Source organism: Thermomicrobium sp. CFH 73360 (genome assembly GCF_023806465.1).
Classification (GTDB): domain Bacteria; phylum Chloroflexota; class Chloroflexia; order Thermomicrobiales; family Thermomicrobiaceae; genus Thermomicrobium.
In genome coordinates this window covers 1-115,343 of the sequence record NZ_JAMSLS010000001.1, presented here as the reverse complement: position 1 = coordinate 115,343, position 115,343 = coordinate 1, and the positions used below count along the sequence as shown (strand labels likewise).

The following is a 115,343-nucleotide window of genomic DNA, read 5'->3' as shown; positions in this document are numbered from 1 at the left end:
GGTCCGCCCGTCTCGGTTTGCCACCAGTGGTCGATCACCGGGATACGGTTCTGAAAGACGTCCTTCTGCAGCCATTCCCAGGCGGGTGGATTGAGTACTTCCCCAGCACAGACAACTCGCTCGACCGAACTGAGGTCGTACTTCCTGGCCGGTTCGGTGCCGTACTTCATCAGCAGACGAACCCCTGTGGGCGATGTAAAGATGCCGGTCACGCCGTTCTCTTCGATGATGCGGTAGGGTGTCTCAGCCGATGGATAATCGAGTGCTCCCTCGAAGGCGATCGTCGTCGCGCCGAGGAGGAGCGGAGCATAAACGATGTAGCTGTGACCAACAATCCAGCCGATGTCAGAGGTCGCCCACCAGACGTCCGACTGCTTTAGTCCGTGGCACCATTCCCCAGTGGAGCGAATACCAACCTGGTAGGGACCATGGGTGTGGATGGCGAGCTTTGGCTTTGCTGTCGTGCCGGACGTCGCCAAAATGAAAGCAGGCTCATTGGATTCCATCACCTCGTGGCAGTCGTCCTGGCCGACGGCAAGGGAGAAGAAGTCCTCCCACCACATGTCTCGCTCCGGTGTCATCGGTGGTGTAGCTGTGCCACGGCGGAGAACGACCACACGCTCGACTGTGGGAATGCCGCTCGCGAGTGCTTGATCCACGATCTCCTTGAGCCGTACCTCGCGACCGCGACGCCAGGTGAGGTCGGTGGTGAAGACGACCTTGGCACCGGCCATGCTCAAGCGGTCGGCGAGCGCACCGGCACCAAAGCCTGCGAAGACGACAATGTGGATTGCGCCGATTCGGGTCGTCGCCAGCATGAGCGCGATCGCCTCGGGACAGGTCGGCATGTAGATTCCGATTCGGTCACCGCGTTGGATGCCAAGGCCACGAAGGGCTGCGGCGAGACGTCGGACGAGACGCCAGAGCTGGACGTAGGTATACGTGCGGCGTTCACCCCACTCCGTTTCAGCGATCAGCGCCGCTCGGCCGCCCTGACCCGCGAGGATATGCCGATCCAGCGCGGCGTAGCTCAGATTTGTAAGCCCGCCGATGAACCAGCGAAAGGTCGGCGGTTCCCAGGCGAACGGCTCATCCCACGTGCGGAACCAGAAGGCACGTTCCGCCGCTCGTGCCCAGAAGCGCACCGGATCCTCAAGTCCCTCGCGCCGCCAATGAGCGACGATCGGGTTGATCACCTCCATGCGGCACCTCCTCGCTGCTCAGACATCCTGTCACGCGCTGTTATGGGCAGTATAATGCGTCCGGTTCTAACCTGTCGAGACGGTGAGGTGGCCAGGTGGACGATATCGTTCTTGGAAGTGTCACCGAGTTCTTGAAGCGCGTACCGCCGTTCCAGTTTCTGGGCGAGGAGCAATTGCGCCAACTGGCACGTCGGATCGAGGTGCACTATTTCCCCCGGGGCTCGGCGTTGATTCGCCGCGGTGAACGGCCACCCGACTACCTGTGGGTGGTCGTGCGGGGTGGTGTGAAGAAGGCACTACGGTCTGCGACCGGCGAGGAGCATATCTTCGAAGTTGCGAGCGAAGGGGACCTCGTCGGTGTGCTGTCGTCTGTCAACGGGTTGGAAGGTCAACTAGACGATATCGCAATTGAGGATACGGTCTGCTATGCCATCCCGCGTGCTGTAGTCCAGGAGTTGATTGCGACCGAACCGGCGGTCGCACGCTTTTTCGTAGGTGCTTTGCGGGAATGGGTGCGTACCAGCTTGACTGCGCTCGAGCGCCAGGAGGAGACGGGTGAAGGATCGCTTTTGCTTTCCGCGCCGTGTCGCTCCGTTGCTCGCCAGCCACTGCTCACCTGCACGCCAGAAACGAACGTCCGTGAGGCTGCGCGACGGATGAGTGCCGAGCGGGTGAACTCGGTCGTCGTCGTCGATGCGCAGGGGGGTGGCATCGGTATTGTCACCGACTGGGACTTGCGCGAGCGGGTGATCGCACTAGGACGCGCACTGGAAACGCCGGTCAGGGAAGTGATGAGCACGCCACTGGTGACGATTGATGCCGATCAGCTGTTGCTTGAGGCGCTCCGCTTGATGATCGGGCGCCGCATCAACCACTTGGTCGTTACCGAGGAGGGGAGACCGATCGGCATGCTGACCGCGTTCGATCTCCTGGTGCAACAAGGGACGAGCGCGCTCTTCCTTGCTCGAGCGATTGACCGCGAAACGCGCACTGAACGGCTGGCGTATGTCGTGGAGCAAGCGCAACGCCAGCTCTTGCCTTTCCTCCTTTCGCGAGGAATCCGGGCGGGCGAAGTGGCCCAACTAGTCAGCGAAATTAATGATCGCGTAATTGCACGTGTGTTGGCCTTGCTTGAACAGGAATTGGGACCGCCGCCGGTGCCTTATTGCTGGCTTGTTTTCGGTAGCGAGGGGCGCCGAGAGCAAACAATTCGTACCGACCAAGACAATGGTATCGTGTATAGTGATCCGCCTGCGGGGCAAGAGGAGCTGGTCCGGGGATACTTCCTGCGGCTTGGGCAATGGGCCGTTGAACGTCTGGTTGCGCTCGGCTTTCCACCCTGTCCCGGACGGTATTCCGCTGATAATCCAGCGTGGGTGTTGCCTGTGGAGGAGTGGAAGCGGAGGTTCCGTGCTTGGATGGCGGTGCCCGAGCCGCAATCGGTGCTGAATTCCCTGATTGTGTTTGATTTTCGCGGCGTTCACGGAGAACTTGCACTTGCCACGGAGCTCCGCTCGTACGTCAGGCAGGAACTCGCGCACAGTCCTCGCTTCCTCTTCCATGTGGCAGCGCTTTCGACTGCCCATCCGCCGCCACTTGGTTTTCTCGGGCGGTTTGTCGTTGAGCGTTCAGGGGAACACAAGAACCAGCTTGATCTGAAGATCGGTGGGACAGGAGCAATTGTGAACCTTGTTCGACTCTTCGCACTTGAACGCGGGATCGAGGAGACCAATACACTGGCCCGGTTACTTGCCTTGCGTGAAGCCCGGGCGATCGAGAGTCAACTTGCGGATGACCTTGCGCAGGCGTTCGAGTTCTTGCTCGGCCTGCGCGTGCGGGTACAGCTCGAACAGCTGCAACGGGGTGAACGGCCGTCCAATTTCGTAGATCCCCGACAGTTGAGCTCACTCGATCGAACGTTGTTGAAAGAGGCCTTCCGCGTCATTGGGAGAACCCAGGCCGTAGTTCGCGAACGATTCCATCTAGAACAGGCGGGGGAATGAGCGAGCAGAACGGTTGGCGTACCCGACTGGCTGCCATTCTGCGTCAACTTGGCATCGAGGGAGACCATCGTCACCTGTTTGAGGTTCGTTATACTGTCCTTGACGCTGAAATGACCGGTCTTGACATCGAGCAGGACGAGCTTTTGGCAATTGGTGCGGTTCGCATGGAGGGTCCGCGTATCCTGGTTGGGGAGCGTTTTTATAGTCTGATTCGCCCCACTGTGCGGCGGTGGGGACCGAGTGTTCCGATCCATGGTATTCGACCTATCGACGTGGCTGAGGCCCCTGAGCTTCGTCTTGTGCTCCCAGAATTTTTCGCCTTTCTTGCTGGTACGGTGTTAGTAGGGCATGGCGTTGAGGTCGATCGGAAGTTTCTGGAACGTGCAGCGCGTCGCCTGGGATTACGACTCCCGTGTTCACTGTGGATCGATACAGGGCGTGTCGCGCGATGGCTAACCTCGCATCACGGCACGTTCGTTGAGGCCGCGGCAGACCGTGGACGGTTCAGCCTCGAGGAGTTGCTAACAGCGTATGATATTGAGCCGCCGGCGCGCCATCATGCATTGGCTGATGCCTTTGTGGCGGCACAACTGTGGCAGCGCTTACTCTACGAACTCATCAACGAGCGGATTGAGACGTTACGTGATCTTCGGCTCGTTGGCCTCTGCTAGCCAACTTGCGACACCACAACGACGAGGAGCACACGCAGTCCCAAGAACAGTAGAATCAGCGTCACCGGAATCGCTATCGCTGGCACGTCAGGCAGGAGGCGGCGGACTGGTCGATATAGTGGCTCTGTGAAAAGGTAAAGGAGCTGATGAATGACGGTTCTTCGCCCACGAGTAAGCCAGTCAAGAACTGCACGGCCAATAACGAGCCACATGGCGATGGCAAGCAGCCAGTTCAAGATGGTGATGATCTCTTGAAGCATTTGTCATGTCTCCTCGCGTGACAAAGTAACCGGGTACCGGGAAGCCGGTACCCGGTAAGCGGACTGTTCTTCGACGATCAGTCGTGCCCGGCTGGTGCCACGCCTGGTGCAGTACCCGGCGCTGTGCCTGGAGCAGGGAGACGCATCTCGCCAACAGGGATGCGCAGCTGATCGACCATGTCTTCGATGTACTTCGGCGCGGGTGCGGTGGCCAGACTCACGATGATGAGGAGAAGGAAGTTCGCGGCCATACCGAAGATTCCGGCCGAGAGGTGGGACAGACCGAGGACGTTGATGCGAGGATCAATATAGTTCGCAATCATGTACGCAAAACACACGATTAAGCCGCCGATCATCCCGGCGATTGCGCCGTTGGCGTTGGCACGCTTCCAAAAGATTCCCAGCAAGATTACCGGGAAGAAGGTCGAAGCTGCGAGCGAGAAGGCCCATGCCACGAGTTGGACAATAAGGGCGAACTGGGGGATTGCTAGCAGGGCCGCGATAATAGCGGAGATAAGGATCATAAGGCGGCTGAGGAAGAACCGGCGACCGTAGGGCGCATTGGGGTTAATGATCTTCGCGTAGATGTCGTGGGCAACAGCAGTGGAGATGACCAAAAGTAACCCGTCAGCTGTAGAGAGTGCGGCGGCCAGACCACCAGCAGCAACGAGTGCGGCGATCGTGAAGGGCAAACCGGCGATCTCCGGGGTGGCGAGGACCACAATATCTGGGTTGATGGTCAGCTCATTAAATTGTAGGAGCCCATCACCGTTAGCATCTTTGATGGTCAAAAGACCAGTCCGGATCCAACTTGTGGTCCAGGCGGGAAGGGCGTTAATAGGCTGACCGACCACGTTCTGGAGCACTTCCCAACGTGAGAACGCAGCATAGGCGGGTGCGGTGACGTAGAGGAGCCAGATGAAGAACAAGGACCAACCGACACTGATACGTGCCTCCTTGGGGCTGGGCACTGTGTAGTACCGGATGAGAATATGCGGTAGACCGACAGTGCCGGCCATGAGACACAAGGTTAACGCGAGGAATTGCCACGGAGTACCGACCCAGTCGCGCACGGTGATCGGCTCAGGGGGAGTGAGACCGATCTGCTTAAACGCCGTGATAGCACTGGCGTTGGACAGTGCTTGCTTAAACGGCTGCACATAGGAGGCGAGATTCATTGACTGTTCAAGCTGGGCAATGTGACTAAGAGCCTGGCCGTACATGAGCTGTGGGAAGGGAACACCTGTCAGTTTGCCTGAGAGGAATGTAACCGGGATGAGGTAGGCCACAATCAAGATGATATACTGGGCAACTTGTGTCCAGGTGATAGACTTCATACCGCCGAGGAACGAACAGACCAGCACTCCGGCGAGACCAACAAAGACGCCCACCCGGTAGTCGAGACCGAAGAAGCGGCTCATGATAATACCGACGCCAGTCACCTGTGCAGTCACATACGCGAGCGAGACGATAATGGCACAGATGGCCGCGACGAGCCGAGTGAGCCGGGCTTTTTCACCGTAGCGAGTAGCAACGAAGTCTGGGATAGTGTATTGTCCAAACTTCCGGATATACGGTGCGAAGAGGAGCGCAAGCAAGACGTACCCACCGGTCCATCCCATGATGTAGGCAAGGCCGTCATATCCCAAAAGCCAGAGCGTGCCGGCCATAGAGATGAACGACGCAGCACTCATCCAGTCTGCGCCGGTAGCCATTCCGTTGAAGAACGCTGGCACACGACGACCAGCGACATAGTACTCTTCCAGCCGTCGTGTAAAGTTAAGAATTCCGATAAAAGCGTACAAGGCAAGTGTGAGAAAGATAAAGGCATAACCAATATATGCCTTCGGTAATCCAACATTCTCTAGTAAAAGAAGAATGAGTGTGAAGATGATTAGAAAGATAAAGAAGGATCCATAGTACTTGGCGAGGCGCCGACGAAACGCACTGATCTGGGCACGGGTCAGCGGGGTGTAGCCAGCTTCCTGTGCCATGCCTGCCCTACTCCTCTTCCTCGAAGCCGTACTTCTTGTCAATGACCTGGTTCATCGTCAAGGCGTACACAAAGATGAGAATGACGTAGACCGTGATCGCGAACTGACTGGAGAGCCAGTATCCGAGCGGGAAGCCGGTCAATATGCGGATATTGTTCAGCGAGGCTGCAAAAGGCGGATGGAGGTAGGTCACCGCAAACCAGATGACGAGGAGCGTGAGAATCAGTCTCCACTGTTCTTTCCAGTACGCTTCGAGCCGTGTGCTATCGACTCCTGGTGCCCCCGACATTGCAGTTCCTCCTGCCCTCTTCACTTCCCAATCAGTGGGAGATCATCCCGTATCTGATCGTTAACCCCCTGCCTCCTGCAATGTACTGACCAACAACCCGACTAGCACCTCCTTTCCTGCTGATCCGATCAGCTGCGTTCTAGATAAGGCTGGCGAGCTTGCCGTGTCGCGCACCCGCTGGAACCGTTGTCTCTCAGCATCCAACACAGTCTTGGACTACTTGCTGTATAGCGGAAGGGCTGAGCCCTGTCAAGGGGGCGCAATTTATGGGAACGATAATACGCACGTTATGGTGACCTATGCTGCTGAAGGAGCGAAAGATGGTTCCTCGGATATCTCGCAGCTGCGGTCGTCTCGATAGGACTCATCGAAGATTTCCGGGACTCATCTTATTGTATAATCATGACCTGTCAGCTGTCACGTAGAGGAGTCTTGCAAGATTCAACAAGTGCGATGACCCGGGGCTACCTTGTGAGTACCGTCCCCGCGTTGTGTCGTCGGTGGCGTTCGCACCATACACTATCGCCAGGGGGTGAAGGGTGTCAACGCCGATCCGACGTCAGTATCTGGCGATTAAGCAGCAGGTTCCTGACGCGTTGCTCCTCTTCCGGCTTGGCGATTTTTACGAACTCTTCGATGACGATGCAGTCATTGCAGCAAAGGTGCTCGATATCGCCTTAACCTCACGGGAGCTCGGCCGTGACCAGCGGGTGCCGATGGCTGGGATCCCGGTACATGCAGCTGAGCCATATATCGCGAAGCTTGTCGCAGCCGGCTATCGTGTTGCACTGTGCGATCAAATTGGTACGCCAGACGGTCGTCACCTTGTCGAACGCCGTATTACGCGTGTTGTCACACCCGGAACCATCACCGAGCCGTCGATGCTCGACTCGCGACGCAACACGTACATCGCGGCGCTCCTGCTCGATGAACTGCGAGCAGGACTCGCGTTTGCAGATCTCTCCACTGGGGAATTTGCAGCCACGGAATTGCTGGCAGGTTCGGCAGAGGAACTCCAGGCGGCAGTCGAACGTGAGCTCCTGCGTCTGGGACCAGCTGAACTGCTCTCCTCCTCCGAACAACGTGCTCGTGTGCCAGATGTTGGTGCCTTCGTCACGGAGACACCGGAATGGATCTGGAGCGAGCGTTCGGCGCGTCGTGCGTTGCAGGAGCACTTCCGGGTTGCGTCGTTGGAGGCGTTCGGATTGGAGGAACGGCCACTGGCGTTGCGTGCTGCTGGTGCACTCCTCCAGTATCTGGCCGAGACACAAGCGGGTCGGCTGCCCCAACTTGACGATCTCGTCGTTTATCGAACCGACACGTACATGACGCTCGATGCCGCAACGCGCCGCAACCTGGAGCTCCTTGAAACGGTACGGGGTGAACAGAGTCGCTCTCTTGTTGCGATCCTCGACCGAACCAAGACCCCAATGGGTGCACGACTCTTGCGTCGCTGGCTGAACCAGCCGTTGCTCGACGTGAGGGCGATTTGCCATCGTCAGGCGCGCGTTGCAGCGCTCGTCGAGGAGACGATGACACGGGTGCGCTTGGGCGAACTTCTGCGTGCGGTCGCAGATCTGGAGCGGCTTGCGAACCGCGTCGTGACGGAGCGTGTCACGCCAAGGGAACTCCGGCAGCTCGCACGTTCCTTGAGTGTGCTTCCTGATATCGCCGAGGCTGTCGCGCAACGAGACGAGTTGGCGAGTTTCGGTGCGTTACCCGATCTGTCTCCGGTTGCTCGGTTGATTGAGGCAGCGGTCGTTGACGATCCACCGGCCACCCTTGCCCAAGGACCAGTGATTCGCGCGGGATTCGCTCCAGAGCTCGATGAACTGCGCGCCCGAGCTCGTTCAGCGCGGGAATGGATCGCTTCGCTTGAACAGCGTGAGCGCGAGCGAACTGGGATTCGCTCACTCAAGGTCGGCTATAACAAGGTGTTCGGTTACTATATCGAGGTGAGCCATGCAAATCGGCACCTTGTGCCCTCTGACTATCAGCGCAAGCAGACACTCGTCGGCGCTGAGCGCTATGTCACTCCAGAGCTAAAGGAGTATGAACATCTTGTCCTCCATGCCGAGGAGCAGATTGCGGCACTCGAGGCAGACGTATATCGTCGAGTCGTTGGGGAAGTGGCGAGTTCGGCAGGACAGATCCGACGTGTGGCGCAGCTTGTCGCGGAACTTGACGTCTATCGGGCATTCGCTGAAGTCGCCGTCGAGCGTCGGTACACGCGACCCGAGGTTGACGAGAGCTTGATCCTCGAGATTAGCGGCGGTCGTCACCCAGTGGTGGAGACGACGACCGAACCAGGCCGTTTTGTGCCAAACGACACCCGCCTTGACGTCGAGGAACAGCAGATCATGATCCTCACCGGGCCGAATATGGCGGGAAAATCGACGTATCTGCGACAAGTGGCACTGATCGTACTACTGGCCCAGATTGGGTCCTTTGTACCGGCCGAGCATGCACGGGTCGGCATTGTGGATCGGATTTTCACCCGAATCGGCGCGCAGGACGACATCGCTTCTGGTCAGAGTACGTTCATGGTCGAAATGGTCGAGACAGCTGCAATCCTGCGCCAGGCAACGCAACGCTCGCTGGTTGTACTGGACGAGGTCGGACGCGGTACGAGCACCTACGACGGGCTCGCAATTGCCCGAGCCGTGGTCGAATATCTCCACAATCATCCACGACTGGGTTGTCGCACCCTCTTCGCGACGCATTACCACGAACTGACCGAACTGGAACGTGTCCTGCCGCGGGTCCGAAACTACCGGATGGACGTGTTCGAAGAAGGAGATCAAGTCGTCTTCCTGCACCGGGTTGTGCAAGGAGGCGTGGACAAGAGTTACGGCATCCACGTGGCACAACTCGCGGGTTTGCCGCAAGCCGTCATCCGAAGAGCGCGAGAGATCCTCGCTGATCTGGAAGAGGCGCGGTCGAGCGAGCGGGTGCGGCGCCGGACCGCGATGGCGAAGGACACGCCGGTAACGGTGCAGCTGACACTGTTCGGTGCTTTTCACCCGGTGGTTGAACGATTGAAGGCTCTTGAGCTTGACGCGATGACGCCTCTCGAAGCACTGACAGTTCTGTACGAACTCCAGCGTCTCGTGCGCGAGGATGCTGCGAATCGCTAATCATCACGTGCAAGCGCGTGCTTCAGCTGCTCCTGCTAGGAGGACGCAGCAGCCAGAGTGGGAGGAATGCGGACAGTGCGATAGCAGCTGAAAGGGCGAACATCACGCGGGGGCCGAACGCGCCATAGATCGGTGTGTACAGTGCGGGCGCGAGTCCTTGTACCAGGAAGCGGGCTCCCAAGAAATACGCCGATGCGGTACCACGGTGGCTGGGCGCCGCCTGGACGGCGAGGGTGCTGAAGGCAGTCCACGTGAGCATCGCTGCGAGACCAAGCGTCAGATAGGCTGCGGCGAATACCCAGGGATGCGGGGCCGCGGCCATTACTGCGACGGTACTGCTTATGGCCAGAAGGCCGAGAGCGGCCCCGCGTTGCGCGCCGAAGCGCTCGAGGAGGAGCCCAGCTGGCGGCCCAAACAGAATTGCGCCGAGGCCGTAGAGAGACACGACGAGTCCGATCGTTGCGTAATCGAGCTGCCACAAATCACGCAAAGCCTGCCCGAGGAGATAGGCCGTACCCATGACGGCCGCATTCGCGAGAAACGCGAGGGCGACGACTTGCGCAACTCCGCGATCAAGAGCAGCGAGGAGTTCGCGGAGGGCGTGACCGAGCGACGGCGCGCGCGGTCGGGGCGGCACGACGTGACCGTGTCGGTGGAACCAGACGAGGAGCCAGGCGCCAGCAATCCAGCTTACAAGCGCGACCGACACGAAAAAGAGTCGCCAGGACCAAGCCACGAGCAGACCCGCGATGAGCGGACCGATGAGATGGCCGGTCTGGTTGGCCGCAGAGAAGACAGCGATGGTCCGTGGCAGCTGCGTTGCCGGCAGTGCATCGCCGAGCGTCGCCAGCAGGATCGGTGTTGTGAAGGCATTCGTCACTCCAAGCAAGAGGCAGCCGAGCACGAAAAGACGCAGATTCGGTGCCAGAGCGCAGAGCAAAGCGGCCAGGCCGAATGACCCGAAGCCGGCCAGGATGACTACTCGGCGCGACGTAAGATCGGAAATGGTTCCCGAAAAGAACTGACACAAGCCAAAGGTCGCAAAATAGGCTGGAATGATCACCGAGAGTGCTGTTCGGTCAACATGAAAGACTCCCTGGAGAATTGGAAAGATGATAGGGAAGCCGCCGCCATTGTAGGGACCAATCAGTGAACCGAGATGGAATGGAGCGAGGCTCCACTGACTAAACCGCTGAGTCGCTGCTCGTCTTGACGAGCGAGTCGCCACTCCTCGCCTCCCTCGGCAAGTGTAGCGCTGAAGAACGCCTGGACACTGAGTTGTTCATGAGTGCAGAACAGCCAGCGGGGCTCTCGGAACGGTGGCGATGTTTTGCTCCCGATCGGGAACGGCAAAGGTCATCGATCGAGTGGCATGTTCCCAAACAACCAGTGGATACTCCGGCTCTGCGGACGATGCAACCCCTCGCGATTTCTGGGCTGCCGTCTCAAGTTCTTGGGACGTTCTCTCGCGGCGTCTTGATGATCGAACGACGATTTTCCATACCACCTGGGCTTGCGAGCACAGTGCAAGCCTGTGGGTGATCCTCCGGGGATCGCTTCTGAGAGTTCGTGTTCCTCTCCGAGTTGGGGTTTCTTAGCCTGGGGAAAGCGAGCAGTTGCGTCATGCGCCAACACTCGGGGGGTGAAGAGCCTCCTCTCAGCGGGAGAGTGCGTTCGTTTTCCGTGTCGTAGCACGTATGCGGAATACTGGTCGCCTCCGGGTCGCGTGGAACTATGCGTCGTGCACAAAAGGGCCGAGCCAGATTGCGCGTGGTGCCTGAGCACTGCACTCCCCGCTTCGGTACGCTGCACGAACGGAAGGGGGTGACGGCGATGGCGAAGGCCATTCGGTCTCGGACCCGAGAACCTCCGCATGTGATGCCTCCACGTTCGCCGGGAGTCGTTCGTACCGCACTCGATGAGCTGCGACGGTGCAGCGGAAGGGAGCTCGACGATGAGCGATGGTGCGATTGCCTGGATGCTGATCTCCACGGCATTGGTTCTCCTCATGACACCGGCACTTGGCTTCTTTTATGGCGGGCTGGTTCGCTCAAAGAACGTGCTGAACACGCTGATGATGAGTTTTGCGGCACTCCCCCTCGTTGGTCTTACTTGGGCGTTCCTCGGGTATTCCCTCGCCTTTGCACCGGGACTTCCGGTCATTGGTGACTTGTCCTTTGCACTGCTGCGTGGTGTCGATCTGGCTGCGCAAGGACAAATTCCTCACGTCCTCTTCATGAGTTTCCAGGCGACTTTTGCCATCATCACGGCGGCATTGATCAGCGGGGCACTCGTCGAACGTATGCGCTTCGGTCCGTACCTCGTGTTTCTTGCCCTGTGGGCGGTACTCATCTACGCACCAATTGCTCACTGGGTCTGGGGCGGCGGTTGGTTGGCGAACCTCGGGGCACTCGACTTTGCCGGGGGAACGGTGGTTCACGTGAATGCCGGTGTGGCGGCTGCCGTCGGCGCGCTGGTGCTCGGCCAGCGACGTGACTACGGTCGTCAGGCGATCCTGCCGCACCATATCCCCTTTACCCTGCTTGGTGCAGCACTCCTGTGGCTCGGGTGGTTCGGCTTTAACGCAGGGAGTGCTCTTGCTGCAAATGAATCAGCAGCACTCGCGTTCACGAACACGATGCTTGCTCCAATGGGCACAGCACTCGTGTGGATGCTCTTGGACGTGGTTCGGACTGGGAAGGTGACAGCTGTCGGTGTGGCGACGGCGATCGTCGTTGGATTGGTGGCGATTACCCCTGCGGCTGGTTTCGTCGCACCGCTGTCGGCAATCGCGCTCGGTGCACTCGCCGCGTTTCCAAGTTACTTCGCTCTGGTGTGGCGGGCTCGTACCCGCTTGGACGATTCCCTGGACGTCTTCGCGGCTCACGGGGTGGGCGGCCTGACCGGAGCGCTACTCACAGGAGTCTTTGCCCAGGAATCCTGGAACGGGGTGACAAACGGGCTGCTCTTTGGTAATCCCATGCAAGTGGTGATCCAAGCGGTTGCTGTCTTTGCGGTCGCGGCGTATACCGCGGTTGGGACGTTCGTGATCCTCCGGGCGATCGCTGCGGTCACGGCGCTTCGGGTGCCGGATCTCGCTGAACGGCTCGGTCTGGATGTCAGCGAGCACGGTGAGCAGGCGTACACGAGCGGTGAAGGAGCGATCCTTCTCTTGCCCACAGTACGGGCAGTGGAGAGTGGTGTACGCGTGGGACCAAAGGTCAAGCAAGTTGGAGGAAGTGCATGAAGCTGATCGTAGCGATCATCCGACCCGAAAAGTTGAACGACGTCTTGGAAGCATTGTTTCGCGCTGAGGTGCGTGGCCTGACGATTTCAGCTGCTCAAGGACACGGCGGGGAGATGGAACAGGTTGAAACGTATCGTGGCATGACCGTGAAAATGGAACTGACGCCAAAAGTGCGCCTCGATATCGGCGTGTCCGATCACTTCGTGGAGCCGACCGTGCAGGCGATTCTGGAAGCCGCTCGGACCGGACAGGTGGGGGACGGCAAGATTTTCGTCCTACCGGTGGAGCGTGTTTACCGAATCCGGACTGGAGAACGTGACGAAGCTGCGGTGACACCAGTCGCATGAATTCATCCAAGAACCCATCCCCACCCACCAACCGGCCCGCGGGGAGATCCCCCGCGGGCCGGTTGCGGCATGGGATGGATGGGAGGTCAGTCTGCAACAGCTCGGGCCTCGACGGGTCGCTCGCGCACGCGCCGTGTCGGGCGCTCCTCGACTGCTTCGATCGGAGGATGTGGAGCCACCTTCCAGAAGGCGGTGCGCAACTCGTCCCATCGTTCCAAAATCTCGCGGCCGCGTTGGCTGCTGGTGAAAGCGACATGCTTGGCAATGAGGGTGCGAAGCATCTCCTCGTCTTCGGCACTCAGGCGCTCCAACTGCACATACTCGCGGTTCAGGCGTCCTGGGAAGACACCTTCTGGGTCGAAGACAAAGGCGACGCCGTTCGTCATACCGGCTGCGAAGTTCCGCCCAGTTGGACCAAGGACGACGACAACGCCACCGGTCATGTACTCGCAACCGTGATCACCGACACCCTCAACTACTGCAATGGCGCCGGAGTTGCGGACCGCGAAGCGTTCACCAGCTTGTCCGGCAACGAAAAGTTCTCCGCCAGTCGCACCGTAGAGCACCGTGTTCCCGACAAGAACATGCGGCCGGTTCGTGTCGGCGGGGGGTTCGGGGGAGCGAACGATGATCGTGCCGCCACCCATGCCCTTCCCAACGTAGTCATTGGCCTCACCATTCAGGATGAGTGTCAGGCCGTGCCAGCACCAGGCGCCGAAACTCTGACCAGCCTGGCCGGTGAGTTCGACGGTGACAAGACCTTCAGGTGCACGCTCCCTGCCAAAGCGCAGCGCGAGTTCCCCGGCCAGACGGCCGCCAACCGCCCGATTGTGATTTCGTACCGTCGTGCTGATGCGGACTGGCTGGCGCTGCTCGAATGCCGGACGTGCCTGCTCAAGCAGCCATTCGTCGAGGGCCGGCCCGGTGAGGTCATGGAAGATATTCCGGTCATACAGACACCGACGCGGAGCGTTCGGATCGGCTGGTACCGCGAGCAACGGCTGGAGATCGAGCGTTGCGGCTGGTCCGTCGAGTTGGTCCATAACGGAGAGCAACTCGACGCGTCCAACGATGTCGTCCAGGCGCCGGGCTCCCAGCATGGCGAGATACTCCCGTACTTCCTCGACCAGGAGCGTGAAGAAGTTGATCACGTGCTCCGGCTTGCCAGCGAACCGCTTACGGAGATCTTCGCGCTGTGTCGCGATACCGGTCGGGCACGTGTTGAGGTGGCACTGTCGTGCCATGTCACAACCGATGGCGACGAGTGCAGCAGAGCCAAATCCGAACTCCTCCGCACCGAGTAAGGCCGCGATCACGATGTCTCGTGCCGTTTGCAGACCGCCATCGGTCCGCAGTCGCACTCGGCTACGCAGGTCGTTGAGGACAAGCGTCTGCTGGGTTTCGGCCAGACCGAGTTCCCATGGGACACCTGCATACTTGATCGAAGAGAGTGGCGAGGCACCTGTGCCGCCGCTATGGCCGCTAATGAGGATGTAGTCGGCATGGGCTTTGGCAACACCAGCCGCGATGGTGCCCACGCCGGCTTCGGCCACCAGCTTGACGCCGACCCGCGCGCGCGGATTGACCATCTTGAGGTCGTAGATCAGCTGAGCCAAGTCTTCAATGCTGTAAATATCATGGTGCGGTGGCGGCGAGATCAGCTGGATGCCAGGAATCGCATGACGGAAGCGGGCGATGATCGCTGTCACCTTGTGCGCGGGCAGCTGTCCACCCTCCCCGGGCTTGGATCCCTGGGCGATTTTGATCTCCAATTCCTCTGCCCGCACGAGGTACTCGGCCGTCACACCGAAGCGTGCACTGGCAACCTGTTTGATCTTGTTGTGCGGGACATCAGTCCCTTCCTCGTAGTACCAGTCAGGATCCTCGCCACCTTCGCCGCAGTTCGAGCGCGCTCCGATCCGGTTCATGGCGATAGCAAGGGTCCGGTGTGCCTCTGGTGAGAGCGCTCCCAAGGACATTGCCGTCACAACGAACCGTTTGCGGATCTCCTCTGCTGGCTCGACTTCGTCAAGTGGAATGGGCTGTGTCGGACGGAAAGTCAGGAGATCACGCAAGGCCATTGGGCGCCGATCCTGTACCAGCTGCACGTACTGCCGGTAGGCCTCACGATCACCGGTCTGGGCTGCCTGCTGGAGTGCCCGGACGTTTGTCGGGCTGAAAGCATGGTACTCACCATCCTTGCGGAAGCGGACAAAGCCCCAGTCGGGTAGCCGATCGATCGGCTCTGTGAAGGCAGAGGCATGTCGCTGGAGCGCGCGCTCGGCAATTCCCGCCAGGTCGAGCCCACCCAGACGCGACGGAGTTCCGGTGAAGAACTGATCGACGACGTCCTGGGACAGACCAAGGATCTCGAACAGTTGAGCACCCTGATAGCTTGCAAGTGTGGAGATCCCCATCTTCGACATGATCTTCAAGAGCCCATACTCGAGCTGCTTCACATAGCGCTTCGCGAGCTCGTCAGCAGAGAGCTGGTCAGCGCCGCGGGTGCCAGCGAAACTGCGGGCGACATGCAGCGCCAGATACGGATGAACTGCTGCTGCACCATATCCGATGAGGACCGCGGCCTGGTGTACATCCCAGACATCACCGGTGTCGCAGACGATTGAGGCACGCATCCGCTTGCCGGCCCGAATCAGGTGGTGGTGCACGGCGCCGACAGCAAGCGGCATGGGGATCGGTGCATGCGTGGCATCGACATCACGATCGCTCAGGATGAGGATGCTGACGCCCTCAGCAATCGCCTGCTCAGCGCAACGAAGGAGCTCGGCCAACGCTTGCTCCAGTCCGGCTGGCCCGTCTGCGACCTTGAAGACCGCGCGCAGTGTTCGAGCTTTCAGCTCTGGATGATTCGCGAGCGCAGCCAGCTGCTCCTCGAGCAAGATTGGGCTCGGCAAATGGAGGAGCCGTGCGTGCTCCGGCGTTTCGGTCAGGAGACTGGCGCGCGGTCCTAGATAAACATCAAGCGACATGACCAACTTTTCACGGAGTGAGTCGATTGGCGGGTTTGTTACCTGAGCAAAGCGCTGGCGGAAAAAGTGGGCCAATGGGCGCGGTAACTCCGAGAGAACAGCGAGGGGAGTGTCGTCGCCCATCGACCACAGCGGTTCTTTGCCCTCCACGGCCATTGGTTGGACGACAAGCCGCTGATCTTCCGCGGTAAAGCCGAAGGCGACCTGCCGACGAAGCCAATCGTGCTCCTCAACCTCGTGTCCGTTTCCGCCGACCGAGCTCGGCACCAAGTGCACGCGGTGCTGAGCGATCCATTCCCCGTAAGGACGCCGGACTGCGAGGAGCTGTTTGATCTCATGGTTCCGGTACACTGTGCCGGTCGCTGTGTCGGCAACGAGCATCTGCCCTGGGCCGAGGCGACCACGTTCGATGACGTGGCGTGTGGAGAGATCAATGACACCTACTTCGCTCGCAAGCACGACCAGTCCGTCCTCGGTAATTGAGTAGCGGGCTGGTCGCAAACCGTTACGGTCGAGGACCGCGCCAGCGACGCGCCCATCAGTAAAGGCGATCGCTGCGGGACCGTCCCAAGGCTCCATGAGCCCTGCATGGTAATCCAAGAATGCGCGCACCTCGGGGGCGAGATCATCCATATGCTCCCACGCCTCCGGGATGAGCATGGCGACGGCGTGAACGATGTCTCTGCCTGAGAGTTCCAGGAGTTCGAGCACTTGATCCAGGCTCATCGAGTCGGAACCCTCAGGATCGATTAACGGCAGCAGCTCTGAAAGTCGGTCGCCCCATAGCGGCGACGAGAGTTCCGGCTCGCGGGCGCGCATCCAGTTGCGGTTCCCTTGGAGGGTGTTAATCTCACCGTTGTGCGCGATCCGGCGGAACGGTTGGGCGAGTTGCCAGGTGGGGAACGTGTTGGTGCTGTACCGCTGGTGGAAGAGGGCGAGAGCGCTCTCCATCAGCGGATCCTGGAGATCTCGGTAAAAAGCTGCCAGATCGCGTGCTACGAAGAGGCCTTTATAGACGACCGTTCGACAAGACAGTGAGGGAACGAAGAAGCCGCGGATCCCGAGCTCCTTGGCACAGCGTTCCGCTCGCCGGCGGGCCAGATAGAGACGGCGCTCGAACTCCATTTCGTCGATCCCCGCCGGTCGGGCAGCGATGACTTGCTCGATATGGGGCATCGTCTGCCGTGCTTGCTGCCCGAGCACGGTGGGCTCGACTGGCACCACGCGCCACCAAACGTCGGAGATGTCCTGTGCTTGGAGAGCAGCAGTCAGTTCCTGTTTGCAGCGCTCGCTCGCTGCCGCATCCTGGAACGGGAGGAAGACCAGTCCTGCGGAGAGGCGCTCCGGCTCAACCGTTACGCCCAAAACGCGGGTGAGTTCCCGGACCAGCAGCTTACGCGGCAATTGCAGGGTCACGCCAGCGCCGTCACCTGTTTTTGCATCGGCTGACACGGCGCCGCGGTGTGTGAGATTGACGACTGCTTCGAGCGCATAGCGAACGATCTCGTGGCTGGGTTTCCCACTGAGGTCGGCAACGAAGCCAGTACCGCATGCGTCGTGCTCATAGTCTGGCCGGTAGAGTGGTGCGCCGACGATCTGTTCCTCGCTGCTCACACGCATCATTGCGTCGATAGCTCCTTCCCTCTGCGCTGAGGTCGTCGCTCCTACTCATGCACTGAGCGATGCTGATTCGACCTTTCAGCGAACGGATTTCCCTAGTGGCAAACAATGCGAGAACATCAATGCCCCGGTCGCGAGTTCCGGTCGGGGAGACCGGAATTATCCGACGCGCAAATTACTTGCGCGTCCTCGCCCGGGGCCTGAGAGGTACAGAACGCCTCAGGGAAGAGCTGAAGAACGCCAGCGTGGAACTCTGCTGAACCTGTGATGAGGGCACTTGCCGCGCCGTTGCCGCCATTCCGGTTCCTCCTCCATCGCTCGCGCGCCGTTGCGCGGGCAGAAACCGCGAGGACCTCAGCTGGGTACTATAGCAGGCAATCCGGTCGACCGCAAGACCCTTTTATGGAATCGATTCAGACATGAAGCAATTCGGTAGACTGTTGCTTCTGTCTGTCCCTGCTCCGGTTTGGCAACCGGGGGCTGTGTCCTTGACCGCTCGCTCTCCGCAAGGGCATCGTGACGGAGCTTGTCTCACGTTGGAAGCATCTCGGGTCCCAGGAGATTCGTGGAGTACGAGCGGGACAGGTTTCTCGTCTCATGCCCCTGTCAATCAAGAACTCCCAGAGGAGCGCGCTGGCGGTCCCTTTCACTTGGTGCAGGTCTGTGGGGGCAGAGCGACGGGGCAGGCGCCAGCGTCACACGGTAGACAAATGAGGATATCGCGTTATGCTCGCGGTGGTTTCCCAGTGAGTCGATGCTTGATGACCTTCCTTCGTGGGCGATGCCCGAAAACCGCGCGATCGACGATCCCGGCTGTGGAAGTGGCAGGAGGGTAGCTCTCCTGAGCGTAGCGTTGCGACCTTGGACGAGTGAGGTCGTGCCGATTGAGTCCCGTCATTTGAGTCCCTTGTCGACTTCCGTGCTCTGTGGGACACTGTGACCGTGCGGATCGGTGGTGCACGGTGAGGAATCTTGCACCGGCCGGTTTGCTTATGAGATGGGACGGCGATACGCCGCGGAAAGTCATGCGGGGGTATCGGTATGGGTGATGGGATGGTCACACATCCGGAGCCACAGACGGCACCGGACTTTGAGCAAGAGGCGCTTCACCACGTCTGGATCCACTCGGCGGAATGGATTCGCTTGGCTGAGGAGCGAGGTTTTCGGGTCTTTGAGAGAGCTTACGGGAGCATGCTCGTCGACGTTTACGGTCGCGAGTATATCGACGGTCTATCCGGCTTGTGGGTTGTCAACGCAGGGCACGGTCGACGCGAAATTGCTGAAGCAATGGCCGAGCAGGCTGCAAAGGTAGCCTATGTGTCCTCGGCCAATCATACGACCGTGCCAACAGTTCGCCTGGCCCACGAGCTCGCGGTGCGGCTTCCTGGAGACCTTAACCGTGTCTTCTTCTGTTCCGGCGGTTCGGAGGCGGTGGAGAGCGCGATCAAAATTGCGAAGCAAGTTCAAGCGATGCGGGGTTATCCGAAACGGTATAAGATCATCGCACGACGTGGAAGCTACCACGGCATGACCTATGGCGCGATGACGCTGACCCAATCGCGAAACGAAAAGTTCTTCGGGCCATTTCTGTACGGGGTGTACTACGTTCCCTCGCCGAACCGGTACCGCAATGACTTCGGGCTCGAAGGGGAGGAAGGGGATCTCATGTGTGCGAATTATGTGGAACAGGAGATCCTCTACCAGGATCCCGAGACGGTTGCAGCGGTGATCGGTGAGCCAATCTCGACGTCGAACGGGGTCCATGTTCCCTCACCCAAGTACTGGCAGCGTCTCCGGGAGATCTGCGACAAGTACGGCGTGCTGCTTATCATGGATGAGGTCATCAACGGCTTCGGCCGTACCGGGAAGATGTTTGCCGCTGAGCATTTCGGTGTTGTGCCCGACCTGATGACGATGGCGAAGGGAATTACGTCGGGGTACGCGCCGATGGGGGCGGTGGCCGTGCGGGACAAGGTGTTTGAGATCTTCCAAGAGCAGAAGGAGGTTCCGCTTGGCCACTTGCTGACATTTGGAGGTCATGCCGTTGCCGCGGCCGCTGCACTCAAGAACCTCGAGATCTTCGACCGTGAGGGGCTGGTGCAGCAAAGTGCGGAGAAGGGCAAGTACCTCCTCGAGCAGTTGAAGGGACTCCTCCGCCATCCGACCGTTGGCGACGTTCGTGGTCTGGGGCTGATGTGCGGCATCGAGCTTGTGAAGAGCAAGACGACAAAGGAGAAGTGGCCGCGGAACAGCGCCTTTGTCAAGGCATTAGAACGGCGGATGAATGAGAAGGGCTTGCTGACGCGGGTCTGGGAGATTGTCCACGTGGCCCCGCCGTTGGTCGTCACCTATGAGGAACTCGATCTGATTGTTGCGATCATCGATGAGGCACTGACGGAGACCGAGGACGAGTTCGCAAGCGAGATTACAGACTGAGACGAGTCCTTGCGCGTCAACCCGCGACGAGGCGTTCGAGAAGCCCCGCGAGGCGTTCGGGGTCGAGCGCCTCGTCGCGAATGAGGTAGCGGATGCGCCGTTCGCTATCGAGGATGTAGCTCACGGTGGTGTGCGCAACTTCGTACTGTCCATCAGCGAGAGGTTGACGCACGACGGCAATCGCGAAATCTGCCCATACCGACTCAAGAGTCTGTGGGTCACCGGTGAGATAGAGAATGTGATCCCCGAACCCATTGAGCGTGAGATACTGTTGCACACGCGTGGGTGTATCTCGCTCCGGGTCGACCGTGATAGCGATGATCTGCACCTGATTGCAGACGTTCTGCGGAAGACGCTGATAGGCGGCCACCAATTTCCGCAGCGTCAAAGGGCAGGTGTCCGGACAACTCGTATACACGAAGGTCACAATGAACGCGCGGCCTTCCAGACTTGAGAATTGGACTGTCTGGCCAGTCTGATTGAGTAATGTAAAGTCAGGGGCAGGCCGACCGTCGAGCTCAAGTGCCCATTCGAGGGCGCGCTGTGCCTGATACCAGCGGACCGCATACAGCACTCCCGTACCAACCAGCGCCACACATGCAAGGATCCAGAGTGTATTGCGGATGCGTCGTAGCATTATCGTTTCCCTCTCGTCGGTTGCGCTGCGCGGGTGATTCGGGGACGTTGGCCTGGTCCACCAAAGAGCCACCAAAGGAGTGGGATCGCCGTGATCGTGATAGCACCCCACAGCCACCAGGACCCCCACAGGGTGGGTTCTGCGCGTTCCACTGTGACGTCGAAGGCAACCGAGCCAGCTCCTCCGGGAGCCCGAATAGCCAACTCGATTCGATACCTCCCGGGTTGATCGACTGGAAACTCGGCCGCGTAGTAGAGCTTATTCGTCGCTTGCTCCCGCGTTACCGGATACTTCTGGGGCGAACCGCCATTCAAGGGGGTAATCGTGAGCAGAATCTCGGCGTTCTCGACGATCGCCTTATCCTCCTGACGTTGCAGAAGAACGCTCACATCCACAATTCCCGTCTGAAGCGGCACCGGGCTCGTGAAGACCGTGACCTCGTATGGCCCGATGGGGTAATTGGCCACCCGCACCTGCCCACCATTCGCAAGGACGGCCTCTGGCGTAAGGATAGTGAACAGGAGTGCGAGCGCAATAACTGCCAGAGATCGAGGCTGCGTCCGCTTGTTGGGTACTGGAGTACGGGAGACGGAGCTGCCTCGGTCAGCTTGCCGGCCCTGCTTCGAGCCGTGGGTGGGAAAGGGCTGGTGGGGGAGGTCCACCAGCCTCCAGGGTCTGCAAGTCCGCTGGCGGTGATTGTTTTGCATACTCTGGTTTCCGCTTCATCCTAGTAGTGTCCCGCGCATCTCCATGGGCTGGCCGAGAAGCCAAACACCGAAGAGAAAGAGTGCCATGTGGAGGACAAGCCAGGGAAGGACCGCGAGAAAGCCAAGCTGGAGTTGGCGGCCGAGCGCCAGTGCCCAAAGGACCGATCCGAAAAATCCCGCAGCAAGCGTGAGGACGACCACTTCGTAAACGGTATTCATCGGGAGTAGGCTGGCGAGCTGCCAAGCGGGTTGACCGAGGAGCGCAGATCCGAACACATCGAAGACAAAGTTTTGGGTCAGGGGTACGACTGTCAGCGCGCCGGTCAAGAAGTGAAAAAGGTAGTGAGCCGTCCACATTCCAAAGCCAAGCGGAGCAAGGGAATACACAAATCGCTGAAATCCCCACCACCGCGAGGGTGCTCCTGTGAGAACGCTTGTGACGAGCCCGGCGAGCATCGCTGCAACCGCCAGGAGACCGATGCCGCCCAGGAACATGAATGCGAGCAAAACGCCCTCGCTGGTAATACGCAGTGTCTGACTGAGCCAGCTTAAGAACTGGTAGACGGGGCTTACCATGCCGAAGGCGTTGAGAAGTCCAAGCCCGGTGAGTCCAAGGACAAGAAGCATCCAGTCCGGACGATTGCTCAGGCGCCCAATACCGGACCGGTTCACACCTGGATCGAGTTCTGACACCAGCGGGAGGCGGAGCCGTACAGTCACGTTCTGGTATGGGCAGGCATGAACACAGTCAAGGCAGAACGTGCAGTCGAGGTTCCCAACCTTGCGTGGTTGGAAGAGGCCAAGCTCGCAGCCGCGCTGCACCAGTTTCCCTTCTGAATCAACATGTCCGCGAATACAGTCCTTCGTCACGCAGCTTGCGCAGACTCCACGGTCACGGATTGTGACAGCAGACGGTGAAGCCAGTGAACCAAGAAAATTGAATTGGCCGATGGGGCAAACATGTTTGCAGAACGCTGCACCTCGGAAGAACCCGTCAATAAGAAACGCGGCCACAAAATACGTGATGATCACCCAGGCAGTCAGCCATGGGCTTGCCCAGAGGTCAAACACCTCGTAGGCCCAAAAGAAGACTACCAGAAGCACGAGCGCCAGCCATTTCCCCTGAAGCCAACGGGGCCAGGCACGGCGTGGTCGGAAGAGTCGCTGAGCGAGGCGCCGCGGCAGCAGAAAGGGACAAGCGAAACAGAAGAGGTTTCCAGCCAGTAACAGTGCCAGCACCACGAGCCCACGCCAATGTACCCACGGCAGGACACCGGCGAGATTCTTGGGGGCGAGGGGTGGTCCGAAAAATCCATCATAAAGGACAAGCAGAGCAAGAAACAGCAGTACAGCCTGCGCGCTCGTTCGGGCGTGTCGCCAGCGGAGCCACGGGCCGAGAATCGGCCAGTGTTGCAGATCGCTCCATGATCCGATGGTACGGTGTCTAAGCGCTTTCTGGGCGGTCATGGAGAACCTCCTACGGTGTAGGGGGTTACACTGGGGCTATGGTCATGACCGGGAGTGGCGGGCAACTGGCTACTTGACCGAACACCTGAGATCGTCGTGCGGGCTTCGAACGCTTGTCCATTCCTTGTTCCGCGGACGATGATGATCCAGTCTCCGGCCATGGTGAACTCGAAGTTTTCTGTCCGGTAGACTCCATCACCTTCCTCGGAGGCTTGCACGATCACCGGCTTCATTCCAGCGTGGGACATCGTGCCTTCGACCTCAACGGAGCCAAGACCAGCAAGAGTCTGCCCGCGTTCATCACGGAGCCGCAGGTGGAGTTCGGCGGGACCGACTTGGGGTGGTGATGGCTCGACCGACACGATGTCAACCATGACCTCGGAGCTTCGTTGGCCACGTTGGCAGGCGGCCAGACTGCTGGCCAGGACGACCAGCAGGAGAACCGAGAGGAGAAGGCGGATAACCGACATGGTACCTCCTCCGAAAGATTGCCAAAACGCCACGGCAGACGGATCATCCAGCTTGCGCGGAGGAGGCGAATCAGGTTCGTGCTGTCGATCGAATGGCGCGGGGCGTGAGTGGTCAGCACACGGTGTACGACCGTCACCCCGAGGCAGGTGAATGAGAATGGGGAGAACCGCAATGGTCAGCGTGAGGATGGGGTTACCACCCAGCGCGAGGAGGTTTACGTCTTGTGGATCGTACGTTGTTTGCGAGCGCAGTGGCCCATGATGATGACCGGGAAGTTCGAAGAGGGCGTGTGGGTGAGGAAAATCCGCACCGCAAGTGCAGACGGTTGGGAAGAGGAGAAGTCCGAGGCCTGTCGCCAGAACTGCCAACAGTGTGAGCGTGGTTGTTGCGCGTTGCGTCGTCGTCATCGTATTTCCTGCCCGCACGTGCGGCAGGCACTTATACTAGTGTACGGAATTGTGTTGGATTCATGCCTGCTTTGCTGAAAGCTTCTCGGTCCACACAGAAGAGCCGGACGCAGTCTGTGATGGAAGAGGTCTCTCCCCGCGAGCGATCGCGACGGCTGCCTCGGCGAGCAGGCGGGTGGGGTCGACAATCGGCACGGGGAGCGCGCCCTCCGGAAAGACCAGCGGGAGTTCCGTACAACCAAGGACGAGGGCGCGAGCGCCGCAATGGACGAGCCAGCTTCCCGCAGTAAGCGCCAACTCAGTGGTTTCGGTGTCCAGCTTCCCTGCTTTGACGCGGCTGATCGCGTTGGTGACCAGCGCCTGATGCTCTGAGTCAGGAACGAGCGCCTCTAGACCGCGATGGGCGAGTGCTTCCTGGTAGAGGCGGCTTGCAATCGTTCCGGCAGTCGCCAGGATACCTACCAGTGACCCCGCAGGCACGAGACGACTCACTTGTTCAGCTGTCTCTTCGATCATGCTGATGATCGGAATCGAGATCAGCTGCTGCACGGCGGCAAGAAACGCGTGTGCGGTGTTGCACGGAACGAGAAGCAAATCTGCGCCAGCCGCTTCCAGCCGTTGTGCACTGGCTATGAGCCAGGGAGTTGGGTCAGGACCGTTGCCGAGAAGCGCAGCGGTGCGGTCTGGGATGCGTGGGTCGGCATCAATGATCACATGCAGATGATCCTGGTCACACGTGGCCGGTGTGAGTTCAATGATCTTACGGTAGAGATCGACGGTTGCTAGAGGGCCCATCCCGCCGAGAATCCCAATTGTATACCGCTGCATCATCCCCTCCGAATCACTGCGCACGCTTACCTGATCCGAGGATAACCGATGCCCCACTGAGTACGAGGGTTGCTGGTGTCGGGTGCCAGGAACAACAGTGGATTTAGTATTCGGAGAGAGATGCGTCGGACGCACGCTGCGGACAAAGGGCAAGCCTCGTAAGGCGGAGTGTCTGAAGCATCGCGCACGCCGCAAGATACATTTTTGACGCCGATCTCAGCCGCATCGGCGCTCTACGAGGCAGTGGGAAACCGCGTCGCGAACAATTCTGCAATCGGGGTCGCGGTCGTTGAGCTCGAGGACCATCGAGCGGATAGGCAACCGTACCTCGGTTGGCTACGGTTGTTCCTTGACGCGCGGGCTGACAACACGCAGGATCGTGTTCGAGAGACAGATCGGGGGGCCGATGTTCATTGATCTCAGCTTTTTCGAGGTGGACGAGGGGATGCAACCGGAATTCGAACAAGTCTTCCGTGTCTTGATCGCTGCTGCTCGGGAGGCCGAAGGGTGCGTTTCTTCCGAACTGGTACGCCTTGACGAAGAACAACGCTATGTGTGGGTCGAACGCTGGGTGAGTCGGGAGGCACATAACGCCTTCAACCAGCGTCTCTTCGGTGAACTCCTGCCGCGCTTGCCAGAGTTCGAGCGCTATGCGCGGCGTCTTGTCGATCGGGACGCCGAGGGGTATGTGGTGATCTGAGAGACGCTTTGCTCTGCTGGGCTCTGGAGCGGTACACGAGTCGGGACGAGCTTGGTCTCGAAGGAAGGCTGGTGAGTCTCCAACGTGTCAGAGTGATCTGCGTAAAGAACCTGCATCGTGACAGAAGGTACAGGCAACCGGAGTGCGGTTGTCTCCGACGCTCAGAGGAGAGAGCTACACCACAACGTTGCGTCGTCGATCTCGCCCACCAGTGGGCTGGCGTACCGTCGAAACGCATCCGTCACTGCGTGCCCATCGGGGGCAATAAACGCATCAGGAACGCGCCGCTCACGACCGGCGAGGACGTCAAGAGGAATGGGTTGGAGGGCAATGCGATAGGGGTTGTCGCTCAGCCGCTCGATCCCAACCGAGCAGCCACTGTGTCCTGCACCTGCGCACTGTGCGGCAGTCCAGCCAACCAAACGGGCTTCCTCGCGGTCGAGGGGCACGATTGCGGGAATGAAGGAGCGGGCAAGTGCGCCGGGACGGATGACACGAACTCGTCGTCCAGAGCGTCTCTCCAGCGCTTCTGCGAGCACCTCTGCTGGACTGGGCGGATAGACGTGCCCATGAGGGTCGACCCATCGAACCGCAGACCCAGCGATTGGCGTCCCGGATGCGTCGCGCAGCGTTTCGGGCAGAACCGTGACGAGCCAACCCAGTTGTTGCTGCGCGGTGAGAAGCTCCTCGATGAGTGCCTCTCGCGAGAGCGGTGGGCGTTCCGGTAAGAGTAAGCGAAGATGTGGCCGGAGGTCTTGCGGAGTGACCAGCGCACAGGCGGCGACGAGCCAACCGGCGTTCCGGCCCTGGACTTCGAGGAGGGTAAAGGAATAGAGCTCCCGAACGGACCAACTGTCAAGAAGTAAGCCCTGTGTGGCGAAGGCAAGAAAGCGAGCCGCTGATGGATAACCTGGTGTGTGATCGTTTCCCGGGAGATCGTTGTCGATCGTCTTTGGAGCGTGGACAACAGCGAACGAGAAGCCAGCGCGGGTTGCAGCCGAAAGGAGTAGCTGTGCAGTCTCGGCTGTATCGTTCCCGCCGATCGCGATGAGCGCGGTTACCCCAAGCCTCCGTAGGCGCTCAAGGATCAGATTGCTTGCCTGATCGTCGAGTCGTTCACGCGACGTGCCCAGCGCGGCGCCGGGCGTGCGCGCCAGTGTCTCCAGCTGATGTTTGTCACACAATGTGAGATCGACCACGTCATGCGCGAGCAAACCTGCAACCCCGCGGCGAGCACCCAGCACACGCGTGAAGCCCGCACTTCGCGCACCCTCAATAACCCCTGCCAGGGTGGCATTCACCACAGCGGTTGGTCCGCCACTCTGAAAAACCAGTAACGCTTGCCCTCGCATTAGAAGTCTCCATGTGCTGGGAGAATACGGAATAGTCGCAAGGCATTGTCTGCAAGAATCTTGCGCTTTGCGTGTGGAGAGATTGGTAATTCTTCGATTACGCGCGGGGCGCGCTCAATATCTCCGATCTGATGTGGATGGTCACTACCGAGGAGAAGACGGTCTTCGCCAACGAAGGCGAGACCAAGAAGGAGACACGCAGGGTCAAAGAGGACCGTGTCGAGGTACATCTCACGAAAATAGTCCATTGGATCACGCTGGAGGCGACCGCGCAGTTCAGGATAGGCACGATAGCCGCGCTGCACGCGCTCGGCCAGGTACGGGAGCGTCCCACCGAGGTGGGTCTGGATTACGGTGAGGCGTGGGAACCGATCAAGGACACCACCGAGGACCATGCGAACGGCGACCATGGTCGTGTCGTAGGCGAAGCCGAGAAGGGCTACCAGCCGATAGTCGCTGAGGTAGTCGGCGAATGCCGGTGCGGTTGGATGAATCATGAGTGGAACATCGAGTGCCTCAGCTGCTTCAAAGACTGGCCAGAACTCCGGTGCATCGATCGGACGCCCGTTGACGTTCGAGAACACCATGGCTCCGACGAGACCAAGTTCGCGGACTGCTCGTTCAAGTTCGTACGCAGCTACTTCCGGAGTCTCAAGCGGAAGTGTGGCCAGACAGCGAAACCGGTGAGGATACGTACGCTGAATCTCTGCGAACTGTTCATTGACGACCCGTGCCAGCGCTCTGGCCCGATCAGGGCGCTCGACATGAATGCCAGGGGTGGTCAAGGAGAGGATCGCCATGTCGATTCCTGCACGTGCCATGTCCTCTACGCGTGCCTCGAGCGAGTGGTGTGCAGGAGCGAGGACGTTATAGTCGCCCGCATAGTGCAGCACGAGATTGCCCGCCTCATCACGGACCAACGTTACGTGGTCGCTTCTGCGCTCGATCTCGCGCAGGTATCCAGCCGGATAGAAGTGTGTGTGGCAATCGATCCGCACAAGTCCGTCACCTTCCACTTGCAACAGCGTCCAAGCTGTCTCGCCACGGTAGCATAACGAACGTCTTGTGAAAAGGGCGGTACCGCTCTGGCGTTGTGCTTCTTGTCCTTGGACGAAACTGCCTCGCCCAGTTCTCCTGGCGACAGTGATTCTCGAGTACCACGCGATACAGGGGGCGGTTGGCACCACGTGCGAAAAACCGAGACGACGTTTTGCCGGACACGCGGTGTGCCACAACCTTTCACGGGCGCCGCAAACGGTGCACTGCGACAGTAACAGTGGTGTCGCTGGCATCAGGCCAGGGGCCCGGCCAAAAGTCGACGTCGTCGTGCCAGCCCAATGTCCGCAACTGTTCCACGAACGTGGCAGCCGTGCGACGTCCTGGCTCGGCGAGCCAGAGTGACCCACCTGGTGCGATGAGGCGTTCGACGAGCGCAAGGAGCGGTACGATGTCCCGATCTTCGTAGAGGACGTCGGCTGCCAAGACCAGAGGTGTGTTTGTCGATTCGACCAGCGCCAAGAACTCGGGTGACGGCTGTCGCCAATTGAGACGGCATGTGGCGGGGGCACGGCCAGTATTCTGAAGACAGTTCCAGCGGGTCAGGAGCAAGGCCTCGGTACTGTAATCGGTGACAAGAAGTTCTGCGCCAGCCCACAGCGCTGCCACAGCCGTCACCCCGAGTCCGCAGCCGAGTTCGACGACAAAACGGCCGCGCACGGCCTCCGTATTCAGCAGGAGAGCGTCACCCAGCGCGATACCGCTCGGCCAGAGCTCGGCCCAATAGGGCAACTGCTCTTCGGGGTCGTCCTGTGCCAGCTCAAGGAGCCGATCGGTATCGGCTGGCTGAACGATTGTGAGATTCCGCCCGGAGCGGGGCAGAGTAAGCGAACGGACCCGAAGCGGGCCCAGCCGGGACTGATCCCAGCCGGGGATAACCATTTGCACCGGTGGAGTCTGCTCGGGAACATGGCTTGCTGTGACACGTCGCGGTGTCATCGCCGAGCCTCAGCGAGGCGACCGACGCGCCGGAGAGCGACGACAAACCGCTCGCGCCCCACCTTCATCTCCTCAAGATGCCCGTCCTCGCGCTCCGGATCGCCAGGGCGAAGTTCGACAGCGAGTGTCTCGTGCGCGATGTAGTCGGCGAACCGTTCGACGGCTGCAGCCATGTCCCCGGATGCCCGATAGACGACGACGATTGTGTCGTCGATCTCGAACCCGGCATTCTTGCGTGCCTCTTGAACTCCGCGGACGAAATCGCGTGCCAATCCCTCAAGCCGCAGCTCCGGCGTGATTTCGAGATCGACTGCGACGAGCAGGTCACGATCTTCGAAGGCGGCGAAACCGGGACGGTCAAGCGCTTCGACAAGGAAGTCGTCTGGACCAAACTCGAGTTCTTCACCATCGACAACCAGGACGACGTGGTTGCCAGCACGGAGGCGTCGCGCGAGCTGGTTCTGCTCCACTTCGGTCAGAACCCGCTGGAATGCCGGGAGCTTTGCCCCGAGTCGCGGCCCGAGGACGGGGAGGTTCGGCTTTACGCGATAGGTCAGGTAGTCTTCCGGGCGCTCGGCAAACTCGACAGCCTTGACGTTGAGCTCGTCCATAAACTGGTCAAGCAGTCGCTCAAGGGCGCGTCGAGCAGCGGGTTCACAGACGGCGACGACCGCTCGAGCCAGTGGTTGGCGCACCTTGACGCCGGCCTTATTGCGAGCTGCCCGGCCGAGCTCAACCGCCCGCAACAGCCAGTTCATGTCCTGGATAAGTTGGAGATCAACCTTCACCGGATCCGCCTCTGGGTAGTCAGTGAGATGCACCGACTCCGGGGCCTGAGGATCGACACGGCGGACCAGGTTCTGATACATGAGTTCGGTCGTGAACGGGATAAAGGGTGCCAGGAGCTTGGCCAACGTGACCAGCACCTCGTATAGCGTGAGATAGGCCGCTGCTTTGTCACGGTCGCTCTCGGTCTTCCAGAAGCGACGACGATTGCGGCGGATGTACCAGCTGGAGAGATCGTCGACGACAAACTCTTGAAGGGTACGGGCTGCATTCATCGAGTCGTAATCCTGGATCCGGTCGCGGACGGTCATGATGACCTGCTGGAGTCGTGCCAAGATCCAGCGATCAAGAAGCGTCCGTTCTTCGAGTGGCACATCGTGCTGAGACGGAACGAAGCCATCGAGGCGGGCATAGTTGGCGAAGAAGGCGTAGGAGTTCCAGAGCGGTAACAGGAATGTTCGGCGAACCTCATCGAGGAGGCGCCAGCCGAAGTTGAGATTCTGTGCCGGATTGTGCTTGAGGTAGAGCCAGCGCATGACGTCGACGCCGGCACGCTCAGCGGCTTCGTCGAACCAGATGGCGTTCCCTTTGCTCTTGTGCATTTCTTCGCCCTTCTCGTCACGGAGTAGGGCGAAGCCGAGGCAAGTCTTCATCGGTGCTTGTCCGGTGAGCACTGTGCTCTGGGCGAGCAAGGAGTAGAACCAATTCCGGAACTGGCCGGGGAACGACTCGGTGATGAAGTCGACCGGGAACCACTCCTGCCAGAAGTCGCGGTCGTGTCGATACCGAAGTGTCGAGAAGGGCACGATACCCGCGTCGAGCCATGGGTTCCCAACGTCAGGGATGCGGTTTGCCACGGCTCCGCACCGTTCGCAGCGGATCTTGACCGCATCGATCCATGGCCGGTGCGGTGTATGCCCTTCAAACTCTTCCCACCCGGCGATCGCTCGCTCGCGGAGCTCCTGCTCGCTACCGATGACATCAAACCAGCCGCACTCAGCGCACTGCCAGATGGGGAGCGCAAGGCCCCAGTAGCGCTTCTTCGAAATCATCCAGTCGTCCATGTTGCGGAGCCAATCCAGCTCGCGCTCGAGCCCGAACTCTGGGATCCAGCGCACCTGGCGAGCTGCCTCCATGACCTTTTCCCGCCAGGGATCGACCGCGATGAACCACTCGTCGACCAACCGGAAGACGAGTTCTGTCCCGCAGCGCCAGCAGGTCGGGTAGCGGTGGGTGTATGGTTCGCGACGGTACAACAGCCCGCGTGTCTCCAAGTCGCGTGCGATTGGGTCGGCGACGGTGTGTACGTGTTGCCCGGTCAGCCAGTCGAACCCATCCACGTAGTACCCGTCTTCGGTCAGCGGAGCGATGACGGCAAGCGCGTGCTCTTTGCTCAACTGGTAGTCCTCGCGCCCGCAGCCTGGCGCAATATGCACGATGCCGGTCCCCTCGCTTGGATCGACGGCTTCCCAGGGAATTACCCGGTGCTCGACTTGGGCATTGACCGGCAAGTGGTCGTAAGGTCCGCGGTACTGGAGGCCAATGAGGTCGCTCCCCTTGAGATATTGCAAGACCTCATACGGGCCACGCAGTGCGTGGCGAGCGGCTTCTTCGGCCAGGATCAGCACCTCATCGTTCTGCCGGACTCGGACGTAGGTGAGATCGGGATGGACGGCGGCCGCGACGTTTGCGGTGAGAGTCCAAGGCGTTGTCGTCCAGACGAGTAGTGATTCGCGGTCCTGTCCCTCGAGTGGGAAACGGACGTAGACACTGAGGTGTGTGATTTCCTTATATCCCTCGCTGACCTCCATCTCGGAGAGACCCGTGGCGCAGCGTGGGCACCAGGGCATGACGTCAAAGCCGTGGTAGATCCAGCCGTTCTGGTGACATACCTTTAGAAAGTGCCAAATCGCGTAGTTATTCTCGTCAGAAAGCGTGTAGTAGGAGTTGTCCCAATCCATGAAGTAGCCAAGACGCTTGGACTGTTCAGTCTGAATTGCCGAGTAAGTAAAGACGCGTTCCTTGCACTTCTCGACAAAACGATCGATGCCATAGGCCTCAATGTCCCGTTTGGATGTGAAGCCGAGTTCGCGCTCGACCTCGACCTCGACCCAGAGACCTTGGCAGTCGAAACCGTTCTGGTACCGCTGACGGTAGCCGAGCATGGTGTAGAAACGCTGGTAGAAATCTTTGTAGGTTCGTCCCCAGGCATGGTGCACGCCCATCGGATTGTTTGCGGTGATGGGGCCGTCCATAAACGAGTAGCGTTTATCGCTGTGTGTGTTGCGGGTGAGATACTTTTGAACGATGCCATGCTCATACCACCAGCGGAGGACTGCACGCTCGAGCGCTGGGAAGTCAACGTCCTTGGTTGGCACTGGCTCGAACATGTGGCGCACCTCCGAACAGTTCCAACGCTTTTTCGTCTCTCCTTGAAGCTCAGTACCGAAAACCCCCGCCCTCAGGCCTGAGGACGGGGGTCCACCCGCGGTACCACCCCAGTTGGCACAGGACGTTGGCGTCCTGCGCCCACTTTCGGTCGCTGTAACGGGCGACTCCCGTCTGCGCCTACTCTGGTGTCACTCCGGTTCGGGCAGCGGCTCGGGAAGGATCTTCCGTCGCGTGCATCCCATCCGGCTCACACCGTCCCGGACTCGCTGAGGGTGACTCGCGACGTACTCGTTTCCGTCTTCGCCCTTGCCGTGTTCATTTGTTACCATCCAAAACCCTACCACGCCTCTCGACTGGGCGACAACTGGCTACCGCTCCCAGCACCCAAAGAAGCATTGTGGGGTACGCAACATGCCTCATCATTGCTGCACCAGGCACGACAGAGCACCCTGCAGGTACCCAGGATCCGAGCAAAAGTTCCATGCCGGAGCGTGGCGTTGCAGGCCAATCATCGAAGAGAAGTGTGGAGGACGAGGTAGGCGGAAAGAAGACCGAGTGTTGACACTCACGCAAGCGTGGTTGAGCCCAGTGGTTCAGCGCTCCACAGTGCTGCTTTGTCAACACGATGCAGCCGTCGGTAGAGGAACGCTGCAAGAGGCTGAATTTCCCGCAGGTGCGCGGAAGGAAGAGGCTCTCCCAGCACCTGCTCTTGGGTGAGTTGACACGCACCAGTTGCTCTCATAGGGTTGGGGCGAGATTGTATGGGGATGTTGTGAACATGCCGAGACAGTCAATGGTATTACGTTGGCTTGCTTTGATCGGCGTCACCGCTATCATGGCGACGGCAGCTGGTGGGCGATTCCTCATCGGACTGGTCTTCCCCGATATTCAGCACGATCTGCACACGAGTCACGCGCAGCTCGGCTCGATCGTCTCGCTGAGCGTACTGATTGTCGGGCTTGCCCAACCAGGTGTCGGATGGCTTGTTGATCGCTACTCGGCTCGTGTCGTTGCATTGGGGGGACTGTCTAGCCTTGGCTTCGGTTTGATTCTCGGGGGTTATGCCCAGGATCGGCTCGCGCTGACACTCGGACTCGGGGTTCTGGCTGGTCTCGGACTTGCGACAATCTCACCAACGCTTCTCACACCGGTGGTGGCAGCGTGGTTTGAGCGAGGAAAAACGACAGCCCTCTCGCTGGTCTCGACAGTGAATCCGGCTGGGCAAGCGCTGGTGGTCCCAGTCTTGGCCGCACTGGTGACGGGGCTGGGCTGGCGTGCAGCGGTCTCCATGCTGGGGATTGGCTTACTCGTTCTCGCGCCAGCCGCAGCGCTGCTCCTGAGCTCTCACGGCACGCGGTGGAGTGGGAAGGCTGAAGCCAGCGGGTGCAGCGTGACCGATGCTCTCCGTTCACCTGCCTGGTGGCAGTTCGGGTTTGGCTTCTGGGTCTGTGGTTTCACGATGGGCTGGGTCATGACCTATTTCGTCGACTACGCGACGCGTCTTGGTCTGAGTCACACGGTGGCGGCCACGGGTCTTGCGCTGACTGGGTGGGCGAGCATTGCTGGAGCCTTTGCGACTGGCTGGTGGTTGGACCACACAGGAAGTACCCTCCCGTTAGCCGTTGTGTATGCACTGCGTGGATTGGGCTTCATCCTCCTTCTCTGGATTGGGGGACACACAGTTGGCCTCCTCATTGCTGCTCTTGTCATCGGGATTTCCTGGAGTGCGACGACACCGCTCACCTCATCGCTTTGTGCAACGCTTTTCGGGCTGCGTCGGCTGGGCACCATCTTCGGATTACTCTTCGCTGTGATGCCGGTGGGGACTGCTGCAGGATCCGCTTTGGCTGGCCTGCTCTTTGACTGGACCGGAAGCTACACGGTTTCGCTGTTGCTCTCAGCGGCGGCTGGGATCGCGGCAGCAGCCGTCGTGTTTCCGGTACGGGTGTCGCCGTGCCCGTGCGCCCAGCTCGACCCATTGCACCAAACCGTTCCCACGGCAGCCCAGTAAGCGGTGCGTGCAAGCTCCGATGAGTGGGCACTTTTTCCGTGCTGAACCGGTGACAGCGAAGCAGACGCGCTTCTGGGAAGTGGATCTGCTCCGCGGGTTTGCTTTCATCCTGATGGTGATCTATCACGGTGCGTTCGATCTCGCGGTGTTTGGTGGTTGGCCCATTGGCGTGACCTCAGGAGCCTGGCGTGCCTTCGCTGATTTCATCGCCAGTCTCTTCTTATTCGTCTCTGGCGTGTCGCTCGTCCTCGCACGGTCCCGTGCTGGTCAGGACACGCGCTCCTACTGGTGGCAAGTGCTGCGCCGTTCATCCCGTCTTGCTGCCGCGGCGGCTCTGGTGACGATCGTCACGTGGGTGATCAGTCCACGCGATGTTGTCCTGTTCGGGATCTTGCATCTCATCCTGCTGTCGAGTCTAGTGGCACTCCCACTCTTACGATTGGGACTCTGGAACCTTCCGATCGCGGCAGTGGCTTGGCTGCTTGGATTGCTGCTCGCTCGGCTACCGGGGAATCCTTGGCTGTTCTGGGTCGGTCTGGTACCGGCGGATTACCGCTCGTTTGATTTCCGACCCTTCCTGCCGTGGTTTGCGGTTGTGCTCCTTGGAGTCTCAGCGGGCAGCTGGCTGTATTCGGGCGGAGGACGGCGGTGGGCCTTCCCCTCTTGGGAACGACTATTCCCCATCTCGATTGTCATCTGGCTCGGCCGGCATAGCCTCATGCTCTATCTGATCCATCAGCCGGTTCTCGTCGTGCTGCTCGCTGTTCTTGGGCTTCTTGACGTAGGTCGTCTCATCGGATGATAACGGTCTGTGGTGGTACTCCAAAAAGGTTTGCAAGAGTGGGCCCAAATAACGCCCAAGGGTGGCAAGAAGTTCAGCATCAGCTGTTGAGAAGGGACGGGGATCAGTGCGTGAGACTGCAACGGCCCCGAGTACCCGAGAACCGGCGACAAGGGGTGCGACCAAAACGGCATAGAGATCACGCCTTCCCCACCTGAGAATCGTATTTGGTGGCGCCTCAGGGGCGATCACCGCAATAGGAGCGTTGCTTTCGATCGCCTGCCATGCGATCCCGTGACCGCGTGGGATCCGGACTGTGGCGGCGAGATCTTGATCGTGACGCGAGTACAGAACGTGCAAAGAGGTCGCCGATTCGTCGAGGAGGAAGATGACAATGTTGTCGTTCGACAGTGTGCCCGAAATCGCGAGGTCGATCACTTCAACCAAAGCATCAACGTTCGGGATATGCGGAAGATGCTCAGCCACTCGGTGGATGGCATGAGCAGCAACCGATGTCGGCGGAACAACGGAGTGCTGCAGTAGCAGGATTGGTACGCTGTTCGGGTCCCGAAGCGCTTCAAAGAAGGCGTCAACCACGGCAGGATGAAATTGCGTGCCCCGACCGTGACGAATCTCCTCGATCGCGTCCGCAAATCGGCGTGCCGGACCATAGGGGCGATCAGAGATCATGGTATCGAATGCGTCGGCCAGACCAATAATGGCGGCGCCGAGCGGAATCTCCTCCCCAGACAAGCCATCTGGATAACCTCGACCATCCCAACGCTCGTGGTGGGCGCGGACGAGTGGAATAATGCGACTTAGTTGCGGATGATTTGCCAAGATTTCGGCGCCGATGGAGGGGTGGAGCCGGATCAGTGCCCATTCCGATGGGTCCAACGCTCCTGGTTTCCCAAGGACATGATCTGGGATAGCGAGTTTGCCGATGTCGTGAAGGAGCGCGGCGAGTTCAATCTCTTCGATCGCCTCTCGTGAGAGCTGTAAGTGTTCGGCAATCACGCGGGCGATCCGTGCGACACGGCGCGAGTGATCGTGAGTCGCTGGATCCTTGGCATCAACCGCTGCGGCCAACGCCTCCACCGAGGCGCGATAGAGTGCCCGTTCGCGCTCATTCCCACGAACGATGTGGAAAGCGAGAGCGGCGTGAGTGGTAAGTTTGGCGAGGCGCCGACGCTCGCTCTTGGAAAAGCGGTGGGTTCCGAAGCGTCCGACGAGGAGGAGTCCCAACTCGTCGCCCTGGATGGCAAGCGGGGCGAAAACAAGGGACGACGGATGTGCAGCTGTCGCGAAGCGGAGGGCGTATCCGAGATCCTTCGTCGAGGTGTCTGGGATGTAGTGCAGAGTCCCTTCTAGAGTCCCTTCTGAGGAATGTGCACCAAAGTCAGCGATCTCCGGCTCGAGCGTCCAGCCCTTGGGTAGGCCATCGAAGTGCGGCGTCGTCGCAAGCGGGACAAAGCGACCTCGTTCGCGGTCGAGATCGAAGACAGCGGCAAAATCGAACCGCACGAGCGCAGAGAGCTTAGCAAGGAGTGCGCGTGCGAACGTGTCGCTTGAGCTTTGTGCCCCAAGATCGAGTGTCAGGTGTGTTACGGTGTCTTGCTCGAGTAACGCAATCCACCGCTCAGTTGCGTGGAGAATACGGTTTCGCACTTCCCAGAGTGTGACGGCGAGCTCTCCCCGTTCTGCCCGAAGCTGTTCTGGAAGTGCGAGTAAAAGAAACCCAGTTGGAGTCTCGTCAGGGTCAAGCGTTACAAGGAGAACAGTGTGAAATGTTGCAAGAATTTCCGAGAAGGGCGCACGGAATTCTGCCGGTACGAACACGGCATCACTGAAATCTAGAGCACGCTCAGAACTCATTGATGCCAGCCACTCATAGAACGCGTTTTGGCACAAAGGCTCGAGGTCGGGAAGTCGGTGAGAGGACAGAGCATCCGCCGTTGCGACGGCACGAGCCGGAAAGGCCGGACACTGGAGGACCAACGCCGCTGATCCACCGACCCATTCACTGAGCTGTTGGACGAGTGGAGGAGCGAAGGATCGCGGATCAAAGTCGCGGAGGAGCAGCTGGCTGACGGTGGCAAGGAGGGTCTGATAGTGTGCTTGCCGACGCAGGGCATGGCGCTGTGCGATGAAACGAATTGTTGTAGCCAGTTCACTTGCGATGAGGCTAGCGAGTTCGCGGTCGTATTCTGAGAAAGGAGAGACTCGCTTCCGCCCAAAACCAAGGACGCCAATTGTCTGTTCCTCGTAACGAACAGGGAACAGGAGTAGTGACCGTAAGGGGAAAGGCTGTCCTGGGCGATGGTATGTTCGAGGATCTTCCCAGGTATCGGTGATCAGGAGTTCGCGGCCAGTGCGGAAAACCCAACCAGCAAGACTTCGATCGAGGGGAATACGATGTCCGACGCGGGATTCAGGGATGGTGCCGGAGCCCCAGGAAACGCGCAAGGCGTATGGTGAATCTGGGTCGGGTTCAAGGTAGATCATGGCATCATACCGCAGTCGGTCACGAATGACGCGTTCAACTTCTTCCAGCAAATCAGCAACTGAGGGAGTAGAGACAACGCGCTGGGAGACTTTCAAGAGGCTTCGCAGATCACTGATTGTTCTTTCCAGCTCAGCTCGGAAGGAGAGCCGCACAAGGGTCACGGCGATCTGCTCGAGAAGAACTGCTGCTGCTTCCAGTATCTCATGACGCGTGTTCGAAGGACGTCGAACTGTTGCGCTGATGTCCCAGCCGACGACCAGTGCGACAACGTTCGCGTCGGAGCGAATGCTGCAGAGGATAATGTGGTCGACCGAGGTCGGGAGCGCTTCCACCCACGGGCCTAACGTCTCATATGCTCTGTCACGAGGAACAACCTGCGGCCGACTGGTCAATTGCTCAAAATGTGACCAGGAGAACTCCCAGGTAGTGAGAGTTTCCCGAATGCTTTCGTCCGCGATATTCTGGAAAAAGACTTTGTGATCCTCTCCCGCCCGAAGCCACAACGCCAGAGATTCCACGCCGAGGAAGTCTGCCAGCGGACCCACCACCGCCCGACCAACGGCGTCGTGACTTGACGCGGTGGCCAGCGAGCGGTCGATTGCCAAGACGCGCGCCAGTGCCTGGCGTGCTAGCGCCTCGCGTTCATAGAGACGACCAGCGATTGCGACAAGAGCGGCGAGTGAGCACCACCGTTCAGCCTCACGGATCTCCCGGCGAAGGAATGGACGGGGGTTGTGATGTCGCCAGAGATAAGCGACGCCAACGAGTTCGTCTTGCGAGCGTAGTGGAATCACGAGGGCAACAAGCTTGCCACGCAATGCGAGTTCCCGCAGGCCAGGATTGACCGGTGGGAAGCGTCGCCAGTCGCGGGGACGATAAAGGTGCAGCGGCCGCTGGTGTTCACGGATCCAGCGCTCGGCTGGTACCTGGCTGGGAGGAACCTTGGCGACACCAACCGGAGTGAGCGATTCGGGAGGGAGTTCGCCTTCGATCGTCCCGAGGAGCACCTGTTCGAAGTCCTCATCGAAGACGAAAAAGCCGCCGAGGTCGGCATTGACGATCGGCAGGAGCGTCCGAAGGACGTGACGAAAAAGATTCTCCGGTGCTGGTTGCTCGGTGATCGTTCGCATGGTTAGGTCCACCGAAGCATGGTTGGCACTATGTCCACCACTTGAGTATATCGATTACGGCTTCGGCAAAAGATGGCAGTCACAGGTAGGTCAATCGTCCTGAATTCCGTCTTACGGTCATGCGCAGACTTCGTTATGCTGGTGCAAAGGGGAACTTCACGGAGGAGGTTCAGTGTGATCGAGCGGCTTTCCGCGGTCACGAGCCGGATCGCTTCGTTTATTGACAGTGGCGAGCTTGACGGAGCTGGCCTCGCAGTCGGGCGAGGCGGTGAAATGCTACTCGAGTGGTACGGAGGTGAAGCCGCTCCGGGGCTACCAGCCGGGCCTGGCGTTCTCTGGCCGTTGGCCTCGGTGAGCAAGCTTTACACCGCGGCGACTATTCTCGCTCTGGTCGAGCGGGGAATTTTGACACTCGGGACGACGGTGGCTTCGATCTTGCCGGAGTTTGACGAGGATGAGCGGCGCACGATCACCGTTCGACATCTCTTGACACACACCTCAGGCATTCCCTATGAGCCCGTTGACATGGAGCTACTGTTGCAACAGCAGCTTCCGTTGGACGAGGTGATCGAGGCGGCCTTCACTGAGCCGCTGGACTTCGCTCCAGGAAGTCGGATCGGGTACAGCGACCTCGGATACGCACTTCTCGGCGTGCTGGCGGAACGCGTGACGGGTCGACCCTTCCCTGAGCTCATGCGGGAGTTCGTTCTCTTGCCAGCTGGCCTCGATGAGACCCACTTTCCGCTGCGGGGTGATGTGCATGAGGGGCGCCTTGCTCGAGTCGTGGGCGGGCTTGGTGATGGATTGCCTTGGGCAATGTATGGTGCGCGATACGGTTTGCGCTTAGCCCACCCAGCGTGGGGAGTCGTGGCGACGCTCCCGGACGTAGTGCAGTTTCTACTCCACTTTACGCCGCACGCGCCAGGGCGCTTGCTTGCGCGGGCAACCGTCGCGGCGATGACGAGCCGGCAGACTCCGGAGACGCTGGGACTGCCGGGATGGGGCCTCGGGTTTGAGGTGGGAGGTGGGTATTTTGGCGAGGTGGATCTTTTCTCGCCGAGTTGCTTTGGGCATACGGGCGCCACGGGTTGTGCTGCATGGTACGATCCGGCCTACGATCTAGCGGTTGTCTTCGTTTCGAACCGGCATTTGAATCTTGGGCGAGAACGTTTCTTACAGCGGATTGCCTCAGTACTAAATGGTGTTGTCGCTGCAGTGACGTGAACACGTCCTGCGTGTTATACTGAGAATGCCGTGGCGGCGCGGGCCGACGCGGGCTTTTTTGTGTGAGGCTAATCCCGAGTGGGGAGCTGAGCAGTGCCAAAGCGAACATATCAGCCGAATCGGTTAGGTCGGAAGCGCGTCCATGGATTCCTGGCTCGAATGAGCACCCGTGGTGGGCGAGCCGTCCTGAAGCGACGGCGCCTAAAAGGGCGCTGGAAGCTGACTGTGTCGGACGAAAAGAAGATCACGCCCAATAAGCGCTAGGCATTCTTGTGATCGCGCGGCGGTTGCGTCTCCGCCGTTCCAGCGATTTCGAGCAGGTGCGGCGCCGGGGCCGGACCGTGAGTAGTCGACTCGTCGTTTTGCGCGTCGCACTGAACGGGCTTGCACATAATCGGTACGGATTCGCGGTCGGGCGGCGAGTCGGGAAGGCGGTGCGTCGCAACCGGGTGAAGCGCTGGCTGCGTGAAGCGGTACGGCGGATGCATCCGCATCTCCAACAGGGCTATGACCTCGTGTTTGTCGCCCGGGGTACACTGGCAGATGAGTCTGTGACGTATCATGAAGTTGCCGCCACAGTCGAGTCGTTGGTGAAGCGGGCTGGATTGTGGGCGGATCAAGATCGAGAGGGAGATTCTCAGGGTTTGGCGCGATGAAAGGGTTAGTCCTCCTCTTCATTCGCTTCTACCAGCGTTTTATCTCGCCGGGTCTGCCACCTGCGTGCCGCTTCTATCCAACGTGCTCGGAGTATGGCTACGAGGCGATCGAGCGGTACGGTATCATCAAAGGAGGCATCTTGGCGGTGCGGCGCATCGCACGCTGCCATCCTTTCCATCCTGGTGGATACGATCCGGTGCCATGAGCAAAGTCGGGTGTCACCAATGAGTGACCGGCATTCAGGAGGAAGCCGTTGATCATCTGGGATCAGTTTGTCTATGCGATCGAATGGGGCTTGGCACGCACCGCTGAATTAACGGGGAGCGCAGGTGTCGCGATCATTCTGTTCACGATCTTGATCAAGACGGTGCTCCTGCCGCTCACAATTAAGTCGGTGCGTTCTACCAAGGCGATGCAGGAACTCCAGCCCAAAATTCGGGAATTGCAGAAGAAGTATGGGCAGGACCGGCAGCGCCTTTCCGCCGAAATGATGAAACTGTATCAGGAGCATGGTATCAACCCAATGTCGGGTTGCCTTCCGATGCTCCTGCAGATTCCAGTGTTCTTCGGCTTGTACTTTGCGATCCGGAACTTGTCTCTGAGTCAGGTCGGTGCGTGGGCACACGGGTTCCTGTGGGTACCCGATCTCGCACAACCCGATCCCTTGCGGATTCTGCCGATCTTGGCTGGTGTATTTCAGTTCATCCAAACGCGGATGACTCGTCCAGCAGGGATGCGGCGATTCGAAGATCCGCAGCAGCAGATGATGTACTCGATGATGCTGTTCATGCCCGCGATGGTGGTCTTGTTTGGGTGGAATTTCGCGGCAGGTCCCGTTCTCTATTGGGTCGTTTCTGCACTCTATAGTGTGGTACAGCAGTGGTTGATCACCGGGTGGGGCGCGATGCGCGACTGGTTGCCGTTCCTGCCCGAGTTGCCGGAGCATCGACGGTTGGGGTACGTCGATCCGAAGCAGCGAGTGAACAACAAGGGAAATCGCGGTGGTCTCCTCAACCGACTCCTGCAACAGGCTCAGACGCAGGCCCAGCAGGGGACGCCGGCTGCAGGAGAGCCGAATCCGTCTGATCGCACATCTGCTGCCGTTTCGGCTCCCGCTGACCAGCCACCGCTCGACCCTGCTGCGCTGGTACCAAGACGTTCGCGTTCGCGTGGCAAGCGGTCATCCTGAGTGAGCGGTCACGCAGCGCGTCCCGACCGGGGCACGGGGGGACAGAGGCGCGGTGATGGCGGAAAAGAGAGCTGTTGAGATTCAGGCTCGATCGGTCGATGAGGCAGTAAAGCTCGCGCTGGAACAGTTGGGATTACCTCGCGAGCGCGTTCATGTGGAAGTGCTCGTCGACAATGTCCCCTATGGAGGGGAAGCACTCGTTCGGGTGACCCCACTCGGTAGCGGTGAGGTGTCGAGGGGACCGATCAAGCGACCAGATCCCCAGACCGAAGCAATTGTGAAACAGGTAGTGCGAGAACTCCTGCAGGCGATGGGCTTCTCCTGTACGGTCTTAGCGGTCGACAATCCGTCAATTATCGAACTCGGACCGGAGGATCCACCGACTGTCTTCATCGACATTCATGGTCCACATTCGGGTATGCTGATTGGGCGGCGCGGCGAGCACCTGGCGCAGCTCCAGTACTTGGTGAACGTGCTTGTCAATCGGCGCCTTTCGTCGTGGACACGTGTGATCATCGACGTTGAGGGGTACCGGAGCCGTCGTGAGGAGTCGCTGATTGCACTGGCGCATCGCGTAGCGCGCCAGGTGGCACGCACCAAGCAACCAGTGACGCTTGAGCCGATGCCCGCGAACGAGCGCCGGGTCATCCATGTCGCATTGCGTGAGAACCCAGACGTGGAGACGCGCAGTAGCGGTGAGGGGGATCAACGACGAGTCACTGTCTACCCGCGCCGCTGATGTCGCCAGGGAGGCCAGCGGCCGGAAAGGGATTCCCCGGTGAGTTCACAGCGTGCTCCACAATATGTCGCGATCGGCCATGTGACGGTTGATCTCGATCCGACAACGGGGTCGGCTCGGCTCGGCGGCACCGCGCTCTATGCGGCGCTGACGGCAGCGCGGTTTGGGTTGGATGCTGCCATCTTGACCCGCGGGAAGTTCGACACCTATGGCGCAGCAATTAGCGAGGAGCTCGCACGGTTCTCCCATGAAGTTGCAATGATCGTGCAGGAGGCTGCTGCGCCGACTGTTTTCACGAATCGTACGGTCGCAGGACGCCGTGAGCAAACAGTCCACTCGTGGGCCGGGCCGATCGATCTCAGCGGGTTGCCGCCAACCTGGCGCTCGGCACGGATTATTCATTTGGCTCCTGTCGCCCAGGAGATTGATCCACGGCAGGCTGGTCGTCTCAGCCCTGAGTTCCTCGGCGCGACCCCGCAAGGGTGGATGCGGCAGTGGCCACGCTCCGGTGGCCGCGTTCGGCTTATTCCCCTGCGCCTGCCGCATGAGCTGGTGACGCGGCTCGACGGGTTCGTCCTCAGCACATTAGAGCACACTCTTGCGAGGGATGAGATTGAGGCGATCGCACAGCGTGGCGTTGTTGCCATCACCAGAGGACCTGACGGAGCGACCGTGATTGACCGTGGACGGAGCTATGATATCCCGGCCTACCCAGTGACTGTGCGCGATGATGTCGGAGCGGGGGACGTCTTCGCGGCAGTGCTCTTTTTGCTCCGTGCCCAGCACGAAGCAACGCTGTGGGCGGCGAAGATGGCCGCCGCTGCTGCCGCTTTGAGGATCCAAGGACTCGGGCCTGATGCCGTGCCGACGCGCGAAGCGGTTGAGGCCTTTCTGGAACGAAGGGGCGAGCGACGGCGCTAAGCCTCGCGTTCAGGTGGATTGTGCGATCCGTACGACCCGGGCTCCCGACACGCGAATGATGTCCTCGGGACGGATTTCCAGCATCGTGTGATCGTCACCACCGCCACCATAGACGATTGGCTCCTCCAGAACGGCCGGATCGACGATGACTGGGACAGATGTGGCATGTCCGACCGGCGGAGTTGCACCAGCTGGGTAACCAGTAACGGTCACGACCTGCTCGGCGGGGGCAAGTACCAGCTGGTCACAGCCAAGCGCAGCTGCGAGCAGTACACGATCCACTCGCTGGTCACCGCGGACGACAGCGAGCACGCACTTGCCATCCACAGTCGAGAAGAGGAGGGATTTCACGATGCAGCGCGGTGAAACACCGAGTGCCTGTGCCGCTTCGGTAACAGTCCTCGTAGGTTGATCGAGGTGTAGCAATCGGGACTGTACCCCCTGACGCCTAAGGAACGCTTCGAGAGTCGTTGTGTCCAGGCGTGACACGGTGCACTCCGAGAGCAAGTCACGAAACCTCAAGGATACGTGCCGTGATCTGGCCGTTGGGGGTATCGATCATGACGCTGTCGCCGACCCGACGGCCGAGCAACGCTTTCCCAACCGGCGACTCGTTCGAGATGCGGCCAGCCGACGGCTTGGCCTCGATCGCACCGACGATCGTATACGTTTCGATCTCTCCATCAATTTCGATGGTGACGGTTGAGCCGACTCGGACAACCGAACGGTCACCATCGGTCGGCTCTTCGATAAGTTCGACACGCTTCAAGAGTTCCTCAATTTCCCGGATACGCCCCTCGATGAATGCTTGATCATGCTTCGCGGCATCGTAGGCGGCGTTTTCCCGGATGTCCCCATGCTCGCGCGCCTCTTGGATGACGCGTGCGATCTCGGGTCGGCGATGCTTCACAAGATACTCATATTCCCGGCGCAGCGCCTCCAGCCCTTCCCGCGTGATCGGAATTCGCTCACGAGTCATCGTCGTTTGACCTCCTGCACGGCAGATTTCGAGTTCCTTTTCGCTCGCGCGTTCCCTTCTCGGACGCGAATGGTAATGATAGCGTGTGTGTTTCCAAGTGACCACGGCGGCCAGACCCAGGGCAGCGTGCTACTCTGCGGTCATGAGAATCGTAGTGGACGTGACGCGCTCCTCTCGAGAACAATCGTGTGGGTCCGAATGCAGGCGAGGAGGGCAGTACAATGCAAGTTGAGACCTCGAATGCGGCGGAGTTGGTGCAGAAGGACATTGCGCACCATCTGCATCCATTGACGAACCTGCACCAGCTCCGCCGTGAGGGACCACTGGTTCTCGTCCGAGGGGAAGGCGTATGGGTTTGGGATGCCGAGGGACGTCGATACCTCGACGGATTCGCAGGGTTATGGAACGTGAACGTGGGCCATGGCCGTCGAGAGCTGGCCGAGGTTGCACGGGCGCAAATGGAGCGAATCGCGTTCGTCCCGACCTTCTTTGGATTGGCGAGTCCGCCGACGATCGAACTTGCAGCGCGTCTGGCTAACCTCTTCCCCGAACCGCTCAACCACTTCCAGTTCACCTGTGGTGGCGCAGAATCGAATGAGACAGCGATCAAGATCGCGCGTTATTACTGGTGGCTGAAAGGCCAGCCCGACCGCATGAAGATCCTTTCGCGCCGAATGGCTTATCACGGGATCGCGATGGGGGCCTTGTCTGCGACTGGTGTGCCGTCCTACTGGGAAGGGTTCGGGCCACGGCCGCCGGGATTCATCCATTTAACAGCTCCATACAAGTATCGCTTCGGGGAAGGACTCTCTGACGAGGAGTTTGTGGCACGTCTCGTGCAGGAACTCGAGGAGACGATTCAGCGTGAGGGGCCGGAGACGATCGCTGCGTTCATTGGGGAGCCCGTCCAGGGTGCGGGTGGAGTCGTAGTTCCACCCGACGGGTATTGGCCAGCAATCGCTCGTGTTCTCCGGCGGTACGGTATCTTACTCATCCTTGACGAGGTGATCACCGGTTTTGGGCGTACGGGAACACTCTTCGGGATGCAGCAGTACGGGATCGTGCCGGACATCGTGACCTTCGCCAAGGGCATCACCTCCGGATATCTCCCACTGGGTGGAGTTGGAGTAAGCGACGAAATTGCGGACACTTTGGCGAGTGCCGATCGCGTCTTTATGCATGGCTTCACCTATTCGGGGCATCCGGTGTCTTGTGCCGTCGCGCTCCGTAACCTCGATATTTTGCTCGCGGAACGACTATGGGAGAATGCCGCGGAGGCCGGGACTTATCTCCTGGAGGCCTTGCGGCAACTTGAGGAACGTCCGTACGTCGGTGAGGTGCGTGGCAAAGGGCTGATGCTCCTTATCGAGGTTGTCCAGGATAAGGTCACCAAAGAGAAGTACCCACCGGAGTTTAAGCTTGGTGCCAAGCTCGAGGCTGCAACACGACGCCGCGGCGTCATCGTCCGCTGCACGCCAGATGGAATCGTCATGGCACCGCCGCTCACCATTTCTCGCGCAGAGTGCGACATCCTCATCGAAGCCGTGGCAGGAGCGTTGGCTGACGTCCTTGAGTGAGGCACCCTTGGCAATCCTGCGAATTGGCAGGAAATCAGCTGCTCAGGGGGAGTGAACAGAGACTCGCTCCCCCGCAGTTCGTTTCCTCAGCGGGCGCAAGCACGCTTGATGGGATTTCCAAGCGATCGTGACTTAAGCCGCTACTGATATTGTCTTCCCACAAAAGCGGTTGGTATAGGGACCAGTCAATGGCAGCGTGGTCAGCCCGTTTCGATGAGAGACAGTGACATGAATGACTTTGCGTTCCATCGGCCTGTCTCTCGACCTTTGCTCGTGAATTCTCTTGACAAGCTCATTCATGATGAGTATAATTGCGGTCTGCATCTCTCCGAGCAGACATGCCACCACGGGTGATCTGAGAGCACGCCGGAGCGGTTGGGTGGCTGTGTGGCGGTGGTGTGAAAGACCGAGGAGGTGGTATGCGAGCTGTTCTTGGTCGAGTCCCGATCGAACTCGGGATTGTGGCGGCCGAGCGGGCCTTCCGAACGGTTCTTGGGCGGGAGGTTCGGTTTGCCACCGCGAATCGACGAGAGACTGCTGACCGCATTCTCCATGCTACCTGGGAGGTCTATAGCACGTACCTTCAAGGTTACCAGTGGAAGAAGGGATGCCACCCCAGCCGAACACGCGAGGAACGAGAACGGTTGATGCAAGCTGTGACTGCATTTTTCCTTGGTGTCGCCGTGTTGGAGTCGCTCTACGAAATCGACATGCTTGCTCGCTGGCTCGTTGGAGAGTTTGACTTCGAAGAACTCAGCGCCTGATCGAACGGAGGGCAAGAGCGTGGTGGGGTTTTTCGACCACGCTCTTTTCGTGCCATGTTACGCTCGATATGGGAACAACGGGTCCGTGGAGGAGCCGACGATGACGGAATTGACTCACTTTGACGAGCGCGGTCAGGCGCGCATGGTGGATGTCAGTGCAAAGCCAGAAACGCAGCGCGTTGCAGTCGCGCGAGGCCGCGTCCAGGTGCAGCCGGGAACACTTCGAGTCGTTCGCGAAGGGCGCGCGGCGAAGGGGGACGTCCTTGGTGTCGCTCGCGTCGCCGGGATCATGGCGGCGAAGCGGACGGCGGACTTGATCCCCCTTTGCCATCCCATACCCTTGACCAAGGTCGAACTGGATCTCCAACCAAACGAGGCTGAGTCGTGTATCGAGATTGAGGCACGCGTCGAGACGGTTGGTCGGACCGGGGTGGAAATGGAAGCGCTGACGGCGGTCGCTGTCGCAGCGCTGACGGTCTACGACATGCTGAAGGCAATTGACCGAGGGATAACGATTGACGCGATTGGACTAGTGCTCAAGGCGGGAGGCCGGAGCGGGGAGTGGCGCCGCTCGGGCTAAGTTGGCCTTAGTCGGCGGCGGAGACTGCCAACATGGGTTCGCCGGCACTCACTCGTTCGATCTGACCAGCGATTCCCCCGCCGACAACGCGATCTTCGACATACAGCACAACGGACTGACCCGGAGCGAGCGGCGGTGCCGGCTCGTCGAAGATGACCCAGTCACCTTCCACACGTGCTGGAATCCGCTGCCCCTGGTAACGCAACCGGGCCTCGCCAGTAGTTACCGGCTCATGCCAGATCGGGTCGACCAACTGGACAGCCCGGGTAAGGATCCGCTCGCGCGGTGCGACACGCGCAATCGCTCCCTCTGGCTCAATCGAGGCAATGTACCGGCGCTCTGGTGTCGGGTGTGTCCAGTGTAGACCGCGGCGCTGGCCGATCGTGACGAACGCAATGCCCGGATGAGATCCGACCACGTGTCCGAGTTCATCGACAAGCGGACCGGGACGCGCGGTCTCAGGACGCCGTTGTGCGACGAGCTGACCGATACCGCCGTAGGTTTTGGCGAAGCAGAGACCCACGGAGGAGGGCTTCTGGGCGACGAACAAGCCTGCGTCGCGCGCGATCGCGCGAACTCTCGGCTTATCATACTCGCCGAGCAGGAAGACAAGGCGCTCAACCTGTTCAGGTGTCAACCGGTACAGGACGTACGACTGGTCGCGCTGAAGATCACGCGCCTCGGCGATTCGCCAACCTGTGGGAGTCCAAACTTTGCGTACATAATGTCCAGTCGCGACGTACCGGATACCGAGTGCGTCGGCGAGTTCGAGCAAGGCCGGGATGCGAACTCGGTGATTGCACAGGATGCACGGATTCGGCGTTTCGGCTCGTGCGTAGTGCTCGACAGTCGGCTCAACGACGTGGCGCTCAAACTCGGGACGCAAGTCGCGCACGTAGAACGGAATACCCAGCTGGGCGGCGACAGCTCGCGCGTCCGCAGCAGCAGCATCGCCGCAGCAAACACCGTCCAAACCAGGCGCAGCGTCAAAAAGGCGCAAATGGATCCCGACCGGCTCCCAACCGGCTTGCTTCAACAGAAACGCGGTCACGGCGCTATCCACGCCGCCGGACAATGCCACCAGAATCCGCTCCGCCATTGTTCCTCACCAACAGTTCCCAATTCGCATTAATCGAATAATTGTAGCACAGCGACGTATCATCATTCCAGCTCAGTCGATTTGGTACCGACCGACTTGATAGGTCCGTGCATCAGGGGTAAGAACCGTCACCGAGCCAGCGAGCGACGCCTGCTCCGTCGCGCCAGTTCGGACCAGCAGCGCGCCCGGGACCGGGACGAGGACATTCGTCCACGGAAGTTGAAGCGGAACGAGTTGTGGTTGGAGCCCCTGAATGGCAAGGCCATCGACTTGAGAATCGGTCGTGACCCAGCGTTGCAAAAAAGGGCTGATGCGTGGGCCGAGGAGGAGCGCTGCGGCCAGGCCTACCAGGAAGGGTAAGGGCGAGAGCTGACGCAAGAGTAGCAACGTTGCAAGGAAGGCGAGGGCGAGAACAAGTTGGCTGGCCACGAGTGTGGTACCGCAACGCGGGTGGATTGCGAGTTGGCGCTCACCATGCTGGAGGCGGCGTAGGCCTTCTTGAGCGGCTTCCAGGACAAGCGTTGGGGCAACCGGACCGAAGATCAGGAAGCCATCCTGGCGTGCGAGACCAGCCAGTCTGGTCGGTCCGAATCGTTCCTCGATCACATTGATCGTCGCGTGCTCAAGCGCATGATTGCGCCGCAACTGTCGATCTCGGAGAAGCCGCACAAATTGACCAGGCGCCGTGATCAAGGTCACGAGCGACGTGAGGGTCAAACCGACCAGAACGGTCAGGGCGAGCAGGCCAATCACGAGAAGTATGGTGACGAGCAGGAGCACGAGCACGGGACCTCCGGCGTCCGCAGCACTGTCCGGTGCCAGTATGCCACATTTGACTGCGTTCTTGTTTGATGAGTAAAATGCTAAGTAATCGAAAGGATGAGGCCATGCAGGAAGCGGGCGCACTTCGTGAGGAAGTCGCCGAACTCCTCTTCGAACTCGCACGATCGCTGCGGCGGCGTACGCACCCGGTACGGCAGGGCGAGCTGACCCCGGAGCAGTTCTGGCTTCTCAAGCGCCTGTGGCTACGGGGGCCCCTGCGGATCGGCGAGCTCGCAGCCGAACTCGGTGTTACACCGGGATCGATCACCGTGGCATGCAAGCGCTTGGAGCGGGCTGGGCTACTCCAACGCGAGCGCGGGGCGTTTGGTGACGAGCGAGTCGTCATTGTTTCGCTGACTGCTGAAGGACAGGAACGGTTGCGTCAATGGCAGGAACTGCGGCGCGCATACTTGGTCGAACTTCTCGCTGTCTTGAGTTCAGAGGAGCTCGCGACCTTACGACCGCTCCTGGCGCGACTGGTCGCTGCGGCAGAACAAGAGGATGGGGTCCGCAATGCCGCTCGTTGAAGTGACGGAGCTCGTGCGGCGCTTTGAAGATGTCCTCGCGGTCGATCATGTGAGTTTCTCCATTGAACCTGGAGAGGTATTTGCGCTGCTCGGGCCGAACGGAGCCGGGAAGACCACGACGATTCGCATGCTCGTCACGCTCCTGCGTCCGACCAGTGGTACGGTCCGCATTGCAGGGATTGATGCCATTCGCTCTCCCGATCGGGTGCGCCGGGTGCTTGGGTACGTACCACAGACGTTGTCAGCTGACGGTTCCCTGACTGGCTACGAGCACCTGCTGATGGTTGCCAAGTTACTCCGCATTCCCCGGCGGGATCGTGAGCGCGCCATTGCGGAGGTCTTGGAGCTCGCACGACTAGAGGAGGCAGCAGATCGCCTTGTGCGGAGCTACTCGGGAGGCATGGTCCGACGACTAGAAATTGCCCAAGCAATCCTTCACCGGCCAGTGCTCCTGGTGCTGGACGAGCCGACGGTTGGACTTGATCCAACGGCTCGTCGAACAGTCTGGGAGGCGCTTCAGGAACTCCGGCGGCGCGAGGGGACCACCCTGCTCGTCACGACTCATTACATGGAGGAAGCGGAGCTTCACTGCGAGCGCATCGGAATTATGAACCGTGGCCGCTTAGTCGCTCTTGGGACCCCAGACGAATTGAAGGCGAGCATCGGCGGAGCGAGTTCGCTTGATGTTGTGTTCACGGCGTTGACAAGTGATACCTTGGAGTCGGGAGGGTCATTCAGTGAAGTCAGACAGCTCCGTCGGCGGCTCCGGCGTTTCGGTTGATCTCGCTACGCGGCTTGCCGAGGCAGTCCATCCGCTCTCGCTCGGAGAGCGAGTCGCGAGCTTCGTCGCGGCATCGCTCGTGGTAGCAGAAGTAGAAGCTCGTCGGTTGCGGCATGATCCATGGGAGGTTGTCACGCGCGCAATCCAGCCGCTCCTGTGGCTGACCATTTTTGGGCAGGCGGTTGCGCGAGCCCGCCTCTTTCCAGGGCAGGGAGATTATCTCTCGTTTCTCGCCCCGGGGATTCTGGCGCAATCGGTCATGTTTACCTCGATCTTCTATGGTCTTGCCATCATCTGGGAGCGGGACGCAGGGATTCTTCAGAAGATCCTCGTCTTGCCCGTCCCACGGGCAAGTTTCGTCGCTGGGAAAGGACTTGGGGCCGGGCTGCGCGCGCTCATACAGGGTGCTGTCATCATCCTCGTTGCTATCGCGATGGGTATCCCTCTTGAGGTCGCTCCGCTGTCACTCTTGACCTGCGCAGTTGCGATCGTCCTGGGCGCAAGTGTCTTCGCAACTCTCTCGATGCTGCTGGCGACGCTCTTAAAGACGCGCGAACGTTTCATGGGCATCGGCCAGGTCCTCACGATGCCGCTGTTCTTCGCGAGCAACGCCATTTATCCGCTCGACATCATGCCGAGCTGGCTGCGCATCCTGGCACATCTCAACCCGCTGAGTTATCTTGTCGAGCTCTTGCGCCAGGCACTTGTGGCAGGAAACACGCTCGGCGCACCGCGTGATTGGCTCGTGTTGCTCGCCTGGCTTGCGGTTTTACAGGTGATCGTGAGTCGCCGTTACGACCGTGTGATGTTGTAAGCCTCTGTAACACACAGCTTGGAACTCGGATCAGGCGGAGCATGACCACTGGAACCCGAGCCCGACTCATTGCGTCTTCTCAGCGAGGGTGTCAAGGGAGGATGACAATGGGAAGGGCTCTCCTCTTGGTAAGTCTGACTCTGATCGTGACACTTGGTTGTTCGCAATCGAATGAAGTGCTTCCCAGAGGACCATCCGAACCGGTGACACAAGGAGCACCCGGTAGGGAACCTGCGTCGCCGAGCAATCGGCTTCCCTCGATAGGCCGCCTCGTCGTACGGGAAGCCGAGCTCCTTGTCTGGTGTGACGATTACCTTGCGGCAGCGAGAGAAATCCAGGAGCTGGTCACGACGTTTGGTGGCTATGTGCTGGAGTCAGACGTGGTCGATCTACGAGACGAGAGTGGACCGCGCCAAGCATCCCTGACCGTAATGGTTCCAGCGGATGAGCTCGAGCACTTCCTGACCGCGGTCGCGGAACAACCGAGTGTCACACGTGTCGCGAGTGAGCGCGTGCGAAGTAGCGACGTGACTGAGGAAACGCTGGATCTCGCTGCGCGCCGGCGAACATTGGAGCGCACTGAAGCGCGACTCCAGGCGCTGCTAGAGCGGGCCCAGACGATCGACGAGATCCTGCGTCTTGAGCAAGAGCTTACCCGCGTGCGAATGGAGATCGAACAGATTGTTGAGCGTGAGCACTTCCTCGACCGACGAATCCAGTATGCGGAGGTTCGTTTACTGCTCGTCCCCACTCCGCGTCAGGGGGAGCCCGGTTTCCTCGAGACATTCCAGGAGGCGTGGTCAGCTTCACTCTTCTTCCTTCGGGTGGTGATTCGGGGCACGTTATGGGCAATTGTGCTGACGTGGTGGGTCTGGAGTACGCTGCTGGTGGTAACTGCGCTCTTGTTACTTTGGTGGAGACGAAGACCCTGGCGGAGGTCGCTGCCAGCTTGAAGGAACGGTGAGACCATACCTTGGAGAGCACGGCTCGAAGCGATCGGGGCGGGGATCGTCAAGCTACCGCAGCACCGAGCACTGCAATGGCTTGGACACAGTTGTCTTGCCGCGGCTCCTGAAATCAGTTCCGGCGGGGAACTGCGATTGCTACGCCCCACGGTGTTGCTCTTTGGGGGTCCTCTCTTGGTGTCGCTCGCGTGAGAGCGACCTGTCATCCTGTTGGTAGTAGACAGTGGAGCGTCCTGCTACGCGTCACCAGTGCCGAGACGATTGAGCACTGCCTGTTGCTCGCTAGGAACCACTTCCGAGGAAGCGACACTCGTGAAGTGGATCAGCGTTGTCCCAAAACAACAAGCCCTGCCAACGCATACGCGCGGGCGCACTGGAGGAGTTCGTCGACGCTCACCCACTCGTCTGGCTGGTGAGCGACGGTTGGATCGCCTGGACCGTAGATGACGGTGGGATACCCACGTGTAGCGAAAAAGCGACCGTCCGTGCCCATACTGAACCCGGTCAGCGAGCTGTCCAATCCGAGATAGTCATTGACTGCAACCATTGTCCGAACGAGTGGTGTGTCTTCCGGCTGGAGAATGGCCGGCCGGCCAGGCCACTCCGCAGCGGGCTCGACACTCACGCGCAGTCCCGGTACCGTTTGGATGGCACGCTCGGCTACCTCGCGGACCTCGTCAACCGCAGTGTTGGGGTTCTCTCCCGGAATTAAACGCCGGTCGATATAGATCGAGCAGCGATCAGGGACAACATTCGTCTTGACTCCGCCTTCGATCAAGCTGATCGTCGCGGAGGCTGGTGCGAAGTAGGGATGCCGACGCGCGGCCAAGCGGGGCCATAACTCCTCCCGAAGGGCGCTAATCACTTGTGCCATGCCCTCGATCGCATTAACACCTTCCCAGGGAAGAGCTCCATGGGCGGTTCGGCCATATACTGTGACGCGAATGCCGACACCACCGCGCTCCCCGATACAGATCCGATTGTTCGTGGGCTCAGCGACGAGCACGGCATTGGGACGGAGATCGGTGCGCTCGGCGATACGCTTTGCGCCAAACAGGCCACCCACCTCCTCATCAGCGACTTCGGTCACGACGAGCGTCCCCTGCAAGGGGACGCCGCTGCGCGCAAGTGCAGCAGCGGCCACGAGCTGTGCTGCGACCCCACCCTTTACGTCACAGCTACCGCGCCCATACAACTTCCCGTCGCGCACCACACCACCGAAGGGAGGTACCGTCCAAGCAGATTCCTCGCCCACCGGGACAACATCGAGGTGCGAATTCCAGAGAAAGAGGGGGCCTGGCTCGCTACCATAGCGAGCGATCACATTCGGTTTGGTCGGCTCGGCGGCGTCGAGCTCGATGGTGAAGCCTGCTGCACGGAGAAAATCGGCGCACACAGTTGCTGCTTCGCGCACGTCACCCGGTGGATTCACTGTTGGAATCCGGACAAGGTGTTGAGCGAGTGCCAGCACGTCTTCAAGGCGGATGAGTGCGAGGACTTGTTCGACAAGGGTCTGGTGGATCGATGGTATCCGCATTGTTCTCTCTCGTTCGCAAGAATGACCATGGGCCTGCAGACCCGCCCGAACACTGTGCTATGCTGGGCCAGGGACGGAGAGTTGTCAAGGAACGAAGTGGCGAAAGCGATGAGTGCAAGCGTAACCGAGATCGAAATGCTCCTGGGACAGGTACGTGGCGTAGCTTTCGATATGGACGGGGTTCTCTACCGGGGTGAGCAGCCACTGCCTGCGGCCGCCGAACTCGTAAAGGAACTTGCACGATGCGGTCTTGGCTACGTCATGGTGACAAACAACTCGACAAAGACGCCGGAACAGTATGCGGCGAAGCTTGCCGGCATGGGCATTGGGGTGCCAGCCGGGCGGATCATAACCTCTGGGATCGCGACGCGCGACTGGATGCAGTTGCGTTATCCGGCCGGAACCCGTGTCTATGTGCTTGGTATGCCGGCGCTCCAAGAAGCGATTTTGGGCGACGGTCGCTTTGTCGCAGCTGGGCGAGATGCAGAAGTGGTGGTGAGCGGTGCCGATTTCACACTCACCTACGAGAAACTCAAGATTGCCACGTTGGCGATCCGGGATGGAGCAGACTGGATTGCGACGAACGCTGACCGGACATTCCCCTCCGAAGAGGGGCTGATACCGGGGTCGGGCGCGATTGTTGCGGCACTCGCCGCAGCAACTGACCGCACCCCACGCGTCATTGGGAAACCGGAGCCCGCCATGGTCTTGCGGGCGGCGGATATTCTCGGTCTTTCTCCAAGCGAGGTTCTCATGATCGGCGATCGACTTGACACCGATGTTTTGGCAGGGAAGCGGGCTGGCGCCCGCACAGCTCTTGTTCTTACTGGAGTGAGTTCGAGGGCGGATCTGGCGCAAACGGAGATCATGCCCGATCTTGTCCTCGATGATCTCCGTGTCCTCTTGCAGGTCGTAAGGGAACGCCGCTCGTGAGGCAAGTTGGTCGCTACTGTGTAGAGGACCCTCGGACCATACAAGGGCGGGACGACGTCTCACTGCGAGGGTGGAACCTCGGCGCATTACGCGTGTGGTACGCCCTGGAGGCCCTTGAGGGAGTTCGTGGGAGGGTTCTGGTACCGGGTTGTGGCGCTGGGCGGTACGTGCGGGCGCTACAGCGTGAGCGGCCGGACCTCTGGATCGTCGGTGGGGATTTGAGCCGGACGGCGATCCGTGAGGCATACCGACGAGATCCGGAGGGACGGTACGTGGTCCTGGATGCTTGCCGGCTCCCGTTCGGGTCGAGCGCGTTTGATGCAGTTGTGTTTCTCGATGTGTTAGAGCATGTGCCGCAGCCTGCAGTGATGATCGATGAGTGCGTGCGTGTTCTACGACCGGGAGGCGTCCTGCACGCGTTCGTGCCGTTGGAGGCACAACCCGGGACGCTCTACTGGGTACTGCGCACGAGTGAACGGTGGCCGATTCACCGTTGGAAGCGCGATCACGTGGGACACGTTCAACGGTTTTCTGACCTAGACATCCTGCGCCTCTTGGCACGGGCTGGTTTCGAGGTACAGACGCTGCACTATAGCTTTCACTTGGTGGGGCAAATTCATGACGTTCTCGACTATTGGCAGCGAGAACGTGCCGCAGGAGCGACAGGCATTCTTCCGCTTTGGGCCGTCCGACTGGTGACGCGCCTTGCGTTTTTCGTCACCTGGCGATTGGCAGCGATTGAAGACCGTGTGAACCGGAGTCGTGCACTTGCAGCGGGTTTGCACGTGACAGCCTATCAACCAACGCGCGCCGAACAGCGAGCGGTCAGGGTCGCGTTGTCGGCACGGGATGGCCAGTGAGGGGGAGTTTGCTGTGTGGGAACCGATCATCGATGGACACACCGACTACGTTTTGTCGCTCTTCGAAACAGGACGTAACTTCTTCAACGAGAGTCATTGTGGCCATGTTGATCTCCCGCGAGCGAAGCGTGGCGGAATCGGCGCGATGCTCACGGCGATTTTCATCCGGGACGAATATCTCCCAGACCAAGCATTGGCGCGAACACTGCGTGGTGTCGACTTTTTATTCCGCATTATCGAGGCGTCAGGCGGAGCGATGGAGCTGATCACGAGCGCGTCGGAACTGGAAGCGTGTCTGGATCGCGGAAGGTTCGGGGTGATCCTGCACTATGAAGGTGCCGAGGCGATCGACCCAGAGTTCGCTGTGCTCCGGCTCAGTTACCAGCTTGGGCTGCGTTCCTTGGGGCTGACTTGGAGTCGACCCAATATTTTCGCGGAAGGAGTTGGTCCGCAGGATCGGGGACGAGGTCTCACGAGTCTGGGGCGTGCGCTCGTCAGGACGTGCAACGAACTGGGGATTCTCATTGATGTCTCCCACTTAAATGATGCGGGCTTCTGGGATGTGCTCGAGTACTCGGAGAAGCCGGTTGTGGCGAGCCATAGCAATTGCCGCGCGCTGTGTCCAGTTGCGCGGAATCTAAGCGACGAGCAAATCCTTGCGCTTGCCAAGAAAGGTGGGCTCGTAGGAATTAACTTCCATGTCGGTTTTCTTCGCGCGGGTGCGGAGCGACCAGAGGACGTACGACTCGATGACGTGATCGCGCACATCGATCATATTGTGGAGCTGGCTGGGGTGGACCACGTGGGCTTCGGTTCTGATTTCGATGGGGCAACGATGCCCGTAGACCTGGCCGATGTCGCTCACCTACCGCGCCTACTCGAGACATTAGTACGGCGTGGCTATGACGAGACAGCGTTGCGGAAGATCTGCCGCGAAAACTGGCTCCGTGTCATCCGCGCAGTTTGGCGTGAGTAACAGACGAAGACGCTCAATGCTGTGATCACTGCGGCCGGTGCACAGTGCACCGGCCGCTCACTGGTTCGCGCGTGATGCGGCGAATGCTCGCCGTTGGTCAGACATCGGTGACCAGTTCGAGCGATTTGTCTGCCACAATGCGGCGGACCATCGCCTCGAATCGCTCGATCGGCATCGAGCCAAGGTTCTCGTTTGTGCGCAATCGTACGGCGACACTTTCCTCAGCCACTTCCCGGTCGCCAACAACCAACATATATGGGATCTTCTGCAGCTGAGCATTGCGGATTTTGGCCTGCATCCGTTCGTCGCCATCGTCGACTTCGACGCGCAGGCCAGCCTCGTACAACCGATCGCGGATGCGATAGGCGTAGGGAAGGTGACGATCGGCGATTGGGATGATGACAGCCTGGACCGGAGCGAGCCAGACAGGGAACGCACCTGCAAAGTGCTCGATCAAGATACCGATGAAACGCTCGAGCGACCCGTAGATGACACGATGGATCACGACCGGTGTCTTTTCTGTGCCATCGCGGTCTGTGTATGTGCATCCAAAGCGGCGTGGAAGCTGGAAGTCGAGCTGGATGGTACCTGTTTGCCACTGACGGCCAAGCGCGTCTTCCATCAAAATGTCGATCTTGGGACCGTAGAATGCTCCCTCGCCCTCGCCGATCAGATAGTTTCCCGGGCCGGCATGGCGATCGAGGATACGCTGGAGAGCAGCTTCAGCTTTGTCCCAGGTCTCGGGATCACCCATGAAGTCATCGGGACGAGTCCCCAGTCGAAGCGTGTAGCGCAGCCCAAAGATACCGTAGAACAGCTGGGCGATGTCCAGGATACGTGCGAACTCCTCTTCGATTTGGTCTTCAGTCACAAAGATGTGGGCGTCGTCTTGCTGGAACTTGCGGACACGCAGGAGACCATGGAGGGTGCCGGAGCGCTCGTAGCGGTGCAGAATGTCACAGTCAGAAAGCCGCAAGGGAAGGTCACGGTAGCTGCGCTTCTTGAGGTTGTACACTACCATCGCATTGGGGCAGTTCATCGGTTTGACGCCGTAAACAAGGTGTTCGTCAAGTTGAATGAGGAACATATTCTCGCGATAGTGTTCCCAGTGACCTGAGGTCTCCCAGAGACTCTTGTCATTGATCAGTGGCGCGGCAATCTCCTGGTACCCTCGCTTTTCGTGCTCGCGTCGCCAGAAGTCGAGGAGAAGATTCAGGATTTTGAGCCCCTTTGGGAGCCAGTATGGCATGCCGGGTGCGGTGGGATCAAAGTGGAAAAGTTCAAGTTCTCGTCCGAGGCGACGATGATCGCGCCTCTCGGCCTCTTCGAGGCGATGAAGGTACGCCTCAAGTTGCTCGCGCGTTGGCCAGGACGTGCCGTAGATGCGTTGGAGCTGTGGGCGCCGCTCGTCACCGCGCCAATAGGCACCGGAGATGCGGAGGAGCTTGAAGAACCCGATTTGCGACGTATCGCGGACGTGGGGCCCGCGGCAGAGGTCGGTAAACCCGTCATGCGTGTACGTTGTGATCACCTCGTCAGGCGGGAACTCTTCGATGAGTTCGAGCTTATACGGCTGATCTCGAAAGAGTTCTCGCGCCTCTTCACGGCTGATAACCCGGCGGATGAAGGGGTAGGCGGCAGCCTTAATCTCTTCCATGCGGCGTTCGATCCACTCGAGGTCTTCAGGTGTGAGCGGTCTGGGCAAGTCGAAGTCGTAGTAGAAGCCATCGGCGATCGCGGGCCCGATACCCAACTTGGCTCCCGGAAATCGTTCGAGGACAGCCTGTGCCATCACATGCGCACAGGAATGCCGCATGCGTGCGAGGTCAAGTTCCTGCTCGCTCTCTGCTACGACAGCAAGATCCATCTCTTTTGTAAGGTCACCCATTTCGGTCCACCTCCTCGGTGCTGTGCTGGCTCAACTGAACGGCCTGCCGCCCTGTCGGGACGGCAGGCCGAGCCTGACGCGGTTCCACCCAACTTTCCGCCGGCCTTGAAACACCAGCGGCACTCATCGGGATGCCCGATAACGGGGGCTACCGGACCCGGCTACTCGCGTTCGCCGGACCAGCTCGCGGGCGGTACGAACGGCCACCGGAACCTAGTCGAGCTTCCAGCCTGCGACTCGACCTCTCTGGAGGTCGGCGACCGTCGCATGACCCGGTCGTCGCCATTTCCTCATTGCGAATGGTAGCCCTGTGCGAACAGTACCGTCAACGGCTCATTCTGTTGGAAAGCGGTCTGCTGGGGAAAAAAGAAACCTCGCCAGGCGGCGAGGCCTGCGGTGGGCGGTAGTAGACTCGAACTACTGACCTCCACGATGTCAACGTGGCGCTCTAACCAGCTGAGCTAACCGCCCACGCTGCTAAGGAGTATAGCGGAATGCACCGCTCACTGCAAGGGAGTGTTACGGGTATGCATCCGGCGTGCGCATACGTCTGTCCTCAGCACTCCTGTGTGTTGATTGTGCTGCTTGTTGCAGACCTGCTGGGTGCGGGCGCCGTTTCTCCTCCGGACTCTCGTGCTTCGCCCGCGGCCTTGGTCAGGCGGTAGTGCGTGCGCTCGTCCTGTATTCAGCGGACGGGCCAGGTTGGATACACAGCTTGGGAGGCCTTGATTCCTGTGCTGACGAATGCACGCGTGTTCGTGCGAGCAGCGGTGATGCTTCTGGAGGCACCGATGGCGGCACCGGGTTCAATGGCCGAAGTACTGATAGATCACCTCACGTGGTTGCCAGTGCACTTCCCAGTGGTTGAAGCGGGCGAGAAGAGCACGGACACGATCGTAGAGCGGCCGGAGTTTGGGGTCCCTCACCTTGTAGGCACCGCGAAGTTGTCGGGCCACGAGTTCGGAATCGGTCTGGATCTCGAGGATCGTGCCATGTGTCGGTGTTCCCCGTTGCTCCAGGAGCTCAACGAGCGTCTCCAGGGCCGCAAGAAGCGTCCGGTACTCGGCCTGGTTATTTGTTAGTGGCTCCTCGAACTCAATGGAACGGTCCATGGGTGGAACGTCAGGTAGCTCGAGACGATAACTTCCATAGGCTGGTCCAGGGTTGCCCCGCGAGCCGCCGTCAAAGATCAGAACAATACGCTTCAGTGGAGTGGTATCCTCCACCACGTTGCTGCTCCTTCACGATGCTGTGAGGAGCCGGGAGTCTCATCCGGCCCCTCACCGTGACAGAATCAGTATCGGGCGCCATTAGCTGGCCACTGCGGCTTGGCGCGCCCGCGACTGTTGGATGATACCCTCGGCAAGATGTTGCGGGACAGGCTGGTAGTGCGAGAACTCGGTGCGGAAGGTTCCACGCCCCTGCGTCAACGAGCGCAGCTCTGTAGCATACCGTTGAAGTTCGGCAAGTGGCACCAACGCCTCGATGGTCGTGCGGCCATTTTCCCCTGGCGACATGCCGAGGACGTGCGCCCGTTTGCCGTTTAGGTCACTCATCACGTCACCAGTGTATGTGTCTGGAACCGTGACCCAGAGCCGCATGATCGGTTCGAGGAGAATCGGCTTTGCGGCGGCTTGTCCTTTGCGGAAGGCCTGGGCTGCTGCGATCTTGAACGAGAGTTCCGACGAGTCGACAGAGTGGTAGGATCCGTCGACCAGCGTAACCTTCACATTTACCACGGGGTAGCCAGCGAGCACCCCCTCTTCCATCGCCTCCCGGACACCCTTCTCGACTGCCGGGATGAACTGCTTCGGGACAACGCCACCCACGATCGTTTCATGGAATTCAAAGTCGGCATCTGGAAGTGGTTCGAGGTCGAGGAAGACGTGGCCGTACTGCCCGTGCCCGCCGGTCTGCTTCTTGTGCTTGTACTCGACTCGACGTACTGGAACCGAGATCGTTTCCCGATAGGGAATGCGGGGCAAGCTCCAGTCGACCTGGACGCCGAACTTTCGTGCCATGCGGTCGAGCGCGATCTGGATGTGGCTCTCGCCCAGGCCGGAGAAGAGTGTTTCTCCCGTCTGATTCTCTCGGCCGACGCGCAACGTCGGATCCTCCTCGAGGAGTCGCTGCAAAGCGGTCCCCATTTTGTCCAGGTCAGTCTTGGTTCGCGGGAAGACGGCGACGGTGAACACAGGTTCGGGAAACTCGATGCCTGCAAGTGTGATTGGCCGACCCGGATCGGTCAAAGTATCGCCAGTTCGTGCAACCTGGAGCTTCGCCACTGCACCGATGTCGCCTGGCCCGATCTGTCCCATCGGTATCTGTTCTTTGCCCCGTACGACGAAGAGCTGGCCAATGCGTTCCGTCTCGCCGCGCTGCGGAACGGCGGCGTGCGAATCGGTCCGGAGGGTTCCGGAGTAGACGCGGAAGTAGGAAAGCTTGCCGACGAAGGGGTCGGCGAACGTCTTGAAGACAATCGCGGCGAGCGGGCCGCTCGGATCAGGCGCAAGTTCGATTCGCTGACCGTCTGCTCGCGTGGCGCTCGTCGGGCCGGGAGCCGGGAAGAAGTCGATGATCGCGTCGAGAAGTGGAAGTACACCCTTCAGAGCGGTGGCCGCGCTCACGAACACTGGCACAACCGCACCGCTGGCGATCGCTACACGCAAGCCAGCGCGCAATTCGTCCGTGCTGATGTCGTCACCTTCAAGGTAGCGGAGCGTTAATTCTTCGTCGCTCTCGCAGGCTGCCTCGATCAGCTGAGTGCGGAACTCATCCAGTGCGCTGACGAGCTCGTCCGGAACAGCAGTACTCTCAAGCGCTCCATTCTCCGTGTAGCGATAAGCCTGACCGGAGAGGACATCCACAAAGCCCTGGAAGGATTTCTCTTGACCGATTGGCAGATGCATCGGCACGACGCGGTTGCCGAACGCTGTCCGTGCACTGGCGAAGGCCTTGGTGAAGTTCGCGTGTTCGCGGTCCATTTTGTTGATCACCAAGGCACGTGGCAGTCGATGCGCTTCGGCGAGTTCCCACATGTGCTCGGTGCCGACCTCGACGCCGACCGTCGCATCCATCAGGATCAGCGCGGCATCGACGATGCGCATCGCACTGTGGACCTCACCGACAAAATCGAAGTATCCCGGCGTATCGATGAGATTCACTTTGTGTTCGCGCCATTCGAGAGGGATGATGCTAAGGGAGATCGAAATACGTCGCTTGTGCTCGTCAGGGTCCCAGTCGGAGACCGTCGTCCCCTCTTCGACACGACCCATCCGAGAGATCGTACGGGTCGCGTAGAGGAATGCTTCGGTCAACGAGGTTTTCCCTGTACCACCGTGGGAGAAAAGGCCGATATTACGGATCCGTTCTGGGGGATACTGCTTCACTGTACCCTCCTCACTAGCCGAACCGGCGACCGGTACCGCAAGCGGTACGGTGACGCCCAGATCGGATTTGCGCGAGATCGCCACATGGCGCACCTCGGCTTTCGGGACTGGCACCTGCTAGTATAACGCGCCAGCGACGTGATACGGGTAAGAGATGAGTCGAGAGGATCGGCAGATGACAACAGGAGCTGGACAGCAGTGCTCCGATGAGAAGGAGCGTCTTGTCGCACTGATCCAGGAACTGGCTGCCCTCGATGGCGTTTCCGGGCATGAGCAAGCAGTTGTCGCTCGACTCGTGGAACTGTTCCGTCCCTTTGCCGCAACGGTTGAGGTCGATTCGTTTGGGAACCTCGCTGCGTGGCTACCGTCACCGGTCGAGCGGCCGGTCCTGATGGTTTCCGCGCACTCCGATGAGATCGGTCTTGTGGTAAAAGGGATTGAGCCGAACGGATTTCTGCGTGTGGAAAAGATCGGCGGCGTCATCGACAGTCTCCTACCTGGGCGGCACGTTCGTGTGCGCGGGTATCGCGGGGTGATCGGCGTGCGTCCTGGACATCTCCAGAGTCCGGAGGAGCAACGGGCAGTTCCTCCACTGCGCGAAATCTATGTCGATCTCGGCTTCGACTCAGCAGAGGAAGTGAGAGCACTTGGCATCCGTCTTGGCGATCCGATCGCCTACGAGGAGCCAGTCGAGCGGTTGGCCAATCCGGATCGCATCAGTGGGAAAGCGTTGGACAACCGGGTCTCCTGCGCAGTGCTTGTCTTGCTGGCGGAGCGATTAGCTGGCGCAGCGCTGCGCTGCCGTCCAGTGTTGGTTGTGACGGTCCAGGAAGAAGTCGGCCTGCGTGGGGCGCAGATGGTCGCATTTCGTCTCTCTCCGGACGCAGCGATCGTGGTGGACACTGTTCCTGCTGGTGGGACGCCGGACACTGATTTCGTTAGAGATCTTGGAATTCGGATCGGTGGAGGGCCCGTGCTCGCTCTGGCGAGTGGGATGGGTGGAGTACGGGGGCATCTGGCACATCCTGGCATGCGCGACTTTCTCTTGCGGATTGCGGAGGAGCGTGGTATCGGAGTGCAACTTGCCCTCTTTCCACGCAGCACATCGGATGTTGCGGCCGTGCATCTCGCACGAGGCGGAATTCCGTCGATGGTGGTCAACATCGCGCGGCGGTATTCACACAGCCCGGTCGAGACGCTTGACCTCAACGACGTTCTGGCAACGATCGATCTTCTCGAGGCGGCTGTTCAAACGTTCGATTCAACGGTGTCCTTCGATTTCCTCGCTGGCCAAGGCGGTTAACCAAGCCTCGTGCTGCGCTGTCGAACTTGCTCATAGGCAAGGCGTAACCCATACAGGGTGAGGTCCGGCTCAACAGCCAGGAACTCCGGGACAAGTGGTGCAACGAGTGGGGCAAGACCACCCGTGGCAACGACCGGGGCTTCCTGACCGAGTTCCTCACGAATACGTCGGACAAGACCACGCACAAGTTCGGCGTATCCAAGGACCGTCCCGGCCTGGAGGCCCTCCCGGGTGCTCCGGCCGATGGCTCGGGACGGGGGCTCCAGGGCAACGGTGAACAACCGAGCCGCTCGCTGAGTCAGTGCTTCAAATGCGATTGTGATGCCCGGTGCGATAGCGCCACCGATGTATGCGCCCGTTGAATCAACGACATCGAAGGTGGTGCCCGTGCCGAAGTCGACGACGATCACAGGAGCACCGTAACGTTCGATTGCCCCGAGCGCGTTGCAGATTCGGTCCGCTCCAACCTCGGAAGGATTGTCAACTCGGAGTGGCAACCCGAGTTCCTGATTCCCATTGACAACAAGTGGTTCGATCGCAAGATGCCGCCGCGCGAGCTCAAGAAACACACTCGTCAAAGGTGGGACAACACTTGCGAGCGCGACTGCCTCAATGTTCTGAATGTCAAAGCCTTGGGTCTGGCTGAGAACGACAAGCTGCACCCACCATTCGTCAGGCATCCGGTCGCGGGCTGTGGCAAAACGCCAGCGCACGCACAGCTGAGTGCCTGCGAAGACTCCGATGACAATGTTCGTGTTTCCGACGTCGACTGCCAGAAGCACGGCGCGTACCCTTTCCTACGAGCTGAGGATGCGGGCGACCGCTCGTTCGCTGTTCCTGAGCGTACTGCAGGGCGAGTTCTCGTGCACGGTGCGCGCGATGAAGCGTGCGTGCTCGACGAGGAGCGGGAACGATGGCGGAACAACACCAATTATCCCGAAGCGGCCAAGTCGAGCGGCTTCGGGCAGAACCAATCGAGGGTCTGCGCAATGAAGTCAATCTCTTGGGGACATTGCTCGGAGATGTACTTCGTGAGCAGGGCGGACCAAGACTCTACGAGATTGTCGAACGAGCGCGGCAAGAAACGATCATCGCTCGTACCACTGGGAACGTTGCAGATCGTCTCCGAGCGCTCCTGGGGTGGATGGAGACTTTGCCTGACGAAGATCTCTTTGGTCTGGTCCGCGCCTTCGGGCTCTATTTCCACCTCATTAACCTTGCAGAGCAGCATCATCGGGTGCGGACGCTCCGGCAACGAGAACGAAATGAGCCGCCGCTGCATGAGTCGTTGGAAGCAGCGCTGTTGACGTTGCGAGAACGACGCATTGAGCCTGAACGGGTCGCGCGGATTCTGGGTGAACTTTTGGTCTTTCCCGTCTTTACGGCACACCCGTCTGAGCCGCGTCGGCGAACTGTGTTACAGCGGCTCGCGGCACTCGCGCCACTGATCCAGCAGTTGGACGATGTGCGTCTGGCGCCGCGCGAGCGTGAGTGGTTGCTGGACCGGATCCGGGAGGAGATCACGCTGCTCTGGCAGACGGCCGAGACCCGAGTGGCGCGACCGACGCCGCTTGACGAGGTTCGGAGCAACATTGCGATCCTCACTGGCTCGGTCTACGAGGTGGTTCCACTTCTGCGTCGTGCCTTGCGACGCGCATTGGCCCGCTCGTACCCCGAGCTGCTGGAGCGTCCTTGGCCTTTGCCGATACGACTTGGCACCTGGGTCGGTGGCGATCGTGACGGCAATCCGGCAGTGACTGCAGCGGTGACTGAAGCAACGGCACGTCTACTGCGTGAGGCGATTCTGCGCCGGTATCGTGAGGAAGTGGTCGAACTCCGCCGGGCACTGAGTATTTCGGCTCGGCTGCGATCGATCACACCGGAGCTCACCGCGGTTATTGAGCGCGAGCGAGAAGCACTCGGGTTGACTCCGGTGCGAGCCTGGGCTGACGAGCCGTACCGGCGAATCCTTGGCCTCATCGAGGAACGCTTGCGTCGAACAGACGTTGGAGAGGAGGGAGGATATACCTCGCCGGAGGAGCTCCTGGGACATCTGCAACTTGTCGCGGATTCCTTGCGCCGGAACGGTGGAAAGCGGATCGCGGACGGACGAGTGGCGGATTTGGTCGCTCGCGTCGAGGTGTTCGGTTTCCATCTCGCCGAGTTGGAGATCCGACAGGATGCAGCCCGGCATCGAGAAGCGCTCGCCGAGCTATTTGGGCTTTCTGGTCAGGTGGGTTTCAGTGAGCGAAGTCCAGAGGAACGTCTGGCGCTGGTGCTGGCTCGACTCCGTGCTGACCCGTTTGGTTTTCCACGCGGCGCGCTTTCCCCGGAGGCACGAGAAGTGCTTGACACATTCGATGCGGTAGCGCGGATCCAACGCTTCAACGGCCAACGTGCCTGTCATACGGTCATCGTGTCAATGACGGCCGAGCCGGCCGACGTTCTGGGGACGTTTGTGCTCGCGCGGGAGGCTGGGCTCTGCGGGGTGGGCACTGGCGGAAGGCAGGCATGGTCACGAATTGATGTCGTACCCCTCTTTGAGCAGATCGCAGAACTTGATCGCTGCCACAAGATTCTGGCACAGCTACTCGATATTCCGGAGTATCGGGCGCTGATTGCTTCCAGAGGCTCTGTCCAAGAAGTCATGGTCGGATATTCCGATAGTAACAAGGATGGTGGATACGTTTCCTCGAACTGGCGAATCTATCAAGCACAACAGCGCCTAGCAGAAGTTGCAGCGACATACAAGGTACGCTTGCAAATCTTCCACGGACGGGGAGGTGCGATTGGACGCGGTGGCGGCCCGATGGGACGGGCGATCTGGGCGCGACCGGCGGCGGCGCGCACGCCGCTCCTGAAGGTCACGGAGCAAGGCGAGGTGATCTTCGGACGGTACAACGATCCGGCGATTGCTCTCCGTCACTGGGAGCAAATGATGCATGCACTGCTCGTCTCGAGCTCAACCGAACATGAGCCCAATATTTCGCCAGAGTGGATCGAGTTGATGACTGCCTTGGCGGACTGGTCGCAGCAGGCATATGAGGAGCTCGTAAAAGTCGGTAACGTGTTTGTGTCCTATTTTACGATGGCGACACCCTTTCCCGAACTGGCCAGTCTGAACTTGGCGTCTCGCCCGGTTGCTCGGCGAACGGGAGCGCATGGAGTGATACAGTTCGCTGACCTTCGTGCCATCCCGTGGGTTTTCAGTTGGACCCAGACGCGTGTCAACCTTCCTGGTTGGTATGGCCTGGGAACAGCGCTCGAACGAGCGTTCGCATTCGGGGCGCAGGAAACACTTCAAGCGATGTATCGGCGATGGCCGTTCTTCGAGATGCTGGTTGATAACGCGCAAATCAGTTTGGCGACGGCTGAAATGGCAATCGCTGAGTTGTATGCGTCGCTGGCAAATAACGTCGCTGATGTCTTCACACGTATCCTGGACGAGCACAGCCGCACAGTGCGAATGGTGTTGGCGGTCACTGGTCAGCATGATCTCCTGGAGCGGTCGCCGATCCTTGCCCGACTGGTCAAGCTCCGCAACCCTTATGTTGATGTGCTCCATCTCTGCCAGATTGTGCTGCTGCGGCGCTACCGAAGGACAGAACAGGAGTCTCCTGAACGGCGGGCTCGCCTGCTGGATGCAATCCATCACAGTATCAACGCGATTGCGGCAGGACTACAGACGACTGGCTGAGTGGCTCCGGTGGCGAGAGAAGCAGTCGCTCCAGCTCTTCGCGCGCCAGTGGATCTATCTCGCGGTCATGAGCTCGCCGGAGCACTGGTTCGCTGAGGGCGAAGTCGATCCGCGCCATGGCCCAAGCGGCGTGGCTGCGCACGAGCGGTTGGTCATGACCAAGAACAGCTTCTTCGAGAGTCTCCAGGTGGCGAGCGTCGCCGACGTTGCCGAGGGCCACGGCAGCATTCCGCGCAAGCCCCGCGCGTTTTGCCCGCAGAACCGGTCGTCCACGATAGACACTCCGGAACTCCTCTTCAGTCATCCGGAGCAACCATTCGAGTGATGGGTAACAGTGCTCCAGCCGCTCAGGACGGACAACCTCCTCGTCCGTGGGTTGCGCCGCGGCAGTGTACGGACAGACTTCCTGGCAAATATCGCACCCGAATACCCAATTGCCTATAAGCGGTCGCAATTCCCAGGGAATCGGGCCCCGGTGTTCAATCGTCAGGTAGGAGATGCAGCGAGGCGCATAGAGCGCGTAAGGACCGACAAATGCACCGGTGGGACAGGCGTCCAGACATCGGCGACACCGCCCGCAGCGGGGGCGAAGTGGCTCATCGGGCTCGAGGTCGATGTCGACCACAAGCTCAGCAAGTAGGACCCACGAGCCGTGATGTGGGACGATGACCATGGTGTTCTTCCCCTGCCAGCCGAGTCCAGCGCGGACGGCAACCTCGCGGTCGACGATCCGTGCAGTGTCCACCAGATAGCGAGCCTCGATCCGCCGTCCCAGTCGTGCTTCCAGCAGCTGATGGAGTCGTTGCAGCCGATGGCGAAGGACGCGATGATAGTCGAGCCCCCATGCATAGCGTGCGATGCGACCGCGGACGATGCCATCGTCCGGTGGTTGGATGTCAGGAAGCCAATAGGGAAGCCCAACACTGATAATGCTCCGTGCGGTGCGGTGAAGATTGCGCGGATCTGCGGCGACTTCGGCACGCTGCTCGTTGAACCACTCCATGCCCTGGAGAAATCCCGTGCGGATCCGTGCACGCAGCAGGTCGGCAAGGCCGGGAAACGGCTCGGCCGTGGTCACCGCGACCAGCGTGAGCCCTGCCTCACGGGCAAGGGCACGAAGTTCGTCGCGTGTCAGGTGCATGATCGAGCCTCTCGTAAGAAGGCGGTGATTTCGTCCCGACTGGGGAGGGCGGCACGCGCTCCGACTGCGCGAGTGGCAAGCGCCCCCATCGCGTTGGCCAAGCGCCCAATCTTGGGTAGCGGCATCCGGAGGAGCAAACCGTAAACCACGCCAGCGGCGAACGCGTCTCCGGCCCCGGTTGAATCAACCGCAGTCACCTCGAAGGCTGGCACCTGCACGATGTCCCGCCTTGTCACAAGCACGGAGCCATCGCGACCGCGGCTGATTGCTGCGATCCGTGTTGCACCGAGTGGCATGGTTTCTTGAAGCCGCTCGACCGCGGTTTCGAGGTCGTCGAGGCCAAGAATTGCCCGGAGTTCGACCTCGTTCCCAACGAGCACATCGTGTTGCAACGCCAGTTGCAGGCTGCGCTCGGGTGGAAGCTCGGCCAGGTGTGTCAGTGTCCCAACAAGCCGCACACGGGGAGCGAAATGTGCAGGGAGATCGACGAGAAACTGACGGAGCTCGGTATCATCGACATCGATGACCACGAGCGGTGCGCCGAGGATCCGGTCAAGTGGCAGAGGATCGCCCATCCGTAGGCGCGCGCCGGGGAACTGAAGAATTGTTCGTTCAGGGCCTGGTGTCACCAGAATGGTGCAACGATCGGTTAGGGCTCCTGCTGGGGGTGGTACCAGGTGCACATCGAGACCCTCTTGCTGGAGCTCGCGCAAGAGCTGCAGTCCGAGAGCATCGTCTCCCACTGTTGTGACAAAGAGGGTTGAGACACCAAGGCGGGCAAGCGCAACAGCGATGTTCGCAGCGGTGCCACCGCCAGCTTCAAACTGTGCGGTGACGGTTGCACCAAGACCTTCCTGGAGATGTCGGTCGGGCACAAGGAACTGGTCCCACGACGTGGGGCCGAGGACGGCGACAGCAGGTTGCGGGCGGTTCGCCGTCTCGTTGCGCACGAGGAACCCCTCGTGATCTCAGTCCCCAACAATGGGGATACTGATTTGGCGTCGAGTATGCTGCTCCGTGCCGGATCGCCGCTCAGCGAGGATCTGCTCGATCTCCTCTTTCAACGCAGGGACGATCTCATGCTCCTCGACGCGGCGGACGATCTTCCCTTTACGGAAGATTACTCCTTTGCCACGTCCGGCTGCGACACCGACATCCGAATCCCGTGCCTCACCTGGTCCGTTGACGACGCAGCCCATAACAGCGACCTTGATGGGTTCCTGAATCGTCCGCAGGTACTCGTCGATCTCGTTGGCCAACCGGAAGAGATCAACTTCTACGCGCCCACACGTTGGGCATGCGACGAGCGTTGCGCCGCGCTCGCGAAGCCCCAAGCTCTTCAAGATCTCATAGGCTACCCAAACTTCCTCGACTGGATCGGTCGTCAGCGATATACGGATGGTGTCGCCAATACCCTCTTGAAGCAGCGTGCCGATCCCTATCGCTGAGCGGATAGCACCAGCCTTGGGAGTGCCTGCTTCGGTCACACCGAGGTGCAGTGGATAGTCATTCAGTTTCGCCATCCGTCGGTAGGCCTCGATCATAACAGGCACTTCAAATGCCTTAAGGGAAATCACAATGTCTCCGAAGTCGAGGTCCTCCAGAATTTTCACATGGCTAAGTGCCGTGCGCACCATATGCTCGGCGATCAGCTCGGTCTGGGTTGCTCCCTGTGCTGCCATCTCATCAACGAACTCGCGGGTCATCGGCGGGAGGGAGCCGAAATTGACGCCGATGCGGATTGGAACACCCCTCTCCTTTGCCTTTTGGACAACCTCACGGACTTCTTCCGGCTTGCGGATGTTGCCGGGATTGAGGCGCAACTTCTGCACACCGGCCTCGAGTGCCTTGAGAGCGAGCGTGTGCTCGAAATGGATATCCGCAACAACCGGGATCGGGGAACGCGGGACAATCTCGGCCAGGGCGGCTGCTGCGACGCGATCCGGCACTGCCACGCGCACGATCTCACAGCCCGCATCCGCGAGCTCGTGAATCTGTCGGAGCGTCGCCTGCGGATCACGGGTATCGGTCGTCGTCATAGATTGGACGACGATCGGGGCATCGCCACCGATCTGGACATCACCGACCCAGACTGGTCGAGTCTTGCGGCGCTGATAGGCCATCGTACTTGGTCTCCTCCTAACCTGGCGCTTGGAGCGCCCTGAGCCCTATCATATCAAGTGTGCACGATCCGCTTCTTGGGTGTCGATTGCGCCTTACCGCAGAAGCGACTCGCCACTGAGCAACCGGCCAATATCGACGAAGGCGACGATGAACATCAGGGTCAACAGGATTGCGAAGCCGATGAGGTGAATCAGGCCTTCTTTCTCGGGTGGAATGCGGCGGCCACGAATCGTTTCGACTAGGACGAAGAACAAGCGCCCGCCGTCCAACGCGGGGAAGGGAACCAGGTTCAGGATTGCGAGGTTCACGGACAACAGTGCTGTGAGATGCCCTAGCGTCACCCAGGCTGGCTCGGGGCTAAGCTGGAGAATTTCTGATGTTAACTGGCCCATACCGATCGGGCCGGCGATGTCGGTGAGCGATGCTTCCCCGCGGATGAGCATGAGAAGTCCCTGCACCATCTGCGCCACAAGCACAACAGTTTGGACAGCGCCATCAAGCGGAACACGCCACAGTGGAACGCGTGCCGTGACAAGTGTCGGGCGAATCGTCATGCCAAGGTTGGGTGATTCTCCGGCTGACTTTGGAGGGACAGCGAGCTGGAGCGTCGTCGTTTGCCCTTCTCGTTCGATGGTCAGTTCGACGGTTTGCCCAGCGTTTTGCTCCAGGAGAAGGGAGTAGATTGCCGCGTCTTCGATGGGATACATGCCGATACGGACAAGGCGATCTCCCGGCCGAATGCCCGCTATCGCGGCGGGCGAGCCAGTTTGAACGAATTCAACGGTGAGTCGTGCTGCTGGCTCCAGAAGGACGCGGATTCCCATGCGTCCTTGGCCGGGAGGGGGATTGTCGCGTGGCACAACGGTTGTTTCGATTTGCTCTGTTCCGCGCAGGAGTGTCACGCGGAGCGGACGCCCGGCAGCCTGTTCCGTCCGTTCGACGAGTTGGCTTGCATCACGCACGGGCTGACCGTCGAGCGCAACAATACGGTCTCCCGGTTGCCATCCGGCTGCAGCGGCAGGGGAATTGGCGACAACCTCCGCGACGTAGAGATGGAACTGTGGCTGGCCACGGAAGCCGACAAGGAGCATCATGACGAGGAAGGCGAGAAGAAGGTTCATCAATGCACCAGCGCCAAAGAAGATGGCGCGTTGCCAGCGCGGTTTGTTTTGGAGGCTGTCAGGTTCATCGGCTCGGCTGTCTTCGCCGACGACACGGACGAATCCGCCAAGCGGGATAGCATTGAAGGAATAGAGAACCCCACCTCGGCGAATACCGAAGAGACGCGGCGGGAGACCGATACCGAACTCGAGGACGCGAATTCCAAAGAGGCGGGCGGCGAGGAAGTGGCCGAGTTCATGAACCAAAATGAGGACCGCGAGGATAGGAACAATGTACAGGGCTTGCATCGTTGCTCGCCTTCTCGAGCCGGGAATCCCGGCCTGACCGACTAACTGTAACGAGTCACCGTGTCCCTCGTCAAACTGAAACGTGTCGATCGCTCGACCCTGTAGAGAGGAACCGTCGAACGCGAGGTAGGTATTGTTTCGGTGTGTCGTTCAGTTCGCTGAACACTCGCCGCCAAAGAGTGATCTAGCGCTCCTGCCGCGGAGATGCCGGTTGTGCGTCCACCAGATGGAGATGTGGCGACCCCGGGGTGACGCCTCGCCCGGCCACTGCGAAAGAAGAGCCGGTACGGGGGCGCGGCGTGGTTCGTGATCTGATCACCTGTGTAGCTCGTCTTGTGGACGAGAAGTGTCTTCGGCGACAATAAGCGCCGTCCTGCCGGAAGGTGTGGCATGGGACGGCAGGGCGGCGTGAACGGCATGGATGGATGGGAGGTTTCACTTTGATCATCGGAATTCCCCGAGAGATCAAGCCGCGTGAGTACCGAGTTGCCCAACCCCCGCATGGTGTTCGCGAGCTCGTCCGACATGGACACACGGTGCTCGTCGAACGGGGTGCTGGCGTTGGGAGCGGTTTCAACGACGCAGCCTATGTCGCTGCAGGAGCGACGCTAGTAGACGATGCAGCAACGGTGTGGTCGGAAGCGGAGCTCGTTGTCAAAGTGAAGGAGCCGATGGAGGCGGAGTACCCGTTCCTGCGCCCTGGTCTCATACTCTTCACGTTTCTCCATCTTGCTGCCAACGAAGCGTTGACACGAGTTCTTCTAGAACGAGAAGTAACGGCAATTGCATATGAGACGGTACAGTCACCTGATGGATCACTGCCCTTGTTGGCACCGATGAGCGAGGTCGCGGGGCGTTTGGCCGTTCAGGTTGGCGCCTATTATTTGATGGAACCGTATGGAGGCTGTGGGGTCCTCCTCGGTGGTGTACCGGGAGTCGCGCCAGGGCGAGTGGTCATTCTGGGTGGGGGGACTGTTGGGACGAATGCAGCGCAAGTGGCTCTTGGGCTCGGCGCCGATGTTATTCTGTTCGACATCAACATCGAGCGTTTACGGTATCTGGAGCAGATCCTGCATGGTCGTTTTCAGACACGCATGTCGAGTGAACAAGTGATTGCCGAGACGATCCGCGGAGCGGATCTCGTCATTGGGGCCGTCTTGATTCCAGGAGCGCGAGCGCCCAAACTGATCACCCGTGAGATGGTGGCGGTGATGCGCCGGGGGAGCGTCATCGTGGATGTGTCGATCGACCAAGGTGGTTGTGTGGAGACAGCGCGACCGACGACACATGACGCACCGGTCTATGAAGTTGACGGGATACTGCATTACATGGTGACCAACATGCCCGGGGCTGTGCCGCGGACAAGTACGCTCGCGCTCAGTAATGTGACCTTGCACTACTTGCTGAAGCTGGCAGATCTGGGGTTCACTGCTGCCGTCAAGCGCGACCCAGCGCTGGCGAAAGGCGTTAATGTGTTTAGAGGAAGGATCACGCATCCTTCCGTGGCCGAGGCATTGAGCTTACCGTTCGTGCCGCTCGAACAGTTGCTCTAGATGGCACGAAGGTAAGGTATCGTGTTTTTCGGTCGTGCATGCGGGAGAGTGGAGGCAGGACTGATGCAGACTGCGATTGAACAGTTCCTTGCTGGATTGGTGCGTGAGCGGGGACTCTCGCCGAATACTGTGGCGGCCTATCGCAATGACCTGGAGCAATTGACCGCATATCTACAGGAACAAGAGGGGATACGTGAATGGAGTGCATTGAGAAGTGACCACCTGAGCGCGTTTCTGGACTATCTTAGGCAGCGGCAGTACGCGGATACGACAACCGCCCGCAAGCTTGCGGCGATTAAGTCATTCTGTCAGTACCTCGTCCGAAGTAGAACTCTTCCCGAAAATCCTGCTCATGGATTACCGGCACCACGGGCCGGTCGCTTCACGCCTCATGCGATTAGTCCTCAGGAGATCCAGCAGTTAATCCAAGCGGCTTCAGCTGATCGTTCCCCCGAGGGTTTGCGGGACCGAGCGATGCTCGTCACCCTGGCAACGACTGGTCTGCGCGTGAGTGAACTGACCGCGTTGGACTTGTCAGATGTTGATCTGAACCACGGACAATTGATTGTCCGCCGGCCGAACGGCCGCGAGCGGCGTGTTCCGCTAGTGCGCGACGCGATTGAAGCGCTCCGTGATTACCTCGAGTATGGCCGGCCAGTCTTTGGGCCAACCAAATTCGAACAGGCCCTCTTTCTCAATCATCGTGGCACACGCTTGACGCGACAGGGCTTCTGGTTGATCTTGAAGGGCTACGCCGACGCCGTGGGGTTGCCAGAGGTGACCCCCCACACCCTGCGGCATTCCTTTGCTGTCCAGGCGCTCGCGAACGGCTGGGAGCTCCGCGACGTGCAGCGGATTCTTGGGCATGTGAGCCCGGCCACGACTTTGGTCTATCGCCGGCTTGTTGAACGAGTACTGCAGAGCGATGGGCGGGTTCCAGCAGGGCCGGAGTGCTACCATCAAGAGGTGAAGATGGGGGCAGCTATGAGCCCTGTCGGTGACGCCTGAGACGGCATGTCCGAGCCAGGGCAGCCCCTCGTCCGCGACGAGGGGCTGTGCGTGTCTGCGAGAGAGGATCGACGCGATGGAAGCCGGTCGGGCATCGACGGTTCGTCTGGAAACGATCGTCTCATTGGCGAAGCGGCGTGGCTTTGTCTATCCCGGGAGCGAGATCTATGGTGGTCTCGCCAACACTTGGGATTTCGGACCGCTTGGTGCCGAACTTAAGCGCAATCTTAAGAATGCTTGGTGGGAGTTCTTTATCCAGCGTCGTGAGGACATGCTCGGCTTGGATGGTGGCATTCTTTTGCATCCGCGTGTCTGGGAGGCTTCTGGACATGTAGAAGAGTTCAACGATCCGCTAGTTGACTGCCGCCGCTGCAAAAGCCGGTTCCGCGCTGACACGCTCATCGAAGAAAAGCTGGAGCGTTCCTCCGAAGGACTGTCCATCGAGGACATGACCCGCATCATTCAGGAATCGAATCTTGCTTGTCCGGTTTGCGGAGCACGTGACTGGACGCCCGTGCGCAAGTTCAACTTAATGTTCCGGACGTTCATTGGGCCGGTAGAGGAGCAATCGACGCTGGTGTACTTGCGCCCGGAAACTGCGCAGGCGATCTTTATCAACTTTAAACAAGTCGTCCAAACCAGCCGCGTGAAGATTCCGTTCGGAATCGGGCAGGTCGGGAAGGCCTTCCGGAACGAGATCACTCCGGGGAACTTCATCTTCCGGTTGCTCGAGTTCGAGCAGATGGAAATTGAGTACTTCATCCGACCAGAGACCTGGGAGGAGTACTTCGATCACTGGTTGAACGAGATGGCCCGTTTCTTACGTTGGATCGGCTTCAAACCGGACCGTCTCCGAACGCGCGAACATGGACCCCAGGAGCTGTCACACTACTCGAAGAAAACGATCGATTTCGAGTATCTCTTCCCCTTTGGTTGGAAGGAGTTGTGTGGTCTGGCCTATCGGACGGATTACGACCTCCGGCGACATCAGGAGTACAGTGGTGAGGATCTGACGTATTTCGATCAGGAACGGAATGAGCGGTTCATCCCGCACGTGATCGAGCCAACAATGGGTGTCGAGCGGTTGCTGCTGGCGCTCCTCTGTGACGCCTATGACGAAGAGCCAGCCGTCGATGTGAACGGAAACCCCTACACACGAGTCGTTCTGCGTTTCAACCCACGGATCGCACCCTACAAGGCCGCAGTCTTGCCGCTGATGCGTAAGCCGGAACTTGTGGAGGTGGCTCGCGAGGTGGCACGGGAGCTTCGCCAGCACGGCCGCATTGAGTACGACGAGACTCAGAGTATCGGGCGACGATATCGTCGCCAGGACGAGATCGGTACGCCCTACTGCATCACCATCGACTATCAGACGCTGGACGACCGGACAGTTACCATCCGTGATCGAGATACCATGCAGCAAGTCCGGGTGCCGATCGATCGGCTAAATGTGGAACTCGCGGAGCGTTTGCAGTCTGCGTAACTAGTCAAGTAGATCATCGTCGGGTTGACCAAGCAATTCGTCGAGAAGGCGCTGGAGTTCTTCCAGGGTGGAGTAATGGATGATCAAACGTCCGCCGCGCGCGCCCCTGCGGAGTTCGACCTTCGTTCGGAGACGGCGCTGCAGTTCTTGGGTCGCCCGTTCGAACTCGAGCGGTACGTTGGTCGTAGATCGACGATGTGATTGTGGGCGTGTCGACCAACGGCGGACGAGATCCTCGGTTTGGCGTACTGTAAGCCCCCGGTCACGGATCAAGCGCAGTGCCTCGAGCTGAGCGGAGGCATCTGGCAAAGACAGGAGTGCTCGAGCGTGTCCCTCGCTGATTTCTCCGGAAGCCAAGGCGCGCTGGATTGGCGCTGGGGCATCGAGCAGGCGGAGCGTGTTGGCAACAGCAGAGCGGCTCTTTCCCACACGCTCGGCTACTTCGCTTTGGGTGAGACCGAACTCCTCGATCAGAGTACGGTAGGCAAGGGCGGTCTCAAGCGGCGAAAGATCAGCACGCTGAAGGTTTTCAACCAAAGCGATCTCGACGGCTTCCCGTGGGGACAGCTCGCGGATGATCGCTGGGATGACGGTGAGCCCTGCCAGTCGTGCGGCGCGCCAACGTCGCTCCCCTGCGACGATCTGGTAGGACGGTCTGCTGCCAGTACGAGCGACGATGATCGGCTGGACGACGCCGTGCTGGCGGATCGACTCCGCCAGCTCCTGCAGGTCTTCATCTCCGAACCATTGTCTGGGCTGCCGCGGGTTGGGCGTGATCTCCTCGATCGCGATTTCCTGGATAACATCAGTGCTCACGGCGGTGGTTTGAGGGATCAGCGCATCCAGTCCGCGTCCAAGACCGCTTCGTCGTGCCATGTGCCCCAACCATCCACTGTACTGGATCGAGTCTAGCACGGCGGTGAGTGGGTACCGATCTCGGGAGTATGCCTCGTGTGGATGATTGAGCTTCTGGCTCTTGTCCTGCTCGGTGCTGCCGCCCGCGCAATGGCCGAGGCTGGAGTTCGCTCAGCTTGGGCCCGTTGGGTGATTCATGGCGCGGTCCTTGGTGTCGGTTCGCTGTCTCTTGGTCTTGGTGCGCTGGCATTCCTGACCGGTGAACCACGATTGGCTGCCAGAGCCAGCGGTGCAGGCATCGGTCTCCTCCTTGCCTGGTGGCCGTCGTATCGTCGTCTCTGGGCGCGGTGGATAGCGATCAATCCGACATCGCTGCTTGACGCAATGGGACTGGCTGTCATACAAGGGACAATTGGCTTCTTCGTCGGGACCCTACTTCAGCCAGGCACAATTCCGAGCCTTGAGGTCAGCAAGGAGCAACTGCTTGGGCAGGCGTTGGCCGAAGTGGCACTAGCATTCGTCCTGATCGGCTTTCCTTTTTCACGGCAGTGGCAAAGCGCGGTCGATCGACTGGGCTTGCGCTGGCCGTCTCGTCGTGATCTTCTCGGAGCAGTGCTCTTCACTGCGGGGATGTTCGGCCTTTCGTTGCTGACGGGGCTTCTGGCTGGGCTGCTGCAACCGGGTGTCGTGGCACGGATCGAGGAGCGCATGTTACCGGTGACCACCGAGTTTGGCTCACCAGCCTGGGCTCTGGCTCTGGGAATCTTGGCTGGTGTTGGTGAGGAGCTCCTCTTCCGGGGCGCGGTACAACCCCGCTATGGGCTGCTGCTCACGGCTCTCTTGTTCACGGTAGTGCACGTGCAGTACGAGCTTTCAATCGTCACGCTTGGCGTCTTTGCCTTGGCGATCCTCCTCGGGATTGAGCGGCGCCGGCTGGGAACAAGCGCGTGTATCGTGACCCACGCGCTCTATGATGCGATTGCCGTTCTTCTCCAAAATGCGCTTCGGTAAGGAGTTCAGCTGGTGACGGGGAACTGTGCCCAGGTGCCGTCGTCAAAGAGGACGTAGACAAAACCGCGGTCGCTTTGGATCATGGTCCCTTGCTCGAAGTTCTGGATACGCGCTCCAGTTGGCATGACGTGAATCTCGGACTCGGTCGCATATCCGAGGGAGTCAGCCAAGGTAAGCGCTTCCCATACCTGGCCAAACGTTCCACCGGGGAGCCAGAGGTTGGGCTCGACTGAGCGGAACTCGAGCGGTGGGTCGACTGGGGCTGGCTCAGGCACACTCTTCCACGTACCGGTGGCTTCAAGGACGTACACAGTAAGCGTGTCAAAGCGCTCGACCATTAATCCCCGCTGGAAAGCGAGCTCCGCGGCATTAACGACCAATGCCGGAGAGACGGGTGCCCCGAGCTTTTTCTGTACTGCTTGATCAGCCCAGTAAATCCGGCCGAAGGCTCCTGTGACTGGAATCGGTTCGGGGGTCGTCGGCGTGGGCGAGAGAGCTGGTGTCGGAGTTGGCTCCGGAGCAGGAGTCGGAGGGACTGGCGTTGGTGTTGGAAGTGGTGTCGGAGTTGGACTCGCCACCGCAACCGCTGTTGGCGCCGGTTGCGGGGCCGGAGGCGGAGAAACTGACGGTTGCGACGAATTCGACGATGGGGAAGGGGTAGGTGGCGGTACGGACGAGACGGGGGTGCTGGCCGTTTGCGGGGTGGGGCTCGACTCGGTGATCGCAGGAGCACTGGGCGTTAGAGATGGTCCCGGTTGTGGAGCAACAGGGGTGAGGCCAGGCGTCTCAATCGCATGAACAATGGCGCTGGAGGTTCGGAAGGTCAGTGTATAGGTCAGACCGAGCCGATGTCCCCAACGATCTTCGGCATTTGGAAGGATTGCAATGTGATAGACGGTATCTGGCAGGAGTGCCACCCGACGCTCGCTATCAGCTCCAATAATCAGCTTTGTTCCTTCCCAGCTGATGGGTAGGCGCTCACGCTCACCGGGCGGGGAGATGCGGAGGTTCTGCGTCACCGATTCCTTGTTCATCGGCTTGGAAAAAACGATCTCGATCGGCTGATAGATTGGCCATCGTTGAGTGGTACCGGCTGCTGGGCGTGACTCGAGGATGCGTGGAGGCTGCGTACGCTGCAGTCCAATACTTGCGGAGAGTACGAGGGCGAGGACAATCACGACACTCAACGCCGTCGTTGTCACAGCAAGACGAAAGCGGTGACTGCGCCGCTGTTCGCGTTCTGTCTCTGCCAGCCGCTGCCAGAGTTGGCGTTGGAGCTGTCGCGGGGGTGGCGGGGTGGGTGGAAGACGACGCAAACGTTCGCGGAGACTTTGGTACTCTTGGAGGCGGCGCTGGCAATCTGGGCAGATGGCCAGATGTGCAAACAGTCGCTGTCGTTCCTCGTCCGACAGTTCGCCGTCGAGGTAGGCGGAGAGTAGGGGCCGGTAGAAACGACAGCTCCGCGAGCCCATTAGGTCGATGATGCCTCCATCTCATGGTAGAGGCGGCGAAATTCCTCACGAGCCCGAAACAGTAGCGACTTGGCGGCCGATCGCGAAATCCCCAGCAATTCCGCAATCTCGTCGCTCGAATACCCCTCGTACTCCCGGAGGATGAGCGCGGCTCGATAGCGTGGTTGCAATTGCTGTAAAACGCGCGTGACGACATCTTGCGTTTCAGTCTGCATCAACGCTCGTTCCGGATCGGTGCCGTTTGCACGAAGTGAGACCCCTTGCCAAGGGACGAGCTGATCCAAGCGCAACCAGCGTAGTCGATTGCGTCGGCGAAGCGTATCTAAGCAAACGTTGGCAGCAATACGACGTAACCAAGCACCCAGGTTTAAGTCGTCACTCGTCTGGGGAAGCGCTTTGTATGCTCGAAGAAAACACTCCTGAGTCAGGTCATTGGCATCCTCCGCATTCCCAACCATGCGGTAGATAAATTGATAGATCGTGCGCTCGTACTTCTGATAAAGCAAGGTAAACGCTTCTTCATCGCCCGCCTTGGCTCGGGCGATGCACCCTATCTCATCTGCCGCGGACAGCGCAAAGGTGCCCGACATTCCCTGTCCTCCCATGTCTATAACGAGCGACGGCTCGTCCGGATGCGGTGTACTCACGGCAGCGCTCCTGACGTGCCGATCGTACATGGTGCACCGTCGGCTGTCAATTCGGTGTGGGCTTGTCAGGGTCTTGTTTGTCAGCTATCACCCCACAATCTTGCCGATCCGACGTGTCCAATGGTCTCTCCACCTGTTGGCCAGGCCTCTGCGCAGGACAAAGGAGCGCTGTCTGCATGGACTGTCCGTCCGCTACGGTTGTTACCCGTTGCGGCGACCGCACGAAGCTGCCGCGGGATCAGGGATATCCAACCGCACCGTCTCACAGCAAACCTGCCGTGTCGCGTTGTCTGTGCATCCGGAGCGGTGGAAGTCGATGAAGTGCTTCGGGGTACCTCGACGCTGCACGGATGATTTCACTGAGGCGAGGGCAGCATGTTGCTGTTGAAGGCGGAACTGCAGAAGCGAACGAACGCAACCCACCCACACAGTGGCTTTGCGAGGAGCGCTGGTCTGTTCATCTGCTGGGCACATAGGATGGTCTGACGCGATTGCACTTGTTACGGTGCTGAGGGTTTCCCTCTGCGAATTCATCCAGTTTTCAAACAGGCGAGAGCACTGCGCAGCTGCCCTGCAACCGCCTTTGGGTGGATGGATTCCGTACTGGTACCAATTCTTTGCGGGGGCGCAGCACAGACGAGAAGGCGCGCGAGTACACTCGTCAGGCGATAGGTGGGTATGGAACGAACAGGATTGGTGACGATGGCGCATCCGTTTCTCGAGCGATTGCAGCGAGGACCATTGCTTGCTGATGGGGCAATGGGCACACAGCTGTATGAACGGGGTGTACGACCCGAGCAATGCTTTGAGGCAATCAATCTGCGCGCCCCGGACTTGGTTGTGGCGATTCACCGCGACTACATTTTGGCAGGAGCGGAGCTTATCGAAACGAATTCGTTTGGAGCGAATCGGATGAAGCTCGAGTCGCACGGGCTGGGTGAACGTGTACGGGAGGTGAACCGACGGGCCGTCCGTCTCGCTCGCGAGGCAAGAGAGATTACCGGTATCCCCGTTCTCATCGCTGGAGCGGTCGGACCGAGTGGGCGGATTCTCGCCCCGATCGGTACCGTCGCACCGGAGACGATTCGTGACGTGTTTCGTGAGCAGATCGAGGCGTTGCTCGAAGGTGGTGTTGATCTCCTGATCTTTGAGACGTTCAGTCAGCTCGAAGAGCTGCGGCAAGCCATCCTCGCTGCCCGTGAGGTCAGTGACCTTCCGCTTGTCGCGCAGATGACTTTCGCCGCCGATGGGCGGACGATGGCTGGCCACACACCGGACGTGGTTGTGCAATCGCTTGCCGAGCTCGGGGTGGATGCCATTGGGGTGAACTGCAGTGTCGGCCCACGGCCGACGCTTGCCGTTCTCCGGGATATGGTAGCTGCAAACACGGGGAATATTCCGCTGTCCGCGATGCCGAATGCTGGGTGGCCGACTGTTTTGGGTGATCGAGTGATCTTCGGCTCCTCGCCAGAGTATTTTGCAGATTTCGCGCAAGAAGCCCTCGAGCTAGGGGTTCGGATCTTGGGAGGTTGCTGTGGCACAACGCCAAACCACATCGCCGCCATGCGGCGAGTCCTTGACACGCGGAGGGGCACCAGTGTTTCCAGTGGTGCAGCTATCCGCGTTGAAGAGCGTGTTCGGCCGGTGACTGTCCTGGCTCCGGAGGGGCCGACGCGACTCAAACAGAAGCTGGGACGGGAATTCATTATCAGTGTCGAGATTGATCCTCCGAAGGGACTGAATCCTCAGAAGGCGATTCATGGTGCCCGAATGTTGCGTCAGTCTGGGGTCGAGTTCATCAACGTCGCGGATAGCCCAATGGCCCGCGTGCGTTTGAGCGCCTTGGGGCTTTGCTACCTTTTGCAACACGAGGTCGGCATCGAGACGATTTTGCACCTGACGACACGCGACCGGAATCTGATGGGGCTCCAATCGGATTTGCTTGGTGCCCACGCGCTCGGGGTGCGTAACATTTTGGCTCTTACAGGTGATCCTCCGACCTTGGGTGACTATCCTCATGCCACTCCAGTCTTTGACGTGGACTCCATAGGACTGGTGCGGATCTTAACGAATTTCAATAATGGTATGGACGCCGGTGGGGCCTCGATCGGCCAGCAGGCGAGCTTCACCATCGGGGTGGCATGCGATCCGACACGCCCTGACCTTGAACGGGAGTTGGAGCGGCTCCATGCCAAGCTCGCTGCAGGGGCGCACTTTATCATGACACAGCCTGTCTTTGATCTGGACACGTGGTTGACCTTTATGCGGAAGTACGAGGAGCGCTACGGGCCGCTTGGCGTGCCAGTCTTGCTCGGTATCCTTCCACTACAGAGCTACCGACATGCAGTGTTTCTGCACAATGAAGTGCCTGGTATCACGTTGACGGAAGAAGCACTGGATCGGATGCGGCGGGCCGGTGCCAACGGGCGTGCCGAAGGGGTCGCGATGGCGCGTGAACTTGTCGCCAGGGCCTTGGAAGTGGTGGAGGGGATTTACATCATGCCATCGTTCGGTCGTTACGAGGTGGCGGTCGAAGTGGTAGAGGGATTGCCGCGGAAGCGAATTCGTGGCGTGACTTCCTGAGGCGCAACAGTTTGCTATACTGCCGAATGGCTGTCTTTCTGCGGCCGTTCTCGCAGTCGGCAGCGTGGGAGAGTGCGGGATAAGGACTGAAGCGATGCAGGATCTCATCCGCAGTGTCCAAGAGCAGTACCTGAGGACAGATTTGCCTCCTTTCAGCCCGGGTGACACGGTGCGCGTGCACTACCGTGTTGTCGAGGGTGGGAATGTGCGCGTGCAGCCGTTCGAAGGAGTTGTCATCCGCAAGCGTGGTGGCGGGACGGATGCGACCTTCACGGTGCGCCGGATCGCCTCGCACGGCATCGGGGTCGAGCGGACGTTCCCGCTGCACAGTCCGCTCATTGAGAACATCGAGGTGTTGCGCCACGGGAAGGTGCGTCGCGCACGCTTGTACTACTTGCGTGAGCGTGCTGGAAAGGCGGCTCGTCTGAAGGAGCGACGGCGCCCTGAAGGCAGCTACCTGCGCTGAGGGGTGTGGCGATGTCAGCACCGCTCGTCTCGTCCAGTAAGCGCCAGTCTGGCCGAGACGAGCGGCCGACTTTCAAGCTTGAGCAGGAATTGTGGCAAGCCGGAAAGGTCCGGATCGCCGGACTCGATGAGGTGGGTCGGGGGGCGCTCGCGGGACCTGTTGTTGCTGCGGCCTGCGTTTTTGCCCCTGGCACAACCATCCCTGATCTTCTTTCTGACTCCAAGCGACTCACCCCGCGCCAGCGAGCACGTCTCGCAGAATGGATTCGCTCTCACGCTACAGCGTGGGCACTCGGCGCTGCGTCGCATCGTGAAATTGACCGGTACGGAATTGTTGTCGCGACCGCGCTGGCGATGCACCGCGCCGTAGCGCGTTTGGGACCGATCGATCATGTCCTCTATGACGGTCTTGTGCTTCCGGGCTTTGACTCGACGATCTCAACCGCGATCGTCGGCGGTGATTGCCTCTGTGCGAGCATCGCTGCAGCCTCGATTCTGGCCAAGGTCACGCGCGATCGGCTGATGGGGCAGCTTGCGCGGTTCTTTCCCGAGTACGGGTGGGAAGACAATGCAGGATATGGGACGTCTGCCCATCGGCAGGCGATCGCCCGTTTTGGCCTGACGCCTCTCCACCGTGGTTCATTCCGTATCGGAATAGGCGTTCAGGAGGATTAACCGGTGAAAGGCTCCGAACTTGGAGAGGCGGGTGAAGCGGCAGTCGCCCGCTGGCTTGCTGACAAAGGATGGGTTCTCATCGTTCGGAACTGGCGTTCTCGCAGCGGAGAGCTTGATATTGTGGCGCTTGACGACGATGTGTTGGTTGCGGTCGAGGTAAAAGTACGGCGAGTGGATGTGGCTGAGCCGGCCGAGTGGGCTGTTACCATTGCCAAGCGACGCCGGTTGCTGGCCACGCTGGCAGAGTTCCTTGCGGCACACCCGGAGCATGGCCAACGACTCTGTCGCATCGACCTTGTCGCTGTGACAGTGGATCGGGCTGGCCGTGTCGTTCGGTGGAGGCATTTCCCTGGCAGCGTCACTGAAGGGGAGGATGGTTGGTGGTGATTGACGCTGCGTTGGTCACACGCTTGTGGGAGGCTGGATGGGCGCGGCGGAATGAGCTTGTCTCTTTTGCTCAGGAACTTATCCGTACGAGAAGCTATCCGGGTGAGGAACGCGCAATTGCGGAGCTTGTCGTAGGACATCTTCAGAAGCTCGGGTACGACGAGGTGGAGATCGACCGAGCTGGCAATGTTGTTGGCCTGATCCGCGGCACTGGTCGTGGACTGTCTGTTCAGTTCAATGCACACCTCGATCACGTGCATGAGGGGGATCCAGAGGCGTGGCGTTATCCCCCGTACGCTGGTGTTGTCGCGGATGGTGTCCTGTACGGTCGCGGTGCCTGCGACGTGAAAGGGGCGCTGGCCAGTCAAGTGTATGGTCTCGTTCTGCTCCGTGATCTTGGCATGCGTCCGCCCGGTGACTGTTATGTCACAGCGGTCGTTCAGGAGGAGGTCGGTGGGCTTGGGGCCGCGGTTCTTTGTGAATGGTTGCGAACCGATACCGTCGTGCTTGGTGAAGCGACGAACCTGGAGTTGCGGCGTGGCCATCGCGGTCGGGTCGCTCTTGAGGTGCGATTTGTTGGTCGTTCGGCCCACGCCAGTGTCCCGGAACGTGGAGCCAATCCACTTTTTGCACTTGGTCGCTTCTTCTCACGCTTGAACGAACTGAAACATCGAGAGCATCCTGAACTAGGCAGGAGTACTGTTGCCCCGACGCTGCTGCGGACGGATCAAGAAAGCCCGAACGTGATTCCCGGGTCGGTGCGGCTGGTGTTGGACTGGCGGACTGTGCCAGGAGAAGACCCGGAAGAGTTACGAAGCATGGTCGCTGCATTGGCGGCTGACTGCCTCGAGGACGGCGTTCTTGTGGATGTCACAGTTCCCGTCCGTTCGGCTTGCAGCTACCGTGGGGTGACGATGGAGCTCCCGCCGACGAGGGGTTATGTTCTTCCGGCTGATCACTGGGCGATAAGGTCCGCAAGGCGGACACTCGAGACAGTGTTTGGCCGACCAGTATTCGACGGATTCTGGCGGTTTGCCACGGATGGTGGCCACTTTATGGCCCACGGCATGGCGACGATCGGGTTTGCGCCTGGCGATGAATCGCTTGCGCACACCGCGAACGATAGCGTGCGGATCGATGATCTGAAGACAGCAATGGTCGGGTACGCGGCGCTCGCGTTAGCCTTGACCAGCGTGGAGGAAGAGCCATGAGCACGAGCATCGAGCAGCATCGGGCAGCCGCACCCCGGTCGGTCCGCTGTGCGGTGATAACGGTCAGCGATACCCGGACGGCAGAAACAGATACAAGCGGGGCCCTGATTCGGGAGCGTTTAGAGCGTTGGGGTCATCAGGTTATTGCCTACGCTATCGTTCCCGACGAAGCAGATCAGATCGGCCAGTTGCTTAACGAGTTTCTGGAGCGGCCGGACTGTGACGCAGTGCTGTTGAATGGAGGCACTGGCATCGCACGGCGAGACGTCACTTATGAGGCAGTCGCCGCGCGACTCGAAAAGCGGTTAGATGGTTTTGGGGAACTTTTCCGGTGGTTGAGTTACCGTGAGATTGGAACGGCGGCGATGCTCTCGCGCGCCATCGCTGGTGTGGCTCGCGGCAAGGTGGTCATTGCAATGCCCGGCTCGACCGGTGCGGTGCGACTGGCGATGGATGAGCTTGTGTTGCCCGAGCTCGCGCATCTCGTATTTGAGGCGCGCAAGTGAGCGGAGAAGGGTCGACGAGATGAGTGACGGGGCGCAGACACGGCGGCCACCGCAAGTGCTCCGCGGGATGCGTGACTTTACCCCGCGGCAGATGCTCTTGCGCCAGCGGGTGATCGACATCCTCCGGCGTGTCTTCGAGCGCTACGGGTTTGATCCGATCGACACGCCGCTCCTGGAATACTATGAGGTGCTCTCGGGAAAGTACGGCGAAGAAGGGGAGAAGCTGCTCTACCGGTTCGTGGATCATGGTGGGCGTGCGGTTGGTCTTCGCTACGATCTCACTGTGCCGCTGGCACGCTATGTCGCGGTCCATCGTGCCGAACTGACGTTCCCCTTCAAGCGGTACCATATCGGTCCGGTCTTCCGAGCCGAACGGCCGCAGCGTGGCCGGTATCGCCAGTTCTGGCAATGCGATGTTGACGTCGTTGGCACGCGCTCGATGCTGGCGGATGCCGAGGTGCTTTCGGTCTGGATTGATGCCCTCTCGGCTCTCCGCGTGCCCAATGCCGTCATTCACGTCAACCACCGCCAGCTGTTGGAAGCGCTTGCCCGCGCGGCAGGCGTGGACCCAGCGCTTGCCCTGTCGGTCTATCGGGCGATTGATAAGTTGGCGAAGATAGGCGAGGACGGGGTTCGCGAGGAGTTGATTCGAGCGGGGGTGGAGCCGAAGGCAGCGGAGCGTGTGCTCGGGCTCATTCGGGTGCAGGGGCATCCAGAGACGGTGGTCGATACTGTTCGGCACTTGCTTGCTGAGGATGCCGAAGCACAGCGGGCGCTGGACGAGCTGGCGGAACTGTTTGGGTATCTGGCTGCATACGGAACTCCCGAAGGGAGCTACATCCTCGATCTCTCCCTGGCACGGGGACTTGACTACTACACTGGGCCGGTTGCTGAGGTCATTGTGCGGGAACCGGCGATTGGATCGCTTGGTGGTGCTGGTCGCTACGACCGGCTTATCGGCATGTTCCTTGGAGAGGAAATACCAGCGACTGGGGCTTCGCTTGGCTTGGAACGATTAGTCGAGGTGGTCGACGAATTTGGGCTGCTACCGACCCCTGAGACGGTCAGCGACGTTCTCGTTGTTGCTGTGGAGGAGCAGCAGCGTAGCGAAAGTCTGCGCGTGGCGCAGGAACTCCGAGCGAATGGGATAGACGCTGAGGTCTATCTCGGTGAGCGGGTCGATCTCCGGCGGCAGCTCCAGTATGCGAACCGGAAGGGTATCCCGTTCGCCATCATTGTTGGTCCGGACGAGCTCACCGTGGGGGTTGTGACGCTGCGTAACCTGGTTACCGGTGAACAGGAAAGGGTCGCAAGACACGAGATAGTAGCCACGGCGCTACAACGGCTGGTGGCAACTGGACGAAGGCCTGCGCGGGAGAGGACAGGACAAGAATGACAACACTGACGCCGTACCAGCGCGTGATGGTCGTCGTTGCACACCCGGACGACATGGAGTTTGGGGCTGGGGGCACGGTGGCGCGACTGGTACGCGAGGGGAAGGAGGTTGTCCTCGTTCAGTGCACCTCTGGTGACAAGGGGACGAACCGGCGTGATCTCTCGCCAGAGCACTTGGCCCGGCAGCGGGAGGAGGAGGAACAGGAAGCGTGTTGCCGACTTGGTGTACAGCAGATTGTCTTTTTACGCTTACCGGATGGTGAACTTGTGCCGGATTTGGCGTTCCGTGAGCGGATTGTGCGGCAGATCCGTACCTATTGTCCCGACATTGTGATCACACATGACCCGTTTCGCCCGTATGCATTGCACCCAGATCACCGAGCGGTGGGGATTACCACAATCGACGCGGTCTATCCCACGGCACGTGATCCGCTGTATTTTCCACAGCACCTCGCCGAGGGGCTCGAACCACACAAGGTGGCGGAGCTTTGGTTGTTTGGTGCCCAATATCCTGACCTCTATGTTGATATCGAAGAGACGATGGACCTGAAACTCGCGGCCCTCACGTCGCACCGCAGCCAGATCAGCGATCCGGTGGAGCTGGCACAGCGTGTACGGGAACGGGCAGCGGAGGTCGGTGCAGAGCGCGGATTGCGATACGCAGAAGCATTCAAGGTGATCGTGCTGCGCCGGTAGTATTGGTGAATACGCAACGAACACGTTGCGTTTCTTCAAGCAGTCTGCTATCCTGGTGATAGTTGATTAGCGTTGCCGTATGATGGTGGGGCGCGGTCCGGCGCCGCCGAAGGGAGTACTAACAGGATGGGTATCCCCATCGTGCAGCGGATCATGACGGATGAGCGCGCCGTGCCCCGGGCTGGTGAGCGCATCACACGCGACGCGTACGGGCGCGCAATTACCTATCTCCGTATTTCTCTAACGGACCGCTGTAACCTCCGCTGCGTGTACTGTATGCCGGCCCATGGAATGCAGTTCGCGCCACGGGACGAGCTCCTGACCGACGAGGAACTCTTGACGATTGTCCGCGCGGCTGCACGTATTGGTTTCAGTCGCCTGCGCCTCACGGGCGGTGAGCCAACGGTTCGGCCGAATCTTGTGGAGCTTGTCCGGGCGATGGCGGCGATTCCTGGAGTCGAGGATATCTCGATGACGACGAATGGTTTGCTCTTGGAACGGTTTGCGCATGATCTTGCCGCGGCTGGGCTGCGGCGCATCAATATCAGTTTGGACACGCTGGATCCCGAGCGATACCGCATTATGACGCGTGGTGGTCGTATTGAGAAGGTCTTCGCCGGTATCGCAGCTGCTGAGGCGGCCGGGCTCTCGCCGATTAAGCTGAACGCGGTGGTCGTTCGTGGTCTCAATGACCGTGAGGTGCCGGCACTCGCCGGGTTAACCCTTGAACGGCCATGGCAAGTACGTTTCATCGAAGTGATGCCGCTCGAGGGTGTGGTTGAGGTGCACGATACAGGGCTTGTCACCAGTGCCGAGACCCGGGCACGGATCGAGGAGGTGTATGGCCCGCTCGAGGAGTTGGAGGCGCCGCTGAGCGATCCAGCACGGGTCTATCGGATCCGGGGGGCTCGCGGGACGATAGGCTTTATCAGCCCGGTCAGTGAACCGTTCTGTGCGTTTTGCAATCGGATCCGTCTCACAGCTGATGGCAAGTTGCGGCTGTGCCTGTTGCGGAGTGACGAAGTGGACGTGCGTGAGCTCGTCCGGCGTGGGGCTAGTGAGGAGGAATTGATCGAGCGGATTCGTGCTGCTGTCTGGCGGAAACCGTGGGGGCATGGTCTCCGCGAAGGTGATCGCCGTACAGGTCGTGGCATGAGTCAAATTGGTGGGTGAGGCGAAACCATTTTGAAGAGGTGTGCCGCGGGGGACGCGAAGCGCGTCCCCCGCGCGGGTTTCAGAGCGGGGTGGTCTCAATCGTGCGAGCGCCCATTCGCACGTAAAGCGCCGATGAGGCCAGCCTTCGAGATGGGATTGCTTTGCTGCTGAGCGTGACCGTTGCTGCCCGTGTGAACCGGCTCAGTGACCACAGGGTTGTCAGCCAGGCGGCCGTGTGTGTGACTTCCCTCTCTCCGGTACTGCGGCTGTTTTTCGAGGGTAAAGTTCGCGATGAGGGAGCGGAGGCGCGCTGCGTACCGACCGACGATCTGCGCTTGTGTGCTGACTGCCTCGATTGCTTGCGCCGCGGCGTCGACTTGCGCGGTGGCGAGTTCTGCGCTGCGTTGCTGGTTGCTGACGACACGATCGATCGCTTTCACCGCATCGGTGACTTGAGCGGCTTGAGCGGCCATCTCTTCTGCAGCGGTCGCGTTCTGCTCGATGACCGCACTGACATCGCGCAGAGCCGCCACGACTCGTTCGCTTGCCTGTGCCATTTGACGCGCGGCGGCGGAGATTGCACTGACCTTCTCGCTTGTGCGCTCCACTGCATCGAGGATGGATTGCAGGGCTTGTCCGGCCTGGTCGGCACGGTCCGTACCGCTGGTAACCCGTTCAGCGCCGGTGCGCATTGCGGCAACTGCTTGCTCAGTGGCCGTGCGTACCTGATCGATAAGTGCGGCAATATCCTGCGTTTCTCGCCGGCTGCGTTCTGCGAGTTTCCGCACCTCGTCGGCGACGACCGCGAAGCCCCTCCCGTGTTCCCCTGCGCGTGCCGCCTCGATCGCCGCGTTCAAGGCGAGGAGGTTCGTCTGCTCAGCAAGGTTGTCAATCGTCTCGACGACCGCACTGATCTGTTGCCCAAGTTCACCGAGTTTGGCAACCCGATCCGCCGCAGCGAGCACGACATTCCGAATCTCCAGCATGGCATTGATGGTGTGCCGCACGGCATCGGCACCTGCATCAGCTGACTGCCGGGTGTTCATCGTTGCTTCCTCGACCGCACTCGTGTCAGCAAGCACGCGCTGGACATGGGCAACGAGCTCGTTTGCGGCGGCATTAATTCGTTCAAGGCTACGAGCTTGTGCGCTTGCCCCTGCTGCGACGGACTGAACCACTTGCTGAAGCTGTTCCATCGAGTTCCGAGCGGTTGTCGAGGCGCCTGCCACTTCGGCTGTTCCTTGACCCACATTTGCCGTACTCGCGCTGACTTCACGCATTGCATCGGCAGACTCGGTCGCTGCCCGATCCATCTGCTCCATTGCACCAGTAAGACCGTCAGCGGCTTGCTGGATATCAGCAACCATCGTTCGGAGCTGGTTGACCATAGCATCGAGTTCGTGAGCGGCACTACCGAGTTGGTGTTGGACGGCATTGAAAGATTCCACCATGCAGCCAATTTCATCCTGCCAGCTGACGCGAACGTCGTCGCTCGAGAATTGCACCGACTGCGTCAGATCGCCCGCGGCGATACGCCGCAGCGCGCTCGCGAAGCCTGGAACCTGTTCTTTTGCCAGACGACGTGCAGCTTGTGCCACTGCGAGTGCACTGGAGCGGATGCGCTGCGCAATCAGGATACCGACTGCCGTTTGCAAGACGACAAAGAACGCATGGATCAACGTAATGGTCCAAGATGGGCCGTCCTTGTAGACACTGTATGGGAAGAAGAGATTGAACAGAATATGATGGACAGCAATAAGTCCTGCCGCAAGTACAATCGGAAGCCAGTCATAGTAGATAATGAGGAAGGCTAACGCAACAAATATTTGAAAGTGCATTTCGATTAAGCCTCCTGAGAGATGAATGAGGAGTGCAGCATAGACCATGAGAAGAGCTGCAGCAAGGAGACGGTAGTACCGAGAGCCAGCGAGCAGCGGATAAGCCCCCGTCGCAATGGCAGTTAGGATTGTCGCTCCGGCGAGAGCTTGCCATAAGGGATGTTTGGCGAAGAGCAGGGTGACCGCAAGAGCAGCAACAGCGTGCCCCCACAGCACCCAGAGGCTGATCCGATCTCGCGATCGGTCCACGACCTGCAGCGATACGCCTGGGTTGCTCATCTGACCCCCTTCGTCACGACGGCTCCGACATCCCCTGCGTGGAAATATCGGCAGCTTTAGCGCGATTCTGAAGCAAGGGCAAGAGAGGGGGTCCGCGACGTGCGATCTTGGCGTCGCACCTGGAGACAAGGCAAGGGAGATCGAAGAGGAGTCCCGCGCAATCCTGTGCAGGCTCAACATCTTACAAGGGGAGCCGAGTAGGGGGAACCCCCTCGAGACAATTTAGGCTTGACTAAGCCAAGTCCTCCCATAGTCCCGCATCGCGCGAATGAGTGGCAACAGCGCGCGACCACGTGGGGTGAGTGCATAGCGTGTCCGGACGCCGTTGTTTTCCAGACGTTGGATGAGTCCAGCTGCTTCCAGTTGCTTGAGGCGAGTCGACAGGGTTTTTGGGCTAATCCCTTGAATAGAGCGCTCGAGTTCGCTGAACCGCGAAAGACCACGAGCGAGATCTCGAACAATCAACGGCGTCCAGCGGTCGCAGAGGATCGCAGCGGTCTGAGCCAACGGACAACGCTCTGGTGGTAAGGGAACCGACTGCATGGGGGACTCACCTCCATCCTGCCACGCGGTATGCTCGACTGGGCCATACGGCAGTGGGTCGTCCACCTGCGGTTGCGAGGGTAGCATCGGAAGATCGGTGGAACAAGTGGGGACGATCAGGTGCCTGAACAGGAATCGTTCTGTTGCAGGGCTGGCAGGATGGCGACAAGTAGAGGATTCCGGATCGATCGTGGTGAGATCTTTTCCCATTCTCGTGGAGTGACGGTCAATGAGGGATTCGGCGGGTGAGCATCGGTTGCCAGTCTGGCCGCGTGCAACAATGTACAGCCTGCCACCGGGCCTAACGAACGTAGCTGGTGTGGCTGTTGCACTTCTTGCTGCGGTGACTCTGGCCACGATCATCGTATGGTTCGGCCCAATCCCAGCAACGGCAGCACTTGGCGCCTTGGTGGTCGCGGCAGCGATCGCCTTTGATGTCCGGGCCGGGCTCTGGGTCGTGCTCGCTATTGCTGCTTTGCTCCCGTACGCCGTCATTCCGGTGAAAGTGATTATTACTCCTCCCATTCTAGAACTCGTCGGGCTTAGCGTGCTCGGCGTTTGGCTTCTCCAGCTTTTCTTGCGTCGGGATGTTGGTATCCCGCCACATCCCGTTCTGCTTGGTCTGGTCCTCTTCCTTGCTGTGACGTTGTTCGCGTTCGTGCTTGGTATCGGTCGCGGCTACACAACCCAAACCTATCATGACTATGCCAAGTTTCTCGTGAGCTCGAGTCTTTTCTTCGTTGCTTGGTCGTCGCTTCGGACACTTCACGATTTTCGGCGGATCACGGTCGTATTTCTCGGGCTGGCAAGCACGGCCGCACTCCTTGGGCTCGCACTCTATGCGGGCGGACCAGCCTTCACGCTGGCTGTGCTAGCGCGACTCGTGCCTTACGGGTATCCGGCATCGCGCATCGTGCGCTTCATCGAGGATGATCCGACGAAGCCGATGCGACTCACCAGCACAAGTGTTGACCCGAACTCGTTCGCGGGTTTGCTTGCACTCGCCTTCGTCGTCGGCGTCGCGCAAGTGGTGGCGCGTCGACCAGTGGTGCCGCGTTGGTTGGCGGTGGGGGCGAGTGTCGTGTCTGGGATGGCCTTGCTCCTGACCTATTCTCGAGCGGGGTGGTTGGGTGCGGCATTCGGAGTTGGAATCGTCGCGATCGTCCGTTATCGGTGGCTCCTTCTCCCCGGGGGGATGGGATTAGCGGGGGCGATCGCTTTCGGGATTGGCGAGGGCTTCTTTCAAAGACTGTGGCAAGGCTTCACGCTACAGGATCGGGCGACCCAGATGCGTTTGGAGGAGTATCGGACTGCGCTGGCGATCCTGCGCGAGTATCCAGCGTTTGGTGTCGGCTTTGGGCAGGCACCGACGGTAGAACTTTGGACAGGCGTTTCGAGCATCTACTTGCTTGTGGCTGAGCGGATGGGATTACTCGGCCTCGGTACTTTTCTGCTGGTCGTCATCGGAATACTGGGCATCGGGTGGCGAGCATTGCGTCAGGCGGGATGGGACAAGCGGAGTGACCTCCTCTTGGCCTGGCTCGGCGCGCAGGGAGCGGCGTTGCTTATTGGGATCTTCGATCACTACTACATGAACATCAGTTTTCCCCATATGGTTTTGATCTTCTGGTTCACGCATGTGATGGTCTTGGGGCTTGCGGTGCGAGTTCTGGGAAGTGTTCAGGAGGGGAAAAGTGGCACAGGAGAGGGCTGATCGCGAGCGAACGATACGGAATTTGCGGATTGCGGGGCCGACTCCACTACCGCCAGCGGTTCTTGCTGCGATGCAGCGACCGATGGTTCCGCATCGTGGTGTGTGGTTCCGGGGTTTTGTGAAAGCACTTCTTGGGCGCCTCCGAGTCTTGCATCGGACAGACGGCGAAGTCTTTGTCCTCCCTGGTACGGGGTCGGCAGGATGGGAAATCGCCATTGTCAACCTCTTGGTGCCCGGAGATCGCATTCTCCTCTTGGTCAACGGCGATTTTGGTGAGCGTTGGTGGCGGGTCGCCGAACGATACGGGGTGGAACTGATTGTTCGCCAGATCCCGTACGGGCGGGCGTTCAGAGCTGAGCAGGTGGCGCGCTGGTTGGAGGAGTGCCGCGGGGTACGTGCGGTGTTTATCGTGTATAATGAGACATCGACCGGGGTAACAAATCCGCTGCCGGAAATCTCGGCTGTGGTGCGCAGTGCTGGAGCACTGCTCGCTGTTGATGGTGTGAGTGCGGTGGGCGGACTGCCGCTGGAGATGGATGCCTGGGGGATCGATCTCATCTTCAGCGGGTCACAGAAAGCATGGATGTGCCCACCGGGACTTGTCATTGTGGGCGTTGGACCACGAGCCTGGGAGGCCGTCGAGCGAGCGGGCTTTCCACGGGCGTTCTGGGACCTTCGAGAGTACCGGACGGCGGCACGCAGCGGCGATCTCCCGTCGACGGCTCCGATTAGCCTCCTTTACGCGCTCGATGCAGCAGTTGGGTTGATCGAGGCAGAGAGGCTCGAGAACGTGTGGAGGCGACACCAGGAGCTTGCAGCGTGGTTTCGTATGGCAGCTCAGGAGCTTGGTCTGCGTTGCTTTGCCGAACCAGGCTACGAGAGTGCGACTGTCACAGCGCTCGAACCGCCGCCGGGAATTGGAGCTGATGAACTGGTCACTCGGTTAGAGGAGCAGCACGGAATCGCGGTGAACGGGGGCCAGGGGCGACTGAAGGGGAAGATCATCCGCGTGGGGCATATGGGTTGGGTGCAGCGCAGCGATCTCGAGGAGGTGGTCCAGGCACTGGCTCGAGAACTCCAGGCAAGTGTGTCGTGGAGGTGCCTCTGAGGCGATCATGCGAGTTGGAGTGTTCGGATTCGCATCCAGAGCCATGTTGCCGTGGGGCTGCGGGGCTTTGGGTGAGGGCAGTGAGAGTCGATGCCCGTCCATGCTTGTCGGAGAGCGAAGGAGTGGCTATACTAACGGCGGTGTCTCGCTAACCGACGGCTCGAACGAGACCGGAGGGTTGGCAAAACTACGACACTCGAGGAAGGTTCATGGTGGGGCAGCAGATCGACGAGGTGCATTTCGGTCGGCAGGGGCTCGGGAGCGTCCCGGTAATGGATGATGCCGAGTTGTTCCGACGACTTCTCGATGACCCGAGCCACGATTACCGACTGTTTCGCTACGGTGACGTGGTCGAGGGTGAGGTGATGTACGTCGGCCGGGAAGAGATCCTGGTCGATATTGGTGGCAAGTGCGAAGGGGTCGTTCCCAGCCGGGAATTCCAGACGTTGACGCCTGAGGAGTTGGGGCGTCTACGTCCGGGTGATCGCATTTTGGTGTTTGTTCTGCAGCCCGAAGATCAGGCCGGCCAAGCAGTGCTCTCGATCGATCGGGCACGTCAGGAGAAGACGTGGCGGCGCCTGCAGGAGATCTTCGAGGCCGGGGGAGTCATCGAGGCTGAGGTGGTGAACTATAACAAGGGTGGTCTCCTCGTGAACCTCGATGGCATTCGCGGCTTTGTGCCGGCGTCGCAGGTGGTGGCCATCCGCGGCGGTGACGAGGTGAGCAAGCAGGCTGACATGGCGCGGATGGTCGGGCAGCGCCTGAAGTTGAAGATCATCGAGATCAATCGTCACCGCAATCGGCTGATCCTCTCGGAGCGGCAGGCTGTTCAGGAGCAGCGAGATGCGATGAAGGCGCAGCTGATCGAGATGCTGCGAGAGGGGGAGACGCGGCGAGGGCGTGTCACGAGCATTGCCGATTTTGGTGCGTTTGTGGACATTGGTGGTGCAGATGGCCTCGTTCACCTTTCGGAGATTTCCTGGACACGTGTGAAGCACCCGAGCGAGGTCTTGCGTGTTGGTGACGAAGTTGACGTGATGGTGCTCTCGGTCAACCAAGAACAGCGGAAGATTGCGCTGTCCATTCGCCGAACGCAGCCCGAGCCCTGGATGCAGGTAGCGAGCCAGTTCCAGGTTGGGCAGCTTGTGCGTGGCACAATTACCCAGCTCGCGAGCTTTGGAGCTTTCGCGCGTCTCCAGGAGGGAGTTGAGGGGCTCATTCATGTTTCGGAGTTGGCTGGCTGGCGGGTGGAGCATCCCAATGAGGTCCTTCAAGAGGGTGACGAGGTCATTGTCAAGGTGATTCGCATCGATCCCGCCAGGAGGCGCATCGGGCTTAGTCTCCGGCGCGCGCTTGAGGTCGCAGATGAGGAACTGGAGGCGGTGCTGGGGCCCGAGGCGGTTGCGATCAAGGAGCAGCTGTTGGCACGGGGTATTACTCCGTATGCCCCCGAGGGCGAGGAGCCTATCGAGGCGGATGTCGACATCGAGCCGGAGGACGAAGAACCGCCGGCCGAACATGGTGGAGACGCCTAAGTCTCACCAGCAAAGCACATCGCACAACACAGTGGCGAGACCAAAACGTCCTGGAGAACTGCGTCCGGAGCCCCCAGCCTCGTACCTGGGGGCTCCGGCTTCCTGAAAGATGACTCCCGAGGATTTGGAGAGAGTGCCCAAGGGGAGTACACTTCATCGGTGCAGGAGGTGCCACGCAGTAGCCGAGGGCGTGCGGGGTTACTCGCCACAGCGTCTTTATCAACATCTCTCGAGAGAAGGGAAACGGGCGTTCGCCCGGGAGAGTGTGCTATGGCGGATAAGTTCGAAAAGTTCACGGAACGAGCACGGAAAGTGCTTGCGCTGGCGCAGGAAGAAGCGCGGCGGTTCAATCACAACTACATCGGAACGGAGCATCTGCTCCTCGGCCTTGTGCGCGAAGGGGAAGGGGTCGCTGCGCGCGTGCTGCAGAGCATGGGCGTGCAGTTGCCCAAGGTGCGAAGCGCCGTCGAGTTCATCATTGGGCGCGGGGAGAGTACGGTCGTCGGTGAGATCGGGCTTACTCCTCGAGCGCGCAAGGTCATTGAGTATGCGGTCGACGAGGCGCGTCGTCTTGGACACCACTACATTGGCACAGAGCACCTCCTGCTAGGTCTCGTCCGTGAGGGCGAGGGGATCGCTGCTGGAGTGCTGGAGAGCCTTGGGGTGAACTTGGAGAAGGTGCGCCAGCAGGTGCTCCAGGTCTTGGCTCAAGGCACGGCCTATCAGCAGCGTGCACAACAGACAAAGACGCCGTATCTCGATGCGCTGGGGTTCGACCTGACCGAAGCCGCTCGTTTGGGCAAGCTTGACCCAGTCATCGGGCGCCAGAATGAGATTGAACGTGTCATGCAGATTCTGTCACGGCGCACAAAGAACAACCCGGCACTGATTGGGGAACCGGGTGTTGGGAAGACGGCAATCGTAGAGGGTCTGGCGCAGCGGATTGTCGCTGGCGATGTACCGGAGCCGTTGCAGGGGAAGCGTCTTGTCGCGCTCGATATCGGAGCACTGGTGGCAGGAACCAAGTACCGTGGGGAGTTTGAAGAGCGGCTGAAGAAGATCGTCGCCGAGGTGAAGGAATCTGGCACGATTCTCTTCATCGACGAGCTCCACACCCTGGTTGGTGCTGGTGCGGCCGAGGGTGCCGTTGATGCAGCGAACATCCTGAAGCCGGCGCTCTCGCGCGGAGAGGTGCAGACGATCGGCGCAACAACGCTCGATGAATACCGGAAGTACATCGAGCGCGATGCTGCCCTGGAGCGGCGCTTCCAGCCGGTCATCGTGAATGAGCCGACCGTGGAGGAAACGATCGAGATCTTGAAGGGGATCCGCGAGCGGTACGAGGAGCACCACAAGCTGAAGATCTCAGATGGTGCGCTCCATGCGGCAGCAGTGCTTGCTGCCCGCTACGTGACTGATCGGTTCCTCCCGGACAAGGCGATCGATCTCGTGGACGAGGCTGCATCGCGCGTGCGCATGTACCGCTCGGCTTCACCGCCGTCGCTCAAGGAAGCGCGGCGCGGCTTAGAGTCGCTGCGTCGTGAGCTGGATGCGGCGGTGGCAAGCCAGGAGTTCGAGTTGGCAGCAGAGCTCCGCGAGCGTGAGCGGCAGCTGGTGCAGCGCATCCAGGAACTCGAACAGCATTGGCGGGAGGAGCAAGGGCAGGAAGAGCCCGTCGTGACGGAGGAGGACATCGCACAGGTCGTCTCCATGTGGACCGGCATCCCGCTCACCCGCTTGCATACCGAGGAGAGCGAGCGGCTGCTGCACATGGAGGAGGCACTGCACGAGCGTGTGATCGGGCAGGATGAGGCGATCTCGACGCTCGCGCGGGCTGTGCGACGTGCACGGGCTGGTTTGAAGGATCCGCGGCGGCCAATTGGGACTTTCATCTTCCTCGGACCGACCGGGGTTGGGAAGACATTGTTGGCACGCGCCTTGGCCGAATTCATGTTCGGAAGTGAGGATGCGCTCATCAAGATCGATATGAGCGAGTTCATGGAGCGACACACAGTGTCGCGCTTGGTCGGGGCGCCTCCAGGATACATTGGCTACGAGGAAGGTGGGCAGCTGACGGAGGCGGTACGGCGGAAGCCCTACTCGGTCATTCTTCTCGACGAAATCGAGAAGGCGCATCCGGAAGCGTTTAACATCCTCCTGCAGATAATGGAGGATGGGAATCTCACGGATGCGAAGGGACGGCGCGTCGACTTCCGGAATACGATCTTGATCATGACTTCGAACATTGGCGCGGAGTTGATCCAGCGCGAGGGCACACTGGGATTCGCCGTGGCTGAGGATCCGACGAAGAAGGCGCAGATTGACTACCAGGCGATGAGGGACAAGGTGCTCTCGCAGTTGAAGCAGACCTTCCGGCCGGAGTTCCTTAACCGGATCGACGCGGTGATCGTCTTCCATCCGCTGACGCCGGGGCACGTGCGTCAGATCGTTGACCTGGAGTTGAAACGGATCCGGAAGCAACTGGCCGAGCAGCAGATCGGCCTGGAGGTGACCGACGCTGCCAAGGATCTCCTGGCAACGCGCGGTTACGATCGGCAGTTCGGCGCGCGACCACTGCGGCGGATCATCCAGAACCTCATCGAAGATCCGCTGGCGGAGGCGATTCTGGCGGGACGCTTCAAGCCAGGCTCTACCGTACGCATTGACGTGCGGGACGAGCTGCTGACGATCGAGCCAGCAGAGGTTCTTAGCACTGTTTCATAACTGAGATTGGTGTTGCCAGGAATGCGGCGCCGGAATTCTCCGGTGCCGCATTCGTTATACTTCTGGGCGAACGAGTGTTCGCGTTAACTGATCGGGGGCAGCGTGTCACGAGGGCGTCAGCGGCGGAGAACAGTGTGGACTTGTCAGGCCTGCGGTCTGGAGAGTCCAGGGTACTTCGGTCGGTGTCCGTCGTGTGGAGCGTGGGGCTCGATGGTCGAGAAGACTGTCGAGTCGTCGGTCGGGATGGCCCCCGAGATAGGCGGTGGAACGCGACCACTGCGTCTTTCTCAAGTGAGGAGTGCTGAGGGACGACGTCTCACGGTTGGCTTGCCGGAGTTCGACCGCGTGCTTGGCGGAGGTCTTGTCCCCGGATCACTGGTTCTGCTCGGGGGTGATCCCGGCATCGGGAAGTCGACGCTCCTGTTGCAGGCCGCTCTCCGTGTAGCGGAATACGGTCAGGAGGTCCTATACGTGGCGGCGGAGGAATCGCCGGAACAGATGAAGCTCCGCGCTGATCGACTCGGGTCCGCCAGCGACGGCGTTGTTGTTCTTCCGGAAACAGCTCTCGATCGCGTCCTTGAGGTTGCGGAGGAATTGCGGCCGGCGATGCTTGTGGTGGATTCTATTCAGACGGTCTACTTGACCGGGCTTGAATCCTCGCCAGGGAGCGTATCGCAACTTCGCGACTGTACAGCGCAGCTTCTCCGCTTCGCCAAGCAGACTGCGACACCAATTTTCGTGGTCGGTCACGTCACAAAGGAAGGCTTGATTGCTGGTCCGCGCGTGGTTGAGCATATGGTCGATGTGGTCCTTTACTTGGAGGGTGAACGCTTTTACCAGCACCGAATTCTGCGCGCGGTCAAGAACCGGTTTGGGTCGACAAACGAGATCGGTGTCTTTGAGATGACCGATTCGGGACTGCGGGATGTTGGGAATCCTTCGGAGTTGTTCCTCGCCGAGCGAGTTCGGGATGCCCCAGGAAGCGCGGTCGTGGTTGCGCTAGAAGGCACGCGTCCAATCCTCATCGAGGTACAAGCGCTGACAAGCTCAGCTGGCTATGGAACGCCTCGCCGTGTTGCCACGGGATTCGATGCCACACGCTTGCAGCTACTTGTCGCTGTGCTGACGAAGCATGCAGGGCTTCGCCTTGCGGATCAGGATGTGTTCGTGAATGTGACTGGCGGTATTCGTCTCGTCGAGCCAGCAGCGGACCTCGGGGTTGCACTTGCGATCGCCTCGTCAGCGAGCGGGATCCCACTGGATCCAACCGCCGTCTACATTGGCGAACTTGGACTGGCAGGCGAGGTCCGCGGTGTCCATGCCTTGGAGCGTCGGTTGCAGGAAGCTGCGAGGTTGGGTTTCGAGCGTGCGGTCGTCCCAGCATCCAGCCGGGTGGCGAGTGTGTCTGCCGAACTCCGACTGCTCCCCATTCGTTCGTTAGCCGAGGCGGTCAGCGCACTCGCGGCACAGGCGGTGCGTTCGCGGCAGAACGGGCGCGAGCTGTCGCCTGGATGAGGTCCGCCAGGCGCTCAGCTGCGTCGGGAACGGCCAGAACCTTTCCCCGTTGTCCCATTGCCGCAAGTGCTTCTCGGTCAGCAACCAACCTCTCGACCAGTGTGACGATACGTTGAGGGGTCAAATCGCTTTGTGGCAGGAGAATCGCGCTTCCAAGATCATTGAGCAGGCGCGCGTTGGCGGTCTGCTCGTCGCCGCGTGTCCCAGGGAGAGGGACGAGAATCGCGGGTTTGCCAAGTGCGGCGAGCTCGGCAACGGTGCTGGCGCCAGCCCGGCTGATGACGAGATCAGCGGCGGCATAGACATCTGGGAGTTCCTCGGTGAGAAACTCGACCACAGCGTATCGTCTTTGCAGCGGATACGGAAGCATGCTACGTCGCTCGAGGAGGCGCGGCAAATCGCCATTGATCCGTGCTGGCCCGCACTGGTGTAACACTTGAACGGTCCCCACAAGGTCGGGTAAGGCGGCGGCGATAGCTTCATTGAGTGCGTGTGCGCCCAGAACGCCGCCTGTCACATAAACGAGCGGGAGATCCTTGGTAAAACCGAAGCGCCCGAGAGCACGTTGGGCGTCGCCTCGGAAGAGTTCACGGCGGATCGGGAGGCCGGTGTGGACGATCGCGGACCTCCTGCGCCTGAGCAGTGGACGCGTCGCCTCGAAGGAAATCGCCACTGCGTCAGCGAACCGTGCGGCAATCCGTGTCGCAAGACCCGCAATGGCCGTCTGCTCGTGGATGACGAGTGGAATCCGATTGAGCCAGCCACCGATGACGACGGGCACACTGACGTACCCACCTGTTCCGAAGACCACATCTGGGCGGAAAGTACGAATCAAAGAAGCTGCGGCCAGAATACCGAGAGGGACGGCGGCAAGGTCAAGGAGCGTACGCGGGGTTGGATCCCGGCGGAGTTTCCCGGTGGGAATCCACCGGAAGGGAATATCGTTCTGCTCAGCAAAGCGTCGTTCGACGCCGTGGCGCGAACCGATCCAGAGCACTTCCACATCGATTTGAGCGCGCAATGCGTCCAATGCTGCGAGAGCTGGTACGGTGTGACCACCGGTTCCGCCGCCGCCAATCACGAGACGCAATGGTCGTGTCATGCCTCCTCCGTTCCCTTTATCTGCAGATAGTACCGCGGGAAGATGCAGGAGAGTGGAAGTCACAATGGCAGTAGAATTGGGCGGTGACGCTGTACCGCAGCAGCGGTGTTAGCGGCTATCTTTGGTTTGCATGAGGAGATAAGCAGTGCGTACTCGAGGGTGGGAGATTGTCGCGAGCGTCGCTGCCGTGGTGCTGCTTGTCGACCAGATCAGCAAGGCGCTCGTCCTCGCCTATCTGGCACCAGGTGGCCCAGTCAGTGAGGTTGTGCTCATTCCTCGTATTCTTCGCCTCTTCTACGTTGAGAATACCGGAGCGGCATTTGGGCTCTTCCAAGGAAAGAATCCTCTGTTGGCTCTCTTGGCGCTCGCGGTTGTCGTCGTGCTTGCTATATGGTTCCGTGCACTTGTCGCATCCTGGCCTGGAGCCGTGGCGTTAGGTCTGCAGCTTGGTGGTGCGCTGGGAAACCTCGTCGATCGCTTCCGCCATGGATTCGTGGTGGACTTCATTGATTTCTCGTTTTGGCCGACCTTCAACGTTGCAGATAGCGCAATCACCATCGGAGTATTGTTGCTGGTTGGCCTGCTTGTGTGGCCCGAGGTGACGCGGACGTCGATAGATAGGAGCCGGACCGAACGGATTGATATGGAGCAGCGCACACGATGACAACCCGACCCCAAGAAGCGATACGGCTGGTTTTGCAAATTTCTGAGCGAGAGCACGGGGAGCGGCTCGATAAGCTCATCGCAAGCCGGGTGACAGGGATGAGCCGCAGTTTCGTGCAACAGATGATGAAGCAGGGGGAGATCCTCGTCAACGGTGAGCCGTGCAAGCCTGCTCAACGAGTCCGTTATGGTGATCGCCTGGAGGTGTATCTGCCACCAGTCGCACCACCCAGCGATCTTGAGCCAGAGTATCTCCCGATCCCGGTCATCTATGAGGATGACGATATTATCGTGTTCGATAAGCCGCCTGGGATCGTGACGCACCCTGCACCGGGACACGAGCATGGTACCCTCGTGAATGCACTCAAGGCGATTCGCCCTGACCTCCAAGTCCAACCAAGTCATCGACCGGGCATCGTGCATCGGCTTGACAAGGACACGTCAGGGCTGCTCGTGGTCGCCAAGACGGAGCCGGCACGCCTTGCCTTACTGGAACAATGGCACAGTCGAAGCGTCGTGAAAAAATACACGGCGCTGGTCCACGGCGTGGTCGAACCGGATTCCGGGACAATCGATGCACCAATCAGCCGGGATCCACGCGAACGGACAAAGATGGCAGTTGTTCCGTGGGGGCGGCCTGCGATCACGCACTTTCGCGTGATCGAACGCTTCCGTTGCGCGACACTCTTGGACGTTACGATTGAGACGGGACGGACGCACCAGATTCGCGTCCATTGTGCGTTCATTGGTCATTCAGTCGTTGGAGACCAACAGTACGGAGGAGACCGTCCTTTCTGTGTCCCTGTCCCTCGGCAGTTTTTGCATGCTCGCTACTTACGCTTTACTCTTCCGAGCACAGGGCAAACAATCGAGCTCGAGACACCGCTGCCCTACGATCTCCGTCACGTTTTGGAGGCAATCCGCCAGTGTGAGCGCGAGGGTGTCCCGTGTTCGAACCGCGCCTGAAACGTTTTGTTGAGGAACTCTTCCGTGAGGCTTTGAGTGCTGTCGATCCAGAGCGGCTCGTCCGGGAGGCAATTGAACTACGCGACAATGCAGTTCTTATTCGTGGTATCCCGCATCGGATCGAACGCGAGAGCCGCCTTGTGGTCTTAGCACTTGGTAAAGCGGCAGTGCCGATGGCGCGTGGGACACTGAGTGTGCTCGGGGGGCGGGTTCATCGCTGTGTGGTGGTCCCCAAGAGCGACGGCGAGGATTATGCTGAGCTGGAGCGGTGTCATGTTGTCCCGGGCAGTCATCCCCTCCCGGACGCACAAAGCCTCCGAGCTGGGCATGCACTCTTGGACGCGGTACGAGGTTTGAATCAGCACGATCTGGTTCTTGTTCTCTTGTCAGGTGGGGGATCTGCATTAGCCGAGGTGCCGCGCGCCCCTTTGGACTTAGACGACGTTGTGCTGACAACGGAACGCTTACTGAAGGCTGGAGCCGATATCTGGCTGCTCAATGCGGTGCGACGTCGTTTGAGTGACCTTAAGGGGGGCGGGCTTGCACGGGCAGCTGCACCAGCGCGCATTATCAATCTCATCGTTTCCGACGTATTGGGGAGCCCGCTTCCAGTGATTGCAAGCGGGCCAACAGTCGAACCGGAGACGACAACCGAAGACATAGCAAGAACACTCAGACAACTCGATGTGTGGTTCGACCTTCCGGAAACAGTTCGCGCCATCCTGGAAGAGCCGGAGAAATCGTCGCTCCGGTTGGGAAATGTGCTCCAATCAGTCGTGCTGGCCGATGCGGCCGTGCTTGCGCGTGCGGCGGTCGAAGCCTGCCGGGCGCGTGGACTTCCGGCCGTTCTGTGCGGCACGCGGTATACCGGTGAAGCAAGCCAGTTTGGGCGCTTCTGGGCGACCCTCGCGCGCTCGGTGCGGGAGGAGCGTCTGCCGTGGGCACCACCAGTCGCGTTGGTCGCGGCAGGTGAACTTACAGTGACCGTTCGGGGGGATGGACGCGGGGGCCGGAACACCGAAATGGCACTGGCAGCCGCGCTTGCAGTGACCGGGGCGCGCGACATCACGATCGCGAGCCTGGCATCGGATGGGGACGACGGCACAAGTGGAGCTGCCGGCGCCGTGGTGGATACAGGGACGGTCGACGCGTTGCGTGTTCTCGGTCTCGATGCTCGGGATGCATTGCATCGGAACGACTCCGCGACGGCCCTGGCAGCGGTCGGAGCGCTCGTTGTCACTGGGTTAACGGGCACGAACGTCAATGATCTCTACCTCGCGATTGTTGACGAAGCGAGGTAGGCTTAACGGGTTAACATCGTCGTGTCGATAGGGGGACGCGGGAGCCACCCCATCCGCTGAAGGGCTTCGCGACCAAGAAGACCGAGCGTAATCCGCGAGTCCTCGTCAGGGGCATTGGGGTTATATTCGAAGCGTGCTCGCTCGAAGTACTGCACGGTTCGCCCATTTTCAGTGAATTCCTCGCTGATCGGGTACCCGAAGACGCTCACTCCCCCATTTTTTTCCCAGAATTCTTTAAAGCCATAGGAGAGCGAATGGCCGGTTTCTGGAAAGTACCGGCGTTCCGTTGAGTCGGGGAACGGCGGTACCGGTGCGAAGGCTCGGTCAGCTGTGAGTTCAGCGCCAAGTCGACCGATGGTAATCCGGTGATCCTCCGGCGCGTTGGGACGATATTCGAGACGCACACGTTCGAAGTACTGGACAATGATCTGCTCTCCCGTTGTCGGGTCAGTGGTCGAAAACTCTTCGGTCAGGGGGTAACCGAAGATGCGCTCACCGCCATGTGTCTGCCAGAAGCGCTTGAATCCGCCGCTCAAAAAATGCTTAGTCTGGGTAAAGTACACCCGATCAGGCGAGGGTACGGCTGGGGGCTCTTGTGGATCTGAGGGAAGACGCTGGCGGATGGCTAAGGCTTGCACGCGCCCACGACCGCCTGGGAGTTCGGTAACCCACCCGACGACGCGATCAGAGATCGTTGGCCAGGCAACGCGCTGTGCCCGTGCGAGCGCAAATTCCGTTCGAAGCGCAATATCGTAGGCGTAGAGTTCGGGCAGGCCCGAACGCCAATCCTCCCACACCACGAATCGTTGACTCAACGCGATTCGCCCGATGAAGTGTCCCTCGGTGATAATCGTCTCTGAACCGCTTCGACGATCCAGCAGGATGAGCGATGGCGGCCCACCGCTACGGGCTTGGCGGCGAAAAGCAATCCAATCGCCGGCAATTACCGGGTCGATCTCGTCATCCGGGGAGGTGACGACAGGGGTGACGGTTCCACGTTGGCTGTCCCAAAGGACAAGATCCCAACTACCGTTACGGAACTCTTGCCAAAGAACAAATTGTCCGCTGACGGCCGGATTCGCTTGGTTAGCATCGCCTTGAGCAAGGTCGTAACGCTGCCCCGTTTGCAAGTCTCGTACGCGAATCTGGCCTCGGTCTCCACGCACTTCACGCCACGCGACGAGCGTGCCATCGATTGCCGGCTGTTCCACTTGCCCCGGCTGATCGGTGACGGTGAAGGTGGCACCGCTGGCGATGTCCGTACCGACGATCGTGGCGCGCGATGGATCGGCCCCGCTTACCCAGATCACGCGCGTGCCACTGACGGCCGGTTGGGACCGAGCTCCGGGACTGCGATCAGGGCGAAACTCTCGAGCATCGTCCAGATCGTAGGCATAGACATCTGGGGCACCGTTCCGGCGATCTTCCCAGACGAGTAGTGATCCGGAGGCGCGCAGGGAGCTCAGTTGGAGGCCGACCGACGATGTCAATGCAGGTTCGAGTCGGTAATCGCTGGATTGTGCGCGAACGGAAGTTGCGAAACGTGGCAAAAGCCAACTTACGAGCAAGAGGAGAATGAGTAGCGACCGTCTTACTCCCTGCAGGCGCTGTCGTCGTGTCTTCCTCACACCCAATGCCTCCACGCTACGGTCGCGGGCGAGTATACCTGCTACCGTTAGAGGTTGTGGCCGATGCGGAACGGGTGGAGAGGTATGTTTCCAGTGGTCATCGACGTTGACACTGGCGTGGACGATGCGCTTGCGCTCGGCCTAGCGCTTGCCCTGCCTGAACTCAGTGTCATCGCCGTGACGACAGTGGCCGGCAATGTGGACGTTGAGCAGGCAACCCAGAACACGCGCCGCGTGCTCGACTGGTTCGGGGCGGTGTCAGTTCCGGTCGCACGCGGCGCGAGTCAACCGCTGCTCCGTCCACACCGGGATGCTCGGGAGTTCCATGGACCCGATGGTCTTGGTGGAGCGATGCTTACGCCTCAACGTTCCGGACCGATTCTCGATACAGCCGCACCAGAGGTGATCGTACGGGCAGCACGGCGGTATGCTGGATTACTTCGCCTTGTGTGTCTTGGGCCGTTAACAAACCTGGCCATCGCGTTGCGCCTGGAACCGCGCCTGCCAGAACTCGTCGAGGGGCTGGTTATTATGGGTGGTGCGTTTGCCGTACCAGGCAACGTGACGTCGTTTGCAGAGTTCAACGTCTGGAGTGATCCAGAGGCTGCCCATATCGTCGCGGAGGCTCGCTTTCGGACTATCTGGGTCGGGCTGGACGTCACAACGGGCGTGCGCTTCGACCGGGCTGCGCGAGGACGCCTTGCGGGATCCGATCGCCGAGGGGCTCGACTTGCCTATGAAGTGTCACGCTGGGCTTTTGACGAGCGCGGAGTCGACTCCTTCGCCTTACATGATCCTGTGGCAGTCGCTGTCGCTGCGAGGCCGGATCTTGTCACCGGTGAGCGAGCCTTTGTGCATGTGTTGACCTCTCCAAGCGAGCTTTGTGGGCGCACGGTTTGGCGTGCCGAAGCAGGTGCACCCGCCTTGGTCGCGCAGGGAGTCAACGCGGAAGCGGTAAACGAGCTCTTGCGGGAGCGGTTAGGCCTGGTAGTAGTTGGGAAGGAGCCGACTCGGCCGGAAAGCCCTACGCCATAATTAGCATACCTGGAATGCATCCCGGGGCGATCCCCGGAAGCTGGAGGTAAGAGCAGTGTCGGGCGAAACGGTTCCTCACGAGCAGCCGTCACTGCAGGATGTGGATCTGTTAGGGCGGTTGACACAGTTCTTCGATACGCTCGAGCAGCATGTACGTGCTGGGCACGGTTGGTTCATCTTCAATGCACGTGGCCAGCGCGGGAATCGCATTGCAGCGTTTATCCTTGGGCGTCTGGCAGAGTATCAGCTGCTGTTCACGTATTACTTCGTGCCCTGGCGAGACTTCGCCTTGAATGCGTATATGGTCGAGGTCGAGTTGCAATCGCTGGCCGCGCAGCGGCAAAGCCTACAAGGGCGAGCACGGGAAGAGTTTGACATCGCGACACGCGTGTCACGGGATAACCTCGCGCGGATGATGGTCTCCGACCTCCTCATTGTTGCGGGGGTTCAACCGCGCCATCGTCATGAACTCGTGTTCCTTGACCAGGCGGTAGAGCGACGGTATCAGCAGCGGCTATCGACTATCTTGATAACTCCCGCACAACCGCATGAGCTGGCTTTGCAAATTGAGCGTGTTGCCCCAGGAGAACGATTTTGGGAGCGGCTGTTCGAGCGGATGTATGAACGTAGTCTGATCGCGCTTTGAGGTTAGATCCGGCGACCGAGTGCATGATCGGCGAGGGCTGCCAACATCGTACGGCCCTCGGTTGGTGGGAGCTCCGCCAAAAGTTCCTTGGCTTCTTCAACATAGCTTTTTGCTACGGCGAGCGCTTCCTCAAGAGCTCCCGACTCGCGGATGAGACGGACGGCCGTTGTGAGGGCTGCATCGTCTGCTGGACCATACCGGATCACTTCCTCGACGAATTCCCGTTCCTCACGCGTGGCTTTCCCGTCAGCGAGGAAGAGCATAGTTGGAAGCGTCACAGTCCCCTGACGCAAATCCTGGCCAGCCGGCTTCCCGAGTTCGTCCTCGCTCCCACGGAAGTCCAAGACGTCGTCAACGATCTGAAAGGCCATTCCCATGGCGCTGCCGAACGCACGCAGTGCTTCGATCTGATCTTCGGGGGCTTCGGCGAGAATGGCGCCGATTTCTGCGGATCCAGCGAAAAGCGACGCGGTCTTCCCGTAGATCCGGCGTTGGTAGTCATCGAGACTAATATCGGTTCGCCGTGAAGCGAAGAGTTCGCGAAGCTGCCCATCGCAGATGCTACCAAGACAACGCGCGAACACGGCAAGGACACGAGGGTTCATAGTGGAGGCGGCGAGCATGGCTGATCGTGCAAACATATAGTCGCCGACCATGATGACGATTGAGGAATCAAAGATCGCATTGAGTGTTGGCTGTCCTCGCCGACGGGATGCCCCGTCGATCGAATCATCGTGAATCAGCGATGCTGTATGCAGGAGCTCAATGCCAGCTGCTGCAGGGACCAGTCGTTCCAGGTCGTAGCGGAACGGTTTTGCAGCAAGGAGGAGGAGTAACGGACGCAGGCGTTTCCCGCCCGAGACGATCAGGGCTCGTAGAATATCGCCGACCAGCGGGAACTCGAGTGCAGTCTCCGCAAGGAGACGATCCTCCACCCGCTGAAGATCCGGACGCATCCGCTGAAGAACCGTGCTGAAGTCCAAGAATCCCCCGAACCTTGCTTCGTATCCCATCAGAGCCGCCTGCGCGGCTCTTGCTAGTATGTCTCAGAGAAAGCGTGCTCGAAAAGAGGTAGCGGTGATTTTGCCAGTGCCGGGCCAAGCGACTGGGGGCTTGCGGTATTGCGTGGAGGTTTTGGGGAGCCTGCCACTCGATCGTGGGTGTCCGGGCCATGGGTGGACTGCTCTGAGATCAGAGCAGTTTGGATGGACGGGCACGACTGTTATGGCATACTGCGGCGCGACGGGGAAATGAGGAGCTGGAGCTGAGACGGAGCGATCCGCGTGTACCCGAGCAGCAGACTGAATCGGCGCGGTCAGCGGCGGAGATTGTCCTGGAAAATCAGTCTGGCGAGCGTGCTCATTCCATTGTTGCTCGTTCTCGGAACGGCGGTCTACCAGCTTTGGTGGCACGACGATCAACTAGAACTCCTCGTGGTCGACCGCGGGACAGGACGGCCTATTGTGGGGGCGACCGTGGAAATGCCCAGTGGCGTGCTCCAGACGGATCGAGAAGGACGAGTGCGTGTTCCAAGGCTGACTGAAGGATCTTTGCGTATTGTCGCGCCGGATTATGACGCAGTCGTCGTATCGGTGAATCGCGAGACACGTCGTTTGCGGGTCCCCTTGCGCTCCAATGTCGTGCAAGGCTCGGTCGTTCGGAACGGAGATGGGCAGCCCATCCCCGGTGCGACGATCCGCGCCGTCCGTGACGGTGTGACGCTCGCCAGTGCGGTCACGGATGCAACAGGGCATTATGTCCTCCGAGGCGTTCCAGAGGGTGCAGAGCTCGTTGCCGAGCACATGGAGTATGCGACAGCGCGCGTGACGCTTGGCACTGACCAGAGCGTCGCTGATCTGGCCTTGCGTCCGGACGTGCTTCGCGGCGTCATCCGTGATCTGCAAGGGCAACCGGTGGCAGCAATCGTCGCAACAACTGGTATTTGGACGCGAGTCGCTGAGGACGGCACGTTCCAGCTCAAGGGGGTTGCTCCGGGCCAGCAGGTGTTCGTAAAGGCACCTGGATACCGTGCCACATCGCTCATCGTACCGGAGAACTTCCAGGTCCAAGTGACGCTGGAACCACTGGTCGTGCGTGCGATCTATATTAATGTGCTCGTCGCGTCAAAACCGGAAGCGCTGGAAAAACGGCTTCAACTGGTCGATCGGACTGAGTTGAACGCAGTGGTGATCGATCTTAAGGACAGCACTGGGCACGTGTACTACGATACGCAGGTTGCGCTGGCACACGAGATCGGCGCGGTCCGACCGATTCTCCAACCTCGGGAACTCGTGAGTGGCCTTAAAGCGCGTGGCATTTACACAATTGCCCGAATTGTGGTTTTTGAAGATCCTATCCTGGCAGAGGCGCGGCCAGAGTGGGCGATCCGCGACCGTACTACAGGCCAGGCTTGGCGAACCTGGAACGGGGTGGCGTGGGTCAACGCGTATCGCCGTGAGGTTTGGCAGTATAACGTTGCACTGGCTGTCGAAGCAGCAGGATTCGGCTTCGACGAGATCCAGTTCGACTACATTCGCTTCCCAACTGACGGACCCTTACAGAAAGCTGACTATGGAGTCAGTCACACCGCAGAGAATCGCATGGCCGCGATCGGGGGTTTTCTACAGACTGCATATGAGGCGCTCTTACCAACGCCGGCGTACCTAGCGGCAGATATTTTCGGTTTGACGATGTGGGAACTGAGCGACAGTGGGATCGGACAGAATCTCGAAGTGGTCGTAGAACACGTCGACTATGTGTGCCCGATGCTTTATCCTTCGCACTTCTGGGCTGGGTCGCTTGGCTTCGAGGTTCCGAACGACCATCCCTATGAAGTGATTCGATGGAGCCTAGAGAACGGCTTAACGCGAGTCCCGACGGCGAAACAGAAGTTCCGGGCGTGGCTCCAAGATTTTTCTTATGGACCTGGGAAGCCATATGGCCAGGAAGAGGTCCGGGCGCAGATCCAAGCGGTGTACGATGCCGGGCTCGAGTCGTGGATGCTGTGGAATGCCGATAGTGTGTATCAGGAGGAGGCATTAGAGCCTGCAGGTGGATGAGTCAAATGGAGAAGCGCCTGAGCGTGACAGCTGTTGCCCCGTTCACATTGATGCGTGATCTCCTCGTGACGGCACGGCCGCGCCAGTGGATCAAAAATGCTGTTGTATTGGCGCCGCTGGTGTTCGGACGGCGACTGCTCGACATGGGTGCACTTGTGGATGGGCTGCTTGCCACTTTAGCCTTTTGCGCTGCGGGGAGTGCGATTTACTTCTTTAACGATTGGAGTGACGCAGCAGCTGATCGTGAACATCCTCTCAAACGTCATCGTCCGATTGCGGCGGGACGTCTGCAAGCGCGGCATGTTTGGATCTCGATCGTTGGATTGGGAGTGCTGGCAGCGTGGTTTTCTTGGCTTGCCGGTGGTGAGACGTTCTTTGTTGTGTTGGGATATTGCGGGTTGATGCTGCTGTATAGCGTGCGCTTGAAGCATGTCGCGCTGCTCGACGTTTTCACAATTGCTGGTGGTTTCGTCCTCCGCGTATGGGGTGGAGCCGCTGCAGTCGAGGTGCCACTCTCGCCCTGGCTGTATCTCTGTACGGTGCTCCTCGCTCTATTCCTCGCCGTTGCCAAGCGGCGGCACGAGGTGTTGTTGCTGGAGGGCCTGGCAGCGAATCACCGGCGAACTCTGGACGACTATCCAGTTCCGCTCCTGGATGCGCTTCTGCAGGTGACAGCGACAGCGACGATCATGGCTTATTCGCTGTACACGTTCTCGGCCCCCAACCTTCCCGATGGGCACCGCATGATGCTGACAATTCCGTTCGTCTTGTACGGGATCTTCCGGTATTTGTACCTTGTCTACCGCCGGGATCTTGGAGGTATGCCGGAGCAGGTGCTTTTGGACGATCGACCACTCCTTGGGGCGATCATCGCATGGGGGCTCCTGATGCTGGCCTTGCTGTACGGCGCAGACTTGCTACAAGTCGGCGCAATGCAGTTGCGTTGATCATTGCAAGGCGTACCGAGGAGTGGTATACTCCGGCTCGGAGCTGGCTGAACAAGGCGTGCGCCGCGGACACGAGGAGCGGCGCGAAGAGGCGGAGGAGGCATCACAGCATGGTGAGCGTGCGACGAAGCACACGTCGCGAAGGAAACCGGCTCCAGCAGGAAGTGGTGGAAGCGTTCCAAGCCTGGTACGTCGGTTTTTCACCGCTCCTGCGGATGGCGGCGCGGCCTTGGAGGCCACCGCTCGAGGTGTATGAAGACGAACGGGGTTTGGTCGTGCGGGCGGAACTCGCTGGCCTACGCGAGGACGATATCAGCGTGGTCGTCAGCGATTCAGTGCTTCAGATCTCTGGAGTGCGACGACCTCGAGAAGAGGGCCAGCGGCGGACCTACCACGAGATGGGGATCGCCTATGGGCCATTTGAAGCAGAGGTTCTCTTGCCCTTTCCGGTCGATCTCGATCACGTGGAAGCTGTCTATGAGCGTGGGTTCCTGGAAGTGACCCTACCGCGAGCACGTGTCTCGCGTACTGTTCCGCTCCGTTCAGAGACTAGCCCTGAATCCTGAGGAGCGTGCGATGAGTGACGAACTGCGTAAGCCGATGGAAGAAAACGAGCAGCAGGTGGAAGGGGAAGCGCGGTCTGAGAAGCGTGAGCTCAAGCTCTTGCCGGTGCTTCCACTACGGAACACTGTTGTTTTCCCGACGACCCTAGTGCCGCTCGCAGCCGGACAGCCGCGTTCGCTGCGACTCATTGACGACGTGGCCTCAGGAGATCGGGTACTTGTTCTCGTCCTCCAGAAGGATCCGAAGAAGGAAGGTGCGGGTCCGCAGGATGTCTACCAGGTGGGTACAATCGGAAGCATCCAGCAGATGATGCGCGTCCCTGATGGAACGGTGCGCCTGGCGGTGCAGGGCCTGCGCCGGGTTCGGATCGTGGAGTGGGTGACCGAAGAGCCGTATCTGAAGGCACTCGTCGAGGAGATCCCTGAGGTTGTCGAGGATACGATCGAAGTTAAGGCTTTGACACGGACTGCGCTGGAGCTCTTCCAGCGGTTGGTCTCGTTGGTGTCCAATCTGCCGGAAGAACTCGTCACGGCGGTCTTGAATATCGAAGATCCGCTGCACTTGGTCTACCTTTTGGCGTCGAACCTGCGAATGGATCCCGAGGAGCGGCAGGCGCTCCTTGAGTTGGACAGCGTGCGTGACAAACTGCTGCGGCTGAACGCGTTTATGAGCCGTGAGCTGGATCTCCTCGAGCTCGGCAAGAAGATTCAGAGTGAGGTCCAGGAAGAGGTGGCGCGTTCGCAGCGTGAGTTCTACCTGCGCGAACAGCTCAAGGCGATCCAGCGCGAACTCGGTGAGACGAGCGAGCAGGAGGCGGAAATCAACGAGTTCCGGGCCAAGATTGAGCAGTCTGGTATGCCAGAGGAGGCTCGGCGTGAGGCTCTCCGCGAGCTGGAGCGGATGAGCAAGTTGCCGCCGGCATCGGCCGAGTATGGAGTGATCCGGACCTACCTCGACTGGCTCGTCTCGCTGCCATGGAATCGCAGCACCGAAGGTGAGATCGACATCGCACGGGCGCGCCAGATTCTGGATGAGGATCACTATGATCTCGAGAAGATCAAGGAGCGGATTTTGGAGTACCTTGCGGTGCGGCGCCTGCGCAAGGAACGAGGCGAGGAGAGTGAGCCAGGGCGCGAGCCGATCCTCTGCTTTGTGGGTCCTCCTGGTGTGGGGAAGACGAGCCTTGCGCAGTCGATTGCACGGGCACTCGGGCGAGCCTTCACGCGGATGTCACTCGGTGGTGTGCGGGACGAAGCGGAAATTCGTGGGCACCGGCGCACCTACATTGGCGCGATGCCTGGACGGATCATTCAGGCCATCCGGCGCGCTGGCACGAACGATCCGGTCTTCGTCCTCGATGAGATCGACAAAGTGGGGATGGACTGGCGAGGTGATCCGGCGTCCGCACTTCTGGAGGTGCTGGATCCGGAACAGAACAGTACCTTCCGGGATCACTACCTGGACGTGCCCTTCGACTTGTCGAAGGTCATGTTCATCGCAACGGCCAACGTGTTGGACACAATTCCGCCGGCACTTCGCGACCGGATGGAGATTCTTGTCCTGTCCGGATACACAGACGAGGAGAAGTTGCAGATCGCTCGCCGGTATCTCATTCCAAAGCAGTTCCGCCGGCATGCGTTGAATCCAGAGGATTTTGAGTTCACGGACGAGGCGATCTTGGAGATTATTCAGCATTACACGCGGGAAGCCGGTGTACGGAACCTCGAGCGCGAAGTTGCGGCGGTCGCGCGGAAGCTGGCGACGCGCATGGCCGAGGGGCAGGAGGTGCCGCGGACGATCACCGTCGATATGGTGCATGAGTTCTTGGGCAAGCGGCGGTACTATTATGAGGAGCTATCGGAGCGCACTGCCCAGCCAGGGGTTGCGATCGGTGTTGGCGTCACACCGGTTGGCGGGGACATTATGTTCATCGAGGCCACGCGCATGGTTGGTCGTGGCAATCTGCTCATTACAGGTCAGCTTGGCGAGGTCATGCGGGAGTCGGCTCAGGCTGCCTTGAGTATTGTGCGTTCACGTGCTGAGCAGTTTGGAATCGACCCGGACTTCATGAAGGACTCGGATATCCATATCCACGTTCCGTCCGGAGCGATTCCGAAGGATGGGCCATCTGCTGGAGTGACACTGGTCACCGCGCTGGTCTCGTTGCTAACCGGTATCCCGGTGCGCGAGGACGTGGCGATGACGGGTGAGATCACGTTGCGGGGCCAGGTGCTGCCAGTGGGTGGCATTAAGGAAAAGGCGCTGGCTGCGCAGCGTGCTGGTGTGAAGACGTTCATCTTGCCGAAGCGGAACGAGATGGACCTGGACGAGCTCCCTGCCACGCTCCGCGAGAACCTGCGCTTCGTCTTGGTCGAAACGATCGATGAAGTACTCCAGGCGGCATTGCCGGAGGAGTTCCAGCAGCGACTGAGAGAAACACAGGCCCGAGGACGTGGTGGAGAAGCGGCGGTTGAGTCGATTGCGGCACTCAGCTGAGTGCCACGGTCACCTGGAGAGGCCAGCGGGGCAGGTTGGACTACCTGCCCCGCTTCATTTCTGTTCCACGACTGTTGCGCGGCGGGCGGCGCGACTCTGTGCAGTCTCGATGAGTGCAGCGAACAGGGCATGATGGGCGGGGTAGTGCTGGAACAGGCGCTCGGGATGCCATTGGACTGCGAGGACAAAGGTGGCTCCTGGAATTTCAGCTGCTTCGATCACCCCGTCGGGAGCAGTCGCCGTAGGGAGGAGAGGAGGGGCGAGTTCTGCGACGGCCTGGTGGTGATAGGAGTTGACCATGAGGTGGGTGGTGCCAACGATACGGGCTAGGTGCGAGTCAGGTCGAATTGTGACGGGATGTGCCGGTTCGCCTGAGGGGATACTGAGTTCCTGCTGACGGTGATTGAGGGCGCCGTCAATCTGATCGGGAATATGTTGGATGAGCGTGCCGCCGAGTGCGACGTTGAGTACTTGCAGGCCGCGGCAGATCGCGAGGAGTGGGACGTCGGCGTTGAGTGCAGCGTGGACAAGGGCGATCTCAAATTCGTCGCGCACGTCCGATATCCCGTATGTTGCAGGATGAATGGTGGGAGCGTCGTAGCGGTAGGGTGCGATGTCGCCGCCTCCGGTGAGGAGGATGCCGTCGAGGTTCTCAAGAAAGCGGGCGGGTTCGAGGACAGGTGGCAGGACCACGGGGATTCCACCCGCGTGGGCGATAGCCTCGGCATAGTCGAGATTCAACGCCAGGCGAGTGGTGAGGCCGTGGGCTGCTGATTCTCGGGTGATGTCTGGAGTGATGCCGATAACTGGCGCTGGCACTGGATGCACTCCTTTCATTTTGACACTGAGGGTAGCACAGTAGTGCGTGCGATGAGTGCGATGTGCAGAGTGAGCATACTGGTGCAGTGGGACAATGAGGGCAAGGAGTCGGTGCAGGTCTGGCCAGCAATGGAATGAGCAAGTAGACCAGCGCTATTGCGCACCGGAGTGGAATCGCTCGGCTGTTAGAGGGGGTGAGATACTGTCGAAGAAGCGAGGTTGCAGGGCTTTCCGCGAGAGGTGAAGTTGCGGCGTTTGCGTTGGAGGTGAGGAGGGGAGAGGATAAGGGGTGAGTTCGCGACCCTTGACACGAGGGGCGGTGACGGGTATAGTATTGGATGCGTCTGGCGGAGCGATAAGCTCCGTGAGCACCTTGACAACTGGAGTGTGGTCGAGTGCACCGAGCCCTCGTGGCCGGAGTGGCCGACATCCCAAGTGAGCCACGAATCTGGTCGGTCTACCCCAAGAGGGGTGAAGGCCGAGCGGATTGTGAGTGGAG

The 115,343-nt window shown here is 59.9% G+C and carries 92 protein-coding genes, 1 tRNA gene, 1 pseudogene and 1 other annotated feature (1 of these 95 running past the window's edge); of the genes and pseudogenes, 55 read left to right on the top strand and 39 right to left on the bottom strand.

Annotated elements, in window-relative coordinates; translation table 11 throughout:
* Positions 1-1,202, bottom strand: the 5' portion of a protein-coding gene (locus NET03_RS00470; RefSeq protein WP_252126922.1) for an acetate--CoA ligase. The gene continues 760 nt to the left of window position 1, outside the view; the window shows 1,202 of its 1,962 coding nt (coding positions 1-1,202); it begins with the start codon at positions 1,200-1,202; the stop codon falls past the left edge of the window.
* Between the two features lie 95 nt (positions 1,203-1,297).
* Here NET03_RS00470 and NET03_RS00465 point away from each other — a divergent pair, with 95 nt between their 5' ends.
* Positions 1,298-3,205 (top strand): putative nucleotidyltransferase substrate binding domain-containing protein, encoded by a 1,908-nt coding sequence (locus tag NET03_RS00465; protein ID WP_252126921.1) that lies wholly within the window; start codon positions 1,298-1,300, stop codon positions 3,203-3,205.
* Complete coding sequence (locus NET03_RS00460; protein WP_252126920.1) at positions 3,202-3,876, top strand: 3'-5' exonuclease; 675 nt, start codon at positions 3,202-3,204, stop codon at positions 3,874-3,876. The genes NET03_RS00465 and NET03_RS00460 overlap by 4 nt, the downstream gene beginning before the upstream one ends.
* On the opposite strand, the gene NET03_RS00455 is transcribed toward NET03_RS00460, so the two are convergent.
* The 3 genes from NET03_RS00455 to NET03_RS00445 form a co-directional block, all read right to left on the bottom strand.
* Entirely contained in the window at positions 3,873-4,136 is a 264-nt protein-coding gene (locus NET03_RS00455; protein WP_252126919.1) for a YggT family protein, read from the bottom strand. The genes NET03_RS00460 and NET03_RS00455 overlap by 4 nt on opposite strands.
* A gap of 77 nt (positions 4,137-4,213) precedes the next feature.
* On the bottom strand, positions 4,214-6,130 hold the full coding sequence (locus NET03_RS00450) for a sodium:solute symporter family protein (RefSeq protein WP_252126918.1): 1,917 nt from the start codon (positions 6,128-6,130) through the stop codon (positions 4,214-4,216).
* A 7-nt stretch (positions 6,131-6,137) separates the two neighbouring features.
* Positions 6,138-6,419: a DUF4212 domain-containing protein gene (locus NET03_RS00445; RefSeq protein WP_252126917.1), complete on the bottom strand. Its 282-nt coding sequence runs from the start codon at positions 6,417-6,419 to the stop codon at positions 6,138-6,140.
* Positions 6,420-6,958: 539 nt separating this feature from the next.
* On the opposite strand from NET03_RS00445, the gene mutS reads away from it, so the two are divergent.
* Positions 6,959-9,556, top strand: coding sequence for a DNA mismatch repair protein MutS (gene mutS / locus NET03_RS00440; protein ID WP_252126916.1), 2,598 nt, complete (start codon positions 6,959-6,961; stop codon positions 9,554-9,556).
* 22 nt (positions 9,557-9,578) lie between these two features.
* On the opposite strand, the gene NET03_RS00435 is transcribed toward mutS, so the two are convergent.
* Positions 9,579-10,784 carry an MFS transporter gene (locus NET03_RS00435; RefSeq protein WP_252126915.1) on the bottom strand — a complete coding sequence of 402 codons (1,206 nt, stop codon included), beginning with the start codon at positions 10,782-10,784 and terminating at the stop codon, positions 9,579-9,581.
* 726 nt (positions 10,785-11,510) lie between these two features.
* On the opposite strand from NET03_RS00435, the gene NET03_RS00430 reads away from it, so the two are divergent.
* Both NET03_RS00430 and NET03_RS00425 read left to right on the top strand, forming a co-directional pair.
* Positions 11,511-12,803 carry an ammonium transporter gene (locus tag NET03_RS00430; protein ID WP_252126914.1) on the top strand — a complete coding sequence of 431 codons (1,293 nt, stop codon included), beginning with the start codon at positions 11,511-11,513 and terminating at the stop codon, positions 12,801-12,803.
* Complete coding sequence (locus tag NET03_RS00425) at positions 12,800-13,150, top strand: P-II family nitrogen regulator (protein ID WP_252126913.1); 351 nt, start codon at positions 12,800-12,802, stop codon at positions 13,148-13,150. Before NET03_RS00430 ends, NET03_RS00425 begins: the two co-directional genes overlap by 4 nt.
* An 86-nt stretch (positions 13,151-13,236) precedes the next feature.
* On the opposite strand, the gene gltB is transcribed toward NET03_RS00425, so the two are convergent.
* Positions 13,237-17,763, bottom strand: a complete 4,527-nt coding sequence (gene gltB, locus NET03_RS00420; RefSeq protein WP_252126912.1) for a glutamate synthase large subunit — start codon at positions 17,761-17,763, stop codon at positions 13,237-13,239.
* Between the two features lie 1,038 nt (positions 17,764-18,801).
* On the opposite strand from gltB, the gene NET03_RS00415 reads away from it, so the two are divergent.
* Positions 18,802-20,196 carry an aminotransferase family protein gene (locus tag NET03_RS00415; RefSeq protein ID WP_252126911.1) on the top strand — a complete coding sequence of 465 codons (1,395 nt, stop codon included), beginning with the start codon at positions 18,802-18,804 and terminating at the stop codon, positions 20,194-20,196.
* A 16-nt stretch (positions 20,197-20,212) separates the two neighbouring features.
* Here NET03_RS00415 and NET03_RS00410 read toward each other — a convergent pair whose 3' ends face one another.
* The 5 genes from NET03_RS00410 to cuyB are packed head-to-tail and all read right to left on the bottom strand — an operon-like array spanning position 20,213 to position 24,716.
* On the bottom strand, positions 20,213-20,833 hold the full coding sequence (locus tag NET03_RS00410; RefSeq protein WP_252126910.1) for an SCO family protein: 621 nt from the start codon (positions 20,831-20,833) through the stop codon (positions 20,213-20,215).
* Positions 20,833-21,495, bottom strand: coding sequence for a hypothetical protein (locus NET03_RS00405; protein WP_252126909.1), 663 nt, complete (start codon positions 21,493-21,495; stop codon positions 20,833-20,835). The genes NET03_RS00410 and NET03_RS00405 overlap by 1 nt, the downstream gene beginning before the upstream one ends.
* Before the next feature lie 60 nt (positions 21,496-21,555).
* Positions 21,556-23,007, bottom strand: coding sequence for a FesM (locus NET03_RS00400; RefSeq protein WP_252126908.1), 1,452 nt, complete (start codon positions 23,005-23,007; stop codon positions 21,556-21,558).
* The gene (locus NET03_RS00395; RefSeq protein WP_252126907.1) at positions 23,004-23,885 is read right to left on the bottom strand and encodes a FixH family protein; all 882 of its coding nucleotides are present in this window, start codon (positions 23,883-23,885) and stop codon (positions 23,004-23,006) included. Before NET03_RS00395 ends, NET03_RS00400 begins: the two co-directional genes overlap by 4 nt.
* A 60-nt stretch (positions 23,886-23,945) precedes the next feature.
* The gene (cuyB, locus tag NET03_RS00390) at positions 23,946-24,716 is read right to left on the bottom strand and encodes a cysteate racemase (protein WP_252126906.1); all 771 of its coding nucleotides are present in this window, start codon (positions 24,714-24,716) and stop codon (positions 23,946-23,948) included.
* Positions 24,717-25,119: 403 nt separating this feature from the next.
* Here cuyB and NET03_RS00385 point away from each other — a divergent pair, with 403 nt between their 5' ends.
* Positions 25,120-25,413, top strand: a complete 294-nt coding sequence (locus tag NET03_RS00385) for a putative quinol monooxygenase (RefSeq protein ID WP_252126905.1) — start codon at positions 25,120-25,122, stop codon at positions 25,411-25,413.
* Positions 25,414-25,574: 161 nt separating this feature from the next.
* Here NET03_RS00385 and NET03_RS00380 read toward each other — a convergent pair whose 3' ends face one another.
* The 4 genes from NET03_RS00380 to ileS all read right to left on the bottom strand — a co-directional run bounded on the left by NET03_RS00380 (position 25,575) and on the right by ileS (position 31,936).
* Positions 25,575-26,765: a diphosphate--fructose-6-phosphate 1-phosphotransferase gene (locus NET03_RS00380; protein ID WP_252126904.1), complete on the bottom strand. Its 1,191-nt coding sequence runs from the start codon at positions 26,763-26,765 to the stop codon at positions 25,575-25,577.
* The gene (locus NET03_RS00375) at positions 26,765-27,763 is read right to left on the bottom strand and encodes an amidohydrolase family protein (protein WP_252126903.1); all 999 of its coding nucleotides are present in this window, start codon (positions 27,761-27,763) and stop codon (positions 26,765-26,767) included. Before NET03_RS00375 ends, NET03_RS00380 begins: the two co-directional genes overlap by 1 nt.
* Positions 27,764-28,004: 241 nt before the next feature.
* Positions 28,005-28,760, bottom strand: coding sequence for a class I SAM-dependent methyltransferase (locus tag NET03_RS00370; protein ID WP_252126902.1), 756 nt, complete (start codon positions 28,758-28,760; stop codon positions 28,005-28,007).
* Positions 28,757-31,936, bottom strand: a complete 3,180-nt coding sequence (gene ileS / locus NET03_RS00365) for an isoleucine--tRNA ligase (protein ID WP_252126901.1) — start codon at positions 31,934-31,936, stop codon at positions 28,757-28,759. The genes NET03_RS00370 and ileS overlap by 4 nt, the downstream gene beginning before the upstream one ends.
* Positions 31,937-32,012: 76 nt before the next feature.
* Positions 32,013-32,247 (bottom strand) — a binding site (T-box leader).
* Between the two features lie 483 nt (positions 32,248-32,730).
* Between ileS and NET03_RS00360 the strand changes: the two genes are divergently transcribed.
* Positions 32,731-33,948, top strand: coding sequence for an MFS transporter (locus NET03_RS00360; RefSeq protein WP_252126900.1), 1,218 nt, complete (start codon positions 32,731-32,733; stop codon positions 33,946-33,948).
* A 19-nt stretch (positions 33,949-33,967) separates the two neighbouring features.
* Complete coding sequence (locus tag NET03_RS00355) at positions 33,968-34,750, top strand: heparan-alpha-glucosaminide N-acetyltransferase (RefSeq protein ID WP_252126899.1); 783 nt, start codon at positions 33,968-33,970, stop codon at positions 34,748-34,750.
* A 45-nt stretch (positions 34,751-34,795) separates the two neighbouring features.
* Here NET03_RS00355 and NET03_RS00350 read toward each other — a convergent pair.
* Positions 34,796-38,365: pseudogene (locus NET03_RS00350) on the bottom strand (GAF domain-containing protein); the annotation flags it as partial.
* 174 nt (positions 38,366-38,539) lie between these two features.
* Between NET03_RS00350 and NET03_RS00345 the strand changes: the two are divergent.
* From NET03_RS00345 to NET03_RS13670, 7 genes are all read left to right on the top strand, one after another.
* Entirely contained in the window at positions 38,540-39,589 is a 1,050-nt protein-coding gene (locus NET03_RS00345; RefSeq protein ID WP_252126898.1) for a serine hydrolase domain-containing protein, read from the top strand.
* Positions 39,590-39,682: 93 nt separating this feature from the next.
* Complete coding sequence (gene rpmH / locus NET03_RS00340; protein ID WP_252126897.1) at positions 39,683-39,853, top strand: 50S ribosomal protein L34; 171 nt, start codon at positions 39,683-39,685, stop codon at positions 39,851-39,853.
* 8 nt (positions 39,854-39,861) lie between these two features.
* Complete coding sequence (gene rnpA, locus NET03_RS00335) at positions 39,862-40,245, top strand: ribonuclease P protein component (protein WP_252126896.1); 384 nt, start codon at positions 39,862-39,864, stop codon at positions 40,243-40,245.
* Entirely contained in the window at positions 40,242-40,451 is a 210-nt protein-coding gene (yidD, locus tag NET03_RS00330; protein WP_252126895.1) for a membrane protein insertion efficiency factor YidD, read from the top strand. The genes rnpA and yidD overlap by 4 nt, the downstream gene beginning before the upstream one ends.
* A gap of 48 nt (positions 40,452-40,499) precedes the next feature.
* A complete protein-coding gene (locus NET03_RS00325; protein ID WP_252126894.1) occupies positions 40,500-41,435 on the top strand; it encodes a YidC/Oxa1 family membrane protein insertase in 936 nt (311 codons plus the stop codon).
* Between the two features lie 55 nt (positions 41,436-41,490).
* Positions 41,491-42,174, top strand: a complete 684-nt coding sequence (jag, locus tag NET03_RS00320) for an RNA-binding cell elongation regulator Jag/EloR (protein ID WP_252126893.1) — start codon at positions 41,491-41,493, stop codon at positions 42,172-42,174.
* 39 nt (positions 42,175-42,213) lie between these two features.
* Positions 42,214-43,095: a PfkB family carbohydrate kinase gene (locus tag NET03_RS13670; protein WP_252126892.1), complete on the top strand. Its 882-nt coding sequence runs from the start codon at positions 42,214-42,216 to the stop codon at positions 43,093-43,095.
* Between the two features lie 9 nt (positions 43,096-43,104).
* Here NET03_RS13670 and NET03_RS00310 read toward each other — a convergent pair whose 3' ends face one another.
* Together NET03_RS00310 and greA are read right to left on the bottom strand one after the other, a co-directional pair.
* Entirely contained in the window at positions 43,105-43,584 is a 480-nt protein-coding gene (locus tag NET03_RS00310; protein ID WP_353655739.1) for an aminoacyl-tRNA deacylase, read from the bottom strand.
* A 19-nt stretch (positions 43,585-43,603) separates the two neighbouring features.
* Positions 43,604-44,074 carry a transcription elongation factor GreA gene (gene greA, locus NET03_RS00305; RefSeq protein WP_252126890.1) on the bottom strand — a complete coding sequence of 157 codons (471 nt, stop codon included), beginning with the start codon at positions 44,072-44,074 and terminating at the stop codon, positions 43,604-43,606.
* Positions 44,075-44,295: 221 nt separating this feature from the next.
* On the opposite strand from greA, the gene NET03_RS00300 reads away from it, so the two are divergent.
* From NET03_RS00300 to moaC, 3 genes are all read left to right on the top strand, one after another.
* Positions 44,296-45,651, top strand: coding sequence for an aminotransferase family protein (locus tag NET03_RS00300; protein ID WP_252126889.1), 1,356 nt, complete (start codon positions 44,296-44,298; stop codon positions 45,649-45,651).
* Positions 45,652-46,070: 419 nt separating this feature from the next.
* Positions 46,071-46,415, top strand: a complete 345-nt coding sequence (locus NET03_RS00295; protein WP_252126888.1) for a hypothetical protein — start codon at positions 46,071-46,073, stop codon at positions 46,413-46,415.
* Between the two features lie 100 nt (positions 46,416-46,515).
* The gene (moaC, locus tag NET03_RS00290) at positions 46,516-46,995 is read left to right on the top strand and encodes a cyclic pyranopterin monophosphate synthase MoaC (RefSeq protein WP_252126887.1); all 480 of its coding nucleotides are present in this window, start codon (positions 46,516-46,518) and stop codon (positions 46,993-46,995) included.
* 7 nt (positions 46,996-47,002) lie between these two features.
* On the opposite strand, the gene mnmA is transcribed toward moaC, so the two are convergent.
* Both mnmA and NET03_RS00280 read right to left on the bottom strand, forming a co-directional pair.
* Entirely contained in the window at positions 47,003-48,094 is a 1,092-nt protein-coding gene (mnmA, locus tag NET03_RS00285; RefSeq protein WP_252126886.1) for a tRNA 2-thiouridine(34) synthase MnmA, read from the bottom strand.
* 72 nt (positions 48,095-48,166) lie between these two features.
* Positions 48,167-48,880, bottom strand: a complete 714-nt coding sequence (locus tag NET03_RS00280) for a DUF6391 domain-containing protein (RefSeq protein ID WP_252126885.1) — start codon at positions 48,878-48,880, stop codon at positions 48,167-48,169.
* A gap of 101 nt (positions 48,881-48,981) precedes the next feature.
* Between NET03_RS00280 and NET03_RS00275 the strand changes: the two genes are divergently transcribed.
* From NET03_RS00275 to NET03_RS00260, 4 genes are all read left to right on the top strand, one after another.
* A complete protein-coding gene (locus tag NET03_RS00275) occupies positions 48,982-49,443 on the top strand; it encodes a MarR family winged helix-turn-helix transcriptional regulator (RefSeq protein ID WP_252126884.1) in 462 nt (153 codons plus the stop codon).
* On the top strand, positions 49,430-50,224 hold the full coding sequence (locus NET03_RS00270) for an ABC transporter ATP-binding protein (RefSeq protein ID WP_252126883.1): 795 nt from the start codon (positions 49,430-49,432) through the stop codon (positions 50,222-50,224). The genes NET03_RS00275 and NET03_RS00270 overlap by 14 nt, the downstream gene beginning before the upstream one ends.
* Complete coding sequence (locus NET03_RS00265) at positions 50,181-51,038, top strand: ABC transporter permease (RefSeq protein ID WP_252126882.1); 858 nt, start codon at positions 50,181-50,183, stop codon at positions 51,036-51,038. The genes NET03_RS00270 and NET03_RS00265 overlap by 44 nt, the downstream gene beginning before the upstream one ends.
* Positions 51,039-51,145: 107 nt before the next feature.
* A complete protein-coding gene (locus NET03_RS00260; protein WP_252126881.1) occupies positions 51,146-51,991 on the top strand; it encodes a DUF4349 domain-containing protein in 846 nt (281 codons plus the stop codon).
* A 334-nt stretch (positions 51,992-52,325) separates the two neighbouring features.
* Here the strand turns inward: NET03_RS00260 and NET03_RS00255 are convergent, their stop codons facing one another.
* Positions 52,326-53,540: a M20 family metallopeptidase gene (locus NET03_RS00255; RefSeq protein ID WP_252126880.1), complete on the bottom strand. Its 1,215-nt coding sequence runs from the start codon at positions 53,538-53,540 to the stop codon at positions 52,326-52,328.
* 108 nt (positions 53,541-53,648) lie between these two features.
* Here NET03_RS00255 and NET03_RS00250 point away from each other — a divergent pair, with 108 nt between their 5' ends.
* From NET03_RS00250 to NET03_RS00240, 3 genes are read left to right on the top strand one after another with little or no spacing between them, the layout of a single operon-like run.
* Positions 53,649-54,473, top strand: coding sequence for an HAD-IIA family hydrolase (locus NET03_RS00250; RefSeq protein ID WP_252126879.1), 825 nt, complete (start codon positions 53,649-53,651; stop codon positions 54,471-54,473).
* Positions 54,470-55,333 carry a class I SAM-dependent methyltransferase gene (locus tag NET03_RS00245; RefSeq protein ID WP_252126878.1) on the top strand — a complete coding sequence of 288 codons (864 nt, stop codon included), beginning with the start codon at positions 54,470-54,472 and terminating at the stop codon, positions 55,331-55,333. The genes NET03_RS00250 and NET03_RS00245 overlap by 4 nt, the downstream gene beginning before the upstream one ends.
* Before the next feature lie 13 nt (positions 55,334-55,346).
* Positions 55,347-56,309 (top strand): dipeptidase, encoded by a 963-nt coding sequence (locus NET03_RS00240; protein ID WP_252126877.1) that lies wholly within the window; start codon positions 55,347-55,349, stop codon positions 56,307-56,309.
* A gap of 97 nt (positions 56,310-56,406) precedes the next feature.
* Here NET03_RS00240 and thrS read toward each other — a convergent pair whose 3' ends face one another.
* The 4 genes from thrS to fusA form a co-directional block, all read right to left on the bottom strand.
* On the bottom strand, positions 56,407-58,197 hold the full coding sequence (gene thrS / locus NET03_RS00235; protein ID WP_252126876.1) for a threonine--tRNA ligase: 1,791 nt from the start codon (positions 58,195-58,197) through the stop codon (positions 56,407-56,409).
* Between the two features lie 397 nt (positions 58,198-58,594).
* Positions 58,595-58,668 (bottom strand) — tRNA-Val (locus NET03_RS00230).
* A gap of 335 nt (positions 58,669-59,003) precedes the next feature.
* The gene (locus NET03_RS00225; RefSeq protein ID WP_252126875.1) at positions 59,004-59,426 is read right to left on the bottom strand and encodes a ribonuclease HI family protein; all 423 of its coding nucleotides are present in this window, start codon (positions 59,424-59,426) and stop codon (positions 59,004-59,006) included.
* Between the two features lie 81 nt (positions 59,427-59,507).
* Positions 59,508-61,586 (bottom strand): elongation factor G, encoded by a 2,079-nt coding sequence (gene fusA, locus NET03_RS00220; RefSeq protein ID WP_353655761.1) that lies wholly within the window; start codon positions 61,584-61,586, stop codon positions 59,508-59,510.
* A 175-nt stretch (positions 61,587-61,761) separates the two neighbouring features.
* On the opposite strand from fusA, the gene NET03_RS00215 reads away from it, so the two are divergent.
* Positions 61,762-62,889: a M42 family metallopeptidase gene (locus NET03_RS00215; protein WP_252126873.1), complete on the top strand. Its 1,128-nt coding sequence runs from the start codon at positions 61,762-61,764 to the stop codon at positions 62,887-62,889.
* On the opposite strand, the gene NET03_RS00210 is transcribed toward NET03_RS00215, so the two are convergent.
* Entirely contained in the window at positions 62,886-63,671 is a 786-nt protein-coding gene (locus tag NET03_RS00210; protein ID WP_252126872.1) for a type III pantothenate kinase, read from the bottom strand. The genes NET03_RS00215 and NET03_RS00210 overlap by 4 nt on opposite strands.
* Positions 63,672-63,802: 131 nt before the next feature.
* Between NET03_RS00210 and ppc the strand changes: the two genes are divergently transcribed.
* Positions 63,803-66,586 carry a phosphoenolpyruvate carboxylase gene (ppc, locus tag NET03_RS00205; RefSeq protein WP_252126871.1) on the top strand — a complete coding sequence of 928 codons (2,784 nt, stop codon included), beginning with the start codon at positions 63,803-63,805 and terminating at the stop codon, positions 66,584-66,586.
* On the opposite strand, the gene queG is transcribed toward ppc, so the two are convergent.
* The 4 genes from queG to rseP all read right to left on the bottom strand — a co-directional run bounded on the left by queG (position 66,549) and on the right by rseP (position 71,260).
* Positions 66,549-67,727: a tRNA epoxyqueuosine(34) reductase QueG gene (queG, locus tag NET03_RS00200; RefSeq protein ID WP_252126870.1), complete on the bottom strand. Its 1,179-nt coding sequence runs from the start codon at positions 67,725-67,727 to the stop codon at positions 66,549-66,551. The genes ppc and queG overlap by 38 nt on opposite strands.
* Positions 67,718-68,677: a carbohydrate kinase family protein gene (locus NET03_RS00195; protein WP_252126869.1), complete on the bottom strand. Its 960-nt coding sequence runs from the start codon at positions 68,675-68,677 to the stop codon at positions 67,718-67,720. The genes queG and NET03_RS00195 overlap by 10 nt, the downstream gene beginning before the upstream one ends.
* Before the next feature lie 18 nt (positions 68,678-68,695).
* Complete coding sequence (ispG, locus tag NET03_RS00190; protein ID WP_252126868.1) at positions 68,696-69,850, bottom strand: flavodoxin-dependent (E)-4-hydroxy-3-methylbut-2-enyl-diphosphate synthase; 1,155 nt, start codon at positions 69,848-69,850, stop codon at positions 68,696-68,698.
* Between the two features lie 93 nt (positions 69,851-69,943).
* Positions 69,944-71,260, bottom strand: coding sequence for an RIP metalloprotease RseP (gene rseP / locus NET03_RS00185; protein WP_252126867.1), 1,317 nt, complete (start codon positions 71,258-71,260; stop codon positions 69,944-69,946).
* 440 nt (positions 71,261-71,700) lie between these two features.
* Here rseP and ald point away from each other — a divergent pair, with 440 nt between their 5' ends.
* The 3 genes from ald to NET03_RS00170 all read left to right on the top strand — a co-directional run bounded on the left by ald (position 71,701) and on the right by NET03_RS00170 (position 75,304).
* Positions 71,701-72,813, top strand: coding sequence for an alanine dehydrogenase (ald, locus tag NET03_RS00180; protein WP_353655760.1), 1,113 nt, complete (start codon positions 71,701-71,703; stop codon positions 72,811-72,813).
* 63 nt (positions 72,814-72,876) lie between these two features.
* Positions 72,877-73,821 carry a tyrosine-type recombinase/integrase gene (locus NET03_RS00175; protein ID WP_252126865.1) on the top strand — a complete coding sequence of 315 codons (945 nt, stop codon included), beginning with the start codon at positions 72,877-72,879 and terminating at the stop codon, positions 73,819-73,821.
* Between the two features lie 76 nt (positions 73,822-73,897).
* The gene (locus NET03_RS00170) at positions 73,898-75,304 is read left to right on the top strand and encodes a glycine--tRNA ligase (RefSeq protein ID WP_252126864.1); all 1,407 of its coding nucleotides are present in this window, start codon (positions 73,898-73,900) and stop codon (positions 75,302-75,304) included.
* On the opposite strand, the gene NET03_RS00165 is transcribed toward NET03_RS00170, so the two are convergent.
* Positions 75,305-76,180, bottom strand: coding sequence for a ParB/RepB/Spo0J family partition protein (locus tag NET03_RS00165; protein WP_252126863.1), 876 nt, complete (start codon positions 76,178-76,180; stop codon positions 75,305-75,307).
* Between the two features lie 81 nt (positions 76,181-76,261).
* On the opposite strand from NET03_RS00165, the gene NET03_RS00160 reads away from it, so the two are divergent.
* On the top strand, positions 76,262-77,170 hold the full coding sequence (locus NET03_RS00160; protein ID WP_252126862.1) for a CPBP family intramembrane glutamic endopeptidase: 909 nt from the start codon (positions 76,262-76,264) through the stop codon (positions 77,168-77,170).
* A gap of 5 nt (positions 77,171-77,175) precedes the next feature.
* Here NET03_RS00160 and NET03_RS13425 read toward each other — a convergent pair whose 3' ends face one another.
* Both NET03_RS13425 and NET03_RS00150 read right to left on the bottom strand, forming a co-directional pair.
* On the bottom strand, positions 77,176-78,642 hold the full coding sequence (locus tag NET03_RS13425; RefSeq protein WP_286207003.1) for a zf-HC2 domain-containing protein: 1,467 nt from the start codon (positions 78,640-78,642) through the stop codon (positions 77,176-77,178).
* Positions 78,642-79,289 (bottom strand): RNA polymerase sigma factor, encoded by a 648-nt coding sequence (locus NET03_RS00150; protein WP_252126861.1) that lies wholly within the window; start codon positions 79,287-79,289, stop codon positions 78,642-78,644. Before NET03_RS00150 ends, NET03_RS13425 begins: the two co-directional genes overlap by 1 nt.
* 702 nt (positions 79,290-79,991) lie before the next feature.
* Here NET03_RS00150 and NET03_RS00145 point away from each other — a divergent pair.
* The 9 genes from NET03_RS00145 to moaA all read left to right on the top strand — a co-directional run bounded on the left by NET03_RS00145 (position 79,992) and on the right by moaA (position 88,380).
* Entirely contained in the window at positions 79,992-81,872 is a 1,881-nt protein-coding gene (locus NET03_RS00145) for a bifunctional homocysteine S-methyltransferase/methylenetetrahydrofolate reductase (RefSeq protein WP_252126860.1), read from the top strand.
* Between the two features lie 94 nt (positions 81,873-81,966).
* The gene (rplS, locus tag NET03_RS00140) at positions 81,967-82,338 is read left to right on the top strand and encodes a 50S ribosomal protein L19 (protein WP_252126859.1); all 372 of its coding nucleotides are present in this window, start codon (positions 81,967-81,969) and stop codon (positions 82,336-82,338) included.
* Between the two features lie 11 nt (positions 82,339-82,349).
* Positions 82,350-83,012, top strand: a complete 663-nt coding sequence (rnhB, locus tag NET03_RS00135) for a ribonuclease HII (RefSeq protein WP_252126858.1) — start codon at positions 82,350-82,352, stop codon at positions 83,010-83,012.
* A 3-nt stretch (positions 83,013-83,015) separates the two neighbouring features.
* Positions 83,016-83,399, top strand: a complete 384-nt coding sequence (locus tag NET03_RS00130) for a YraN family protein (protein ID WP_252126857.1) — start codon at positions 83,016-83,018, stop codon at positions 83,397-83,399.
* A complete protein-coding gene (locus tag NET03_RS00125; RefSeq protein WP_252126856.1) occupies positions 83,393-84,610 on the top strand; it encodes a M20/M25/M40 family metallo-hydrolase in 1,218 nt (405 codons plus the stop codon). Before NET03_RS00130 ends, NET03_RS00125 begins: the two co-directional genes overlap by 7 nt.
* On the top strand, positions 84,607-85,116 hold the full coding sequence (locus tag NET03_RS00120) for a MogA/MoaB family molybdenum cofactor biosynthesis protein (RefSeq protein ID WP_252126855.1): 510 nt from the start codon (positions 84,607-84,609) through the stop codon (positions 85,114-85,116). The genes NET03_RS00125 and NET03_RS00120 overlap by 4 nt, the downstream gene beginning before the upstream one ends.
* 19 nt (positions 85,117-85,135) lie before the next feature.
* On the top strand, positions 85,136-86,512 hold the full coding sequence (gene hisS / locus NET03_RS00115) for a histidine--tRNA ligase (RefSeq protein ID WP_252126854.1): 1,377 nt from the start codon (positions 85,136-85,138) through the stop codon (positions 86,510-86,512).
* Entirely contained in the window at positions 86,509-87,207 is a 699-nt protein-coding gene (locus NET03_RS00110; RefSeq protein WP_252126853.1) for a PIG-L deacetylase family protein, read from the top strand. The genes hisS and NET03_RS00110 overlap by 4 nt, the downstream gene beginning before the upstream one ends.
* A 153-nt stretch (positions 87,208-87,360) precedes the next feature.
* On the top strand, positions 87,361-88,380 hold the full coding sequence (gene moaA, locus NET03_RS00105) for a GTP 3',8-cyclase MoaA (RefSeq protein WP_503007979.1): 1,020 nt from the start codon (positions 87,361-87,363) through the stop codon (positions 88,378-88,380).
* Between the two features lie 77 nt (positions 88,381-88,457).
* On the opposite strand, the gene NET03_RS00100 is transcribed toward moaA, so the two are convergent.
* Complete coding sequence (locus tag NET03_RS00100) at positions 88,458-90,479, bottom strand: methyl-accepting chemotaxis protein (protein ID WP_252126851.1); 2,022 nt, start codon at positions 90,477-90,479, stop codon at positions 88,458-88,460.
* A gap of 222 nt (positions 90,480-90,701) precedes the next feature.
* Positions 90,702-91,022: a winged helix-turn-helix transcriptional regulator gene (locus NET03_RS00095; RefSeq protein WP_252126850.1), complete on the bottom strand. Its 321-nt coding sequence runs from the start codon at positions 91,020-91,022 to the stop codon at positions 90,702-90,704.
* 229 nt (positions 91,023-91,251) lie between these two features.
* Between NET03_RS00095 and NET03_RS00090 the strand changes: the two genes are divergently transcribed.
* The 5 genes from NET03_RS00090 (at position 91,252) to radA (ending at position 99,618) form a co-directional block, all read left to right on the top strand.
* Complete coding sequence (locus tag NET03_RS00090) at positions 91,252-92,736, top strand: O-antigen ligase family protein (RefSeq protein WP_252126849.1); 1,485 nt, start codon at positions 91,252-91,254, stop codon at positions 92,734-92,736.
* Entirely contained in the window at positions 92,717-93,844 is a 1,128-nt protein-coding gene (locus tag NET03_RS00085) for a pyridoxal-phosphate-dependent aminotransferase family protein (protein WP_252126848.1), read from the top strand. Before NET03_RS00090 ends, NET03_RS00085 begins: the two co-directional genes overlap by 20 nt.
* 209 nt (positions 93,845-94,053) lie before the next feature.
* Positions 94,054-95,379 carry a 30S ribosomal protein S1 gene (gene rpsA / locus NET03_RS00080; RefSeq protein ID WP_252126847.1) on the top strand — a complete coding sequence of 442 codons (1,326 nt, stop codon included), beginning with the start codon at positions 94,054-94,056 and terminating at the stop codon, positions 95,377-95,379.
* A 270-nt stretch (positions 95,380-95,649) separates the two neighbouring features.
* Positions 95,650-98,103, top strand: coding sequence for an ATP-dependent Clp protease ATP-binding subunit (locus tag NET03_RS00075; protein ID WP_252126846.1), 2,454 nt, complete (start codon positions 95,650-95,652; stop codon positions 98,101-98,103).
* A gap of 102 nt (positions 98,104-98,205) precedes the next feature.
* Positions 98,206-99,618, top strand: a complete 1,413-nt coding sequence (gene radA / locus NET03_RS00070) for a DNA repair protein RadA (protein ID WP_252126845.1) — start codon at positions 98,206-98,208, stop codon at positions 99,616-99,618.
* On the opposite strand, the gene murG is transcribed toward radA, so the two are convergent.
* On the bottom strand, positions 99,554-100,720 hold the full coding sequence (gene murG, locus NET03_RS00065; protein ID WP_252126844.1) for an undecaprenyldiphospho-muramoylpentapeptide beta-N-acetylglucosaminyltransferase: 1,167 nt from the start codon (positions 100,718-100,720) through the stop codon (positions 99,554-99,556). The genes radA and murG overlap by 65 nt on opposite strands.
* Before the next feature lie 145 nt (positions 100,721-100,865).
* Here murG and lspA point away from each other — a divergent pair, with 145 nt between their 5' ends.
* Genes lspA through NET03_RS00050 form a run of 3 tightly spaced genes read left to right on the top strand, consistent with a single transcriptional unit; the run spans position 100,866 to position 103,650 of the window.
* The gene (gene lspA, locus NET03_RS00060) at positions 100,866-101,384 is read left to right on the top strand and encodes a signal peptidase II (protein ID WP_252126843.1); all 519 of its coding nucleotides are present in this window, start codon (positions 100,866-100,868) and stop codon (positions 101,382-101,384) included.
* On the top strand, positions 101,381-102,349 hold the full coding sequence (locus NET03_RS00055; RefSeq protein WP_252126842.1) for an RluA family pseudouridine synthase: 969 nt from the start codon (positions 101,381-101,383) through the stop codon (positions 102,347-102,349). The genes lspA and NET03_RS00055 overlap by 4 nt, the downstream gene beginning before the upstream one ends.
* Positions 102,331-103,650 (top strand): glycerate kinase type-2 family protein, encoded by a 1,320-nt coding sequence (locus tag NET03_RS00050; protein ID WP_252126841.1) that lies wholly within the window; start codon positions 102,331-102,333, stop codon positions 103,648-103,650. The genes NET03_RS00055 and NET03_RS00050 overlap by 19 nt, the downstream gene beginning before the upstream one ends.
* Positions 103,651-103,652: 2 nt before the next feature.
* On the opposite strand, the gene NET03_RS00045 is transcribed toward NET03_RS00050, so the two are convergent.
* Positions 103,653-105,278, bottom strand: a complete 1,626-nt coding sequence (locus NET03_RS00045) for a TolB family protein (RefSeq protein ID WP_252126840.1) — start codon at positions 105,276-105,278, stop codon at positions 103,653-103,655.
* A gap of 84 nt (positions 105,279-105,362) precedes the next feature.
* On the opposite strand from NET03_RS00045, the gene NET03_RS00040 reads away from it, so the two are divergent.
* Positions 105,363-106,313 carry a nucleoside hydrolase gene (locus NET03_RS00040; protein WP_252126839.1) on the top strand — a complete coding sequence of 317 codons (951 nt, stop codon included), beginning with the start codon at positions 105,363-105,365 and terminating at the stop codon, positions 106,311-106,313.
* A 55-nt stretch (positions 106,314-106,368) separates the two neighbouring features.
* Positions 106,369-106,959, top strand: a complete 591-nt coding sequence (locus NET03_RS00035; protein ID WP_252126838.1) for a hypothetical protein — start codon at positions 106,369-106,371, stop codon at positions 106,957-106,959.
* 2 nt (positions 106,960-106,961) lie between these two features.
* Here the strand turns inward: NET03_RS00035 and NET03_RS00030 are convergent, their stop codons facing one another.
* Entirely contained in the window at positions 106,962-107,972 is a 1,011-nt protein-coding gene (locus NET03_RS00030) for a polyprenyl synthetase family protein (protein ID WP_252126837.1), read from the bottom strand.
* A 270-nt stretch (positions 107,973-108,242) separates the two neighbouring features.
* Here NET03_RS00030 and NET03_RS00025 point away from each other — a divergent pair, with 270 nt between their 5' ends.
* From NET03_RS00025 to lon, 4 genes are all read left to right on the top strand, one after another.
* Complete coding sequence (locus NET03_RS00025) at positions 108,243-110,018, top strand: putative glycoside hydrolase (RefSeq protein ID WP_252126836.1); 1,776 nt, start codon at positions 108,243-108,245, stop codon at positions 110,016-110,018.
* Between the two features lie 5 nt (positions 110,019-110,023).
* Positions 110,024-110,965, top strand: coding sequence for a decaprenyl-phosphate phosphoribosyltransferase (locus tag NET03_RS00020; RefSeq protein WP_252126835.1), 942 nt, complete (start codon positions 110,024-110,026; stop codon positions 110,963-110,965).
* Positions 110,966-111,075: 110 nt separating this feature from the next.
* On the top strand, positions 111,076-111,531 hold the full coding sequence (locus tag NET03_RS00015) for an Hsp20/alpha crystallin family protein (RefSeq protein WP_252126834.1): 456 nt from the start codon (positions 111,076-111,078) through the stop codon (positions 111,529-111,531).
* A 10-nt stretch (positions 111,532-111,541) separates the two neighbouring features.
* Positions 111,542-114,025, top strand: a complete 2,484-nt coding sequence (gene lon / locus NET03_RS00010) for an endopeptidase La (RefSeq protein WP_252126833.1) — start codon at positions 111,542-111,544, stop codon at positions 114,023-114,025.
* A 54-nt stretch (positions 114,026-114,079) separates the two neighbouring features.
* Here the strand turns inward: lon and NET03_RS00005 are convergent, their stop codons facing one another.
* Entirely contained in the window at positions 114,080-114,844 is a 765-nt protein-coding gene (locus tag NET03_RS00005) for a gamma-glutamyl-gamma-aminobutyrate hydrolase family protein (protein ID WP_252126832.1), read from the bottom strand.
* Positions 114,845-115,343: the final 499 nt, after the last annotated feature.

Excerpts from the sequence above, each read along its gene's own strand:
- NET03_RS00445 (WP_252126917.1), bottom strand. The coding sequence starts at position 6,419 with ATGTCGGGGGCACCAGGAGTCGATAGCACACGGCTCGAAGCGTACTGG.
- jag (WP_252126893.1), top strand. The coding sequence starts at position 41,491 with ATGGCGGAAAAGAGAGCTGTTGAGATTCAGGCTCGATCGGTCGATGAG.
- NET03_RS00295 (WP_252126888.1), top strand. The coding sequence starts at position 46,071 with ATGCGAGCTGTTCTTGGTCGAGTCCCGATCGAACTCGGGATTGTGGCG.
- NET03_RS00250 (WP_252126879.1), top strand. The coding sequence starts at position 53,649 with ATGAGTGCAAGCGTAACCGAGATCGAAATGCTCCTGGGACAGGTACGT.
- NET03_RS00260 (WP_252126881.1), top strand. The coding sequence starts at position 51,146 with ATGGGAAGGGCTCTCCTCTTGGTAAGTCTGACTCTGATCGTGACACTT.
- NET03_RS00160 (WP_252126862.1), top strand. The coding sequence starts at position 76,262 with ATGATTGAGCTTCTGGCTCTTGTCCTGCTCGGTGCTGCCGCCCGCGCA.
- lon (WP_252126833.1), top strand. The coding sequence starts at position 111,542 with ATGAGTGACGAACTGCGTAAGCCGATGGAAGAAAACGAGCAGCAGGTG.
- NET03_RS00370 (WP_252126902.1), bottom strand. The coding sequence starts at position 28,760 with ATGACACCGCGACGTGTCACAGCAAGCCATGTTCCCGAGCAGACTCCA.
- rpsA (WP_252126847.1), top strand. The coding sequence starts at position 94,054 with ATGGTGGGGCAGCAGATCGACGAGGTGCATTTCGGTCGGCAGGGGCTC.
- NET03_RS00380 (WP_252126904.1), bottom strand. The coding sequence starts at position 26,765 with ATGCGAGGGCAAGCGTTACTGGTTTTTCAGAGTGGCGGACCAACCGCT.
- gltB (WP_252126912.1), bottom strand. The coding sequence starts at position 17,763 with ATGATGCGTGTGAGCAGCGAGGAACAGATCGTCGGCGCACCACTCTAC.
- NET03_RS00460 (WP_252126920.1), top strand. The coding sequence starts at position 3,202 with ATGAGCGAGCAGAACGGTTGGCGTACCCGACTGGCTGCCATTCTGCGT.
- yidD (WP_252126895.1), top strand. The coding sequence starts at position 40,242 with ATGAAAGGGTTAGTCCTCCTCTTCATTCGCTTCTACCAGCGTTTTATC.
- NET03_RS00100 (WP_252126851.1), bottom strand. The coding sequence starts at position 90,479 with ATGAGCAACCCAGGCGTATCGCTGCAGGTCGTGGACCGATCGCGAGAT.
- NET03_RS00030 (WP_252126837.1), bottom strand. The coding sequence starts at position 107,972 with ATGGGATACGAAGCAAGGTTCGGGGGATTCTTGGACTTCAGCACGGTT.
- NET03_RS00400 (WP_252126908.1), bottom strand. The coding sequence starts at position 23,007 with ATGACCGCCCAGAAAGCGCTTAGACACCGTACCATCGGATCATGGAGC.
- NET03_RS00055 (WP_252126842.1), top strand. The coding sequence starts at position 101,381 with ATGACAACCCGACCCCAAGAAGCGATACGGCTGGTTTTGCAAATTTCT.
- rplS (WP_252126859.1), top strand. The coding sequence starts at position 81,967 with ATGCAGGATCTCATCCGCAGTGTCCAAGAGCAGTACCTGAGGACAGAT.
- NET03_RS00040 (WP_252126839.1), top strand. The coding sequence starts at position 105,363 with ATGTTTCCAGTGGTCATCGACGTTGACACTGGCGTGGACGATGCGCTT.
- NET03_RS00170 (WP_252126864.1), top strand. The coding sequence starts at position 73,898 with ATGGAAGCCGGTCGGGCATCGACGGTTCGTCTGGAAACGATCGTCTCA.
- NET03_RS00410 (WP_252126910.1), bottom strand. The coding sequence starts at position 20,833 with ATGCTACGACGCATCCGCAATACACTCTGGATCCTTGCATGTGTGGCG.
- queG (WP_252126870.1), bottom strand. The coding sequence starts at position 67,727 with ATGCACCTGACACGCGACGAACTTCGTGCCCTTGCCCGTGAGGCAGGG.
- ispG (WP_252126868.1), bottom strand. The coding sequence starts at position 69,850 with ATGGCCTATCAGCGCCGCAAGACTCGACCAGTCTGGGTCGGTGATGTC.
- NET03_RS00425 (WP_252126913.1), top strand. The coding sequence starts at position 12,800 with ATGAAGCTGATCGTAGCGATCATCCGACCCGAAAAGTTGAACGACGTC.
- mnmA (WP_252126886.1), bottom strand. The coding sequence starts at position 48,094 with ATGGCGGAGCGGATTCTGGTGGCATTGTCCGGCGGCGTGGATAGCGCC.
- NET03_RS00095 (WP_252126850.1), bottom strand. The coding sequence starts at position 91,022 with ATGCAGTCGGTTCCCTTACCACCAGAGCGTTGTCCGTTGGCTCAGACC.
- NET03_RS00395 (WP_252126907.1), bottom strand. The coding sequence starts at position 23,885 with ATGACGACGACGCAACGCGCAACAACCACGCTCACACTGTTGGCAGTT.
- moaC (WP_252126887.1), top strand. The coding sequence starts at position 46,516 with ATGACGGAATTGACTCACTTTGACGAGCGCGGTCAGGCGCGCATGGTG.
- NET03_RS00120 (WP_252126855.1), top strand. The coding sequence starts at position 84,607 with ATGAGCACGAGCATCGAGCAGCATCGGGCAGCCGCACCCCGGTCGGTC.
- greA (WP_252126890.1), bottom strand. The coding sequence starts at position 44,074 with ATGACTCGTGAGCGAATTCCGATCACGCGGGAAGGGCTGGAGGCGCTG.
- NET03_RS00450 (WP_252126918.1), bottom strand. The coding sequence starts at position 6,130 with ATGGCACAGGAAGCTGGCTACACCCCGCTGACCCGTGCCCAGATCAGT.
- NET03_RS00415 (WP_252126911.1), top strand. The coding sequence starts at position 18,802 with ATGGGTGATGGGATGGTCACACATCCGGAGCCACAGACGGCACCGGAC.
- rseP (WP_252126867.1), bottom strand. The coding sequence starts at position 71,260 with ATGCAAGCCCTGTACATTGTTCCTATCCTCGCGGTCCTCATTTTGGTT.
- NET03_RS13425 (WP_286207003.1), bottom strand. The coding sequence starts at position 78,642 with ATGGGCTCGCGGAGCTGTCGTTTCTACCGGCCCCTACTCTCCGCCTAC.
- ileS (WP_252126901.1), bottom strand. The coding sequence starts at position 31,936 with ATGTTCGAGCCAGTGCCAACCAAGGACGTTGACTTCCCAGCGCTCGAG.
- moaA (WP_503007979.1), top strand. The coding sequence starts at position 87,361 with ATGACGGATGAGCGCGCCGTGCCCCGGGCTGGTGAGCGCATCACACGC.
- NET03_RS00360 (WP_252126900.1), top strand. The coding sequence starts at position 32,731 with ATGGTATTACGTTGGCTTGCTTTGATCGGCGTCACCGCTATCATGGCG.
- NET03_RS00175 (WP_252126865.1), top strand. The coding sequence starts at position 72,877 with ATGCAGACTGCGATTGAACAGTTCCTTGCTGGATTGGTGCGTGAGCGG.
- NET03_RS00430 (WP_252126914.1), top strand. The coding sequence starts at position 11,511 with ATGAGCGATGGTGCGATTGCCTGGATGCTGATCTCCACGGCATTGGTT.
- NET03_RS00255 (WP_252126880.1), bottom strand. The coding sequence starts at position 53,540 with ATGCGGATACCATCGATCCACCAGACCCTTGTCGAACAAGTCCTCGCA.
- thrS (WP_252126876.1), bottom strand. The coding sequence starts at position 58,197 with ATGGGTGACCTTACAAAAGAGATGGATCTTGCTGTCGTAGCAGAGAGC.
- NET03_RS00300 (WP_252126889.1), top strand. The coding sequence starts at position 44,296 with ATGCAAGTTGAGACCTCGAATGCGGCGGAGTTGGTGCAGAAGGACATT.
- NET03_RS00270 (WP_252126883.1), top strand. The coding sequence starts at position 49,430 with ATGCCGCTCGTTGAAGTGACGGAGCTCGTGCGGCGCTTTGAAGATGTC.
- NET03_RS00015 (WP_252126834.1), top strand. The coding sequence starts at position 111,076 with ATGGTGAGCGTGCGACGAAGCACACGTCGCGAAGGAAACCGGCTCCAG.
- NET03_RS00145 (WP_252126860.1), top strand. The coding sequence starts at position 79,992 with ATGGCGCATCCGTTTCTCGAGCGATTGCAGCGAGGACCATTGCTTGCT.
- NET03_RS00090 (WP_252126849.1), top strand. The coding sequence starts at position 91,252 with ATGAGGGATTCGGCGGGTGAGCATCGGTTGCCAGTCTGGCCGCGTGCA.
- murG (WP_252126844.1), bottom strand. The coding sequence starts at position 100,720 with ATGACACGACCATTGCGTCTCGTGATTGGCGGCGGCGGAACCGGTGGT.
- NET03_RS00075 (WP_252126846.1), top strand. The coding sequence starts at position 95,650 with ATGGCGGATAAGTTCGAAAAGTTCACGGAACGAGCACGGAAAGTGCTT.
- NET03_RS00215 (WP_252126873.1), top strand. The coding sequence starts at position 61,762 with ATGACAACAGGAGCTGGACAGCAGTGCTCCGATGAGAAGGAGCGTCTT.
- NET03_RS00020 (WP_252126835.1), top strand. The coding sequence starts at position 110,024 with ATGGAGAAGCGCCTGAGCGTGACAGCTGTTGCCCCGTTCACATTGATG.
- cuyB (WP_252126906.1), bottom strand. The coding sequence starts at position 24,716 with ATGATGCAGCGGTATACAATTGGGATTCTCGGCGGGATGGGCCCTCTA.
- ppc (WP_252126871.1), top strand. The coding sequence starts at position 63,803 with ATGGCGGAACAACACCAATTATCCCGAAGCGGCCAAGTCGAGCGGCTT.
- hisS (WP_252126854.1), top strand. The coding sequence starts at position 85,136 with ATGAGTGACGGGGCGCAGACACGGCGGCCACCGCAAGTGCTCCGCGGG.
- NET03_RS00355 (WP_252126899.1), top strand. The coding sequence starts at position 33,968 with ATGAGTGGGCACTTTTTCCGTGCTGAACCGGTGACAGCGAAGCAGACG.
- rnhB (WP_252126858.1), top strand. The coding sequence starts at position 82,350 with ATGTCAGCACCGCTCGTCTCGTCCAGTAAGCGCCAGTCTGGCCGAGAC.
- NET03_RS00110 (WP_252126853.1), top strand. The coding sequence starts at position 86,509 with ATGACAACACTGACGCCGTACCAGCGCGTGATGGTCGTCGTTGCACAC.
- NET03_RS00385 (WP_252126905.1), top strand. The coding sequence starts at position 25,120 with ATGTTCATTGATCTCAGCTTTTTCGAGGTGGACGAGGGGATGCAACCG.
- NET03_RS00275 (WP_252126884.1), top strand. The coding sequence starts at position 48,982 with ATGCAGGAAGCGGGCGCACTTCGTGAGGAAGTCGCCGAACTCCTCTTC.
- NET03_RS00165 (WP_252126863.1), bottom strand. The coding sequence starts at position 76,180 with ATGGCACGACGAAGCGGTCTTGGACGCGGACTGGATGCGCTGATCCCT.
- NET03_RS00455 (WP_252126919.1), bottom strand. The coding sequence starts at position 4,136 with ATGCTTCAAGAGATCATCACCATCTTGAACTGGCTGCTTGCCATCGCC.